This window comes from Flavobacterium pectinovorum (assembly GCF_006438875.1).
Classification (GTDB): domain Bacteria; phylum Bacteroidota; class Bacteroidia; order Flavobacteriales; family Flavobacteriaceae; genus Flavobacterium; species Flavobacterium pectinovorum_A.
The window spans coordinates 346,030-441,760 of record NZ_RCZH01000003.1 but is presented as its reverse complement, the minus strand read 5'-3'; the positions used below and the strand labels follow the sequence as shown (position 1 = coordinate 441,760).

Genomic DNA, 95,731 nt, shown 5'->3' with positions numbered 1-95,731 from the left:
AATAAAGGTCTTTTGAGTGTATAACCATGAAGCTTTTAAGCAAGGTAAAACGCCTTTTATGCGCCATGGTAACTTCTCTGTTGTAACTAGTCTCATTTAAAGACTGCAAGCATGATTGGATCAGCTCATCGATTGGTTTTGAATTCATATCTAATTGATTTAGTGGCTACAACATTGTAACCACTAATCAATATATGAAGATTATCAAAACAAGATTATCAACAGTTATCCTGTATAGTCAGGATGTTTTGAAATAAAATGTTTATCTACTTGTGATAATTTATTTCTTCTGATTTTCAATATTATCAATATCTTTTGATAATATTGAAGAATCGAAAAAATAAATTCATCCTTTACTTTTTACTTAATTGGCCTTTCAGTTTTCTGGAGGGCTTTTTGTTTAAATAATATTGTTTTGCTTTATATCCATTTTCTTAAAGTGCATATATTCTATTTTGATAAAAATAATATGCAAATTTCTTGTATAAAAACAATTTAACTAATAGTTGCCTATACATCTATTAATTTGAAAAATTCATAAAGCTTTATTTCTCTTGCCTCACAAATTCGTACCAAGGTTTTTAAACTAATAGTATAATCTTTATTATATTTTATATTCCGAACTGTCTTTTCGTCAATATTATGTTCACTAGCAAATGCGCTTTGAGATTTGGCTTTTGCAGCCCACTCACGCGCAATGTAATCAACGATTAAACGATTCTTATCCTTCATATATAACAAAGTAACTTTTTATACTTCAAAATAATTCGGATTAAAATCCGAAATTCAGATTATTTTGTTATATTTGCTTTTGAATTAATATATTTGCGATTCTTCATAAAAAATATTTGAAGCATTCGCTTTGAATCTCGTTTTCAAAAACTGGCGTTTTATATACCACGAGAGGATAAGTATGATGCTCACGCTTTAGGGCGTGGGCTCACTTATTTGTGGTAGGGCGCCGCCAGTGCCTTGAAAGCGATAAGATGAGTTCTGCGCCTTTTTTTAATCAGTCATCTTAAATTCATAGCAATACTTCCTGCTGTTTTAAAGTTTCGCACTCGTAGTTGAACCTATTAAAAATTTCTGCCTGTGCTATAATAAATCTCTCTTATGATCATTAAGCCGTTTACTTAATGCATAAAAAATGGCCCTCTATCTCGTCGCCAAACTAACATAGAGGACCGTAGCTAATCAAATCACTTTAACTAACCAATCCCAATATTATGAATAATTTTTCATTTTACAAGGATGGGAAAGCTCTTTATTGCCTAATTTTTATTGGCATTCTATTGTCTTTTTCATCTGTTTATGCTAAGTATCCAGCTCGGAATAATATTAATTTTCAACTACATCAAGTCCAAGGAACTATTACCGATGGCAAAAATCCACTGCCCGGCGTAACTATTACTGTAAAAAACAAACAAAATTCGACAGCCATCTCAGATTATAGTGGGCAGTATTCTATTTCAGCATCTCCTAATGACACTTTAGTATTTTATTTTATTGGCTTAAAAAAAGTTTCTATCCCTATTCGAGGACAGAAATTGGTCAATGTAAATCTTGAATATGATACCACTACATTGCAGGAAGTTAAAATTAATGCCGGCTACTATTCGGTCAAAGAAAGCGAGCGTACGGGAAGTATTGCCAAAATATCTTCTAAAGACATAGAAAAACAGCCCGTCTCAAATATACTAGCAGCCCTGCAGGGTAGAATGGCAGGCGTTGATGTTGTTCAGGAAACAGGGGTTCCTGGTGGAGGCTTTTCAATAAATATTAGGGGCACAAACAGTCTTCGGACGAACGGCAATACCCCTTTGTATATTATTGATGGTGTTCCATATTCCTCTGATCCGTTAAGCTATAACCAAACCTCAACAACAATTCCAGGTGAGAACAGTCCGCTGAACAGTATTAATCCAAATGATATCGAAAGTCTGGAAATACTTAAAGATGCTGATGCCACCGCAATCTATGGCTCACGGGGTGCGAATGGTGTGGTATTAATTACTACGAAAAAAGGCAAGTCAGGAAAAACTTCTTTTGTAGTTACAACTTCCAATGGATCCGGAAAGGTTACCAGAATGCTAGATCTGATGAACACGGAGCAATATATCAAAATGCGTAAACAGGCATTTGCCAATGACGGCATAACCAAATATCCATCACGCGCTTACGATGTAAATGGTAAATGGGACCAGACCCGATATACAGACTGGCAAAAAGAACTCACAGGCGGAACATCCGAAATACTGAGCAATCAGCTAAGCATCAGTGGTGGATCTGAACAGACGCATTTTTTAATTAGTGGTAATTACAGAACAGAATCAACCGTATTTCCCGGCACGTTTTTATACAAGAAAGCAGGCGCACATCTTGCACTCGATCATAAATCCGAAAACAACAAATTCCGTTTAAATTTTTCTGCTGGGTATACTGCTCAAAAAAACGAACTTCCGTGGACTGACTTTACTTTAATTTCTAGAAATCTGGCACCAAATGCGCCGTCATTATATCATGAAAATGGGAATTTGAACTGGGAAAACAACACATGGCAGAACCCACTTGCAAATTTGGAAGGCAAAAATAAAAACGCCACATACGATCTGATTGCCAACACGGTCCTAACATTTGAAATTGCCGAAGGACTAGATTTTAAAACCAGTCTTGGATTTACAAATCTTAATAGTGATGCAAGTCGTACCTCTCCTTCTACCATGTATAATCCCTCTTTTAATTACGGTAGTGAATATTCATCCATTTTTTTAAATACTATTGGAAGGCAATCCACAATAATTGAACCGCAGTTAGACTGGAACACTTCTTTTGGTGCATCAGAAATTAATGTACTGCTTGGTGGTACCTTTCAAAATCAGCAGACCAAAACCGTAATACAGGAAGCTTCAGGTTTTTCAAGCAATAGCCTGATTTATGATCTGGCTTCGGCATCTTATCTTTCTGTTGAAAATAATGAAACGATAAACTACAAATATCAAGCCTTCTACGGCAGATTCAATTATATACTTTATAATCGATACATACTCAATCTGACAGGTCGAAGAGACGGTTCAAGCAGATTTGGACCCGGCAATCAATTTGCCTTATTTGGAGCTATCGGAGCAGCGTGGCTTTTTTGCAAGGAAAAAGCCGTACAGGATTATCTTCCGTTTCTAAGTTTTGGAAAACTCCGGGGAAGTTATGGAACAAGCGGGAATGATCAAATCGGGGATTATCAATTTTTGGATACATACTCCTCTTCTGGTTATCATTATCAAAATAGCAATGGACTAATGCCGCTTCGTCTTTATAATCCTGATTTTGGATGGGAAACCAATAAAAAACTTGAAGTTGCACTCGAACTTGGTTTTTTAAAAGACCGAATCATGTTTACTACGGCTTGGTATCAAAACCGTTCTTCAAGCCAGCTTGTGGGAATGCCCTTGCCTGGAACTACAGGATTTAACTCTATTCAATCAAATCTTGATGCAGAAGTACAAAACAGCGGTTTTGAATTTACTTTAAGATCTGTAAACATTCAGAAACCAAATTTTAACTGGACAACAGAGTTTAATCTCTCTATTGCCAAAAACAAATTATTGTCTTTCCCTGGACTTGAAATATCGCCTTACAAAAATGACTATATCGTCGGGCAGCCCATTACAATTCGAAAACTTTTCCATTCTAAAGGTGTAAATCCTCAGACCGGAATATATGAATTTGAAGACGTAAATGGCGACGGGCAAATTACTTATGCAGATGACAGGCAGACTCCATGCAATTTAAGCCCTAAATATTTTGGCGGACTACAGAATCAATTTACTTATAAAGGATGGCAGCTGAATTTTCTTTTTCAGTTTGTAAAACAACTCAATTTTAATTTTGCAAGCACACAAGGATACGCCGGGACCTTGCGCAATCAGCCCTCAGAAATAGTAGATAGCTGGTCACAGACCGGAGATATAGTTCCATATCAAATCTTTACAAGCGGTACAAATCAAAAGGCAATGCAGGCCAGTGAGTATTTTGCTGAAAGCGACGGGGCTGTAAGCGATGCTTCGTACATCCGCCTTAAAAACATCTCGCTCTCTTATGATCTGGCTTCAAAGTGGTTTAAAATAATGAACTGCCGTATCTCACTGCAGGCACAGAATCTAATTACCATAACATCTTACAAAGGTGCCGATCCTGAATTCAAAGATGCCGGATTCCTGCCTCCTCTGCGAATAATAGCTGCAGGATTTCAATTCACATTTTAATAAATTTAGAATTATGAACCAAAATACAATTATCTCAAAAAAATTAGATCGAAATATTTTAAGCGCTTTAATGATCACTATATCTTTCTTTACCCTTTTTAGCTGTGACAGTTTCGTGGATATAGAAGAGCCTAACTCCCAGCTAACAACTGATGCGGTCTTTGAAAGTAAAGCCACCGCCACAGCAGCAATGACCGACATTTATGCTCAAATGCGAGATAACGGCATTATTACAGGAAAATTAGCAGGCATCAGTAATCTGATGGGAAATTATACCGATGAATTAGTAGCGTATGAAAACGGGGCCTACTCCTCTGAACCTTTTTACAATAATTCAGTTTTACCCTCGAATGCACTTATCCTGTCCCAATGGAATGCATCTTATAATCAAATATATGCTGCAAATGCAGTCTTGGGTGGCCTGGATAATTCTACAGTTCTGACAGCTGGAGATAAGAACCAATTAAAAGGAGAGGCCCTTTTTGTACGCGTACTAAATCATTTTTATCTGGTAAATCTATTTGGCAGTGTGCCTTATGTTACATCAACAGATTACAAAGTAAACAGTACAATTACGCGAATACCCATTAGTGAAGTCTATAGTAAAATAATCGAAGACCTTCTTACCTCGGTAGATTTACTCTCGCAGGATTATGTTACCTCTGAACGGGTCCGTCCTAACAAATCCACAGCACAGGCGCTCCTAGCCAGGGTTTACTTATATACTCAGCAATGGGATAAGGCTTCCAATATGGCCTCTGCGGTTTTAAATAATCAATCACTTTATGTTTGGGAAAATGATCTTGATGCTGTTTTTCTTAAAGAAAGCACCGCAACTATATGGCAATTATCACCTGATTACAATGGAAAGAACACACATGAGGGTGCAGCATTTATATTTCCTTCCGCCGCGCCATCTCTTGTTGCGCTTTCAAACACGTTGTTGGAGTCCTTCGCTGCAAATGATCTTAGAAAAAGCCATTGGATAAAGGCAGTTACTGACGGCACCGATATCTGGTATCATAGCTATAAATACAAGGAGGATTCAGATACAGGTTCTTCAGTGGAATACTCCATTGTATTTCGTACAGCTGAACAATATCTAATCAGAGCAGAAGCACGGGCACATCAGGGTAATCTAATAGGTGCAAAAGAAGATTTAAATAAAATAAGGAACACAGCGGGGCTTCCTAATTCGGATGCTGTTACGGCTGATCAAATTATTGATGCTGTTATACAAGAGCGCAGATTCGAACTTTTTACCGAGTATGGTCATCGCTTTTTTGATTTAAAGCGGACTGGAAAACTTGATTCAGCACTTAACTATAAAACCGGGTGGAATTCCACTGATTCCCTTTGGCCTCTTCCACAGTCCGAGCTGTTAACAAATCCATTTTTAACTCCTCAAAATCCAGGTTATTAAAATGAAATCATTATACATCTTAAATAAAAAAGAAGCCCTTTTTATTGCTCGGAGAGTCGTCAAGCGATTTGCTGCATTGTCTTTCTGTATTTTTTTAATATTTAAAGCTGAAACAATTTCTGCTCAGACAATTCTTAAAACTCCTGTGACAGAAAAAGACTATCACTTATGGGGAAATTTGTATTTCGATAAAATTTCCGAATACGGAAACTGGGTTAGCTACAGAATGGCATATGATGAACATCCAGATACTCTGTTTGTTCGAAACGCTTCTTCGTCGTTTACTTATAAACTTTTAAGCACCACTGGATATTTTAATAAGGAAACTGACTTTGCATCTGTAATTCCCGGCAAAGGCCTGGAAATAATTGACTTAAAAAAGGGTACTAGGAAATTGATCAAAGAGGTAAATACTTTTAATTTTAGTGCAAACGGCAATTTTCTTATTACCCAGCGAAAATCATCCAACGTCAGATGGCTGGATATTAGATATCGGAATGGAATCATCGCTGACAGTATATCAGGAATCCATCGAATAGTTTTTAATCCGACTCGAAACATGGCACTTTGTTCTTTTTCAGAAGGACAAAGCAGTCAAATGATTCTATTTACGTTTGGAAAAACTATCGATAAAAAAGTAATTTTTGACAGCCCTAAAGGGATGTTTTCGCATATGGTATGGCAGGAAAACAGCCAAAGTTTTGCCTTTTTACAGCATACCTTAGATAAAAAAAATGGACAAAACAATAGTATATATTATTATAAGCTAAGTAATAAAAAAATGCATTATCTAGATCCTGAATCTACGTCTGATATATCAAAAGAAAATCGTATTTCTGATACGCACCAGAGTAAACTTACCATCTCAGATGACGGCAGTAAGATTTTTTTTGGCGTAGAAAAGAAGGTGCCAACAGATCAATATGATGCAGACAAAGTTCAAATATGGAACGGCAATGACAGCCTTCTCTATCCGTATCGCAAAGAATATCGCAATTATGAAATCTTATCCAAATTAACATTATGGGAACCTGAAGAAAACCGGGTACTTGCCGTGGCAAACGATGAGCGTCCGTATGTGCTACTCAACGGTAATCAAAAGTATGCTATTACTTTTAATCCTTCCGAGCTTGGACTGCAGCATAAAGAATATCCAAATACTAATTTTTACATAACCAATCTTTCTACGGGTTTAACTAAATTATGGCTAGAGAATCAAAACAGGAACTCTGGCGATCTGATTATATCTCCCACTGGCAGATATGCGACTTATTTCAGGGATAGAAATTGGTGGATATATAACTTTGAAAATGATAGCCACATTAATCTGACAGCTGATAAAAATAATGACTTGTATGAATCTGAGGTAATACAAACTCTTCCGGTCGGATTTCAGGGATGGACTGCCAATGATAGGGATATTATTATCAGGGATAAATATGATATCTGGAAAATAAGTTCAGATGGAAAAACCCGGCAGAAAATTACATCCGGCAGGGAAAAAAATATTTACTACAGGGTCAAAAGATTGGGAAGTGATCTGATTGGCACGAGAAATTTCGATGGAATAACGGGACTTACTTTAGACCCTGATCATCTTCTTATAGAAGCTAGCAGCAATACAGATAATGGATATTATATACTAAACGCAAAACAGAATTTACAGCCAATTGCTTGGAAAAAAAGTCTTGTATCATTCCTTAATAAGGCAGAAAAAAATGATCTCTACATTTATATAGAAGAAGACTTTGACAGGCCTCCATGCTTAATATTAAAAAATATAAATGGAGAAGATGAAAAAGTTTTAATCCGAAGTAATCCACAACATTATAATTACCTATGGGGGAAATCTGAATCAGTCGAATATAGGAATTCAAAAAATCAGAAAATAAACAGTGTTCTTTACTATCCCGCACATTATGACAGCGAAAAAAAATATCCAATGATTGTTCATATTTATGAGAAATGGCCTAACCAGTTACATAAATATTATAACCCATCACTTTTGTTGGACATTGGACTAAATGTTGCAAATCTGACTTCCAAGGGCTACTTTGTTTTAATACCGGATATCAATTATGAAATTGGTAATCCTGGACTCTCTGCCACCGACTGTACAGTCTCTGCAGTAAAGGAAATAATTCACAGAAAACTTGTCGATCCCGCCAAAATCGGACTTATGGGACATTCATTTGGCGGTTATGAAGCCAACTTCATAATAACGCAGACAGATTTATTTTCAGCGGCTGTCTCAGGAGCAGGAATCGGAGATTTTACAGGACATTATTTTTCAATTGGATGGAATTGGGGAAAGGCCGAGATCTGGCGCTATGAAGATCAGCAGAACCGTATGAAAAAATCTTTTTTTGAAGATAAAGCAGGTTACGATCGGAACTCACCAGTACAATTTGCCGACAAAGTAAAAACACCATTACTGTTATGGACTGGTGAGCAAGACAGTCAGATTCATTACAGTCAAAGTATTGCTTTCTATTTAGCATTACAGAGAAATAATAAAAAACAAATTATGCTGATTTATCCAGGCGATGCCCATATTATAAGCAATAAATCACATCAAATTGATCTTAGTCGTAGAACAGAGGAATGGTTTGATTATTATTTAAAAGGAAAACCAATTAATTGGATATCAGGCGGAACAAAATAATAAAATAATGCAGGTCTATAGCAGACCTGCATTACCCTCTAAAAGGGAGATTAATAATCATGAAAACTAATTTTTGTGATAAAGTACTTTTGAACAGTTTGCTCCTACTTGCTCAAATGCCTGATCACCGGCAAGAGTACAAATTTGAGTTCCCTGATTATTACACAATCTCACTTCCTCACAAGGCTCAGTCAACGAATTGCGGTTGTAGCCTTGTATGTCAGCAGTACTTTTTGAACTTCCTGCATTTGTGCTTACCGCTCCTGCAGAAGCCAAAATAAAGGCTCCTACCGGCATGATAATTTTTACTAAATTTTTCATGGTAATAAATATTAAAATTAAAAAAATGATCTACTCTTTTCTACAGGTTTTCGATCTTACCCCTGTATACCGGCCGGTATTATTTTGAATTTTGTTTCATGTAAGTACGTATTGTACTTCCAAGGCGGTAACTTACAATAGAGTTTCCAATTAATGCATAAAGCCTGCTTCCCTCTACTATAAAAGTACTTAGCTGTCTTCCGTTCTCATTGTAGATATAGAAACTCATTAGATATAATTTGCTTTCAATGTCATATACATCAATAATACTTGCATCTTTCCACATTACTAAAGATTCATGTCTTCCAGGAAGGCTGGAATTTACAAAAAGCAAATTTTGATAAATGGCACTTGTTCGATTTACTGTTAATGCTGGTTCTGCCAATTTTTTTTCATTTTTTCTTTTTAGCCAACGCACTTTGAGTTTTGCTCTTGAGGTTGTATCAATAGTATTTCCTCTGTAGTCTAAATTCAGATTATCATCAGTTACAATAAACTCGTTTCTGTAATAATAGATATATACAAATTTTTTAAGTTTCCCACTGTAATGCATCGCTCCATCGGTATCAAATACGCCATCAATTTGTTTTTGCAGCAGTTCTGGATGATATTTTAATTTTACTGTTGTACTGTCTGAAAAATTTATTGTTCCAAGGATATTTTCATTTTTTTTATCAGACAGACTCCTAAAAACAATGTTCGTTGAATCGATAACTTCCGCAATGGAAAATTTTAGACCTTTTATCATTTTCGAATGAGCCTTCCAGTCTGCTGTTGTTCCCTTATATACGAATGGGATAGCACCGTTTATTAGGTAAAAGCTGCTGCTACTGATTCGAAGCTGCATACCATCAAAGTTTACTTTGTTATTTGGAAGAATAATATTATGTCTAATGCTTTTTTTAAGTATACTGTCTAATTGAAGAACCAGTAAAGGCGCTGTAGTATTGCCGAGATAAACACAATTATTATCTGTTCCGGCCAAATAATATGAGTTGTATTTTAAATCAAAACTTGTTTCTTTTTTTACAGCAACCGGTGGAAACATCCTCACAAAATTATTACGCTGAAATCGTTTGTTTTCACTAATCTTTAAAAGAAATTCCAGCGTACCAACTCCCGAAAAAGCAAGTATAGTCAAGGCAAAACCAATAAATAAAATTTGATTTCTGGTTTTGTTTTCTTTTACATACAATAATAAAATTGCCGTGACTGTTAAGAGAATAAAAAAACAATTAAAAATAAAATGCTCCTTCCATCCCATTTTCTCTAATATTCCGCCGCATGAACAGGGTACAAAAGGGCTATAATTTAAAATGAAATAAATATAAGCCGTGAATAAAACCATAAGTGTAAACGACAGTAAAAGACCTGCATTTCTAAATTTTGGAATACTCAATAAGATAGCAGCAATAATTTCAAACAACGGGACTGTCCATGAAATTTCTCCGGCAAATTGATTTAATAAAGGAGATTGTCCAAGTTGTACTTGGAAATTTTCAAAATCAAGCAACTTACTCAGTGCCGCATAGACAAATAAAAGTACAAGTAAAAAAGATATTACTTCAATAACAATACTTCTAAAACTGGTTTTTAATTTCATAATGGAAGTTTTTTCTATTGATGAGTATCAATTATATTCATATTATATATCAACAAATTTAGTGTAGCTTATCTTATGGAAGAGTATCAAAAACAAGCCAAAATATTTCCAAAACAGGCAATTTTTCAAATCCTAAGTAGGCAAAAAAAATGCTTTATAAAATAACATAGTATCCATAAAGCATTTTTATTTTCGAAACTTAAATTATGATTTACAAGCTTCGGTCAATGTAAATAACTTCTGGTTTAGTTCAACCAAACCAGCTTTCTGAAGACACTCCTGCGAGACATTTTTTAGATCTGTTAATCCTTCTTGGCTTACACTTCCCATAAGACTCGAAGCATCTTTTTCCAACAGCAGTCCCTGTTCTATAAAGTGACTTAATAACAATACATTTTTTCGCGAAATTTTCAAATCAATCTTCACGGGCTCACTCATGCCAGGGATACTCATAATAGTATCAAATACCTTAGCTACTTCATTTTTTGTAATCATAATTTCAGCATTTTTAAATTAATAAATCAAAGTTTAAAGTTAAGAATGCATCAGCAAAGCATCATAAGTATAATTTACCTGTGATGGGCTGTATTGACTCCTCTTACGTAAATTCGTATTGATATTTGAAAATAGTCTGAAAATTTATTAAGGCTCTTAAGGATTGCCACGTTCCTGCAATCTGCAAGATGTCCGGTTGTATCACAACCGATATCTTGCCGCCTTTTTACTCGGAACTCGTTGGCGGTGAAACCAGAAAGAAAATAGTTTGTAAAATGAAAAAGATAAATGATGGAAGAAGAAAACAAAAACAGAACCAGATGGCTGCATCTTAGACTGACTAGCGCCGAATATGAAATATTGCAGAAGCAGTTTGGCAAATCAACCTGCAGAAAACTGAGCGAGTATGCCAGAAAAAATCTGCTGCAGAAACCTGTGGTTTTGAAATATCGAAACGAATCACTCGATGAATTAATGAGTGAACTCATACTACTTAAAAAAGATTTAAATGGTATTGGAAACAACTTCAATCAGGCAGTTAAAAAGCTTCACACCCTTGTACAAACTTCAGAATTTAAACATTGGATTATGGTTTATGAAATAGAAAAAAAAGTACTCTTTAATTCCATAAACCAAATAAAAAAACATATTGAAAATCTCTCTGAAAAATGGTTGCAGTCATAAATACAGGGCGCTCCATTAGAGCTATTTTCAATTATAATGAGAACAAAGTTTCCGTTGGTGCTGCCCAGTGCATTGGAGAAGGAAATTATCCAATGGACGTGCAGGATATGAATGCAAGTGTTAAACTTAACATGTTTTTAAAACTACTTGAACTCAATGAAAATGTTACCCGAAACAGTGTGCATATATCGCTGAATTTTGATCCTTCAGAAAAAGAATTATCAAAGGAAAAACTCATGGAAATTGCCGGCACTTATATGGATAAAATTGGTTTTGGGGATCAGCCATATTTAGTTTATCAGCACCATGATGCCGGACATCCGCACATCCATATTGTTTCGATAAAAGTAAAGGCAGACGGCAGCAGAATAGACATGCAGAACATTGGAAAAAATCAGTCGGAAACAGCACGAAAAGAAATTGAAACACAATTTAATTTAGTACGTGCAGAAAGTAAAAAAAAGACAACCGCAATAGATTTAAAACCAGTGAATGTTCTTAAAATCAATTATGGCAACTCAGATTCAAAAAAAGCAATCGCGGGTATTTTAAATGCTGTAATACCGCATTATAAATTTACCACCCTTGGAGAATTAAATGCAGTATTGAACCTGTACAATGTTTCTGTTCTGCAGGGAAAAGAGGATTCTAAAATGTTTCTTCATAAGGGACTGTTATACCAGATTATTAATGCTGACAAAAAACCAATCGGAGTTCCTATAAAAGCAAGCAGCTTTCATTTCAGGCCTACTTTGAAGGCTCTTGAACAAAAATTTGAAGCCAATAAAAAAAACCGGATTCCTGACATGAAAAGAGTCCGAAACAGTATTGATATGGCATTTTTAAAAAACAGCAATATAAACCTTGACGAGCTGGAAAAAAAATTACTAAAAGAAGGTATCGCTGTAATTTACAGACAAAGCTCTCAACGTTTGATTTATGGAATTACATATGTAGACCATACTACTAAATGCGTTTTTAATGGCAGCGTTTTGGGGGTTCAGTATGCAGCAAAAGCAATGCTGGAAAGGTGCGGTAATGTAAGGGTAAAACCTGACGGAAATAATTATGAAAACAAAATACAGAAGGAACAAGGAACTAAAAATCCTGCTTTTATTTCTGAGCTTGAATTACAAAATATAATTGACAGCGTTTTACAGCCTGAATATGCATCTGAATATATTCCCGCCAGTTTAAAAGGTAGACGAAAAAAAAGAAAAAGAAAAGGACAGTCCGACGATTAATTAAACACTAAAGCCATGGCTATGCAGACAGGAGAAAATGATCAGGCACTTAGAAAAATTTTAGATATGACAAGGCTCATAAGCATAATGCTTTTGAGTATTCACTTCTATTATTTCGGTTATTCGGTTTTTAAATATTGGGAATTGGTCAGCCCATTTAGCGATAAGATTTTACACAACATTTACAATACAGGGATTTTCAGTAATTTTCATAAAACAAAGTTTTTTGCCTTGGGTTTACTGCTCATTTCATTACTCGGTGCAAAAGGAAAAAAAGATGAAAAGCTGCAATTCAAAACGGCATTATATTACATCCTGGCAGGACTGATTTTGTATTTTATCAGTTACCTGTTTCTGCTGACAGTTCTTAGTCCTGTTTTTAAAATTATAGGTTATATTATATCCACTTCGATAGGATATCTGATGATACTTTCCGGAGGTACGCTTCTCTCAAGAATTATCAGTAGAAAATTAAATCATAAAGATATTTTCAACAAAGAAAATGAAACTTTCCCACAGGAAGAAAGGCTTATAGAAAACGAATACTCCGTTAACCTTCCGGCTCGTTACCATTTAAAAGATAAAGTACGAAACAGCTGGATTAATATTATCAATCCTTTTCGATCGCTTCTAGTTCCAGGAACACCCGGTTCCGGAAAATCTTATTTTGTAATTCGCCATGTTATTACCCAGCATATTCAAAAGGGATTCAGCATGTTCGTTTACGATTTTAAATTCGCTGACCTGACGATCATTGCCTATAATACCTGGCTGAAATACCGGCATCTTTATGCAGTTGAACCCAAATTTTACATGATTAATTTCGATGATTTAAGCCGCACCCACAGGTGCAACCCTCTGTATCCTGAATCGATGACCGACATAACCGATGCAGCAGAATCAGCAAGAACTATTCTGCTTGGACTCAACCGGGAATGGATTAAAAAACAGGGTGACTTTTTTGTGGAATCCCCTATCAATTTTCTGACTGCTATAATATGGTATTTACGAAAATATAATGACGGGGAATTCTGCACCCTTCCGCACGTTATTGAACTCATGCAGCTGGATTACGACAGTCTCTTTACACTGCTGAGAACAGAAAAAGAGATTGAAGTGCTGATCAATCCATTTCTCAGCGCTTACCTTAAGGATGTCAGTGAGCAGCTTGAGGGTCAGATTGCCTCTGCCAAAATTTCCATGGCAAGGCTCTCTTCCCCGCAGCTTTACTATGTACTTTCAGGCAATGACTTTACTTTGGACATCAATAACCCGCTTGAGCCTAAGATTGTATCCATGGGAAACAACCCCCAGAAAATACAAACTTATGGCGCTGTTTTATCACTTTATGTAAGCCGCTTAATCAAGCAGGTCAATCAAAAAGGAAAACTGAAAAGCAGTCTGATATTTGATGAATTTCCAACAATTTATCTTAACAATATGGACAGCTTAATTGCTACGGCAAGAAGCAATAAAGTAGCGACCTGTTTGGGAATTCAGGACTTCAGCCAGCTTAGAAAAGACTATGGACGCGAACAGGCGGATGTGATCTTAAATATTACCGGAAACATCATAAGCGGTCAGGTCACCGGTGATACAGCCAAACAGCTTTCCGAACGATTTGGAAAAATTATGCAGGATCGCGAAAGCCTTTCAATCAATAGTGCAGACACTTCAATCAGCCGTTCCAAACAATTGGAATCTGCCGTACCCCCTTCCAAAATTTCCTCTTTAAGTTCCGGGGAATTTGTTGGGATTGTAGCCGACAATCCTGATTGTAAAATCGAGCTGAAAACTTTTCATTCCGAAATTATAAACAATCATGATGCGCTTAAAAAAGAACAGGATAATTATCAGGACATTCCCATAATCCGTAAAATTGACAGTATCATGGTACAGCGAAATTACATGCAGATTAAACAGGATGTTCAGGATATTATGCATGCCGAAATGGAGCGTTTAATTAATAATCCTGCGCTGTCTCATTTAATCATAAAAAAAGATTCCTAAATTCCTTAATTAAGAAAAAACACATTAAAAAATAAATACTTTACATTTTTTCTTTTAGGTTAATTTCTACAGTATTTCAGTTTTTACGGGTATTCATAGCGTCAGAAAATATTGATTAACATTTTTTGTTATAAATTAGAACATATTAATACCTATTAAATGTTACGATCTATGCTAATTTTGACTTGTATAAAAATGAGAAGATTATGGAAAGATCGGTTGTACATATTGATATGAATACGTTTTTCGTGTCCTGCGAAAGGCTCACAAATTCAGAATTAAACGGCATACCGCTTATTATTGGAGGCGGAGACAGAGGGGTTGTAGCATCTTGCTCTTACGAGGCACGCCGCTTCGGAGTCCGATCCGCAATGCCGATACAGATGGCGCTTCGTCTCTGTCCTCAAGCTAAGGTAATGAAAGGAGATATGGAATTATACTCTCAGCTTTCTCATAGCATCACGGAAATTATTCAGGAAAAAGCTCCCGTTGTGGAAAAAGCCAGTATAGATGAATTTTATTTGGACATTACCGGTATGGATAAATTCCATGGAAGCTATAAGTGGACAAATGAACTTGCCCAGACCATTACAAAGGAAACAGGTCTCCCGCTTACATTTGCCCTTTCAATTAATAAAACCGTTTCCAAAATCGGTACAGGGGAAGGCAAACAAAAGCAGAACCTGCAGATTCCCCCAGAAATGGTGCAGCAGTTTTTAAATCCGCTGTCTGTCCAAAAAATACCAATGGTTGGGGATAAAACTTTTCAGCTCTTGTCAAGGATAGGGATCAGAACTATTGAAACCCTTTCTAAAATGCCATGTGAGGTACTCCAGCAGATGATCGGAAAGAACGGAATTGAATTATGGAAAAAATCCAACGGCATTGATAATAATCCTGTTGAACCCTACACCGAGAGAAAATCCATATCCACAGAGCATACTTTCACTCAGGATACTATTGATATTGATAAACTAAAAAGAGTAATCCTGGGAATGGTGGAAAAACTGGCTTTTCAACTCCGGTCAGAACAGTGGCTGGCTTCAACGGTTACCATTAAAATACGCTATGCTAATTTTGACACTGAAACCAAACAATGCCGCGTTCAGTATACATCTGCCGATTATATTCTCACTAAAACCGTGACTGAACTCTTTGACAAATTATACCAGCGCCGAATGCGCCTTCGTCTTATCGGAGTTCGGTTCAGCGGACTGGTTCGCGGAACTTACCAGATCGATCTTTTTCAGGATACCGAAGAAATGCTGGCACTCTATGAGGCTATGGACAAAATGAAAAGCCGTTATGGCTTTGATGCGGTAATGCGATGCGCCGGAGCTTCATTCAAGCCTAATACTAAAAATGAAATTTTAAAACGTAAACCCTAGTTATGTACCTCAACTGCCATTCCTTTCATTCCCTGCGATATGGCACCATTCCCCTTGAGGAATTAATCCAGCATGCGATAAACTGCGGTGTTAATGCTATGGCACTTACAGATATTAATACTGTAACTGGAATTTACGATTTTATAAAAGGCTGTAATATTGCAGGTATCAAGCCTGTTATAGGAATGGAGTTCCGCAGTGAAAATCAGCTGCGTTACATCGGACTGGCTAAAAATGCAGATGGGCTGGCTGAAATGAACCGCTTTCTGACCCGCCATAATTTTGACAATACCACTCTGCCGCTCTCTGCTCCGGATTTTGACCATGTTTTTATCATCTATCCTTTGGAAAATGCGCCCTCCGCTTTAAAAGAAAATGAATATATCGGCATTCGTCCCGAACAGCTGCAAAAGCTCATTCTGTCCGAGTGGAAAAACAGGCAGGAAAAAATGGTTATCCTCCAGCCTGTAACCTTTAGAAACAAAAAGGAATACGAACTGCACAAGATTCTTCGGGCCATTGACCTGAATGTTATTTTATCTAAACTTACCCCTTTGGATTTCTGCAGAGATTCAGAAGTGATGGTCAATATACAAAGAATCTCATCCTGCTATGGGCAGTATCCCGAAATTATCGCAAACACGGAAAAAATTATCGAGCAGTGCAATTTTGAATTTGACTTTAAGACTCCCAAAAACAAGAAATTTTATACCAATAACCGAAAAGATGATATGAACCTGCTCACCACTCTGGCAAAGAAGGGTTTGGAGTGGCGCTATGGAAAAAATAATGCAGAAGCAAAATCCCGTATGTTCAAAGAACTCAAAGTAATTGATCAGCTGGAGTTCAGCGGTTACTTTTTAATTACTTGGGATATTATACGCTTCAGTAATTCACAAGGGTTCCTTCATATCGGACGTGGCAGTGGTGCCAACAGCATCATTGCCTATTGCTTGGGTATTACAGATATCTGCCCATTGGAACTTGACTTGTATTTTGAACGTTTTTTAAACCTCAACCGTAAAAGCCCGCCCGATTTTGACATTGACTGGAGCTGGAAAGAACGTGATACGATTTTAGAGTATATTTTTTCACGTTATGGATATGAGCACGTCGCTTTCTGCGGCACAAATGTTGAATTTAAATACCGCTCCATATTTCGTGAAGTAGGCAAAGTTTTTGGGCTTCCAAAAGAAGAACTCGATGCATTGGCTAAAAACCCCATGGAACTTCACGCCACAAATAAGGTCGTAAAACAGGTGCAGCAATATGGCATGCTTCTAGAGAAGTATCCCAACCAGAGAAGTATGCATTCCTGCGGTATACTCATCTCCGAGGAACCCATTACCAATTATACGCCTCTGGAAATGCCTCCTAAAGGTTTTCCAATTGTGCTTTTTGATATGCATATTGCAGAAGACATTGGGCTGGAAAAATTCGATATTCTCAGCCAGCGTGGTATCGGGCACATTGATGACAGCGTGAAACTGATTGAAAAAAACCGGGGCATCAGGCTTAACATCCGTGATACTGCTATTTCAAAAAATGAGACCAGGTGCAATGAGTTCTTAGCACTGGGTAAAACCATCGGCTGTTTCTACATCGAAAGCCCGGATATGCGGGGGCTGCTTCGCCGTTTAAATTGTGATAATTACAAAACCCTTGTTGCAGCCTCTTCCATCATACGGCCAGGCGTAGCACAGTCCGGCATGATGAAGGAATATATTTTCCGTCATAATCATCCGGATAAGTTTGAATACTTCCACCCTGTCTTTGAGCAGCAACTGGGAGAAACATACGGTATCATGGTCTATCAGGAAGACGTAATTAAAATTGCACTGCATTATGGAGGACTTCCTGCAGCTGATGGAGATATTCTGCGCCGTGCAATGTCAGGAAAGGGACGTTCGAAATCGGCACTGCAAAAAGTAAAAGATAATTTCTTTGCCTGCTGTGCTGAAAAAGGCCATCCGCTCGGGCTAAGTGAAGAAATATACCGCCAGATTGAATCTTTCGCGGGTTATTCTTTCTGCAAGGCCCATTCCGCATCTTATGCGGTAGAGAGTTATCAGAGTCTCTATTTGAAAGTTTATTATCCCGTAGAATTTATGGTAGCGGTCATAAACAATCAGGGTGGGTTTTACAGAACAGAAGTGTACGTTCATGAAGTAAAAATGTCAGGCGCTTGTGTGCATAATCCATGCGTAAATAAAAGCGAGTTCGAAACAACGTTATATGGAACAGATGTGTATCTGGGTTTCATGCACCTGCAGAGTCTGGAATCCAAAACAGCTTTTATGATACAGAACGAGCGTGAAAAAAATGGAAATTACAAATCGCTTGAAGATTTTATCAATCGCATTTCAATTGGTATTGAAGGCATTCAGATCCTGATCTTTATAGGGGCTTTCCGTTTTACCGGAAAGACAAAAAATCAGCTGCTGGTAATCGCTAGGCTGATTCTGATCAACTTCAAACCTGAAAACAGAAATCTTATGCTCATTCAGGAGCCTGTCAAAGAATATGAACTTCCGAAATTGGAACGCTCAGAATTTGAAGATGCATTTGATGAAATTGAATTATTAAGTTTTCCTATCTCATGCTCTCCTTTTGATTTACTTAAAACTAAATTCAGAGGTGATGTCCTAGCTAAAGATTTATTAAAACATCACAAAAAAATGGTACGTATGCTCGCTTACCTGATATCCCGAAAACATGTCCCGACTAAAATGGGAGCCATGTATTTTGGCACCTGGATAGATGCTGAAGGGGAGTTTTTTGATACAGCGCATTTTACGGACAGTCTGGCAAAATATCCATTTCAGGGAGGCGGATGTTATCTGCTGCTGGGAAACGTGGAAGTTGATTATCACTTTCCAACGATAACCATTATAAAAATGGAAAAAATGCCATTCATCCCTGACCCGCGTTACTCCAATGCAGGCGATAATCAGTATAAAGTACACCAGCAGATTCGTGAAGACGTTAGTATGACACATCGGGCACCATATCCGCAGGAACATGAAATTAATCTGCCTAGAAACAAAATGATTTTATAAATGATAAAGTCTTTTGAAAATCATAAAAAGAAAACTTTATCTACAGTATAATGACATAAAAAAGTCCCATTACAGATGTAATGGGACTTATAAAGTAAGAAGCATATATAAATGAATATTTAAACTTTTTATGTTAAGTATTCCTTATGTATTCGGGTTATATAGCTAAATAACGAAGAAATAATTACGATAGTATATCTCTTTTTTATTTATTTTTCTGGGTTTTCCATCCTACTGATGATCTTGCTGACTTCCTCTTCTGTATCTTTAAGCTTTGTCTGGCAGAACTCAATAAGCTCTGATGCTCTTTTCACTTTTGAAGCCAGGGTATCAACCGAGATTGTTTCGTTTTCTATCTCTTTCGAAATAGACGTCAGCTCTGCTAATGCTGCCTCATAGGTCAGTTTCTCTTCCATCGTATTGTATTTTTTCTTTAACGGTGCTTTTTAGTTTAGCGTCTTTCAGGATCACTTCAATCTCCTGCCCAGCCTGAATGTTTTCCGCACTACTGATTATTTTTTCATTAATCTTCACAATCGCATAACCTTTGCGAAGGATATTCTGAGGGGACATCATCTGAATACTTTTCATGTGGTGCTCCAAAGTGATCTTTTCTCTGCGAAGATAATCATTAGCTGAGCTCTTTATGGCACTTTTGATATGTACTAAAGCATTTTTTTTCTGCTGTAAAAGCATTTTTGGACTCTGCACTACCTGATGGGCAGTTAAGATAAGTTGCTTTTGATGTCCGTACAAAACCGATCTTGAACTGCTTATTATACGCTGGTTGGTTTTTGCCAGTTCCTCGCGATGTATCTGTAACAGTTCCCTTGCATTATGGGAAATAGCGTTTTTAAGTTGGTTGAGTTCTTTGTAATGAACATGAAAAAGCTGCTGTGATTTTATTAAAATATTTTGCTGTAACGATAGAATATTCAGCTCAAAACTTCGGTTATGGGCAATAATAAACTCTGCCGCCTTGGTTGGTGTTTTGGTGTGGGTATGGGCCATGAGATCGGTTATACTGATATTTTTCTGATGCCCTATACCTGTTATGACCGGAATGGGAAACTTGGCCACTGCTCTCCCGATATTATAGTTGTCAAAAATAAGAAAATCAGACTGTGAGCCGCCGCCCCTGTTAATGACAACAGCATCGTATGGGATTCGGGTATTATATATTTCAATAAGTTTATTTAAGAATAGTTTTGCGTTGTTATCTCCCTGCACAACGGTATAATAATCATCTATCTGGAAAACATACCCAAAATCATTATGCTGCATCGTGTGGCGAAAATCTTCATTCCCTGCAGAACTGCTCGAAGAAATTAATGCCACTCTCTGAATTACTGCCGGAAGTTTAAGCCGGCTGTTAAACGTCGAGTAACCATCCCCCACTTTCTGGATATAATCATTTTCCTTTACCAGACGCTCAAGAGTGGCATTTCGCTGCTGCTCTAAGATACCCAGCATAAAATTGCTGTCGATATCCAGAACGCTCACAGACAAACCGTATAAGGGGTGATAATCCACACTCACCTGCACCAGTACATGCAGATTGTTGGTAAAGGTCTGTCCTGTATTTTTTTCAAATTCCTCAATACGAACGGCTCCTCCTCCCCATGATTTACCCATCATCTTGGCTGTTATGGCATTGCCGTTCTGTGCTTTTTCCACCAGTTCAAAATAATGGATCTTTTTATCTGCCTTATAGGAATGATTGGTGATATCGGCCAGTACCCAGAAACGCTGTCCGGCAAAACGAGCACTGATCGTATCATGAATCATGTCATTAAGCGCTGAGAGTCTGATATAGGGATGCGGTTCCATTGATTGCGATTTCTTGTGTTTAGCTAAGGTACTACTATTAGCCGAAAATCTCAAAAAGGCTCAAAAAGTATAATCTGATTTTCATTCAAAACGGGTTAAAAGGGCAGCTAAAGTAGTGCCCGCCGTCACCTGCATGCGCATAACGGCTCTCGCCGCCCTTCGGGACTTATAGCACTCCGGCTTCCTTATCCGGCCACTTTACTTGTGCTTTCTTTTTTCCCGTTTTTTCTTTTGAAAAAATTCATTTGGCGCAAACGGTGGAAGAGAACTTAAAACAAGTATTCACTAAAAATCAAATGTCATGGAAATTACAGGACGAATTGTAAAAGATGCCTCAGTTTTTAAACTAAAAGAAAACCGTGAGGTTGTAAACTTTACCATAGCTGTCAACGACAGCTATAAACCCAAAGACAGCACAGAGCTGAAAAAAATTGTCACCTACATCAACTGCTCCTATTGGGTTTCTTCCAAATCAGCACAGTGGCTCAAAAAAGGCGCACTAGTGGAACTCTTTGGTCGCATTGGCATGAATGTGTATATCGGAAATGATGGGCAGGCGCACGGCTCTCTGACCTTTCACACAAGCCATATTAAAATCCTTGCATTTGCGAAAAGTGAACAGGATACCCCACAGGTAAATACAGGAACTAAAACTAATTCTGAAAAAGAACCCGACGATTTGCCTTTTTAATACTCCCATAAATAATGTACAAGCCTAAAAAATGAGTTATGAAAGCCTTAGAAAAATCAATATACGCCGAGTTTGAAGTTTGCCAAGCATTCAATAAAATAATCCTTTCCAATCTAGGATCGTATGACGGGACTAAAAAAGAACAGCTCAAATCCTTTTTAGAGGATTTGCAGAATGGCGGATGCATGAGCGGTATGATATCCGAATTTATATACCATGCGGACTGCAAAAAATTCTACATCGAACACCTTGATGATTTGGAAAACATCAGGGAAGACCTCGAAGATTCTCTTGGCGAACCTGTTAAAAACCGCCACCGCATGCCTCACTACACTTTTATGTGCTGGCTCTGCTTTGAAGAATACTGTTTTGAAATCTATAGAAGCCATTTTGAATAACATTTTTCAATCTTAAAATCTTCCCTTATGAAAGCTACAGAACAATTTAAATCCGTCATGGAAAAATACCTCAGTGATACTGCGCAGAACGATAGCGTCTTTGCGCAGAACTTCACAAAAGCATCCAAAAACCTTGAGAACTGTATCAATTACATTTTTGGCGAGGTCAAAAAAACAGGTTTCTGCGCCTTTGACGATCAGGAAATCTTTGACATGGCGGTCAAATATTACACCGATGACAGTATCGGTATACCTGCTCCCATTAATTGTAAAGCTGTGGTAAGTCAGCTTATAAAGGCTGATTTATTCACATCCGCTCCTGTCGTTTCTGAAACTCCTGTACAGAAAACTGAAACGGTAAAGTCTCCTAAAACTATTGCACAGCAAACCTTAACACTTTTTGACCTATGACACCGAAAACCATCAGCGAGAAAGAGATATCCCATTTAAGTACTACCCTGAAACCCATTTCAGCGCAGATGAACTCTTGGGCGGAAAAAAGTATTTTCCTTAAATGGGGAGTTTTATCTCGTGGAAAATTTCACTGTTTGGAATGCACGCATTCATGGAAACCTGAATCGCAAAGTAAGCCCTGCGAAAAATATATAAAATGTACAGCTTGTCAGGGTAGGCTAAAAATGCAGGGATGCAATCAGGTGCATTTCAGGGAAATTGAATACTGTGCAGTACTAGATGTCTGTGCAGGGTATCAGGTTGTGCGTATCATCTGCTCTCATAAGCACATGAAAAAGAATACTGCTCCAACCTACTTTCACAAAGAAGTGATGCAACATTGGATAAACCCAAAAGGTGAAGTGCGCACGATGTCGCTTAGCACAAACGTTTTTTCAAATGTCTATGATGCATGGCAGTACTACTCCCCTCTTGAAATACGACCTAAGGATTTTCAAAACTCCCCGAAATACAGAATCAATCCTTACAAGGTTTTTCCACAGCTAAAAGTACTGCCTGTTTTGAAAAGAAACGGGTTTAAAACAGGATTTTACAATATTACTCCGCAGATTCTCTTTACCTCCCTTTTAAAAGATTCTATTACGGAAACTCTTTTGAAATCTTCACAGACCTCCCTGCTTTCTTATTATCTTATATCTCATGAACAGCACATAAGGGAAAATTGGCAGGCGGTTAAAACCTGCCTGAAATACAGATATAAAATCGAAGATTTTAGGATATGGGAAGATTATATAGCCCTGCTTCGATGGTTTAAAAAAGATCTCAGCTCTGTTTCTCTTATCTGCCCTGAAAATCTTCATGAAGTTCACGATAAACTTGTGGCTAAAAAAAGGGAATTGCAGAGAAAAAAATATCTTTTAAAAATGCGTGCTGAAATACAGCAGGCACAGGTCTTATATACACTAGAAAAAAAGCAGTTTTTTGGGCTTCGCTTCTCTGAGGGAGATATAACTATTTCCGTACTGGAAAATGTGAGTGAATTTATTGAAGAGGGAGATACCTTAAAACACTGTGTATTTACTAATGAGTATTACAAAAAGAAAGATTCCCTTCTGTTGTCTGCAAGAATAGATAACAAACCTGTTGAAACAATAGAAGTTTCCCTGTCCAATATGGAAGTAGTCCAATGTCGTGGAATAAAAAATAATAAATCAAAACATCATAAAGTTATCTTGAATTTGATGAATAGAAATCTTTATCAAATCTATTCAAGATTAAAGAAAGAAAAAAGATGCTAAAAGCGGAAAAACCGAAGAACTCTCGGTTTTTCCGCTTAACAATATAAAGTTTGTAAAAACTTAGATTGATTGCTAATTAACAAATCCTTTTAAATTGCTATTTGATTTATAATGATTGTATTTATAACAAAATAATAAAGTGTTTTTCTTTCAAAAACACTTTATTATTAAATCTGCTCATCATTATAATCAAATTCATATTCAATTAGATGTGATGTGGGCAATAATCCGTGCGGATTATATCTATTTATTTGACGTCCTGACTCGGAAATTAAATGAAGATGTTTTCTAGCTCTTGATGCTAAAACATATAGCATCTTTTTAGAATTTACAATACCATTAACATCTTGAAAGTGCGGTACCCAATTTTGTAATAATCCAAAACCAATTATAGTATCGTACTCAGTCCCCTTCACACCATGAATAGTTGAAACTTTAATGCCTTCTCTTTGCTTAAAAACTTTTCTGAAATTAGAAATGGTGTTAACCGAATCGTTACCAGCATCAAGTAACATTTTCATACGCTTTTCAGAACTCTCAAAAAATGAATCGTAATGTTCCTGAAGTGATGGATAGTAGGATATCTTCACATTTAATTCCTTCATAATGCTGGCGAACGCCTTTACCAAATAGGAAATTCCTTCCTCCTCATTAATATTCAAAGAGTTACATATCTTTAGTAGTTGTTTATTAGTTATTTCTTCTGAACCAAATCCAGCCGAATTTAACTCATTTAAAATCTCCCTTGCCCATCTAAGTCTTCTTATATACATATTAGGTGAAGGTTCTGTCAAGACAATTCTAGATAATTTAAACCAAAAATTATCAATGTCACGAGCAAAAGGAGCCATACCGGGGCCGTCAAAACTGTAATCTGGTAATCTGACCATTAATTTTCTCGTCAAACTAGCTAAATGTACCCATTGAGGTGCAGCAATGCAGATTTCATTAGGAGAAATCCCGTTTTCATTTATATTATAAAGAATTAACCTTGCTATCTCATCTTCGATCAATGAATAATTAACTGTATAATTAAAAGTTACCACACTTTGAAAATCAGAAAACTTACCTTTAGCAGCGATTACATTTGGAAATGTTTTAAAATAATCAAAATATTTAATAATTAAAGCCGATGACCTATAATTATTTTCTAAATGTCGCTCAACAAAATGCAAATTTGTTAATGCTTCAATTTTTGTTTTATTCATCGGATAGCCCCCAAGAGTCTCGAATATTGATTGATTCGGATCACCAACAATAAAAAGTTTTGTTTTTGTTTTCCCAGCCTTAGCAATCGAAAAAATGATATGATACTGAATATCTTTTGTATCTTGGTATTCGTCAATCATAATAAATGGAAATATATTGGCCAAAACTTCACATATTACTGGTCTTGATTTTAAGATCTGATAAGAATAGAAAAGAATTTGCTCATAATCTAATTGATGATTTTGACGTAAAATTTTAAGATATTGTCTTAAAACATTACCAATTGCAACATGTTTGCGAGTATCTAAATTTGCAATCTTATATTCATCAATAGTTGCTATAAATTGACAATCATAATACGTTATGGATGGATTTGTTTCATTTTTACATAGTTCCTCAATTATTTTTTGTGAATCATGTGCATTTAAAATTTTAAATCCATTTTTTAATTCTTTAACATATAATGAATAGGGACGTAAGATCCACTCATTACAAAAGGAATGTATTGTGCCAATCCATAATTGAGAAATGTCAACTCCTAATAATTCTATCCTATCCTTTATTTCATCAGCTGCGGCATTAGTATAGGTTATTGCAATGACATATTGTTTTCTTGAATTCAAACGTGCTAGTTCATAAGCTATTTTATAAGTTAAGGTTCTAGTCTTACCACTTCCAGGACATGCTATAATTAAAGTAGACTGCTCCTCAAAAATTGCAGCCTCCTGTTCAGAATTTAACTCTCCTTTTTCCCAAATAAACATATCAAATTGAATTTAAAAAATCTATAATTTGATCATTAGGTATAACCTTTTTCAACATTTTTTCTAATGCAGGAATATCAATTTCTTCAACAAAATAACTTATTAGCCCTTTCTTTACTTCTGAAAAATCAATTGTCAAATCATCTTCGAAACCTTCATAAAAATTAATTCTAAAACTAATGACATTAACAATTAATATTCGTGAAAATGATGGTTTTGCAAATAAAACAGCTTTTAAAATATAATCGGGAATAATTGTTCCGGCTGTTATATATTCACCAAGCATGATGGCAAACCAACCTTTTCCAACATTATTAGCCATTATTAAAACTCTCCTTCCAAATAAGCTGATATCATCCGAAGACAACTCTTTAATTGCTTGCTTTTGTTTTGTTCCTGATTTATATATTGAATCAACAAGATTTGCTACCTCACTTGAATTCCCAGCTTGTACGAATTCAACTTCAAATGTTGTACGAGCATAGAACACAGATAAATAATCATTACCAACAGCTAATTCATCTAAAGAAATTTTTCTTATTGAACCTGATTTTTCTGAATTTATACTTTTAATTTTTAGTAACTTAATCTTATCGCTATCAGTATCTTCTAGAGTGGTATCAAAAAAGGAACTGTCTAAATCTGTAACTATACTGCAATTCCTTCTAATACGCAATTCATGAAAAAGTTGAGCAACATTTGCAAATCCTGTACTCCCAATATTTATTAAACTTATTCCTAATTCATCGAGACTAACACCTAAAACCTTTTTTATCATCAAAGGAATTAATATCTCCTCCGCATCTCCTTCAACTAGAACTATACCTTTCGCAAATAATAAATTGCTTCGAACGGCATCAAGGTACCTTTGTATCTGCTTTATTCCATCCTTTGCTAGTCCATTTGCTGGCTGATAAACTTCAGCAAAGTTTCGTTTTTTAGCTAAAATATTAATATTGGAAACATCACTAACTTCCGAAATATATGTAGAATGGGTAGAATAGATAATTTGCGTATCACTATAATCAAGTTTATCAAATAAAGTTTTTTGTATATGTGTATGAATATGTGCCTCAGGCTCCTCAATTATTAAAAAATTAGCAAAAGTACCTTTGTCCTTCCGATATTTATATTCTAATAACTTTAATGTTAAAAATATCAAATTTGCACCACCTAGACTTAGTTCATGAATTGCTCCTTCATGATCTTCATCAGGTTCACTAATAAACAATTTTAAAGATTGAAGTAATTTTCCTGCATCTTCAGAAAGATTTGATCTAATAGACAAACTAGAAGGAGAGTAAGTTTCTCCCACTGCGGCTTTAATAGTTGACTTTATATCTGCTCTTATTGTCTGAACATCCTTTAAACTCTCAATTCCATTATTTAATTTCTTAACCATTTTAGCTATTGGATCAAATTCTGCTTTTTCAATTTCACCGCTTTTATTTTTTAAAAGTGTCAGCAAAGGATTTGTCCGATTGTTATTAAAATCCGCAACAACGTCCCTAAGAGCTTGAATAAACGTAAAAGAAATTTCTTTTGCAACTGATAATTGGTTAGGTACCCAAACGCCATGTAATGATGCATCAAACGTAGCTGGAAATATTACTTTATCAAAATCTCCAACTAAATTTTTATACACTTCAGGATCACTAAAATCGACACTACTCTTACCATAAAATACAGTTTCATAATTTTCGTCAATATCAATTTCATCTAAAATTGCGTTTAATCCATCAATATCACCTTCTTCTAATTCGGAAAGTCTATAGCGTATATCAACTTTTGGTCTAAAAAATAAATTATATGTTGCAGTAGTAATATGTAAAGGATCTTCAACAACTCCAACATGATGACTAAATAAAGCTTGCAGAGCTTCCTCATTAGAAATATCCTCAAATTTTATAGCAATTATTATCCAATGCCCACGCCAGTCTTCAAGACTCCTATTGAAATCCCCTTCATCTAATTTGTAAGCAGAAGAATACAAACTATTATCAAGTAGTAATCTTATTGCTCTAAAAAGGTTTGTTTTCCCTGACCCATTTTCTCCTATAATAGTATTTATACCTTTTTTAAAATTAAATTTTGATTGAGAAAAGTTTCTATAATTTACAAGTGTAACATCAGAAATGTGCATATGAATAAAAATTTTAACGTGGCTAATTTAATTATTTAGAAATGGATTAAGATTAAATTTACAAAAATCTACAATTTTAAATATATTTATAGCAGAAATCAAAGTCATTTTGACCAACAATAAAAATAACAGATTGATAAAAATCATAAAATCAATTATTTCATTACTTAAATTAATCAAAAAAGACCGTAAATAACTTATTTATAACCAAAATCATGAACCAATATACATTAAAAGATTTACTTATTGCCTATAGAAAAGTTAAAGCAGATATGTACTATGATAAAAATAATATATCATTACTCAAGCTGGCTGATTATGAGCAAAACTTACTAGAAAATCTAGATCTAATTTTACAAAATTTAAATAAAAACAATTTACATTATTTTACAAGTAGGGAATTTGTTGGTGGGATAAACATTAGCTTAAAGTCACTAAATTTAGAAGGAACAACTAACGAAGGTCTGATTTTTTCAGATGAATTTGACAAAAATAAAATTCACAAAATTAAAAATATAAACTTTAGATATGTTGGTGATCTGCCTATTGAGTTTCAAATTTTAGGTTCATTATGGATTGATAAAATTGGTATACATCTTGAAAAAAAGCTTTCAAAAAACAGTTATGGCTGTCGTCTAGATAGACAAGTAAATGAAAAACAAGAAGAAGATTATGAGAATTTAAATGGACACTTTAGACCCTATTTTTTTGATTACAAAGCGTGGCAGGATGAAAGTTTAAAAACTATCACGACTGCACTGAAGGACAATAAAAAGATAGCTGTCCTTAGTACGGATATAAAAGGATTTTATCATTCTATAGATCCCGCATTCCTAATTAATTATTTTAATTCAAATGCAAACGATTTTATAGAATTTTCAAATTTAAATTATATTTTTTCCGAATCACTCATAACCTGGAGCAAAATAAATTATGCACAGGTAAAAAAGTTAAGTTTCAAATTGCAGGACCACTTAGGAATACCAATCGGGCTAAGTGCCTCTAAAGTAATTGCTAACTTATATTTGGAGGAGCTAGATGTAGAAATTGAAAAATGCTTAAATCCCGTCTTTTATGGCAGATATGTCGATGACATCATTCTGGCTATTGAGGATAAGGTAGATTTAGAGAATAGGAATCAACTTTGGGATTTTATCGAAAAAAGATTACATTGTTGTTCTTTTCGTATAGAAAATAATACGCGATCTCTAATCTTTGAAAAAAGTCACTTTGTGGATTTAAGTTTTAATAGGGAAAAAGAAAAAATATTTTTATTAAATGGAAAATCAGGTATTGCACTAATTGAAACTATTCAAAACTCAATGATTGAGAACAGCAGTGAATGGCGACTTCTTCCTGATGCCGAACATGATATAGACAATCTTAATAAGCAGTTTACATCCAGTACGACTGATAATAATGAAGCTGGCACTACTTTAAGAAAAGCTGATGGTGTAAGTATCCAAAGGCTAAAATTTTCATTAAGACTAAGAAATTTTGAAAAATTAATTCTCAATACTCCAAAAAATGAGTGGGAAAACCCTCTTAAGGAATTTGTGGAAATCTGCTCTGATTTCATTATTAATCCGAGTAATATAAGTACATTTTCACAGTATATTCCAAGAATTTTCGGACTTATAACTTCTTCCGGAAATTTGTTTTTCTTAGAAAAAATTCTAAAAAGCTATAAGGAGACTTTTCGAAAAATTGAAAATGGAAGAATTAATAAAAGTCAAGATGAGCGATTAAAAATGTCAAAGGAATATCTAGACTTAAAAATAGTAGAGACTATACTTACGAATCAAAACTATAATGATAAAAAAAACACAAATCAGATTGAAAACCTGCTGAAAGAAAATTTAATTACTATTAATTTATCAAGCAAAGAATTTAGAGCTTTTCCAGTTAGATTGTTTTTATGTGATTTACATAAGATACCATTTAAAAATGTTTTCTTAAGCGCTGACCTGCCAACATCTAAAGAATCTGCATCAAAACATTTGCCCTATTTTAATTTAAATCTTATTTCATTAAACTTAAAAACATTTAATTTAAATTTATTACATCGATTTGTAAAAGTAAACCGAGATTTAAAAAGACTTTTGGATTTAAATCTTACTCCTAACGCTCTTTATTTTTGTACTAGGAAATTTAGTGCGTTAGAACTTAGTTTAATAATAACTTCCTGGTCACACAGCATTAAAAATCAGAAAAAATTTATCGAATACCTTCATTTATTTTCAATTCGAAATATTGAAATAGAGATTAAAGAAAATTATGGAAATAAGGATGGGCTTGGAAATAATCTAAATTTCATAAAATTAAAATCTAATAAAGAAGTTCAAAATCCACACATAATTTTGACCAATTTTTATACCGATGCAAAAAGTTGGGTTGCACATGTACGCAATGATAATTTTGAGCCAGATAAATCAAGATATACAAGATTGAATAGACTTATTAATAATATCCTAGAAGAAATTAGAAAAAATAAAATCTCTTTACAGTATATCATATTGCCAGAGTTATCAATGCCCAGACACAGTTTGATTGAAATTGCTAAAAAACTAAGATCGAAAGGTATTTCGTTAATTGTTGGAGTAGAGTATCAAAAAAAGCTTCATAATTCAAAAAACAATAATGGACTAGTATATAACCAACTATTATATGTATTAAATGCATTTAATGGATCATCTTACGATCAAGTAGCGATTACACAAGAAAAAACTGTACCTGCGATTCATGAAGAATCGGAATTATACAATACCGGTGGGCTGTCATTGAGTTATAAAAGTGAAATGAAATATGTTTTTGACCATAACAATTTCTTTTTTAGTGGACTAATATGTAATGACTTATTAAATATCGATTATCGTCAAGCCCTCCGTGGGAAAATTGATATGCTTATTGTAGTGGAATGGAATAAAGATATCGATATGTATAATAATATAGTTGCTGCAACAAGTAACGATCTCCATTGTTTTGTAGCCCAAGTAAATAATAGAAGCTACGGAGACACAAGGCTAAGAGGTCCGTTTAAAGAAAGTTATGAACGTGATGTTGCAAGAATAAAAGGAGGAGATTTAGACTTCTTTGTTGTAACTACCGTAAAGGCAATCCAGCTGCGAGATTTTCAAAGAAATTATAAATCTCCAGAAAAACCTTTTAAACCAGTCCCGACTGGTTTTGAAATAAGTGAATTTAGGAGATTGAAAGATTTGAAAAATTAAATTTTCAAAGTAACTTATAAAAGCAATATATTAAGATTTATGGCAAGTTTACTGGATAAAATAGAATTCACACAAGAAGAAATATTAGACATAATATCATCAAAAACAGAGGAATCAATCAATATCGACTTTAAAGATGCAAGAGCATTATCTTCTGAAAATGGTAAGGAAATATCGAAAGACGTTAGTGCTTTTGCTAATTCTGATGGCGGTATGATCTTTTATGGAATAAATGAAGAAAATCATGTTGCCAGTGGATTGTCATTCATTGATGGCGATAAATACAATAAAGAGTGGCTAGAAAATAAGATAACAACTAACATTCAGCAAAGAATTGAAAATTTATTAATTATCCCAGTTCGCTTTGACAATGATATTACTAAAACTATTTACATTGTAAAAATTCCTAAATCTGGAAGCAGTCCACATATAAACGCCGATAAAAAATACTACCGCAGATTTAATTTTAAATCTGTTCCAATGGAAGAATATGAAGTTAGAGATTCATACTTAAGAGTTTCAGAAAGTCGAGTAGAATTTGATAGGTGCACTGTCAGAATGAAACGTTTGATAGACGAAATTTATATTAGCATCGAAATTCATGCAATCAATAAAGGAAATAATATTGCGGAAAAATATAGAGTTGTATGTACTATTTATGGTAATAAAAATTTCATTTGCACAACAGAAAATAAACATATTCAAACTAATACAGAGAGCTATTTTTCAATTGCAACTAATGATGTAATTCCTATATTTCCAAATGAATCTATTAATATATTATCTTTTAATTTAAGATTTCATAATTCTTTATTAGTAGATTTTTGTAAAAAAAACATCATTGATTTAACCATTTACAATCAAGGAACAATTGAAACAATAGAAGAAAATTCCATTTTAAAAGACATTGAAAAATTGGTAGAAAAAAACCCTCGTTGGTTCAAATAAACTTTCCCTTTTTTTTAATATAAACAACCTCGATGCTTCACAATATAGAGTATAAAAGTGGTCACTATGATATGAATTCCAACGACCACTTAATAATAACCTTAATGATTCTTAATAATGACTATTTAAATAAACTGTAGGGCATGAGTATCAGCATCACTGGCAAGTTTTATAACATGATAAACCATGAAAGCCTCAATGAGTGAGAGTGCATAGTCGCGACCAATAGGCGCCATTTCTGGTTTTAAAAGAATGTCATCAATATAATTGCTTCATCCCAAATTTCCCTCATTAAACAAGCATCAATAACTATTCCTAGTGCACTACAATTACTTCTACGTTAAAATTGTTTTCCCCCTTTGTTCTTTCTCCATTCAGGTCATTGAAGTTTGAAATGTCGCGAGTTTTCTTGTAGGGATCGTAGACAAAACAAAATAGTTTTCTCATCCATTTACATTGATGGTAAGATTCAAAATCAACCTTAAGCTGCTCAATGAAATGAGTTTCGTTAGAATCTTTAACTTTGATCATTTTTACCTCAATTAAAATTTTTTCTTCACGAAGTATTAAGTCTATTTTTGTTGATTTCCCACCTACTTTTGAAATTGGATCTTCATCCCGGAGATTTGGAAACAGTGATTTAAGTATTACATACAAAATATCTTGAACATCATATTCATCCTCAATTATAAAATTAGGATGATTTAACCTTCTACCACTAATTATTTTTTGAATTGCATTACTGAAATTATTCAGAACATCACGAACCATTTCGTCAGCGCTCTTGTTCACAAACTTTGTTTGAAGCAAAGCGTTTTCAATATCCTCCAATAGGATTTGTAATTGAACATCAATGTCAGCTCCTAATGTGGCACTTTGTAATGCTATATTTAATTCTGTTTCTTTTACTGTATTTATATCGAATACTGTATTTATTAGAACTGCTAAAGAATTATCATGAAGTCCCAAAACTTCTTTTGATAATTGAACTTGTAAAGACGGTTCTATTTTGCTCAAAAAGTATTTCTGTTTTAAATCACCTTGCTGATACTTTTCAATCATTTGTTCACGAAGTTGATTTTTTGCGCATAAATATAGCCCGGAAAATTTGTATATATTGGAAGTTGCGCTTATTCCCTTAATCGGAGGCTTAGAAACTAATGCTATAACTTTGGAAATTTCAGCAGACTCTTTTTTATAACCAACCAGCGCAATTTCTTCTTCTGGGCTCAATTCAAAAGTTTGATTAGGTAAATCTTCAAAAGATCGGATATGCCAATAGGCAGCAAGCTCAATGTTTTTGTATTGAATCAGCTTTTCCCTATTATGTTTTAATATTTCTCTTAAATAAACCATAATTTTTCACTTACTGCTTTTAATCTTTCATAATCCCATCCTTCTACTTTTTTTAGTTCTTCAGTCATTTTAGCCATCAAGGAAGGGTACATAATAGTTACTGTCCTTTTAGAAGGCATATAGCTTCTATGGGATAAATGGGAAAACCAATAGACTTGTTTTGCTAAGTAGAATAAACTTGTAAAGGTTGAACGTTTGTCTAAATCAATTTTTAAAGGCAAGTCACTTTTTCCAACAAAATGAAGCAATGCCGAATGCTTACTTAGTTGAACATATGTTCCTTGTCTGATGTCGCTATTTCCATCATTGTTATACAATCGGAAATTATGACCATATGCCAAATGAACCAACGCAAACTCAAAATTAAAATTCGTAAACCTTTCTTTTAATTTGTTAATGGCTTTTATTTCATATTCTTCGCTGGCCGATTTGAACAAATGAAAAATCAAACGGAATGTACCCGACTTACTCATTTCCTCAACCAAGGGCTGTAATGTTTTAAAAAGGTGGTTTTCTAAATTCTCAGCATAATTATCGAACGAAGAAAGGGGTGAACAATCTCCCGTCATATATCTCCCATCATTATGAAATACTTGCGCTATTCCTAAAACAAACTGACCGTTTTCTGAAAGTGTAGATCCAATTCCAATAACCAGTTCGTCTTTAAGTTTTTCTTCCTTTTCAATTGTCCAAGCCGTACCGCCAAGTTTTGCATACGAGTTAAGAGCAATATTAGTCATCGTAAAAGCATTCAAATTTTGTCTGATAGTTTCAATCTGAATATCCTGCGTTGGAATTCCATTGCCAATAAACTTTGCTTTGCAAACGTAGTAAGGTGAATTGCTCGGGCTTAATTTTTCTTGTGCTTCATTTACAATAACATAAACTAAATCACAATTAAGTAAAGTTTCGTCATAAAGAACTTCTTTATAGCTTTCTAAATCTTTGCTGTTAATTGTTTTGAAGTGAATGTTTAAGGCGTTGAAATGAAATACTTCTTTCAACTTTGCCTCCGTTTTTCTGACGAACCCTTCTGTTTCGCCTTGGTATTCTGATGGGCAAATAATACCAATATTGATTTGCTTATTTTGATAAAGTTCAAGTGAATAAGGCTGATATGCCTTAACCATTTGATCATAATATTGTAAGCCTTGTGTATTTTTACGGTTGCTGTAAAAGTATCGCTGTGGCTTACCAATAATTTCAGATTTTATTAATTCATCCTCAAATGGCAGGTACTTTTTAGAAATTGAATTTATTTCCAAGCCAAAAGGCAATTGAATTTGCGATTTGTTCTTTTCAAGCCATTTATAAAAATTATCTATTACTGCAAATACTTTAGCGTTCCTGTTTTCATTATTGATGATCTGATCATATTCGGTCGTCGCTCCTTTAGTCTCTAAGAATCTTTTTAGTGACTGTCTGTTTGCATAAATTCGTTCTTCATCGCCCTTCAAACCCTTAATATCAATTCCGTATTTTTCAAATTCTGTCTTACTCCAAGTAAATGAATTTTTAAGTGATGTCGATAATGAAAAGCCTAAAAGCAATTTGCTTTCTTTGAAAAAAAAACAGGGTAAAAAACTAACAATTCTGTTGACTGTCAAACCTTCAATGCTACTATTAAGGATGTCTTTTGGAGAAATAATTTCCCAACAATTTGAATGTTTATTCTTGAAAATTTTGTACCCTTTCGGCTCTATGAAGTCAATAATTGACCTTTCTAATATTTTTGAGAGCACTTTAGTTTTCTCTGATAAGTCAATATTTATTGGATAGACATTTTCAGGAAGGTGGGCTTTATTGTTCTTTTTCCAAATTAAAAGATTCTCGTCATCACGGTAGAAGAAAATATCAGGAAAACTATCTTTTAACGCAAAGAAAGCTTCCTTCGAAGCATATTTACTATATTGAATTGAATCAATTAAAACTGCTTTTGCAGGAATATCTACTTGATAAAAATTTAAAAATAGTCCGCTCATTATTTTAATTTTTCAATTTTTTTTATCTAATACACTTCTTAATATTTATTCATAAATTTAATTGCCACGCAACAACAATATGGCTTTACTCACTTAATTTAAAAAAAAACTACTTCAAATAACTAATTATTCGCAAAAAATTTGATGCTATAATTTTTTCTACTTCTTGTTTAGTAACTTTCCATTCTTCTGCTAAAAAATTAACAACAGAAGATGTTTCTCCCGGTTTCAATGGCAAATTCTTTTCATTTATAAAAGGTCCATCTGTTTCAGTCAAAATAAAATTTTTAGGTATTTTAGAAATAATTTTCCTTCCGGCAGAAGATTTAATCATTGCTGGATTAATAGAAAAATAATACCCGCTGCTCACAATAGAGTCAATTATACCTAACTCGCCTGAATACCAATGAAAGATAGCTGCTGTAATATCATATTTTATTAAAAGTTCTAAAACTTCTTTTTCTGCCTTTCTAGAATGGATACTTAGTATCTTTTTTTTACCAGAAACAATGTTTAGTATTTTAGTAAACGTCTCGATTTGTATAGTTTTTGTAGATATACCTTCTCTCGAAAAGTCTAGCCCAACTTCTCCAATATATGATGTTTTATCAATATTAGTAAGAAATAATTTAAACTCTTTTTGGTGTGAATCTGCCATTAAGGGATGCATTCCTAAAGCTAATCTTATCTTTCTTAATGATTGAAAATGTGGATATCCCATTTCAAAATGACTTGGAAGATTAGTCATTGCTAAAACCGTAATATCAGATTTTATGCATTCTTGCAAAATTTGTTTTGGATTATTATATAAATCTATGTGGCAATGGGTATCAACATTCATTACAAATTCAATTCCGATTTTACAAAATTACTCCCTTTATCGCTAAATAATTGCTTAACTTCTAGTTTTGACCTTAACACCATTTTAGCATATTCTTCAAGAAGACTAATCTCTATATTTCCATTAACTAACAAATCTCTTTTCATTTTCTCCAAAGATATGTTTTTTTTCAAGTAACTGAATAGTGCTGGTAAATCATTATTCCCTAAAGATGAAACTTTTGTAATAAAGTTTCCATACTGATCTTCATTATCCATGCCAGCTTTATTCAATGCCGCTCGCCTATAAACACAAGGCATGCATCTTCCACAACTATGATTCTCATTAGGATTGTCAAAATGAAATTGTCTAAACCCTCTTTTACCACAAGAAACCGAATCTGTATAAATACTTTTTAAAAATATTTGGTTTGTACATTCAATAAACATTTCTCCTTTTGTCTTAAAAGTATAGGGATTATGTATTACTGTCGATAACCTCAATTCTACAAGTAATTCTTGAATATTTTTTAAAACATAAGGATGCGTTGTTCTTGTACTTAAAGAACTTACTCTAGATGGCGTGAGAGGATAATTGATTGAAATTGTACCGTTTTCGGGAATTATTAATTCATCAGTAGATGACAGATAAATACCTAAACCAATAAAAAAAAGTGAACGACTTCGATAATTCTTCTCAATACTTACGCTATTACCATCAATGTCTTTTCTTGATAATGCCAATTTCGATTGTACCCAATATATCTTATTTGGGTATTGGGTCATTAAATGCCTTAATAACTTTCTTTGATCTCCATTTGGTCCTGGAGATTTTGAATCAAAATGAGAAACCAAAAGTATTCTTTCACCATTACTAAGCTTTTCCAATTCATCAATAACTCCAATTAAAGAATCCAATCCGCCTGAGAATAAACTTACAGATTTGATAAGATTTTTATCATAATTTGGAACTTTCCTTCTATTTGTACGTGGTTGAAATAAATCAACATCTTCTATTTCTCGGAATGAAATCTGCCAATTATCTCCTGTTAAGAAGTCTAAAGTTTGTTTTAGTTTATCTTCTTTACCGTTCCAAACAGCTAAGTTATTCACAGGAAACTCTACTTCTATATCTCTTGTCCAACCATCATTTGAATAAATAGCCCGATTAAGTAAATTATCGACTCCATAAACAATCGCAGATATCAGAAAAAAATCAAATTTTACAGAGACAAAATCAGTCGTGAAATCAAAAACTTTTTCATAACCTAAAAAAGATAATGGAATCCTTCTGTTTACTCCGTTATCTATGTAACAAAGATGCAAGTCTGAAAACTTGCCATAATGAGCATCGTCAATAACTATATTTACTATCATAACTATTCAAATACGGTTAATACATCTTGTTGGATATTTTTTACAAGTCTATCTGCTTCTTGGGAACTCCAATCAATATTTTGCAATGGATTCTTTTTGTTCATATCGGCAACTCTTTCCACTATGAAATTTTTTATTTGACTGAAAAGATTATTACAATCACTTTCATTCTTATTTTTTATTAAATTCTCATAAAACCACTTTGATAAAAGCTCATTAATGTAATACCCAAAATATTTAATTATTACATCTTCCAATCTACTAGTCGTGAAGCTTTCTTCTAATAGAGTTTGTACTCTGTCAATGGATTCAGCTTGTCCAATTAGTTCTTCCAATAATAGTCTTGTAGCTTCTTTTGCCGCATTATCATCAATTGATGTAGCACTCCCAGAACAATATTCGATCAGGTGATTAATTACATCACCAACCGTTTTATTATCAATATCTGTTAAACCAGTAGATGCAAGAGTTTCTCTAATATTATTACCTGAACTGATAAAAGTTGAAAAAACTCCTCCAATTTTCTTTGCAGTCTTGATACTACTTCTTCCTCCAGCTTTTGAGCCACCGCGTCCCCCTGCCGATGCTCCCCCCAATGCCTTAACAAAATTTCGCATTATATTCTGTAGTTTTGGTGCAGGAAGACTAGAAGAATCGCAATTTGAGGTAAGCGAAGAGCTAAGTGGCCCCCAATTCGGAACCATCGTGTGTTTTACATCAGAAAATGACTTAGATGTTCCCATTTTTATTTTTTTAGATTAAACGCCTTACTTGCTCTTGTTTTTCCATCTTTGAAATAATCATTCAAAAAAGTTCCTATTTCAGTTTCTGATTTAAAGTCTGCTAATCTCGTAGCAACCGCAGGTTCAATATCTGATACGCTGATTATTTTAAGAGTTTCCATATATTGATAAACTGTATTTTCTATTTTATCTTCTGTCATTGCATTGAAAATGTCATACAACCTTTTTTGCTGAGGATTTCTTTTTAAATTTGAAGATAAAAGATTGAAAAACGCATCTTTCTCAATATCACTAAAAGGTTGAAATTTTTCAGATAGTAAAGATTTTGTAACTGCTGCCGTCATATTATCCGGTAATAACTCATTAAATAATGACCTTACTACTGGCGGAATCATACTTGTTGAAGTAATAGAATTTTCTAACTTATCGCGAGCAATCCAATAATAATCCCTTAAATCAATTCCTGTTAATAAAGGTTCTATTTGAAACCATTTTATTATTTTAGGTTTACTCCATTCTTTGAAATCAGAATCTTTAATTTCTGAAATAACGTCTTCAATCCCTTTGTCTTTGCATAGAGCCTCTATATTGGTTATTTCTTTTGGCACTCCATCTTGAATTATTTGCCATTCAAATAACTTCTTGAATAACTTAGGTTCAGAATATTCAAGTATCATCATTTTTGCAAGAACGGCGTCATTAAAGCTTACTAACGACGCAACTTCTGCCAGCCTTTTTCTGATAGTATAAGTATTTAGAAAACGTTTAATCTGTCGGGGATTTCCATACAAACTATTTGTAATTAAGGGCACTAATGAAGGAATTGTAATTACATTGTCCTTAACTTTTCCAAATTCTTGGGCTTCCAAAATCTTTTCGAAGTTTGACAATCCAAATGCAGAATATTTGTTAGTTATTCTATACTTTTTAAATTCATCAAGCACATTTTTAAATTTCGTATCGCCAACCTCTTTTTTACAGATTAACATTGAAATGTAAGTTTCAACTTCTGATTCTGAAAGTCTTGGAAGAGAATAGGGAAGCTGAATTAATTTTTCCAAATAATCAATAACAATTCTGTTATTATCTTCTTCAATTTCTTTGTTACTTTTGTATTTATGTTCGATTGCATATTTCACAATTCTGGGATCAGCTCCAATAATAAATGCAGTTTTTGGCACGTTGAGGAAAAGTTTAATAGCTTCAAGATTCTCTATAATTCTTTCAGGACTACATCTATCAAGATCATCAATTATAACCACTAATCTTTTAAAACCAGTAGAGGCTAATAAATCATAGAAATCCTTTCTAAGATCCGCTATTGCATTTGTCGAGCTATTATTCCCTTCTTTTTTTTGCTTTATAAATGATTCATAAATCTCTTTCCCTTCTTTTGATTGAAGCTTTTCAATTATCTTTTCGGGAGAATCACTCCATTGTGAAATTATCTGAATAGATGCGGGCACTAAGCTCACCCCTCCAGTAAAATATGCTGAAACCGCTGGTAATGCAACATTTTTTAAAACCATCCCCGCGCCTCGCATCCAATCAATAGATTTCCATAGTTTTTTCGCTTTCTCTTTTACTGCATCTTTTATTTCGGCAGTAATTTTTTTGTTATCTTCCAGTTCTTTAAGAATTGAATTGAGTAATGCCGCTTTAGCATCATCATAACCCTCAAAAGTCCATCCGTTAAAGTATATACAAAGCGACTCTTTATCCTCGTCTTTATCAAACTCTTCTTTTACTATTTGTAATATGCTAGATTTTCCGCTTCCCCAGTCACCAAAAACACCAATTGTAATTGGCAAAATCGATTCATCTTTAATGATATTCACCAATAGATCTGCATGTACTTTAAACCCTAATAAATCCTCTGATGTTTCGTTATCTGCCCACATTTATATAATTTTTATTAAAACATTTTATAAATAATTTTCGTAAAAGTATGTTATTCAATCCAGAAGAAATTACGGTTTTCCATAATGAATTATAAAATCGTTAAAATTAAATATTATATAATCCTACAATAAATCATCATATCTAAATTTGATCGGAAGGTATATTAAACCAAAATAAATGACAACAGTATTTATACTGCTTTTTATATTTTTATTACAAAACATATCGCAATAATTTAATAATTCGATTTTACGATTTTTATAGTTAGATAATTGAAAAAAACAATTTAAGATGTAGTTCTATATTGGTAAATAAATTTAGATATTTGGTTGAATATTAATTATTTTAGAAAACGGTAATTTATTATATTAGCAAAAAAGTAAATTCCGTATATGATTATAAAAACCTTCAAAAAAATTCCTGAGACCTCTTTGAAATCTTTTTACTTAGAGTTTCGTTTTATAAATCCAAAAACTGAAAACCAATATAAACTACCATTAATTATTCAAGTAGCTGATAAACTAGATGCAATAAGGTTTCAAGCAGAACTTTTAGGCGTTTTAACAAAAGAAATGACAATAATACAAATGAAGAAAATGATGTCTGTATCTTTAAACAAATTAGATTTTATAAAGGAACAGATTTCTATTTCGCAAAAAATAAATGGTTTTGAGATAATAAAAATAAACATTGAAGAGATTAGCTCACAAAATGTACAAAAAGTAATTTCTTATACAATTAGGGTAAATGTTATAAAGAAAATTAAAACTCCAATTCCAAAAGGTAGTGGAGAACTTTTTACTTTGATAATAGATAAAAACGTTTTAGAATAATTATTAAAATGCAAAAAAAACAGTACTTATTAAAACTTGAATTTTGATCAATATAATCTAAGAGCTATAATTTAAGAACTATAATTTAATCTTTATCTAAAAATAAACTCTACCTTCAAAATTGATTTGACTTTGTTTTTTATCAAAGGCTCTTTGATAAAAATTAAATGTTTATATTATTAATCTTTTTAACATTTAACCCTTACGATACATACAAACCGCTATCAATGCAAAATAACAAATAATTTTCTTACAAATTAACTTAAAAATAAACCGATTTCTTTAAATCTTGCATAAAATGATTTGGAATTTGTAACGTAGAGGTCACTCTACGGGACATAAAGACTGCAAATATTTACAAGAATGAGACTTAGAAAAATAGAAATAAAGGACATAAATAAAGTTCATTTTTTAAGAATAGACTTTGAATACAGAAATGCATATTGCGAATTTCACTTCCAGAAATTAGTTTTGTCCTATTGAGTAATATAAAATGCTTTTAAACTACAAATAAGATAGAAATTAATAGATCATTACTAAGGGCAGAAACGATACTTTGAGTTTTGTGGCAGAATCGTGGCACAAACTATTTTTAACAATTAAGAATCCAGCAAAATCAAGACCTAAGGAGTTTAGGTTCGAAACTTTTAGAAACTTAGTAAAAACATTTTTAAGAATAAAATATTGAAATAGACATAATTGAATTTAGGTGCAGAATCGGTGCATCAATTTCATAAGACAGTTTAAAACATTGTTAAACAATCACTTGAAACCTTAAGTTCGAAACATTACTAACATTAAAAACTGTTATAATATTTAGCAATCGGAGATTTGTGGCAAAATCGTGGCACACGGTGTTTTTCAAAACTAGAAAGTCAACAAAATAAGGTGCTGACGAGTTTAGGTTCGAATATATTAAAAAACCTTATGTAACTCCCTTTTTATTTTACTTGTTTTTTTGTTCTAGAAGGTTCGAGTCCTGTTCCTGTTATGCAACTCTCTAAAAAAAAATTAAACTTGGCACTTCCCCTCCAACAAAAGTTTTTCCTTTTTATAAAACTAATTTAAATCTTCTCCTTAACTCTCATATTTACCAGAATTCTTTTTATAAAACCTATTTTATAAAAGAGTCGTGTTAAAAGCAGGAAAAGTGAGATTCTGTTCATCAAAATTCCATTTATTAATATAAGGATTATAATGACATTCATCTTCAAAATACCACTCATTTACTTTCTTTTGTACAGGATTTCTATTATCAACACACATATATCTAAACTCGCAATCTTTGCAAACCTCTATAAAATCTTTTTTTACATACCATATTTTTTTAAAATCTGTATGATTGATTATATTTTCAAGACTATTATTTTGTATGTTCCCAAAAATAATTTTCGCAAATGGGGAATTCTTAACATCTCCGATTTCAGAAATAAAAACTTTTTTATGAAAGAAATTATTGTAGTTATAAGATTCTGTAAATAGCTTAATATTTATTACGAAATTATTCTCACCTTTAATTTTTAAAATTTCATCCTTGTTATACTCTTTCTGAGAAAAAATTAAATGCCCCATTCCGTTGTTTAAAATAGTTTTATTATGGCTGGTTGTCGGGCTGCTAAATATTGTAACTATATTAATTCTTGGGTACTTAAGCATCATCTCAAGCATACACTCTTCATTATAATCAATGCTATAATCAACAATTATATCAATTGAAAAAATTATCGAATCGTTAATCAAAAGCAAAATGTTTTCAATTTCAATAATTTTAACTGGAATCAAAAATCTCACTATTAAGAAATTACAATTCATTAGTTCTAACTGACAAATACTCTTAACAAATAAATCATAATCCCCATTATAGTCTATAACTGCGTTTGAAATTTTTGCAGGATAATCAAATTTCAAATCAATAGCAGGATAATTGTCTTTTTCAGAAATATCTAAAATTTCATATATATATTCTTCCCTCAAGAGAAAGTCAATGTACTCATTAAAAATTTCTGTGGATTCATCATCTAAAATATTATGATAGCTGAAGATATCAATGACTTCATCGATAATTATTTCATAAAGACTATTTGGAATAAAATCAAATTTTTTTCTTGTTATATCACATATTACACTTCGAGAATATCCTTTTACAGCAAAACAATCTGCAAATAATTTGTAATATCTATTTTTCGTTTTCAAAATATAGCATAATAGGTTTATAACATGAATAAGGTATAAATGAGTTTGTATTGTACTTTTCTATACTTATATGCTTTTTTTTCTTTACTTCTTCAGAAACAAAAAAAACGGAATTAAATGGCAACTGCATTTTGGTAGTATCGGACTTTAAGAGTTCTTTTATTTTATGCATTTGAAAGTTCTTTTGCTATTTCTTTTTCTAAATAATAATTACACGGCAATGATACTTGGGCAAATTGACCAATAGGATTTACTTCAAGAAAGTAGTATTCATTTTTTGGAGTCAAAATTAAATCATATGATCCTGTATTTAGTGCTAGTTCCTGATTGATTTTTTTTAATTTTTCGATCACGTCATCAGGTAGTTTGTAGGGCACAACCCTATTAGGCTTGTCTTTATTGTAATTTCTAAAGTCAATTTTTGTCTGGACATCATTTTGAGAAAAAATCGCAGATGGATAAAATTTATCGTTCAAAAAGAAAACTCGCAATTCGATTTTCTTTTCTACATATTGTTGAAATAATGAAACACCAAAATTATCCGTGCAATCTTTAATATCACTTAGTTCTATAATTCTTGTTTTGGCAGAATAATCAACATTATTCGCTAAAAATCCTGGTAATCCATATAAACTTTTAGAAATAATCTGAGGATGCTTTTTATAAAACTTTAAAAGCTCAATTTTTTCTGTCGTAATTATAAAATCAGGAATCTTAAATCCCATATTTTTTGCAACCTCACATGCAATTATTTTATTATTTTGTGAAGTTTTATAATTCCCGATACTTTTAACATTCTTTAGAAGGTAATGATCTATAGCTTCTTTTATAATCAAATTTTCTCCTTTTAGATATCCCTCAATGGGAATTTTCATTTCGACGTTTTGATTCAATTTGCTTTCAAAATCAAAACTTCCTCTTCTAAACCAATAGCTTTTAAATTGACTTAAATCAATAATTTTGTCATTAATTTTAATTCGAAAAATATTTTCTGAAAAAGTAATCTGATCTATAAAACTTTTATTATTTAAGCGTATAAAATCTTCATTTGTATCACATAGCCATTGAATAACTACACTTGTTGAATAATCTTGCGAAATACTTTGAATTAAAATCATTGTTCAATATAATTATCCGGAAGTAAAAATCCCTTTTCTTTTGCGTACTCCCTTAAAGACGGAAGACCAATTGAAGCTCTAAGACTATCTACTTTTGCAGGATATTTTAACAGATGAATTTTTTTTGTTTTATAATTCCTGAAATGTCCATACACCTGAGGAACTCCTTTTTCCATTATTGACTGCATATTATCTACTAATTGTAAATAAGTATAAGGCGAATATGTTTTTCCTGAACAAATCTCTTCTTTTAGTCTTGGCTCAAAAAAATTAAAATTTACCTCATCAATCGAATCATTGCATGTACGATGCATAAACATTAATGAAATCGCCGTTGTCAAATTCCCTATCTGATTACTATGAGGTAATAGCCCTTTATTCTTAGCAATTAAATAATAACGTAATTGCGTTAAATTATTCTGAAAAACTTTATTTCTGATAGGATATTGCTGTTTTCTTCCACCATAAAAATCTTCTTTTGCCAGATATTGATCTGTATTGACTAAATACAATACTTTATTATACATCTCTTCATCATAAGTACTGTAAAAAACACTTCTCCATTTTGAATACTTTTTTTTAACTTTTTCTAATATTTCACCAGGTATATAATTTGTATAGTCTCCGTCAATTGTTAAACCTTTTTTAATACCTTTTTTTAAATATTTGTTGCCAATTTTATTTTTTTTCAACTTAAAAGCATATTCAATAATGGATGGAAAAACATTATCCAAACCACTTTTATTCATTTCAATATATATATTTAATTTTTCACTATCACTTTTAGCTTTACTAAGTTGCGCATACATATTTACTGTTTTGCATTGTGAAATCGAAAGTGAACTTTTAAAAATAAAAAGAAACAGTATAATGTATTTCATAAATTATTATTTTTAAAAATGTCAGCGATTTAAAATCGCTGACATTTTATTATTACTCCATTGGTTCGTCATCAGAACAATCTGCGCCTGTACAACAATCCGGCGCATCTGCACATCCTGTTTCATAAGCTGGTTCCACTTGGGTACCACCTTTTATTGCTGCTAAATTGCTTAATTCTTCTTTTCTGAATTTTTCCAATCCTAATGATTCTAATTTCATAGTTACTTTTTTTTGTTATTAATAGTGATTTTAAATTGTCAAAAAAATACCGAAAAATTTTCCTTTAAACTGCTACGTCGACTTAGCATATATCCAAGAATAAAAGCAAGATATTTTTGATCAAAGAAAAGCAAAATATCATAAAAAGAAAAAATATTCGTACTGTTTTTTAAAAAAAACAAATATTAATTTTACTTTTATCCCAAAATATTATCCAATAAAACATTTTGCGGTTCCGTCGTATCTGTCAGAATCAAATATAAGAATTTAGGTAATTTAAAAGTTAGCCGGCCAATTTACAGAATGATTTAAACATAGTTATCCCTGATCTAACCATCTGATTCTTTCTGAGCATATGCACAACTTCAATTCCGCTCAATGTTCGTTTGGCCGATTCAAAACTTTTAAAACCTAGTCCATTTTGGATACGCATTTTATAAAACGATGGTCCTGCTCTACAATATTGTTGAGATATTTGTATTGCCTAATTTATCTACCGCCCTGTATAAATAACACCAAATACCTTTTACTTTGATATAGGTTTCATCCAATCTCCACCTCGCCCCCACTCTGACTTTTCTCTTCTTCATCTCTGATTCAATCAAAGGTGCAAACTTATAAACCCAGCGCTGAATCGTGGCATGATCCACAAGCACTCCTATAATCTTCATTATTTCTTCAACATCACGGTAACTAAGTGTAAATCTTAATTTGAAATATACTGACTGAAGAATTATTTGTTTTGGATAGCAATTACCTTTAGTATTAATTTTTTGATCGGTTTAAAATTCTAAAGATAAAAGTTATTCCCAGATGCGACAGAACCTTATTTGCGATCTAAGCGACTATTAGTTTATTCTTTGAGCCTTTGAAACATCTTATTTATTCTGTTTTTTCTTTTAACCCAAACTCGGTGCAATAAGTAAATTTGAACAGGAATAACAAGAGAAATAAAACTTAAGGAGACAAGTTTTTCATTGGTTAATGATATAGTTGAAATAAAATAGCCCAAAAGCATTAGAATTGCAAATACTCGTGTAGCAATAGAAATAACAGCATAGTTTTTAATTTTGATTAAGTAATTTTTTAATGATTCCAAAATGGTTTCTCCATTACTACATCAAAAATGTTATAGTAATTACTTGTCTTAGAATTGTGGCAAAATCGCAGCACATCAGTATTTGGAAAATGAAAAACCAGCTAAATCAAGGTTAAAGAAGTCTAGTTTCGAATATGAATAAGCATTTTATTTTCGTTCTTTTTTCTGATTAACAGGTTCGAGTACTGTTCCCGCTACTAAGAAAAATTAAAAGCCGGAAAATATAGATTTCTCGGCTTTTTTTATGGTTCGATAAATCTTATAATATTTCTTATCAAATATAAAAAGCCTGTATTCTAGTAAAATTGGTTCGAGTCCCCTTATGTCAACTAAGACAAGCTTCAGAGAAATCTGAAGCTTTTTTTGTTATAAGTATTTTTTAATTTTTTCAAGAATACAAATTGCAAATCTGTATAATCAGGATTATTTGTAATTTAATTCTACCATTTCTTTTATTTTTAAATTTATAAAGTAAAAAAATGTTTTCACATTAAAATAATACATATCTTTATGATATCAATTTAATATCATTTAAATATTACTCATTATGAAAACAGAAAAAGTTTTAATACCCTTTAATGGCTATTTGGTTATTGTCATTCTATTACTATCAATCACTGTAGCCTTTTATGGCTTTATCTCAAACAACATGATATTAGCAGTGATTGCACTTCTGCTATTTGTTGTTTTAACAAAGGGTTTTATTGTAATAGGTCCCAACAGCTCAAAAGTCTTATTGTTATTTGGAGATTATAAAGGAAGTATTAAACAAAGTGGTTTATTTTGGGTAAATCCACTTTATAATAAAACTAGTTTATCTTTGCGTGCAAGAAACTTTGAAAGCGAAAAAATTAAGGTTAATGATAAAATGGGGAATCCTATTTTAATTAGTGTTATATTAGTTTGGAAAGTTAAAGATACATTTAAGTCTACGTTTGAAGTTGACAACTATGAGACATTCATTAGAATCCAAACGGATTCAGCTGTTCGAAAACTGGCAGGTTCTTTTCCATACGACCATTTTGAAGATGAGAGAGCAACCGTAACATTAAGTACTAATTTTGACGATGTTAACATAGCTCTTGAACACGAAGTTACGCAACGATTAGAAATTGCCGGAATAGAAGTAATAGAGTCAAGGATTGGATATCTAGCCTATGCTCCTGAAATTGCTCATTCGATGTTACGACGACAACAAGCGTCGGCCGTCGTTGCTGCACGTCATAAAATTGTAGAAGGTGCAGTCGGTATGGTTGAAAGTGCTTTAAAACTATTAGCAGATAAAGAAATTATAGAATTTGATGAAGATAGAAAAGCAACAATGGTAAGTAATTTAATGGTAGTACTTTGTGGTGATAGTGAAACTAAACCTGTAATAAATACCGGTACTTTAAATCAATAAAAAGATGTCTGAAAAAAAGTCATTTGCATTAAGAATTGATTCAGAAACGATGAAAGCAATTGAAAAATGGGCTAATGATGAATTTCGTAGTGTCAATGGTCAGATTGAGTGGATGCTTAACAATAGTCTAAAGAATGCAAAGAGACTAAAGGAAAAAAATGAACAAAAAAAATAAAAGCATAGAATGATTATATAAACCAGAGAACTGCCGTTAAGCTGTTTTTTTTAATAGTCATTTGCTAAATTCTCAATTTTTTCAAATCATCAATAAAATGATTCAAGAATTGTCTTTTTAGGGCTACAAGAATAAGGTAAGCCTGAGAAATATAGATTTCTCAGGCTTTTTTGTGATTCGAAAATCTTGTTTCATTTTAAAAAGAACACAACTATCAGTGTTTTCAAGGAAAATTGGTTCGAGTACTTTTAAGTTCTTTTGGAGTGCGATCCCAAATACAAGACCAACTTCCCATTAAGCCAATTGCTAAAATCCGTTGTAGCTATTGGCGGTTCGGTTATTTTTAGTCAAAATTATGATTTCAATCCTATTTTTAAGTTTCTGCCTTTCACGCTTCTATTTGCAAAATCCAATATTTAAATTCCAATGTTAAATTTCTAATTTTTGCTTTATTATAGATAAACTGTTGCAACTCCTAATAATGCAATGATGCAAAAAGATAGAAAAGCTAGTCTTATTGATTGTTTACATAAAATATACATTTCGTAAAGTTTCACATCTTTTAAATTCTCAAAATCTTCATTCTTCGAAAGCAATCCTATATCAACGATTTCGCCTATGTCAGCTGAAATTCCATAATCAAAAACATATTTTTGGAATAAATCAGGAAGCGTTTTTTTAAGAGCTCTACTAAAATCTTCTAATTTATCACGAAAATTAAACATAAAAACGGGAAAAGTTGGAACTCCAAAAATAATTGGGGCAAAATTTTTAATAGGTTTTGGAAAAATAAATAACCAAATTATGCTAATTACAAGTATCGAATAAAAATATATTTGAATTTTGGTTGATTTACTCATTCGATATTTAGTATTTTAAATTCCATTTTTACTTTTCGGATTTCGTGTGCAAAGAAAATTAATGCTACCAGAGTGTTTTCTTCGTAAGTTCAGCTTCAACTGACCGCCAACACTCTAGTAATCAGTGGGTTTTAAACTAAATTAAGCCCATTATTCGGATTTGCCACCCGAGCGTAGCGAATAGACGAAGTAAATCATCCTAAATACAAAACCAACTTTCCATTAAGTCAATTGCCCAAATCTGTTGTAGCTGTTATGGGCAGGCAGAATTGTCTTCATTTTTCTTCAAACAACTTATCGTAATATTTTAAAATTCAGATGCTCATGCTATAATACTATAATAATCATCCATAAGCTGGTTGGATGTTTGACTGCTTCCCGCTCGCTACTAAGTAAGTTTCAGAGAAATCTGGATTTTTTTTTGTTTTACACTACTTCTTTTGCTAAGTTTTTTAACTTGAGTTAAAAAAAGCGGCTGCGAAGTAAGTAAACATTTACACATCTTTCCAAAAGAACTCTTCGGTGAGGAGAGTCAAGAATTGAAGAATTTAAAACCAATCAACAATAAAAAAATAGAAAAGTACCCAAGTTCCTATAAAAAAAAGTCCAAGGTACATGTTATTTAAGTTTTTGTTTAAATCTTTTTTGACTATAAGTCGATATAAAATCCAACCTAAGAAAGCGACCGTCAAACCTATTACCATTAAAATTCTAGACATAACTTAATTTTTTTTTGACAGTGTGCATTGCTTCTGTCTTTGGTTAGGTAATATTTTTATTTGCTACTAAAGTTTCGTATTATGCACTTTAGTACATTTAAGTAAATATATAAATTTAGATGACGTTTACAGATACAAATTTCAAATTTTGCAAAATCTTATTTAATAATTACTGTAATGATTTGGGATAAAAAATAAACAAAAAAATGACTCTTATCAATAACTAATTTAAAATGGAGTGGATACGTTTTTTGCCGCAAAAAGTTAAGACGTGTTTAAAGATATTTCACATATTTAAGTTTTGTGACAGAATCGTGGCAAATGGTATTTGGAGTTGATACCTTATTTGCGACTAAAAGCTTAGGCAGTGTTTATCTGAAGCAGTAAAAAATGATGATATATTGCCTAAAATTTCTGACTGGCAGCTAATTTTATTCCTGCTAATTTTAACAGCATGAAAAATACGAGGAGAACCTTTACTTTAAGCTTTAAGATTCTGGTCGCTTCCATGAGCATCCACTGCGGAAGAGTCTGTGACGTGGCAAGAGAACTCAACATCAGTACAAGTAACCTTAAGCACTGGAAGAAGCTTTACCAAGAAGGCAGATTTACCATAAAGAAAACTTCAGCTGAAATTACCCATAAAAATGAGCTGCAGAAGCTTCGGAAACAGATATGAGAATTAGAAATTGAAAGGGACATCCTAAAAAAGGCTCAAAATATCTTCTCCAAGAGCGGCGGGTGAAATATGAATTCATCAGAGAAAATGCTGAAATATTTCCTGTCGAGAAGATGTGCCGGATTTTTCAGATTCACAAAAGCAGTTTCTTTCGATGGAGGAAAAGAACACCCACTGCAAAGTCAGTGCGGAAAGCCCATATAATAAAAGAAATTATAAGAATTTACCACTGGAGCCAAAGCCGATACGGAAGCCCGAGAATTGCTAAAGAATTAGATTCCATCGGGATAAAAGTTTCCAGAAAATTTGTCGGGCAGATTATGAAGGAAAACCATCTAAGAAGCATTGCAAAATCTAAATATAAAAAGACTACAAGCCCACCCCGTAATAACAGATCAGCAGAAAACAGATTAGAACAGATTTTTAAGGCAGCCAGAAGAAACGAAATCTGGGTTTCTGATATAACCTACATCGAAACAGATGAAGGCTGGATCTATCTCACTGTGGTGATAGACCTTTTTGACCGTAAAGTGATCGGTTGGTCAATCAGCGAAACAATGAGCGCAAAAGATACCAGCATCGCCTCTTTAACGAAAGCTCTTTTAAATCGTCCATTGCAGAACAATCAGGAACTACTCTTCACTCAGACCAAGGAAAGCAATATGCCTGCCGTGAGTTTATTGCTTTATTAGCCACAAATAAAATAACCCAAAGCATGAGCCGAAAAGGAAACTGCTATGATAACGCGATAGCAGAAAGCTTCTTCAAGACATTAAAGGTAGAACTGGTATACCAAAATAAATATAAGACTAAAGAGAAAGCAGAAAAATCAATAACCGATTATATAGAGAACTTTTACAACACCTGCAGAAGACATTCTGCACTCGGAAACTTAACGATCGAAGAGTTTCAGAATCAGCAGGCAATTAAATAATAGCTTTTCTTATGATGCTAGAGTTAAACTGGGTGCACAATCGATGCATTTAGATTTAACAAGAACTTATAATACTGTATTAAAACAATTTGAAGGATCAAGTTCGAAACATTACTAAATTCAAGTTGGGATGTATTCTTAATCAATTTCTACAAACAATTATAGATTTATTTTTTAGGGATGTTTGTGGCCTCCTACTATCATTTGATTTAAAATACCGATTCGGGATGATATTGCAATGAAATAAATGCAAAAACCTCCATTAAGAATGGAGGTTTTTAGTATTGAATTAATTATAACCGTTGAAATTTATTTAAAAAGTGATATTGTATCTGCCAGGTTCTCTCTAGTTATAAATGCTTTTATAAATTCCTGAACTTCACTTTTTGTTTCATCCGGGGTTTCAAATGAGTTGATATGAAATTCATCGTCCTGATCTAGAATATGTATAATTTCTGTATATCCCTTAGAAATTAAACTTCCCTTTAGTCTAATTATATTCAACTGTTGCTGGCTATTCAAATCCTTTCGGACTTTTAGTTTTATAGCTTTTTCCATCACAGATATTTTAAAATTAATAAAGACCTAATTCACATCAAATGTAGATATTTTTTATTTTTTGCTCTGTTAAAAAACAACTCCTTTTTATTTATTATTTAAAAATATTCATTTCCTCTTTATAAACAGGACTTCCTATATTCAAAAAATTTAAAACACTATGAAATACATGATTTTGCGATAATGTTTTATTAGGCTTGAGTTTTTTTGAATTATCAGATACCCATACTATAAAAGGTATTTCATATTGTTCCTTGGGCGCAAAACTAATAGGAACTCCATGCATATATAGATTTTTTTCTCCTAAAGATTCCCCATGATCGGAAACAAAAATCATCGCACTTTTATACTCTTTTAACTGTTTTAGATCTTCAATTACTTTCGATAGAATATAATCCGTGTAAACAATAGTATTATCATAAGCATTGAGTAGTTCTTCCCGAGAACATTTTCCCAGTTCAACACTATTGCATACAGGTTTAAAGTTCTCAAATCGAGGCGGATATTTCTTACTGTAGGTTGGCCCGTGACTGGTACTTGTGTGCAGTATTATCAATATTTTATTTTTTTTACTGGCTAGTATCTGCTCTTTTAGTCCTGTTAAAAGCACTTCATCATAATTACATCCTTCGCCTTTGCAATCCTTCTTTAAAACATCCCGGTTTTGATATTTTTCTATATGTACAGGAGGCTCTCCCCAATTTGTAGTTCTCCAGATAACTTCTACATTATTTCGATATAAATAATTCGGCAGGATTTCATATAAATCATCACTATTGGTAGGTTCTAAAATACATTTTACACCAGCCGTGGTATAGGTAGCAAATGAAGTGGCGTTAAAATGAAATAAATTTTGAGTTTTAGAAAGCAGTGGATTCGTGCTTTTCTTATAACCATATAAAGAGAAATTCTGGCTTCTTGCAGATTCTCCAATCACTAAAACAACAACCGACTTCTGATTGTCTTTTATTACAGCATTGGGCAATAAAATTTCTTTTTCATTTTTTTTATATTTATGAATATAAAAAAGTGATGTATTTACTGAATATGACCAGGGCATTGCAAGGCCTCCCAGTTGTTTTGAATTTTTATCAATCCACAGCCAGTTGCTTGCATTTGCAAACACTAAAACGGCAACAAATAATAAGGTAAGCGAAGAGATGGTAAAAAATTTCTTTACTGTTACATTTATAATTTTAGCCTTAATAATATAAACACTTGGAATTACACCCAGCAGGATTATATAGACTATTAATTTAAAGGAAAAAAAGCTGCTCGACTCTTCCAAATTGGTATTAAGTATATTACCAACCATGCTTTCGTCTATGATAACACTATAGGTATTGATAAAATAAACTGCAATTGAATTGATTATAAAGAATAATACCAATAAAAATTTTCCAACATAACGAGACAGAAAAAATATCAGGTAAAAAACAAAAGCATTTAAAACCAACATTAAAATTACCAAACTGGCAACCAAAATTATACCGTTGAAACTTTTATAATCTACGTTATTAAAAACATAGGTGTAAAATGGTAAATGAAAGAACAAAAAAGTCAAAAAACTCATCAGCAAAACAAAATGAGTTATTCTTAAATTATTTTTTAACATAAACAGTAATGATTTTATAAAGTGAAACGGCTAAGCTAACAAATGCAAAATAAAAGATTATTAAATTTTCATGAATTATTCTGCAGATTAATGAAATACAGCAAATTACAAACAACAAAATAAAAATAGGATAGTACTTTTTATTATTAATCCAAGCCCAAATTTTATATTTTCGGCTAATAAAAATACCTAAAAGCCCTGAAATATATCCGATAATACTCCCTGTAATAACATCCAGTGGATAGTGTGCTCCTATGCCTACCCTTGTAAAAACAATAATTAATCCTGCAGTAATTATTAAAAGAGTCCATAAAATTTTAGATTTCAATTCTTTGGGCATAAGGGCAAACAATAAAACGGTAAGTATGGTGAAAACTGTAATGGAGTGCCCGGATGGTAAACTATTATGTCCGCATAATGCTTTTCCGACGATAATAATAGTATCATTATTAAAGACTGCATCAGGTCTTGGAACTGCAAATACACTTTTTAGCGGACAAGTGAGCAGTATGGAAACCAGTAGAGATGATAATAAAGCTTCCCATATTTTAGGAACATAGAGAATCAAAATACTGAAAAACGATAAAAAAATGAGCGCATCTCCTAATTGGGTAAGGTTATATTCAAGATTTGGATATTGTCCTAAATGAGAATTGATAAAAAAGAAACTACTTTTTTGAATTTGTATATATTTATCAGTGCATAAAGCGCCTTTACTATACAAAAATAAAACAATAGCTATTAAGAGAAACAGAGGTAAAAAAAACAGAGATGGTTTAATTCTTGAATAATTATTAATGACAATTGTGTTCATTGGAGTAGTTGATTTATTTAAAACCAAAACTCTTGTTGAACTTTGAATAAATTCTGAATTCCAGATACCCAATTACTTTATTTACAATTAATTAATATTGCTTAACTTATTTTATCATTAAGTTCTATTTTTTATCCATCAATAGAATAGCAATATTTTTAAATGCTGTTTTTTTTAATTTATTTACACAGAAAGAAATCCATTTTACTTCTAAGAATTTTAAAAGATTTCAATACATTAATCGCTTTTATTTTAAAATAAGGCATCAACAGAACTACCTGATCATAGAATGTAAAAAAGTCACTATAAAGCAGAACAATTGCCAAAAAGCACATCAATGCTATTTTATAGTATAGATTTTTTTCTCTACATTTATTAGGTAAAAAACTAAATATTCAATTTTCCTTCAAAATTCATAACTAAATTTAGACCATGAAAATTTTAATTATAGAAGATGAGCTGGAAATTGCTCAAAGCATCAAAAATTATTTTAAGACTAATGGTATTCAATGCGAAACAGCAGAAAGCTATAATTTGGCATTGAATAAAATTGATTCTTATGATTATGACTGCATACTTCTGGATCTTATGCTGCCTGACGGTGACGGATTTGATATATTAAGGGAACTCAAAAGAAAAAACAAAACAGATGGTGTCATTGTGGTTTCTGCTAAAGAAACGCTTGAAACACGTTTGGAAGGATTCAATCTTGGTGCAGATGATTATCTTACCAAACCTTTTCATCTAGCCGAACTTTTGGTTAGAATGCAGGCGTTAATCCGCCGCAAGAATTTTAAAGGTAGTAACAGCATTATATTCAATGAAATTGTAATTGAAATTCTCTCTAAAACTGTCAGTGTAAATGACCAGAAATTAGATATTACCAAAAAAGAACTTGATTTGTTATTGTTTCTAATAGGCAATCAGGATAAAGTGTTATCAAAAGCTGCAATTGCCGAACATCTTTCCGGAGATATGGCAGATATGCTCGATAATCATGACTTTATTTATGCACACATCAAAAATCTCAAAAAGAAACTAACTCAGGCAGGAAGCGGCGATTATATTAAAACAGTTTATGGACTTGGATATAAATGGGAAAATGAATAATAAAAAACTGCTTAACAAAACGACAAACAGCTTTCTTGCCTATGCTATCATCATTTTATTGATAGCGGCACCATTATTTTATTTCATAAGCCAACAGCTTTATATTTATGAAACTGATGAAGTACTGCATTTTCATAAAGGTGCTTTTGTCAAGGAAAGCCATAAGGATTTTACACAGACTGATATTGATTTATGGAACAAATACAATCATGAAGTAATGATTGTTTCTGATATGGGTGTCAGGAGCGATTCTATAGTTGGTAAAATGCTCTATGATTCTATTGCAAAAGAACAGGAACCTTTTCGCGTACTCTATGCTCCCGTGAATATAAATGGAAAAAGATATACTTATACGGAGAGGATAAATTTATTGGAAATGGAAGGAATGGTCTTTAGCATTGCCGGCATGTTTCTATTTATCATTATTGTACTCCTGATTGGAATTATCTGGATCTCAAAAGCCACTGCCGCTAAAATCTGGAGCCCTTTTTATAATACGCTGAATCAGATTCAGGATTTTGAAATCGATAAAAATAAACCACCACATTTCATTGCGACTGATATTGACGAATTTGACCGCCTAAATAAAAGTCTTGTAAGGCTTATCGAGAAAAACACAGCTATATACAAGAGTCAGAGAGAGTTTGTTGAAAATGCCGCCCATGAGCTTCAGACACCTTTAGCATTATTCCAAAATAAAATTGATACCCTGAGTCAGCTCAATTTGAATGAAGAACAATCTTCTCTGGTTGCGTCTTTAAATACGGATGTATCAAGGTTAAACAGGCTTAATAAAAACTTGTTGTTACTCTCTAAAATTGACAACGAGAGTTTCCTTGACAAAAATACTATTGTACTTAATGACTATCTTAAAAAACATTTAGATTTTTTTACAGAACAGGCCAATGCTAAAAACTTAACGATTATCACTGAATTTACCTCTACTTTAAGTGTAACAGGAAATCCAGCCCTTACTGAGGTACTGATTAATAATTTGTTTTTAAATGCGGTTCGTCACAATGAAAAAAATGGAAAAATCATTATTACAACCCTAGAGAATGAATTAATATTTTTAAACAGCGGTCAAAATACTCCTTTGAAAATTGAAAAACTTTTTAATCGATTTTCAAAAACTAATCCCTCTTCGCAGGGAAACGGCCTTGGTCTGGCAATAATCAAAAAAATAACGGAACTTAATCGTTGGGAAATAAGCTATACTTTCGATAATAATTTACATAGTTTCAGCGTCAAATTCTAAAAAATTCAAACTTCCTACAGATTCATATTTAAACTTTGTACTAGATTTTTTATCCATTAAAAAAAATAGTACTTATGAAAAATTCAATCCTAACATGTTTAGTCCTGCTTTTTTCTTCCTTTGCCATAGCGCAGCGCGTAAGTGAAAAAGACATCCCTAACATTGTAAAATCGACCTTTTTACTATCCTATCCTGACCAGACCAATGTGAAGTGGGAAAAGGAAAAAGAAAATTATGAAGCCAGTTTTACCATTGGTAAAACAGATCGCTCCATGCTTGTAGATTCTAATGGTAACATCATAGAAACTGAAGAAGAAATCAGCGTAAAAAAACTTCCGGCCAAAGCCTTGGCTTACATCAAACAAAATTACAAAAACATAAAGATCAAAGAAGCTGCGATAATAACGGACGCCCAAGGCATCGTTACTTTTGAGGCTCAGGTGACTTCTATTGACCTGATTTTTGACAAACAAGGAACTTATATTAAAAGCATAGCCGATTAAAACCTATACAAATGAAATTAAAGATAATTTTGGTGCTCTCATTCTTTGTAATAAAAATTTTTAACGTAACAGCACAAAACAACTCCGTAACACTATCAGGATTAATTAAAGACAAAACTTCTAAGGCCCCCCTGCCCTATGTAAACATAGTTTTAAAATCAGCCAAGGACCAAAAATTTCTTTTTGGGACTGTTACAGCTGAAGACGGACGTTTTAATTTGGCAGCCGTTCCTTCCGGAAACTATTTATTGGAAATTACTGCCACAGGCTACAAACTAAAACTGCAAAAAGTATTTGTAGGTACGCTATCAGATTTCCTGGACTTGAATACCATTGATCTTGAAGAAGATATTAATGCCTTGTCTGAAGTTGTAGTAACTTCAAAAACTTCCGAGATAAGTGCAAAAATGGATAAAAAAGTATTTTCCGTAGCCGAGAATATTACCCAAAGCGGCGGTTCTGTACTGCAATCTATGCAAAATCTTCCGGGTGTTACCATAAATGACGGAAAAGTACAATTAAGAGGAAATGATAAAGTAATGGTGTTAATTGATGGAAAACAGACTGCTCTGACAGGTTTTGGAAATCAATCCGGTTTGGATAATATTCCGGCTTCGGCAATTGAAAAAATCGAAATTATCAATAATCCTTCTGCTAAATTTGATGCGAACGGAAACGCAGGAATCATCAATATCATTTACAAGAAAAACAAACAGGAAGGATTGAACGGAAAAGTAGGAATCAGTTCCGGATATGGGGCATTATGGGAACGTAAAGCAAATTTACCTGCCATACGTCCGCAATATCAGATGACGCCAAAAATGAACCCTTCGTTGTCGTTAAATTATCGCAAGAATAAAATAAACGCTTACCTTCAGGCAGATTATTTATATACGGAAACGCTTAACAAAAATGAATTTGTAACCCGAACTTATGAGGATGGAACTATCATCAATCAGCAAACGGTGCGAAACCGCGATACTCATTTTACAACACTTAAATCTGGTATAGACTGGAATTATAACGAACATAATACATTTGCTTTTTCAGGGCTTTTTGGAAGTGAAAAAATTATTGATAACGGAGACGAGCCTTTTTTTAATCAAGATTATTCAGAGCGTTTACGTCTTTGGCGTTTTCTTGAAGATGAGCTTAAAACAACTGTTATGGCCAGCGCTTCTTACGAACATAAGTTTAAAGAAGCAGGACATAAATTAAATGCCGGAATTAATTATACCTATCACAGAGAAGATGAAAAATATTTCTTTACCAATATTTTACCAACTTATACGCGACAAGATTCTTTTAAATTACTTTCTGATGAAAAAGTGATTGATATTAATCTTGATTATGTTCAGCCATTGAAATATGGTCGTTTTGAAACCGGTTTTAAATTCAGAAACAGAGAAATCCCTACCAATATGCAATTTTTTGCTGGACAGAATTCCCCAATTGATGCCAATGCCGGGGGATGGGCAAATTATAAAGAAATTATTCCCGCCCTATATTCTAATTATATCTACGAAACCAATAAAATTGAGGCGGAACTTGGACTTCGTTATGAATATGTAAAATTACAATATGATGTAAACCCAGATCATCCTACTTATAAAAGCAATGATTATCATTATACTGAACCTTTTCCGAGCATTCGTTTTGGATATAAAATAAATGATAAAGATAAAATCACCGCTTTTTATAACCGTAGAGTCGACAGGCCAAGCGAAGTTGATATTCGTATTTTTCCTAAATATGATGATGCTGAAATCATTAAAGTGGGAAATCCGGCTCTTCGCCCTCAATTTACCAGTGCTTTCGAAATTGGTTATAAAAAGAATCTTGAAAAAGGATATTTTACTGCTTCTCTTTATTACAGGGTAATCAACGGAACCATAACACGCATCGCTACAACAGTTCCCGGAAGCACATTAATTTATAATGTATTTCAAAATGCCGATGAAAGCAGTTCTTTCGGAGTTGAAGCTGTTTATTCTAAAGAAATTACTTCGTGGTATTCTTTCAATATCAACGGAAATCTGTATAAAAACACCATAGATGCTTTTACCGTTACCAATTTATACCCTGTACCAAGCACTTATTATGGCGAAAGTCAGGAAATGGTTTCCGGAAATGCAAAATGGAACAATACTTTACAATTTGATAAAACACTAAAAGGTCAGCTTTCTGTTATTTATCTCGCTCCGGATATTATTCCGCAGGGAAAAGTTGGTTCAAGATTTTCTGTTGATTTAGGATTAAAAAAGACGGTTCAAAAAGGAAAAGGAGAGGTTTTTCTAAATGCTACCGATATTTTTAATACATTAGTCCTACAAAAAAATATAAAAGGACAAGATTTTAGCTATATAAGTAAAGATTATTACGAAACGCAAGTAGTCCGATTTGGCTACAGTTATAAGTTTTAATTTTCTTAATAAGACGAAAATTCAGTTTTAATTCAGAATTGAGTTGTAAACTTTGCGCCACAATATTAAGAAAATATGAAGAAACATTTACCAAAATTTGGCAGATATTCACTGCTGTTCCATTTTATGATCTGGTTTTTAATCATGTCACAAATCTTACGATTTACTTTCTTTATATGGCAATATGACGAAGTTACGTGGAATATTATTGATTTAATCAGGACTCTTTTTACAGGTTTATTTTTTGATATTGGTACAATTACTTTTATATCACTGGCAGGAATTGTTTATTATACTATAATGCCTAACAGATTTATAGGAACCTTATTAGATAAAATATTGGTCTGCTTTTTTACGGCATTAACCACATTTATACTTGTGTTTACCTTTTTTGCTGAATTAACATTCTGGGATGAATTTAAAACCAGGTTCAATTTTATTGCTGTAGATTACTTAATTTATACACATGAGGTTGTGGCCAATATTGAGCAATCATATCCTTTGCCGTTATTAATTGGAGGTGTATTATTATTAACAGCTGTTTTTCTTTTCATTTTTCACAAAAGAAAAGCTTTTACTGATACTTTTAGTTCTAAAGCTGGTTTAAAAACAAGAATTGTTGTACTGAGCTGTGCTTTGGCTATTGCTTTATTTTTTGGTTCTTTTATCCATAATTATCAGGCAGAATGGTCATCAAACCGTTATAACTCTGAAATTTCTAAATCAGGAATTTATTCATTTTTTGCTGCCTTTAGAAACAACCAAATGAAGTATGTTGATTTCTATACTTCGATAGATAATGATAAAGCCTTTGGAATTATAAAAGAGAAACTTAAAAATCCAAATGCACGTTATAATTCTATGGGATATTCGATCCACAGAACTATTACCGACAGTACCCCATCATTAGAAAACAAAAATGTTGTATTTGTGCTTGTAGAAAGCCTTAGCGGAAGCTTCCTGAAAGAATTTGGAAACAAAGAAAACATTACGCCTTTTATGGATAGTCTGGCCCAGAAAAGTATTTTCTTTAATGATCTTTATGCAACCGGAACCAGAACTGTGCGTGGTATGGAAGCTGTAACACTTTGCATACCGCCAACTCCAGGACAGTCAATTGTAAAACGACCAGAAAACCAGAATCTTTATACGGTTTGCAGTGTTTTTAAATCGAGAGCTTATGATTGTAATTTCTTTTACGGCGGTGACGGTTATTTTGATAATATGAACGCTTATTTTGGCGGAAATGGCTTTACCATTTATGATCGCGGACGCGGAAGTGTTTTAAGTGATAAGATCAAAACAACACGAAATAATATCAATGATAACGAAGTAACGTTTGAAAATGCATGGGGAATTTGTGATGAAGATATTTTTAATAAAATGCTTAAAGTTGCTGATGCTCAATACAAAGACAGTAAGCCTTTCTTTAATTTTGTAATGACAACCTCAAACCACAGACCTTTTACTTATCCCGAAGGAAAAATTGATATTCCGTCAGGAACGAGCCGTGAAGGTGCTGTAAAATATACCGATTTTGCTTTAAGACAATTGTTCAAAAAAGCAAGTACGAAACCCTGGTTTAAAAATACGGTATTTGTTATCATTGCTGATCATTGTGCGAGCAGTGCAGGAAAAGATGAAATTGATGTTGCCAATTATCATATTCCAGCTTTTATTGTAAACTTATCAGAACAATACAATCAGAAAATAATGAAACAATGTTCTCAAATTGATCTTTGGCCCACTTTGTTTTCTATTTTTCACTGGAATTATGAATCTGATTTTTTTGGGAAAAACGTTTTAGCTTCAAAATTTGAAGAACGGGCTCTTATGGGAACGTATCGCAAACTTGTTTTGATGAAAAAAGAAAAAGTTATGATTCTTTCTGATCAGAAAAAACAGGCTTTTTACACTTGGAACAAAAGTGATAACAGCTTAAAATCAATACCAATGAATCAGTCCTTTTTGGATGAAACCATTTCGTGGTATCAAACTGCTGATTACCTTTTTACAAATAAACTTTTAAAATAAATAATGACTTATATTCATTTTATTATTAATCCAATTTCAGGAAGTGGCAAACATAACCTTGCCGCTTCTTATATTCTTCAGCATTTTCCAGCCTCAGAATATCAAATTGCAGTGGATTATACCAATCATAAAACGCATGCTGTCGAATTAACAAAAGCAGCAGTAAAACAGAATCCTGATTATATTGTAGCTTGTGGCGGAGATGGTACGATTAATGAAGTTGCCTCTTGTTTAGTAAACACCAGAATTATTTTGGGAATTATTCCCGTAGGATCAGGAAATGGTCTTGCATCTAACTTAAATATTCCAAGAAATTTTAAAAAAGCTATTGACATTATCAAAAAAGGGAAAACAACTTTTATGGATGTTGGAAAAATAAATGATTTTTATTTTTTCAGCAATATGGGAATTGGTATTGATGCTTTAATTATAAAAAAATACGAACGTTCCGGTAACAGAACATTATCTTCTTATGTAAAAGCTGCTCTATCGTCAAGTTTTCAATATAAGGCCAAACAGGCAATTATATCATTTGAGGATCAGAAGATAGAAGTGAATCCGTTTATGCTCTTTATCTCTAATTCAAACGAAATGGGATATAATATGAGCTTAACGCCAAAAGCAAGCCTTAGTGATGGACTGTTAGATATGGTAATTATCCCGGAATTGTCTTTTATCGAAAAACTCTTATTGGGATTTAATGTGCTTCGAAATACAATTGAAAAATTCAAAAAAGCAAAACATTATTTAGTAAATGAAGTGCACATCAAAATGCCCCAAAAGATCTATATAGACGCACAGATCGATGGTGAACAGTACAATATAAAAACTAACATCATAAATGTACGCATCTTGCCCAAAGCTTTGAAGGTACTGGTTTAATTTATCTCTGAATAAATCCTGATTCAGGATTTATTCAGAGCTTTTTTTGAATCATTCCAGTAAAATACGGTCCATTTCTAGTATGTACAAATTTTTGTTGAACTTGATTTTAGTATCAATTCCAATGCTGCCGTCACCGTAAGGTTCATATTTTTTACAATTGGAAACCGAAAAAAGCCCAACTACAGGTATATGAACCGATTTTGCTAAATGCATAATACCGCTGTCGGCACCAATAAAAATTGCCGTATTAGCTATTACCGAACCTATCTCACGAATGTCTTTACTGTAAAAACTGGTAGCCTTAAATCGAATTTGAGAAGCATTTTCCAAAGGCAGGATTTCAATAATATTATAATCCCGCTCATATTTTCTTTTTAACAGCTCATAAAAATCATTCCACCATAACTCCGAATAACATTTATCACTTGTTGCATAAGTAAATATGGCAATTGTCTTTTTTTGGTTTTCAAATTTTCCGTTAAGAATTTTTCTACCCTGATTGATTTCTTCCTTACTTAATTCAAGATCGATAGTAGCAACTGGATTAGAATTTATGCTAATACCCAAAGCTTTTAGATATTCCCTGAAATTGTAGACCGGATATTTCGCTATATGATGATAATCGTCTTGCTTTACCTCATCATCATTTATAGTATCACCATAAAATTTATAAGCTGCTTGAGAGATTTCTACAGCTAATCTGCCTGATGAAGAATCCTTGTCTACATTTAGCACCATATCGTATTTTTTGCGCTTAATGTTTAACCATACTCCTAAATACGCAAAAAGGTGATTAAAAGGCTTTTTTGGAAGTACAATGATTTCTCCAATCTGCGGATAATTTTTTAAAATAATCGGCATTAAACCTCCTTTTACAAAAAGATCAATCCTGGCATTGGGAAAAGTACTACTGACTTCTTTAATTAAAGGCGTAATAAGCAGAAGATTTCCTAATCTGCCATTTGGCCGGCAAATTAGTATTTTTTTTATCTGAGCAGGATCTTCAATACTCTTTGAAGAAACTTTAGAGGTGCTCATATTTTTGGTAAAAAAACGCATAATACTTCTTCTTATACTATTTATATTTTTCGAAATTTTCATTTTGCAATAAGGTTTTAAATGCTAAGGTTATAGCTTGTGGTATTTTATCTATTGTCTAAAAAATCAAATAATTAAATCTTTTAAAACTGTACAACCATTCCGCCGCCAAATTGTTTTCCGTTATAAAACGGCATCAACATTGAGGTAACTTTATTTTCTTTTGAAGGGAAAATGCTGTTTTTTACATAAGGAAAAAGCCAGTAAGCTGCCTTGGTACTTAATATTCCAATCCCAGCTCCGGCAGCTACATCAGTAAGCCAGTGTCTGTTATTATACATTCTGAAAAGCCCTGTTCCAGTCGCTACTATATAGCCGCTGATTCCGTACCAAATTGATTTGTCTTTGTACTCCTGCCAAAGAAATTCGGCACCGGCAAAAGCATTTGCGGTATGCCCGGAAGGAAATGAATTATAAGATGTGCCATCTGGCCTTTCTACGTGTGTAATCTTTTTTAAGGCAAAAACCGTAGTACTCATCATAAGATAAGAAGTAGCCAAAATGATCGATCTGTCCTTAAGATTGTTTTTACCTTTTATACCCATCGCATTAAGCGCATATACGGAGGCTGCGGGAGCATATTGAGAGAAATCATCAATAGTGATTTTGTTATCAATATCCTCTTTTACCTCATCCCGAATTTGAGAATTAAAGCCCTTAAGCCAGTCACTTTCCAAACCGATAAAACCGTAACCAATCAATACGCCTGGAATAATTAACTGTTTGTAATTAAACTTTAAATTGTGCACAGTATCTTTAACCATAAGAGTATCTGCCACATGTTTTTGTACCTGAACTACTGTGTCTTTAACACCTACAATAGAATCCGTAACATGTTCTTGTGCCTGAACGACAGAAATACCCAGAACGAATAATAAAAAAGTTTTTAGCATTTTAATAGAGATTAGAAATTAATATTACATTGACAATCAAACAGGTAGTTTTCTCTCATATTAAATAAGTATGGTGTTTAGGGTTTTTATAGATTATCGCCAAAAGACTCGGCAGTACAATTAATAATAAAGGTATCGCAACAATAAATCCTCCGATTACTGCAATTGCTAATGGCTGATGTAATTCTGCACCAGTTCCAACTCCAATAGCCAGAGGCAGTAAGGCTATTATGGCTCCAATAGCCGTCATTAATTTGGGTCTTAATCGTGTTGATATCGAATAGATTAGTGACTGATTAATATCAGAAGTCAGTTTGTAGGTTTCACGAAACTGCAGAAAAGTAAAAATGGCATTTTCGCTAATAATCCCAACAATCATAATGATTCCGGTGTAGCTTCCCACATTCAGCGGAACGTTGGTTATAAAAAGTAATAAATAACTTCCTGAAATTCCCAATACAGATATTATAAGAATAACCAAAGCTGCTCTAAAATCTCTAAACAAAAATAAAATCACACCAAAAACCAAAAGCGATGAAGCGATCAAAATCAATAATAAATCGCTAAAAGCCTGCTGTTGTTCTTTATAAGCGCCGCCATATTCAACATAATAACCTTGTGGCAATTTGATATTTTGATCTATTTTATTCTGAATTTCTGTCATCACACTTCCAAGGCCTCCATTATCAAGTCTTCCTGTTACAACGCTCATCATCTGCAGGTTTTCACGCTGTACTTCTGCGCTTCCTTTTTGCGGTGTAATTTTAACCAGATTTGAAAGCGGTACAGATTGCCCGCCCGGAAGAAATACCTGCAATTGTTTAATTTCTTCAAGACTTCTTTTATCTGAATTTTTATAGATAAGACGAATGGCCGTGCTTTGCTCCTGCTCTAATAAAGTTCCAATAATATTTCCTTCCAGCTGGGTTTGCATCTGAAACTGCAAATCGGCTGGCGTAATACCATATTGGGCCAGCAAAGTATAATTAGGTTCAATATTGACACTTGGACCAGCCAGAACAATTCCATCAAAAACGTCAGCAGTTCCCGGGGTATTCTCTACAAGACTACTTATATGTTGTGCGATTTCGTTGAGTTTCTTTTGATCGTTTCCGTAAATTTTTACTTCAATAGGAGAAACTGAACTCATCAAATCGCCCAACATATCCCCTATAACCTGTCCAAAATCTATTCTTAAAGCAGGCTGGCTGTTTTCGACCTTTGCTCTTATATCATCAATAACATCATTCGTAGTTTTGGCACGGTCTTTTTTCAATTGAATTAAATAATCTCCTGTATTGGGTTCGGTAATAAAAAAACCCATTTGAGTTCCTGTTCTTCGGCTGTAAGCTTCTACATCAGGGTATTTAATGATTATTTTCTCTACTTCGCGCAACATTCGATCTGTTTCTTCAAGAGAAGTTCCCGGTGGAGATTCATAATCCAGAACAATACTTCCTTCATCCATTTCAGGAAGAAAACCAGTTTCAAGATTAGGCAGAATAAGAAAAATAGAGAGTACCAAAACGATACAAAAGCCTATACTCAAAATAGGTTTTTTAATAAAAAAGGAGACCCATTTTTGTTCTTTTACATCGTGCGCTTCCTGCTGTATATTATCAGAAGATTTTTCTTTTCCGGAAAACATCAGATAAATCACCGGAAGCAGCAGCCATGTTACCAAAAAAGAACAGACTAAAGTGATGATCATTGTATCTGTCAAAACTTTAAAATAAGATCCCGCTACACCGCTCATCAAAACAAACGGAATAAAAATTACGATGGTGCTTATCGAAGAGCCCAGCATCGCAGGAAAAAGATAATTGATAGCCTTTTGCAATAAGGTTTTTACAGGTTCGTCCGGATTTTCTTCATGCGTACGATGAATTTGTTCTACTACGACAATCGCATCGTCTATAATTAATCCCAAGGCAGCGGCTATGGCACCAAGTGTCATAATATTGAATGTTTGTCCTGTAAAATACAATACAATAAGTGTCAAACTTAAAGTAACTGGAATCGTGATTAATATGGTTGCACTTGCTTTTACTGATTTTAGAAAAAGCACCGCAATGATAATGGCTAAAAACAATCCGATAAGCAAACTGTCTGTTACGCTTTTTACGGCATCATTTACAAAATTTGCCTGCTCATAAAATGGTTTTATGGTAATGTCTTTAGGCAATATTGCCTTAAGATCCTTCATTTTCTGATTCATGGCATCAGACATTTCGATAAGGTTGGCATCAGGCTGTTTTATTACCGCAATCAGTATGCTTTCTTTGCCATTTGCATTGACTTTAATATATTCTTTTGCCTCTCTTATTTCTACCAGACAAATGTCACTTAGCCTTACGATTCCTTTACTATTATTGCGGATCACCAGATTCTCCAGTTCGTCTTTTTTATCAAGTTGAGCATCCGTAATGGTTAAATATAAATGGTGATAATCTGCCAGATAACCGTTTGATTTAATAAAGTTGGTTTCACTCATTGCTTGGGTTACCATTGCCGGAGTAATACCGTAAGCGCTCATTTTTTGATAATCGAGTGAAAGCCAGTATTCCTTTTCCTTTCCTCCTACTACACGAATTTCACTTGTTCCCTGAATCTGAGAAAGGAATGGTTTTATCGTATAATTGGCTATTTTTTTTAAATCAACAGCAGATCTTTCTTTACTGTTAATGGCATAACCAATAACAGGAAGTATCGACGGATTCATTTTTTCGACCGTTACCTGCAGATCCGGCGGAAGATCATTTTTAATTTGATTGATCTGGGCTTCGATTCTTGTTTTACTAAGATCAATATCCGCTTTCCAGTCCATAAATGCCGAAATTTCACAGCTTCCTCTGCTTGTCGTACTTCTTACAGTTTGCAATCCCTGCACTTTTTTAATAGCGCTTTCAAGGGGTTTGGTCACGGTAATCATCATTTTATCTACAGGCTGCTGGCCAGCATCAGCAATGATTTTTATTTTCGGAAATGTGATTTCAGGAAATAATCCGGTCTGCATTTTAGAATAAGAAAATATCCCTCCCAAAATAATCAGGAAGATAATTGTACTTAGTCCATTTTTATGGCGGGCAAAAAAAGGCAGCATAACGGTTTATTTATTTGTTATTTTTATTTTGATCGTATCTCCAACTCCATAATTTCCGGTAAGGAGAATTTTATCGTCAGGTTTTAATTTTGGAGATAAAATCTCTACTTTATCAAAAGATTCAATTCCTTTTTTAATCGAAACTTTAACGGCCATATTTTTGCCGACTACTTTCATAATCCAGAAATCAGTTTGCGTTTCATCACTCAAAACGGCACCTTTAGGAAGACTAATTGTTTTATTTGCAGCCGTTTTATTGATCCTAACTTTTACAATTAAACTCTCTGGTATATTGGAGTTTTGCAGTGTTTTTAAAATAACATTCTGCGTTTGTGAAGCCGGATCAACCGTAGGAATGTATTTTTCTACCTTTGTTTTTATTGTCGTTCCGTCAGGCAAAGACACATCTAGTAATTCATTTGGTTTTACGTATCTTTTTAATTCATAAGGAAGACTCAATACAATCGAAAAACTCGCCGCGTCGTTAATAACCGCCAAAGCATCACCTTCTTGTACATAATCTCCTTTTTGAACATTCACAGACGTTACAAAGCCATCACAAGTTGCTCTCAGGTTTAAGGCACCTCCAAAATGTAGATTCGAATCTATTTTATTAATGGTATTTCCCAGCACTTTTGCTTCACGAGTTTTAAGAGAAAAAAGAAGCTGGTTCTTTCTCACAAAATCATTCGATGCAGCATTTACAATTTCCAGATATCCTGTTGTATTGGCTTTAATGGTATTTTTAATCAAATAAGCGGTCGTTGCATTCAGGTCAACATAATTGTCAATTGCCGTAGTATCAATACTTGTCACTGTAACGGGAACGCTCACTTCTGCCGGAACTTCTACCGGAGCAGTTTTGTTGCAGGAATTTAAAATAAGTGCTGTTGCCATTAAAGGCATTACTATGGAGTATATCTTTTTATTCATTTGTTTTCCAGTAATTTATTTCATTAATAATCTGCAGTTTATTTACTGTGTTTTGCGAAATGGCATCCTGAATCGAAATAATGTTGCTCAAAGCAATAATGTATTCGGTAATTTGTGCATCTCCTGTAAGCAGTAATTTTTTATTGGCTTCGATTAATGTTTCTGCTACAACTAATTGTGATTGCAATACTTTATATGTTTCCGTACTTTGATTGAATTTTTGATTCAGCAGTAAAAGCTGCTGATCATACTGCCTTTTAAAATTCTTGTTATAACTTTCAATCGTAGCCAAAGCCATACTATTTTTTTGATGCTGAAGGCTTCTTTGGTTTCCGTCATAAATAGGAATACTTAATCCAAGACCGACACTTACCCCAAAGTTTTTATATCCCTGAGAAATAAAACTCGAATTGTAACCGGCATCTCCTAAAAGTGATAATGACGGTCTATAGGTATTGTCAATAAGCTTATCTGAGTTTTTTATTTTTAAGCTGTCAACTTCAAATTGTTTGAAGAAAATACTGCTTTGTTCCTGATCTGATTTAATGTTCAAATCCGGCGTTTTTAGTTTTACGAAAGTGGTATCTGTTTCTCCCGTAAGGTAATTTAACAAAGCCAAATCATTCTGATATTGCTGTTTGAGCTGTAAAGCGGTTAATTCCTGCTGTTTCACCGTGGCATTAAAAATCAGATAATCTGTTTGTTTGTAAATCGAATTTCTGGCTAGTTTTTTCAGAATAAGTTCTTCTTCTTTTAAAAGAGACGTTATTTTGTTGTTGTACGTCATCTGCATTTCAGTACCAAAAGCAGCAATATATTGTGCAATAATGCTTTTGTCTAAATCCTTAACCGCGATTTTTTTATTGATTATGAGTGCATCTTTAATCAGTTTAAAAGAATCTGCCTGCGAATTGATTTGATTTTTACCTAATATTCTTTTATTGACGCCAACCAAAGCCGAAACCATTTGCCCATTACTCAAAGCTGTATCATAACCATATCCGTTAATTACGGGAGCATAATTTGCATTTAGATTTCCTGCGACCTGAGTTTTATAAACACCTCTGTTAAGAAGACTGTCAAGTGTTGAAATCTTAATTTGATTTTGATAATCAGCCAATAAAGGAGAGTTTGTTCTGGCCTTCTCGATGAAGTAAATCAAATCTTTCTCCTGCGAGAAAGACCTGACACCAATCAAAACAAGTATGAAAAAAAAATATCTTTTCATTTTATGAAGATTTTAAAAATTGATGTAAAATTATTTTACTGTCAAAACTTTAAAAGTCCCAGGAATAATGACAGCACGCGGATTTGGGTTTTCTGCCGTTGCATCAGGAGTTTTTCCAAAAGAAGCTGTTGGCATATAAATCGTACCGGTTGCTTTGCTCATTGTAATTGTTCTGGCGCCTTTTACAGTAGGAACAGTTTCTAAAACAGCATAGCTGTCTTTATTTTTTTGCTTAATTACAGTTAAAGTTCCTTCACCATTTGAACTAAATATCAGTTTTCGTTTTTCATCATAAAAAACACCGTCAGAACCTTCACCTATTGGCAGAGTTGTAACAACTTTACCTGTAATAGCATCCGTTACAATCATAATTGAGTTTCCGCAAACACTGAAAAGCCTATTATTAACCACATCAAAAGCCAGTCCCGAAGGTTCGTCTCCCGGACTTATATCAAAAGTTTTTACGACTTCTAGTTTGATGGCATCTATTACTTTTATTTGATTTTTATCTTCGATGTTTACATAGACCAAACCTTTTTTATTTGTTGCAGAAAATTCAGGTTTTCCGTCAAGCGGAATTGATTTTAGAACTTTATTAGTAACAGCATCTATAACTGTTGCGTCATTGCTTTTGGCATTATAAACAAAGACTTTCTTAGAAAATTTATCATATAGTATAGCATCCGGTTTAACGCCCTTAATGGCTACTTTTTCGATCAGTTCAAAAGTTGTAAGATTAACGATTGTAATAGCATTATCAGCTCCGTCAGATATAAAAGCTTTGTTAAGATCGTTAGCAATAGTAATACCGTGAACTCCTTTTGTATCAGCAATTACACCTATTGCTTTGTCCGTTTTTAAATCGATAACATTAACAACATTACCGTGAGATACAAATAATCTTTGGGCCGGTTCATCAACAGATAAATAATCCCATCCAAGATCTCCTGCAACAGGAATTTCGTTGGATAATTTTAGATTTTGAGCTTGCAAAAAAGAAGCAAAAAGAGCAAGCAAAAGCACAATTAAACATTTCATAATAAGCAATTTAAATTCTAAACAAAGTTGCTCATCAATCCTGAATTAAATCTGAATTAGTTCTTTGCCTATGCTTAATATTGTATTAAGAAATGCTGTCTTTTTAATTAAATTGCTGGCAGTTGCGGTTCATTATTATGATCTGATTCTCCTTTTTTAATTTCCAGTTTTCCAAATTTATAGCTAAGCGAAATTCCAAACGACTGAACAGGAACATCCCTAATATTGACCTGATTGAAACTTTCTCCAAATTTGGTAGATCTTTGTTTCATGTATTTATTGAAAGGATTTGCCATCGTAACACCTAAGCTTGCAGCCTTATGCCAAAACTTTTTTCGCACTGCCAGATTATAGAAAAATGAAGAAGGACGATCTCCCTGCAGATTCTTTTGAGAAGAGCGGTAGTTTCCAAAAATTTCTGCCGTCATAGTAGGCTGCAACTGGTCAAATTAGTCCTTTAATTAAAGTCGCTTACACTTGCAAAACCCGGATTGGCAGTTGTTCTTTCTCCCAGTTCAACAGTAGACCTGATATTTAATTTTTCATTTATGGCCAACGATCCAAAGATACTGGCGCCAATATCAGTTTGAGAACCAAAATTATAACGCTGTGTTAAGGTTACATCTGTATAATCTGTTCCGTTGATATTTAATGTTGGGTAAAATGTGGTAAAACTCTGGATATCTTTTGTATTACGGCGATAATATCCTGAAAAACAAATATTTGCTCTATTGGTTTACGTTTTACTGTATCCAAGTTCAAAACGATTACCAATTTCAGGTTTCAAAAATGGATTTCCTGTACTGATATTATGCGGATCACTAATATTAAAAAAAGGATTCAACTCTTCATAATCAGGTCTTTCGATACGATAACTATAAGCAAATTTTATAGACTGGTCTTCACTAAATTTATGCTGAATTGTAAATGACGGCGCAAAAATATCATAATCCGGTATGCGACACCAACAAAATCTGCCGTTGTATTGGTATGTTCGTAACGAAGTCCTGCTTTTCCGTTTAAAAATCCATTAAATAAAGAAAAAGAACTTGATACATAAGCCGAATAAATATTTCGTTTATAAGTAAAACCATAAATCTGACCCACATTATTCATATATTTTGTTTGTGCTAAAAAATTTCTTCCAGATATGTTTATTGCTTTTTTTCCTGTACCGTTTCTTTTCAGTCCCTGAGTATAAATGTTACGTTTGAATCTGTCCAAAACTAAACAATAAGAAAATGCAACTTGGGTATTTTTCTTCAGAAGTGCTCAGCTTTTTATTTGTAACAAGAGCTAAGAATTTTAACGTAGAAATCTGCAAAGATATTTTCTGATAAAAGTAAACCAAAATTGAAGCGTTTTTGCTTTTTGCTTTTGTAAAGAAAATATTTCGGATTGAAATTTTTCCCAGGAAGCCATTTTTATATCATTGGAATGCAAAGGATAGCTGTCATCCCATATTTTTTTCAATTCTAATTCAACTCTTTCTTTATTCATCATCTGAAAAGCTAGATTTGTCCATAATTCTAAAACTTCAAAACAGTATTTTTTAGAAATCATTTAAAAACAGAATAAAATTAAACAGACATTTTGAATTAATTTTGAACTTCAGCAATATTTGACAGCCAAGTATTAAGAGATTTACTTTCTAATTTACCTGAAGAAGAATAATCTTTTCCTTCACGGAGCAAGCTTAGATCAGGATAATCGCATCCGAATATAGGATTTTGATAAACTGATTTATTGGTTAAAATTTCGAGCTGTTTCCGTTCAGTCATTGCTAAACCTATTGGTTAAAATTTAATTACTACTGAAATAAAGATAAATATACAATTTCAAATCAGGTTCCGTCGCATCTGTCAGAATCAAATATAAGACTTTAAGTAATTTTAAAGTTAGTCCGCAAATTTACAGAATGATTTAAACATAGATATTTCTGGTCAAACCATCTGATTCTTTCTTAGCGTATGTACAACTTCAATTCCGCTCAATGTTCGTCTGGCCGATTCAAAACTTTTAAAACCTAATCCGTTTTGTATGCGCCACTCGATGAAACGATGGTCCTGTTATACAATATTGTTGAGATATTTACAATGCCGGATTTTTATCTTTGAAAATGAAAGCTTGTTATAGACTTTGATAGCGGCAGTATTAGAACCGCTTTTATCAATGTTTATTACTCTTGGCCGGCAGTCATTACTAATTGCTTTAATTAGAAATTACTGAGTGATCATTCTCTGTCTTTTTCTGGTCAAAAGAAAGTCTACTGTATTGCCTAATTTATCTACTGCCCTATATAAAAATAACACCACATGCCTTTTACTTTGATATAAGTCTCAGCTCATGTCCAGATCACTCCCACTCTGCCTTTTCTCTTCTTCATCTCTAACTCAAGCTAAGGTGTAAACTTATAAACCCAGCACTGAATTGTAGCATGATTCACAAGCACTACTCTAATTTTCATTATTTCCTGAACATCACACTAGCTAAGTGTAAATCTTAATTTAAAATACACTGCCTGAAGAATGATATATTTTGGATAACAATGACCTTTAGTATTCATTTTTTGATGGGTTTAAAATTATAAAGATAAAGTTATTCACAAATGCGACAGAACCTATTTTTGAAATCAATAAAAAATAGAAATTGAAATATCTAATACTTTATCGCAGATTCTCTAACTATATTTTCTAGTTTGACCACATATTAAAATTTTTTGTACTGTACACTTCGAAAAAAAAATAATTTTACCTCTCAAAAAATTCTGAATTACACATCTTATTTTAAATGAGTTGACATTGAATTATATACCTGTTCTGCCACAAAAAGTTAAGGCAGTCAAGTTGGTTGTTATTCAATTGTCAACAATAATAGTTTTGTGGCAGAATTGTGGCACATGGTATTATTTACAACAAAAAATTAAATACTGACAATGGCTTACAAATTTAGGTTTAAATATTTCCAAGACACCGATTTCCTGAGTTTAGTATATCATATATTTCTATTAAAATTCTTTTGTAAATTGCTTTATAAACAAATCAATATTTTATTATCTTTCTGAGCGATAGAATTAATAAATATAGACTTATTAACACTTCCATACTAAATGAAATAATCGAAAATCTTTTTCTTTTAATACGCTGACTTTCCTTTTCTATGCTATTTGCAATTCTAGCCTTTAAATTAGATTTGTCTTCTTTGGATAAACTCTTAAAATTTGGATTCAAAATAATTTTTTTTTGAGTTATATTATTTTTGAGCATACAAATTATATTTCTCCACTTCGATAAAGCTAAAAAAGACTCACACTAAGTAAGACGTGAGTCCCGATCCAAGCAGCATCTAGTTTCTTTTATTCCTTTTTAGAATATGCTTATAACTGTTAGTTCTTTACCGGAACTTTGGGATTAATCTTTCAAGAATGGATAATCTTTGTATCCATGCTCACCTCCATCGTACATTGTCGCGTGGTCAAGTGCATTGAACTCGACATTCAATTCAAATCTTCTTGGCAAATCTGAATACTGCTCTAAAAAACATTATTAAAGCTTTGACTTCCAATTACCGGCTATCAATGTTAATATTTCCAATATGACTTTTAATTACTAAAGTTTTTCTATTTTTGTAAAAACATATTTTCTGAAAAAATCAATTGCCATATCATTATTATTTGTTTTCGTGTTTAGCAGCACGGATATGGGACAACTATTGAAATTACCAGTTTTGGTTCATCATTTTATAGAGCACAATCACAAAGAAAAGGCAATTACATTTATAGCATTCTTAAATGAACATTATTTTTCGAATGAAAGCCATCCGGACAATAGTAAACACGATCATCAAAGCTTACCTTTTAAAACAGGGTGCAGTCACTCTATAACTACATTCCTTGCTTTTGAGGATTTAAATTCAGTTTTACAACAACGTATCAACAGTATTACTTCAAATAATGTTGTTCCACTTTATCGTCAGCATTATACCTCAAATCTTTTTGGTGCCATCTGGCAACCGCCTAAACTGAGTTAATGATTTTTTATTTAAATAGTCCAATGCTGAATTAATAGGCTGTCGGATTATTAAAATGTTTTGGCATATGCTTTTTTGCATACTGCTAATTCTATTCATTTCATTAATCTCAAAGTCATGCTTAATAAAATTATTGAATTTTCTATAAAGAACAAACTCATTATCGGTCTTTTTATCCTTGCTCTTATTGGATATGGCAGTTATGAATTTACCAAATTACCCATTGATGCCGTACCAGATATTACGGACAATCAGGTACAAATAATCACATCTGCTCCTTCGCTCGGAGCAACGGATATTGAACGATTGATCACCTTTCCCATTGAACAGGCAAACAGCAACATTCCAGGATTAAAAGAAATCCGCAGTTTTTCCCGTTTTGGATTATCTGTGGTTACCATTGTCTTTAATGATCAGACTGATGTGTATTGGGCCAGACAGCAAGTATCCGAAAGGTTAAGCGCTGTCAAGGACCAAATCCCAAAGGGTATAGGAGAACCCTCATTAGCTCCCGTAACAACAGGTCTTGGAGAAATATATCAATATGTAGTCAGAGCCAAACCCGGCTACGAAAAAAAATATAATATAACTGAACTCCGCACTATACAGGACTGGATTGTTCGCCGACAGTTAGTGAGTGTTGAAGGTGTTGCAGAAGTGAGCAGTTTCGGAGGAAAACTAAAACAGTATGAAATTGCTATAGATCCAAACAAACTCCAATCTTATAATATTACCATAAGTGATGTTTTTGCAGCCTTGGAAAAAAACAATCAGAACACTGGAGGGGCTTATATTGAAAAAGGTCCTAAAGTTTTGTACATACGAAGTGAAGGGCTAATTAGTACTATCGAAAATATAAATGATATTTCAATCAAAAATACCGGCAGCGGCACTCCGCTTTTTATTCGTGATGTAGCTGATGTACGTATCGGAAGTGCTATTCGTTACGGTGCAATGACCTATAATGGAAATGGCGAAGTATCCGGGGCGGTAGTAATGATGCTAAAAGGAGCCAACAGCAATGTGGTGATAAAAAAGATCAAAGAACGTATCGAGCAGATCCAAAAAACATTACCCGAAGGAGTGATTGTAGAACCTTTTTTAGACCGCACCAAAATGGTAAATAATTCCATTTCAACGGTTGAAAAAAATTTGCTGGAAGGAGCGTTAATTGTGCTATTTGTACTGATCTTCTTTTTGGGAAATGTAAGAGCCGGATTAATTGTTGCCTCTGTTATACCTATGGCTATGCTTATAGCAGTGATCTTAATGAATATTTTTGGTGTTAGCGGAAATTTAATGAGTTTAGGAGCTTTGGATTTTGGATTGATTGTAGATGGTGCCGTAATTATTGTTGAAGCCTGCCTCTTTAGCCTTCATACTAGAAAAACGAATAAAATATCTCAGGAAGAGATGGATAATACGGTACGGAAAACATCTGTAAAAATGCGTAACGTATCTGTTTTTGGTGAGCTAATTATTTTGATTGTTTACATCCCGATTTTTACCCTACGTGGTATCGAAGGTAAAATGTTTCTTCCAATGGCCCAGACTATCGCTTTTGCCTTATTCGGTGCGTTTATTCTGTCTCTGACTTATGTTCCTATGATGACCGCCTTGTTTTTAAGCAAAAACATAAGCCACAAGAAAAACCTTTCAGATCGAATGATGGAAAAACTGGAAAATTTTTATCAGCCGTTACTAAGTAAAGCCTTGGCAATACCCAGAACAATTATTGGAATAACGTTATCATTATTTGTCTTGGCATTAATCACACTTTCTTTTATGGGAGGAGAATTTATGCCCTCTCTTGAAGAAGGTGATTTTGCGGTAGAAACCAGAGTATTGCCAGGAAGTAATCTGCAAACTTCCATGACAGCTATTTCTCAGGGGGCAAAAATATTGTTGGATAAATTCCCGGAAGTAGAAAAAATAGTTGGAAAAACAGGAAGCAGTGAAGTCCCTACCGACCCAATGCCAATTGATGCAAGTGACATGATGGTTATCTTGAAAGATAAAAGTGAATGGACATCTGCGTCCACTTTTAATGAACTTTCACAAAAAATGGCAAAAGAACTCGAAGCCGTGCCGGGTGTTTCATATGGTTTTCAATATCCGGTACAAATGCGTTTCAATGAGCTGATGACAGGCGCAAGACAAGATGTAGTTTGTAAAATATATGGTGAAAATTTAGATACACTGGCTCTGTACGCTAATAAATTGGGTAAAGTTGTAAATACCGTTGAAGGTACTTCTGATCTGTATGTAGAAACGGTTACCGGAATGCCACAAGTAGTAATTGATTATAATCGTGCTGCAATTGCGCAATATAATTTGAATATTGAAGACATCAACCGAATTGTTAATACTGCTTTTGCAGGACAAAGCACAGGTGTTGTGTACGAAGGAGAAAAACGATTTGACATGGTTGTCCGCCTCACGGGAGAAAAACGTCAAGATCTGGCAGATGTCCAAAATTTGCTAATCCCTACCCCCAATGGAACACAGGTACCGTTATCCCAACTGGCAAAAGTTGATATAACCCAAGGCCCCAATCAAATACAACGAGAAGATGCCAAACGCAGGATTGTTGTTGGCTTTAATGTCCGTGGACGCGACGTTCAGAGCATTGTAAAAGAACTTCAAGGCAAAGTTGAGGCTAAAATAAAGTTTCCAGCAGGCTATTATCCTACTTATGGAGGAGCATTCGAAAATTTAAATGAAGCCAAAACACGTCTTATGATTGCTGTTCCTGTTTCATTGGTGTTAATTTTTATTCTGTTGTATTTTGCGTTCAAATCTATTAAACAAGGGTTACTAATTTATTCTGCTATTCCGCTTTCTGCCATTGGAGGTATTTTCTTTTTAGCATTAAGAGGAATGCCTTTTAGTATTAGTGCCGGTGTTGGTTTCATTGCCTTATTTGGTGTGGCAGTTTTAAATGGATTGGTTTTAATAGCCGAATTCAACAGCATAAGAAAATCAGGTGAAACAGATCTGAAGAAAATCGTAATGGAAGGAACGAAAATACGTTTACGACCTGTGCTAATGACCGCCTTTGTAGCTTCTTTGGGCTTCTTACCAATGGCACTAAGTACAGGTTCGGGAGCAGAGGTACAAAAGCCCTTGGCAACAGTAGTAATTGGCGGATTGCTTATTGCAACATTTCTGACTTTATTTGTTTTACCAATTTTATACATCATGTTCGAAAAAGGAATTAAACAAAAACCGAAAAGACTAAAACCACTTATAACAGTATTAATAATAGCATTATTTTTTTCTTTTCAAAATGTAAATGCACAGGAAAAAATATCCATTGATAAAGCTATTGAAATGGCATTACAGAACAATCTAAAAGTTAAAAATGAAAAACTGAATACTGAATATTTACAAAGAATGAGCCACACAGGCTATGATATTTCCAATACAGGAATTATTGGAGAGCTTGGTCAGTTTAATACCAATATGAACGATATAAAAATAGGGATTTCTCAAAACATAAAATTTCCCACAGTTTACAAAAGACAGAAAAAGTTATTGATAGAAGAAGCCAAAACAGGTCAATGGAACCAGGCCTTGCAGCAAAAAGAAATAACCCGACAAGTTACAACTGTCTTTTATGAAATGGTGTATCTGAAAGAAAAAGAAAGATTGCTGCAAAAAAATGATAGTATTTACTCCGAATTTTTACGAAAATCGACCCTACGTTTTAACAAAGGAGAAAGTAATATTCTGGAAAAATCTACTGCTGAGAATCAATCCGGACAAATAAAAATACAGCTGCAGGAATTGCAAAGTGATTACAAAATGAGTCAAATCCAATTCAAATACTTATTGAATGAAGATAAGGATTTTAGTCCTCTTTGGGATAAGTATAAAATGACATTCGATGAAAAAAATAATGAAAATGCAACTGAAAATCACCCAAGTCTAAAACTAAAGGAACAAGAGATCAATAGTAACAAAGCGGAAATTGCATTGGAAAAATCTAAAAAATTACCTGAATTAATCGGTGGTGTATATTGGCAGACTTTCAAAACCAATACTGCTTTCCAAGATAGTTATAATGGGGTTTATGGCCAGTTTGGCGTGGCACTGCCTCTGTTTAATTCTGCTATAAAAAATAAAGAAAAAGCATTAGGTGTCAACACCCAAATTAGAGAGAATAATTTAAACGATCAGAAGCTAAAACTGCAAAATCGCTTCCAGGAATTGCTTCAGCAATATAAAAAATACCAACAAACTATTTTTTATTATGAAACCCAAGCGCTAAAAAATGTAGCTTTAGTGACCGATGCTGCCAATAAGAAATTTATCAATGGCGATATCAACTATTTAGAATGGGTAATGCTTACCAATCAAAACACTGAAATTCAGAGCAACTATATTGAAGCAGTTAGAGAATTGAACACAACTGTTATTGAACTCCATTCATTAACTAACATATAAAAATCATGAAAGAAACAGCAATATATACTCAAGTCAGTGAAGAATTATCTTTTGTTAATTGGGAGCGCCATGGACAGGCCATAGTAACGGGTTTATGTCTTTTATTTATAGGGCTTGCATGGTGGGCAGGGAAGAGCGAAATTAGTGTTGCAGAAATCTCGCTTTATATTTTAGCCTATATAGTTGGAGGTTATCAAAAAGCCAAGGAAGGTTTAGATACACTCTTTAAAGAAAAACAGCTTGATGTTGATTTATTAATGGTAGTAGCCGCAATTGGTGCTGCTTCTATTGGATATTGGATGGATGGCGCAATCCTGATTTTTATTTTCTCTCTAAGTGGTGCTTTAGAAAGCTACACCATGGAGCGAACAGATAAAGCCATTGAATCGATTATGAAACTGCGTCCGGAAGAAGCAGTACTTTTCGAAGATGGAGCAGAGAGAACAGTAAAAGTAGAACAACTCAAAAAAGGAGATGTTATTATCGTAAGACCGGGTGACCGTATTGCTGCTGATGGTATTATTATTGAAGGATATTCTGCAATTAATCAAGCTTCTATAACCGGGGAAGCTATCCCAGTAGATAAGAAAAACAATGATGTAGTTTTTTCAGGAACGATCAACGGACAGGGAGCTTTGCAAATTGAAGTAACCAAATCAGCAGAAGATACAATGTTGGCAAAAATTATTCATCTCGTGCATGAAGCTCAAAAAGAAAAACCACCTATTCAACTTTTTGTAGAACGATTTGAAGGAATTTACGCAAAATTTGTTATCATAAGTGCATTGGTACTAATGACTTTACCACATTATATTTTTTCCTGGACATGGAGCGAAACTATTTATCGTGCCATGATTTTCCTGGTAGTGGCTTCACCCTGTGCATTAGTGTCTTCCATTATGCCAGCAACTTTATCGGCAATATCAAACGCTGCCAGAAAAGGTGTTTTATTCAAAGGAGGGGTTCATCTTGAAAACATTGCTGATATAAAAGTGGTTGCTTTTGACAAAACAGGAACCCTTACCAGTGGTAAGCCCAAAGTGATGGATATTGTTCCGCTTCAAAATACTACAGAAATAGAATTGCTGCAAGTAGCGGCCTCTATTGAAACTCTTTCTCAACATCCAATTGCTAAGGCAATAGTTCAAGCGGCCAAGGAGAGAAATGTTGCACTGAAAAGACCAAAGGAATTACAAGCAATTCATGGTCTGGGAGTTCATGGATCATTGGATGGTATATCATACAGAATTGGTAAAGTGGATATATTGGATGACATTTCTCTTTTGAAAGATCATTTAGAGAAGGCAGATGAATTAGAAAATCAAGGTAAAACTGTGATTTTTGTTGCAGTAAATCAAAAGCTTATAGGATTACTTTCTATAGTGGATACTATTCGCCCGGAAGCTAAAAAAGTAATCGATGAATTAAAAGCGATGGGTATAAAAGTAGCTTTGCTAACTGGAGACAGTAAAACAACCGGTAATGCAGTTGGAAAACAGACCGGAATTGATGAAATATATACCGAACTTTTGCCCGAACAAAAAGTAGGAGCAATAAAAAAGCTGGAAAGTAAATATGGCAAAACAGCAATGGTGGGCGATGGAGTTAATGATGCTCCAGCTTTAGCCAGCGCTTCAGTAGGTATTGCAATGGGTGGTGCAGGTACTGATGTAGCGATGGAAACAGCAGATATTATTTTAATGTCTGATAATATTGAAAATATCCCATTTGCCATTTCACTTGGAAAACGTACAAACCGTGTTGTGAAACAAAATATTGTTTTTGCCATTGGTGTTGCCCTAACTCTGGTTACTATGAATTTTTTGGGAGGTATAATTAATCTGCCCGAAGGAGTAATAGGACATGAGGGCAGTACGGTACTAGTAATATTGAGTGGCTTACGCTTATTAAGATAATTATAGTTCTTCTAATTAAAAAAAGGAAAGAGCGCAAAATTAAAATCATTACTAATGCATTATTATTTTAACGTATTAAAAATCAGAAATGAACATTTGGAACAAGCTTTTTAAAACTGAGCAAAAAACAAAAGCAGCAAACGAGCAATTGAGTTTTAAACAAAGATTGTCTGCACTACGAAACCTACCTAAGTTTTTTAAACTGGTTTGGCAAACAAGTCAATCATTGACTATTGCAAATGCTGTACTTCGTATTTTAAAATCGGCAATGCCCCTTGCAATTTTATACGTTGGTAAGCTTATTATAGATCATGTGGTTATAATTAGCATGAGTAAGCAGAGTATATCATCAAATCTTTTATGGAAGTTAGTACTTATTGAATTTGGTCTGGCTATTTTATCAGATATATTAAACAGATCCATCACATTGATGGATAGTTTACTTGGGGATTTATTTTCAAATCATACTTCTGTAAAAATAATTGAACATGCCGCAACATTAGATCTTGAGCAATTTGAGAATTCCGTTTTTTATGATAAAATGGAAAGGGCAAGACAACAAACCGTAGGACGTACCGTTTTACTTTCGCAAGTGCTGAGTCAATTGCAGGATATTATTACAATGGGGTTTTTAGCTACTGGTTTGATGGTGTTTAATCCTTGGCTTATTATCATATTATTAATAGCGATCATTCCTGCTTTTCTTGGTGAAACTTATTTTAATGATCAAAGTTATAGTCTTAACAGAAGACAGACACCAGAGAGAAGGGAGTTAGATTATGTACGATTTTTAGGTGCTAGTGATGAAACGGCTAAAGAGGTAAAGATTTTTAATTTATCCGGTTTTATAATCAATCGTTTTGTTGAATTGTCCAATAAATTTTACCAGACTAATCGTATTTTAATCATCAAACGTTCCATGTGGGGCAGTCTATTTTCAATGCTTGGAACTGCGGGGTATTACCTTGCTTATGTTTTTATAATTTACAAGGCCGTTAATGGAAAAATAACCATTGGTGAACTTACATTTCTTGCAGGCTCTTTCAGACAACTAAGAACATTATTAGAAGGTATTTTAAATCGTTTCACAAGTGTTTCGCAAGGTGCAATCTATTTAAGTGACTTCTTTGAGTTTTTTCAAATAAAATCGCAAATTATACCCTCTTCAAAGCAAAGACCCTTTCCTAATCCAATACAACAGGGCTTTACATTTGAAAATGTTGGATACAAATACATCAATTCAGAGAAATGGGCAAACCGCAATTTAAACTTCACGCTGAATGTTGGAGAGAAACTAGCCCTGGTAGGAGAAAATGGCGCAGGAAAAACAACACTTGTCAAGTTATTAGCCCGATTATATGAGCCTACCGAGGGTAGAATTTTATTAGATGGCTACGAATTAGGGGAATATGATATTAACGATCTAAGAATGCAGATTGGAATCATTTTTCAGGATTATCTTCGCTATCAAATGACAATTTCCCAAAATATTGCAACAGGAAATATCACTGAAAAAGAAAACGATACCTTAATTAAAAGTGCTGCCGAGCAAAGTCTGGCAAATCTATTTATTGAAGGATTTCAAAATAATTATAAACAGCAATTAGGACGACGTTTTAATGAAGGAGTGGAATTATCCGGTGGGCAATGGCAGAAAATTGCTTTGGCAAGAGCCTATATGAGAGATGCCCAATTAATGATTTTGGATGAGCCTACAGCTTCACTGGATGCAAAAGCGGAGCATGAGGTTTTTCAACGTTTTGTAGAGCTAACCAAAGGAAAAACTTCTGTTCTTATTTCGCATAGGTTCTCAACTGTTCGTATGGCCAATCGCATTTTAGTGTTAGATAAAGGTGAGATTCTGGAAATAGGAAGCCATGAGGAATTAATACAACAAAATGGAAAATATGCCGAGCTGTTTCAATTACAAGCAATGGGGTATCAATAATATATTTTTATTGAATGCTTAATATTTGTGCTTTATCAAAAGAAGCTTTACAAATATAAAACAATCAGTCAAAAAAATAAAAAATAAATATTTATAAATAAAGATTCATATAATGAGAAATAAAATAATAATGTCTGTTCTATCTTTAGTATTAGTATCATGCAACAGCAAAGAGAAACAAGAGAATACCAGTGAGGCAAATACAGTAGAAAACGTAACAACCCTTACAGAAACGCAGATAAAAAATGCAGGTATTCAAACTGGAAAAATTCAGCAAAGAGAAATTTCAGAAACACTAAAATTAAACGGAAAAATTGATGTTCCCCCTCAAAATTTAGTTTCTGTCAGTGTTCCAATGGGGGGCTATTTAAAAAGCACCAGGCTTTTAGAAGGGATGTATGTAACTAAAGGACAGGTTTTATGTGTTGTAGAGGATCAGCAATACATCCAACTGCAAGAAGATTATTTATTAGCCAAAGCTAAAATAGGTTATGCTAAGGCTGAATTCGAAAGACAAAAAGAACTTAACCAGAGTAAAGCCAGCAGTGATAAGGTATATCAGCAAGCACAAACAGAGTACAATTCTTTATTGGTAATGGTGCAGTCCTATGGAGAAAAATTAAAATTTGCAGGAATAAACCCAAACAATATATCTGCGAAAACAATCTCAAAAAGCATTAATGTGTGTTCTCCAATAAGCGGTTACGTATCCAAAGTAAATGTAAATACAGGTAAATATGTCACGCCAAGCGATATTTTATTCGAAATAGTAAATCCATCTGATATACATCTGGCGTTAACCGTTTTTGAAAAGGACATCAATAAACTAGCTATTGGCCAATCCTTATTGGCCTACACCAACACAAATCCTGATAAAAAATATGAATGCAAGATCATACTAATTGGTAAGGATTTTTCCCAAAATAGAAGCACAGAAATGCACTGTCACTTCATAAAATATGATAAAACACTTTTACCAGGAATGTATATGAATGCAGTGATTGAGCTCAAGAGCCAACAATCCAATGTTTTACCTTCTGATGCCATTGTAAATTTTGAAAATAAAGATTTCGTTTTTATCGACAAAGGAAATAAACAATTTGAAATGAAAGAAGTTTTAACGGGAAATTCAGAAAATGGATTCACTGAAATTGTTTCAAACGATTTTAAAAATAAAGCTATTGTTACTAAGGGAGCCTATTCTTTATTGATGAAAATGAAAAATATTGAAGAGTAAGGCAACAAAGAGGTACTCCCGAATCGTTCCTTTATACCTTCGATATCTCATTCAGAAGTTTGAAATCTTGGGATTAAATAGTAAAATTTATTTTCTTTATGTCTATTTTTAACTAAGAATCTATACTCCAGTAAATATTTATGTACTTGTTTTGTGAATCGATAATTACTAAAACAACTGTTTATTTCTTATCATTGGACTTGTATTAATTTATTAAGTGACCCTATATGTGTCCCTTACTTAAATCATATATTGTCATCCTTAGATTAACTTGGATTTCATAAAGGCATTGGACCCTCTTTCTCCACCAGTAAAATAATTGTAACTAGATTTTCATACTCGCAATAAAAAAATTATAATAAATTGTCTATAAAATTTTAAGACCACATTTAGTAATTACCATCACTAAAATTTAATACTTTGGGTTTTGTGGCAGAATCGTGGTGCACTGTATTTTGAAAAACTAGAAGTTCAATAAAATAAAGCTCTAACAGGTTTAGGTTCGAAACTGTATATCACAATTAACTCTATTTTTCACTACGCATTTTTAGATAAAATAGATGATTATTTTTTAATGGGATTATTTTTGATTTTGAAGATTGAAACCTAAACTTGCCTTTCAGCCTAGGTCATTATACGTGAATATAATGACCCGAAGGCAGCTGCTGCACTTGCTTTAAGGTCTAATGATATGACCTGTTATCTTACCAAACAAGCTTTTACGAAACATAAATTCCAACTGTCTCATTGTTGTGGGGATTTCTCCCGGAAAGTATGGGAAATACTGTGGTGAATCTTCAATAACTGTCGGGCTCACTGCATTAATACGAATCCCGTTTTCCAGTTCAATTGCCGCTGCACGAACAAAGCCTTCTACAGCACCGTTAGCAGCTGAAGCGTTGGCAAAGTTTACCTGTGGCTCATATGTTAAAGCACCGGTAATTAAAGTAAATGAGCCTTTTGGGTTAATATAATTCTGACCTATCAACACCAGATTTATCTGTCCCATCATTTTTCCTTCCACTCCATTTCTGAATGTTGTGTCATTTAATTTGCTCCATGGACCTACAAATGTTGGACCTGCCGTTGAAATTAAGGCATCAAATGAACCCGTCTGCCTGAAGAGGTTTTCAATTGATTCTGTTGAAGTAATATCGGCATCGATGTCACATCCTTTAGATGCCACTGTGATCACTTCATGCTCTTCTCTGAGAGCTTTTACTAAATGTGTTCCCATAGTGCCGCTTGCACCTACTATAATAATTTTCATAATTGTGAATTTTAAATATTTTTTGTTTTTTTTTCTTTGACAAAGATATATTAGGATGTTTTCAATGTGTTAGGACATAAAGTAAGTTGGATAGGACAGAATTCAGATAATGTATCATTCTTTAACTATTAAGATTATAAACTTTAAAATTGTTCCAATATCAACTTTTTACTTGCTGCCATTCCGGCGGCAGTTCCCATTGCAACTGCATTGGCAACCGTTCTAACCCGCGAGGTATTGTCACCGGAAGCATAAATACCTTCAATTGTCGTTTCCTGAAAAGAATTGATCTTAATGTAACCATCCTCAGTAATAGCACATCCAAGCGATTCAGGTATAGTGCAGCGCTGTATAAAAGGCCTTGGGGAATACATAGTATTCAGCAGCGATTTTGTGCCATCTCTAAATACAATATTTTGGATATGCCCCTCAATATGTTCTAATTTCTTGATTTCCTTTTCAACAATAGTAATATTATGACTTTTCAGCCTGGCAAGCTGTTCGTTTGTTATCGTAGATACACCATTGGTATAGATCGTTAAAGCTGAAGTCCAGTTTGAAATCATCTTCGCTAATTCAAATGCATAATCACCATTTCCCAAAATCCCCGTCCTTGTATTGCGCACTTCATAACCATGACAATACGGGCAGTGTAATACAGAAATTCCCCAGCATTCTGAAAACCCTTCAATTTGTGGCATTACATCTTTTATGCCCGTGGCAAAAATTAATTTTAAAGCCTCAAAAGTTTCTCCAGTTTCCATTAGTATTTCGAAACCTTTATCATTTTTTTTTCCTTTAGAAGCAAAACCGTTAAGGAATTTTACATTATCGTACTTTTCTACCTGCTGTTTTCCCAGACTAGCGATTGCTGCAGGTGTGTTTCCATCCTGGGTTAGGAAATTATGGGAATATGGCGTCTGTGCATTGCAGGGCTGGCCGCTATCAATAATCAAAACATGTTTTAATGCCCTTCCTAGTGCCATTGCCGCGGCTAAGCCTGAGTAGCTTCCTCCAATAATAATGACATCAAATTTTTTACTATCTGTATTCATATGAAATTCTTTAAGTGGAAATGGAAAAGTAAAAGCTACTATTCCCAATCCTGATTGTTTAATGAACTTACGTCTTGATCCTGTAAAATCTATACCGGCTGTTGTACCGGATTTCACCAATTCCGTTTGTATTGGACGGTCCACTTTTTAGGCTTTATTTTTTGTTTTATTTGTAAACTGACGCAGAATAAAATCTAAAAAAGGAATCCCGACAAATACTACCCAGGGCACTAAGGCAATGGTGAGTATAAAAGTCCGCTGATATAAAGGCAAAAAAGACAATGCTTTACCAAACAGGAATAAAAAAAGTGTAATCGAGGGATAAATGGCCAGCCATATCCTTAACGATGCTATCAGTTTCATTTTTGTTTTCATATTGATTTCGGTTTGAATTAATTTTATTGGACAAAATTACTTCAGCCGAAAACCTATCAGGCAGGACAGAAATGAAGTTCGTTAGGACTTATTTAGAGTTTTGCCTAAATGACTCTGGGGAGAGACCTGTATGCTTTTTAAAAAACCGGGCGAAATAGGATGCATCATCATATCCCAAATGATAGGCAATCTGGCTGACCTGCCTTGAGGTCGCTAAAAGCTGGCGTTTCGCTTCCAGGATAATATGTTGGTTTATGATCTCGGAAGGGGTTTTATCCAGTAAAGTTTTTGTAATGGCACTTAACTGGTAAGACGACAAATTTAATAAACCGGTATATTGTGAAATCTGTTTATGGGTAATACTGTTTTTTTCCACAAGTTCCAGAAATTGCTCTAGTTTTTCCTGTCCGTAGACGCTACCTCTCACAACCGGGATAACTTCATCCTGTCGCTGGCGGAGCAGTTCAATAAGAAAAATGCTCAGGCTGGCTTTCAAAACTTCCTGATAACCTTTAAGCTTGCAGGTATATTCTTTTAATGCTTCTAATAAAATCGTTTCGATTTTATCAAACCCTTCTTCCTTGAGGTTATAACTATTGTATTGAATTAATTTGGTCAGATGATTTTGTGAGGCGCTGTTATGAGAATAAAGAAAATCTGTTTTAAATTGTATTAAAAAGCCTGTGCTGCCTTCTTTTAGAGAAAGAGAATGCACCTGGCCGGGACGCATGATAAAAACAGTATGATTTTTTATTTCATAGTTTATAAAGTCAATCTCATGATGCCCCTTTCCATTTTTAACAATTAAAATATAATAGAAATCGTGCCTGTGCACCTCCTGAACCATATCCTTATCTGACAACAATGATGTTATTTCCCGTATAGTAAAACTGCCTAATAATTCAGGTTCAATTTGTTCACTAATATGGCGGATTGGAATGTTTCGCACAATTTAAATGTCTTAGCAGCTTAATTATTCAAAGATACTTAAGTTTATGAAAATTATCATTTGTTAGTAAATATTACTACGCTTAATTTAATTCCAGCCCGCCGGGGTTCGGCACAAAAGATTGGAACCTATAGCGGGAAAAGCTCCTAAAAAATGGCATTATAAACGGATAACACCAGAATGATACTAATTTGAATTGGGATGGTATGGAAAATATTTAAATAATAATCAAATCTTTGTATCTTTATTCAAAGCTACTATGTTATTATTTAAACTATTATATCTTGGAAAGATCATCTGTTTATTTTGATAGAATACTAAATAAACTTGCCCAGAGTTACCCCAGGACCTGCGCATTAGAAGAGCTGGCAGCGCTTGTAATCCCTCCTTACAATGTCCTGAAAACATTTACCGAAAATATTTCTGCCCAAAGGGAAAACCATGCAAAAATAGTAGAAGCCCTAATCTTGCTGGACGATCAGCAATACATTGTATTGAATCCAACTACTGATCAAAGTTCCATAACCCTAAAAGGCCTGATCAAAATAAATAACATGGCATTCTGCAATTAACTTCTACCTGAAAAATTCCGGAAAAATGGGGACTGAACTGTCATGATCTCCAAAATACCGAGAACTGCTGTAATACTTACGCGAAATAAATATATTTATTATATTAGCGGTAAAGACCAAGCTTTGTATAATACAGTAAGACACAATTCGGATAAATTAGCACCGTTATATGCATCTTAAAAACCAGAAACCAGCAGGGTTAATTATAATAGGAAATCAAAAAATGGATCGGATTATCAATAAATTAACGGATCAATTAGCCCAAAAACCCAAGACACTTTTCTTAATTGACAGTCTGGGAGCTTTGCTTACTGCCCAATTCTTATTTATTATACTGCAAAATTTCAGCCCTTATATCGGCATGCCAAAAACAGTGCTGAATCTGCTTTGGTGGGCAGCAGTTTGTTTTTTCTTTTATTCGGCCTTCTGCTTTTTATTCTTAAAAGAAAAATGGGCCTTTTTTATAAGACTCGTAAGTATTGCCAATGCGCTTTACTGTTTGCTGACCCTAGCATTTTTATTTATGCATTATAAGGAGCTTACCCATTTAGGCTTGGCCTATTTTATTGTAGAAACAGCAATTATCAGCGTACTTGTTTACATTGAACTTAAGGTGTCCGCGAAAATTTGAAAGATATGGTACTGCAATCTTATAATTGTAGTTTTTACGCTATTACAAAAGAGGAAAAAAGAAAACACGGTTAAAAACTTTATAACAATAAGTTAAAATTCAACACAAAGACAAGCACGAATCCTGAAATAACTCTACACCTAGTACTATCGTATTAAGTACAGCCGTTCTTTGCATTAAATTGCTGACAGCGGCCCTTCACTCCCGCATCAATATACTTCTTTCAATCTATCGCTTTGTTTTTAAATAAATTTATTACATTTGCTGTATATACGGCAATGATGTCTGCCTTGAACCGCTACCATAATTATTGGAGCTGATGACGTCTAGTAATGGCTTATGCCACTAGATATGTATTCATTTAATTCAAGACAATATGATCATCCAAAATTTACGCCGCAGTATTATTTCAATACAACAAATCCCTTATCTTTTTTATCTTTTCAAATGGATCTTCTTTGCTGCTGTAATCAGTATTTGCGTAGGATCTGCTTCCGCTTTTTTTCTTGCGAGTTTAGACGCCGTTACAAATTACCGTCAAAATCATCTTTGGATCATTGCACTGCTTCCTTTAGGAGGCCTTATCATTGGATTGACTTACCATTATATGGGCAGCAGCGTAGTGAAGGGAAACAACCAGCTTCTGGAAGAATTTCATAGCCCTAAACAAGTAATTCCATTGAAAATGGCCCCTTTAGTCCTCTTTGGAACTTTAGTCACGCATCTCTTCGGAGGTTCTGCTGGAAGAGAGGGAACAGCGGTACAGATGGGAGGCGCGATCGCTGACCAGTTTACAAACCTTTTCAAGCTGAAGGACAGAGACCGCAAAATTATTCTGATCATGGGAATCAGTGCAGGTTTTGCCTCTATATTCGGAACACCACTGGCCGGGGCAGTTTTCGCTCTTGAAGTTATGATCTTGGGAAGAATGCGATATGAGGCTTTGCTGCCCAGTTTTTTGGCGGCAGTTATTGCCGACTACATTTGTCAGGCCTGGCAGATCACCCATACCCATTACTCTATATCACATGTTCCAAAAATAGACCCTCAGAACTTGGCATGGACAATCTTCTCGGGAATTTTATTCGGATTGGCAGCAATGTGTTTTTCTAAAACTAACCATTTTTTTACAGCAGTTTTTAAAATAAATATCAACTACCCGCCATTAAGACCCTTCATAGGAGGAATTGTAATTGCCCTGGCAGTATGGATACTGGGCACAACAAAATATATTGGTTTAGGAGTGCCTACAATAGTGGACTCTTTCAGTGAGGACCTGCCTTATTATGATTTTATTCTCAAACTGCTTTTCACAGCCTTTACCCTTGGAGCCGGCTTTAAAGGAGGTGAGGTAACACCGCTGTTTTTTATCGGAGCTGCATTAGGAAATGCACTGTTTTTCTTTGTACCACTACCTATGGCATTGCTTGTAGGAATGGGTTTTGTTGCTGTTTTTTCCGGTGCGACCAATACACCGATTGCATGCACATTAATGGGAATTGAACTTTTCGGGGCTGAGTGCGGCATTTACATTGGAGTATCTTGTGTTGTGGCTTATTTATTTTCAGGGCATACCGGCATTTATTCATCACAAATTGTAGGGAGTCCTAAACATTTAATTTACGGCAGGACAAAAGGCAAACATTTATATGATTTAAAATAGCGATTCAATTTGAGTTCAATTTTTTATTAGTAAAATATTAAAAAATAATATTCTGAAAATTACAAAAGTTCACCTAAGATAAGTACTGAATTTAAGAGGCAAATACGGCAGTTGAAGGTGAAATCACTGTGATGATCCGTTTTTTTTGGCAGAGCGATTTCTCCCTAAGTCAGGTAAAAAAAAACATTTTTTAATCTATGAATTTGTAATCCGTTCAAAATCCTTAAAAAATGCAAAAATTCTTGTTTTGATACAAGTTTTTGTTATATTTAATGCAACTCAAACGGAAGTTTTTTATAGACAAACGTTAGCAGTCATTGTTAAACAGCAATATAAAATTGAAAACATAATTTAGCAAAAGGGATTAAAATGGAATTTGAAAATTATTTAAGTATATTTAAAAAAGCAGCAACGAAAATTAACAAAAGAGTACTAAATGAAAAGGGGCTTGAAATAGCTGTTGGAGAAGTTTTGAATTCGGTTTTTTTGAAACTTTATAAAAAATCATGGACAAATTCAAAAGAGAATCCCTTAACTGCTGAGACAAGAATTTTCTTTTCAATTTGGGTTAACGAATCAACTTTGTAACAGAAAAAAATATTCTATAATATCCATGCATTGAAACTTCGAAAATTAAATGGTTATTCTATTGAAAGTAGAAAATTTGCAAATTCTTTTAGAGAAGAGTTTAAAAAAAGTATATACAACTGGAAAAATATAAGCATTGATTTTGGACCACTTACATTAATGCAGGGATGGATAGAATTTGACAATGAAAAAGCTCAAGAAGATATTTTGCATCTTGCAAACAATTTTTTAGAAATTGAAAATATAATTGATAAAACTCTAATTGAATTTAAAAAACAACGAACCTTTAACTGACTAAACTCATTGCTAAAAAGGTATTTAAGTATTACTGCAAGTTACATCTACCTGCAGCTTTTATATTTCTATACAATAGGAATTCCTGCCCAATAGAACACAAGCATAACTACAATGGTTATTGCAATACTGCACCAAGTGAGGATACGCCAGTAAGTGGATCTTCCATTCCCATATCGCCAAATTCTCTCCCCTGCTTCTTCCCTGAATGATTTTAAAGTTAATCTCACCAGTACATAGGTTGAAAAAGTAAAGATCAAAATTGTAATTAACCAAAATTTTATCATAGTTTATATTTTTAAAATACTGTTAAATTTTCTCTTTTTTTAGATTTCATATCCGCTGCCGCCAATTCCAATTACGCACATTGCGAGCTTGTGGTATGTTTTGCTGCCTTAATATCTTGAGTAAATGCCTGATACCTGACATTCTAAATGGCAGTTTTAAACTGTTTTAAAGGCAGAGTGACTATAAACTCTGCTCCGTTATTTTTATCGCCAAAGGCCTCAATAGTTCCGTTATGCCTTTTGGCTATTTTTCTGCACAGTGCAAGCCCAAGTCCGTTTCCTTCATACTCATCTTTAGAATGCAGTCGCTCAAAGGCCTTAAATATGCTTTGAAAATGACTTGAATCCAGCCCTATCCCATTATCTTTGATACTTATACGTACAAAATCACTGCCCTTAATTTCTACCAGCGCCGATGAAATAATTACCCGCGGCGGCTGATCTGACTTTGAAAACTTGAGTGCATTGTGCACTATGTTATAAAAAAGCTGCTGAATGAGTATCGGAGCCCCTTCTATCTCAGCAAGCTCACTTACGATCAGTATGGCGTTTTTTTCTTTTATAACCAGCTCCAAGTCCGTTTTTATATGCTCCATAATTTCATTTAGGCCTATTTTTTGTACCGGCTGTGCTGTTTTGTCAATTGTGGAATAATCAAGGATTCCCTCTATGACAGCATGCATCCTAAGGGCAGAATGATCAATTTTTCCCAGATATCTTTCCGCACTCTGCAAGGAACCAGATTCCAGATCACTTCTCAAAAAGGCATTAAATATCATAATTTTTCGCAGAGGCTCCTTAAGATCATGGCTTACTACACTGGCAAAATGCAGCAGATCGTCATTGGATCTGCGAAGCTCTCTGGTGTGCTCGGCGACCTGCTTTTTTACTTCCTGCTCAAACTGCCTCTGCCCGGTTATATCATGGATGATCCCTATAATGGTACTCGGCCTGCCCTTCACATCTTTGATAATTTTACCGTTGATTTTCACCCATCGTATGGACTGGTCCTCATTGATGATCCGGGCCTCATAGTTTATTAGGCCTGTTTTTTGAGCCTGCTTGTGTGCTTTTTCCCGTACTGGGAGATCTTCAGGGTGCAGTTTTGCAATTAACTCTTCATTAGTGATATCCGGGCCAGCAGACCAGATAGCGTCAAAATTTCCGGAGGTTTTAATTTGTTGGGTCTCCAAGTCAATTTCATAAGTTCCCATACCCGAGGATTCAACTGCTATGCGAAGTTTTTCTTTTGCGCTCTGTGTCTGCAGTTTTGCCAGATGCAGGTCCGTAACGTCTACTCCTGTATTCATCACGCCGTAAATTCGTCCCTCCCTGTCAGTAAGAGGCACGAAACTATAATTAAAATAATGCGTTTGGGGAATGCCATCGATTACCAGCTCTACTTTTTTGTCTTTGGCATGAAAAGCAATGCCCGTTTTAAAGACCCCTATAACCTGATCAAATATCTGCTGGCCTTCGAACTCTGGAAGTAACTCCTTATAGCTTTTTCCTACTACCTGGCTGCCTTTTCCCCAGGTCCCAATCATAGCGGGATTCGCAAACTCTATTTTTAGTTCTTCTCCGACATAGACCCCGATGGGCAATGGTGTGTTCTCTACTATATCTTTCAAAAGTGTTAGGTTGTCGTACATGACTGTTGATGGTTTTTGCGAATTTATAAAGCTTCTGCATTTACAGCATTACATCACGGGCTAACAATATTTCAAAATTCCAAGAAACTGAATTTTTGTCTTTTTTGCTTAGCGGATTGTTATGCTCTTTTTTTTAAATAAATTTCCAGACTATGTCTTGGCTAAGATTTCCCTTTTTACAATTGCCCATTTACTTTTATTCTTTACAAACAATAATACTGAAACAATAATATGTTTATTTTCTGTCTTAGAAAGCACCAGCATTGCCTTGTTGTCAAAGGATTTGAAATTCTTTACAGCAAATCTTTCTGTATTTTTATCCCGCGGTTCATCAGTGGCCCTGCTGCTGTTAAAATGGATTGAATACCCTCCAATTTGTTTTGCAAATTTATGATCGATTGAAAATTCATTATAGGAGATATCATAGATCAGATCTTTAAACTGATCTTTGTAAAAGGGGTTTTTGTCAAAAAAATCAACCAATAGCTCATCTGCATCTTCATTATAGGCAATTTTGGGATCCAGTTGAATAATCGTTTTTTCACTTTTTTTTAGTTTTGTTATTTTTCTCTGTGTAAAACCTTCAGGATGAGCCTCAGCATCAATTATTTTCAGAAAATTATGCTCTAAAAACAACTGGCTTTTTAAATTCTGATTCTCACAGGAAACCAACATAAAGAGCAAAAAAAGGAAGGCTTGTTTTTTAAAAAAACATTTAAACATATTTATATTATTTTGTAAACCGTTTTTTTATAACAGTTGGGATTCTGCACCCAGTTTTGCAGTGATTGAAAAATCTTTTTTCTCTACTTGACTTTGAGGGGGTACATTTTATTTATTTACCATGCTTTGATACAGACAGGCACAATACATTTAAGAGCCAATAAAATAAAAAGACTTTAATTGCTGATAAAGCACCTGATGCGCCACCACACCGGTTTATTTTTAACCTTAGCGGTTTAGTACTGCTGTTTATTCTGATCGATTACTCTCCTAGGGATAAATCCCTGCTGATCATATCGGCCAAAACGACCTTCTCCCGTAAAGGTTTACAAGGGAAGTACTGCTGTAAATTAGAACAAATACATCGCCAGCCCTATATCGGCACTGATGCGCCTTACTTATTTTAATTTAAGGCTTCTAAAATAAGAGCAAAAGATAATTCAGCAGGGGAATTCTGCCGGAAAATAACCGGTATTAAAACCTAGAAAAGCTGATACAGGTGAAGATGGGCATGCCGATCTACTTGGTATAATTTGGCAATTCCGTAAATTAAACTGTTTTTAAAAATACCAAAACGGATTAACTGGTGGGAATAAGCCCTCTTCAAAATAAACGGATCAGAAGTTGTAGCCCTATATTTTACTTTCTTTTTTACCTTGATATGCAGGTCTGTTTTATTGGCTGCAAAAGAGCCTGAATCTATAACATGAAGTATCTGGAATTTTGAATAAACCTGCTGCATTTCAAGTCCGGCAAGTACCCGTTGACGACTTTTGTATTCTCTGCTTAGAAAAGCAAAAAAGAACAGCACGACAGGAATTATGAACTTAAAATTTCTCATCAATAAAATTAGGGATTAAATATTGGCATATTTACAATTGGATTGATACAATATGGTACCAAAGATATCCCTTTTTAGAATAAAATTATCTTCTAAAAGAAAAAAACTGCGGCCTAATCGTACAAGCGCAAATCTAAATTTTAAGCAGGTTGTTTTTATTGGTCCCAGCAGATAAAAAAAGATAAACAAGTACATAAATAACAGCTATTTAAAAAAAAGAAAAACAATTTGCTGAATCTTTAAGTTTATTTATTTATTTTTGTTTGTATAGCAATGAGTGTAACCAAGGATTTTCACCGTCAAGATTACCTGACTAAATTGGCTTACAGCAATTGCCTGACCCAAATTTACATATTAACCTTAATACGCCCCTATCATGAAAAAAATTACT

General features: G+C 33.6%; 76 protein-coding genes, 2 pseudogenes and 1 riboswitch (1 of these 79 cut by a window edge). Of the genes and pseudogenes, 37 read left to right on the top strand and 41 right to left on the bottom strand.

Features of this window, described 5'->3' with window-relative positions; genetic code table 11:
• Positions 1–510 precede the first annotated feature (510 nt).
• Positions 511–732, bottom strand: a complete 222-nt coding sequence (locus tag EAH81_RS06285) for a helix-turn-helix domain-containing protein (protein ID WP_140504936.1) — start codon at positions 730–732, stop codon at positions 511–513.
• Positions 733–1,226: 494 nt separating this feature from the next.
• On the opposite strand from EAH81_RS06285, the gene EAH81_RS06280 reads away from it, so the two are divergent.
• From EAH81_RS06280 to EAH81_RS06270, 3 genes are read left to right on the top strand one after another with little or no spacing between them, the layout of a single operon-like run.
• Complete coding sequence (locus EAH81_RS06280) at positions 1,227–4,259, top strand: SusC/RagA family TonB-linked outer membrane protein (RefSeq protein WP_140504934.1); 3,033 nt, start codon at positions 1,227–1,229, stop codon at positions 4,257–4,259.
• 13 nt (positions 4,260–4,272) lie between these two features.
• On the top strand, positions 4,273–5,682 hold the full coding sequence (locus tag EAH81_RS06275; RefSeq protein WP_140504932.1) for a RagB/SusD family nutrient uptake outer membrane protein: 1,410 nt from the start codon (positions 4,273–4,275) through the stop codon (positions 5,680–5,682).
• Between the two features lies 1 nt (position 5,683).
• Positions 5,684–8,347, top strand: a complete 2,664-nt coding sequence (locus EAH81_RS06270) for an alpha/beta hydrolase family protein (protein ID WP_140504929.1) — start codon at positions 5,684–5,686, stop codon at positions 8,345–8,347.
• A 66-nt stretch (positions 8,348–8,413) separates the two neighbouring features.
• Here the strand turns inward: EAH81_RS06270 and EAH81_RS06265 are convergent, their stop codons facing one another.
• From EAH81_RS06265 to EAH81_RS06255, 3 genes are all read right to left on the bottom strand, one after another.
• Positions 8,414–8,668: a DUF6520 family protein gene (locus tag EAH81_RS06265; RefSeq protein ID WP_140504927.1), complete on the bottom strand. Its 255-nt coding sequence runs from the start codon at positions 8,666–8,668 to the stop codon at positions 8,414–8,416.
• A gap of 79 nt (positions 8,669–8,747) precedes the next feature.
• Positions 8,748–10,271: a MauE/DoxX family redox-associated membrane protein gene (locus tag EAH81_RS06260; RefSeq protein ID WP_140504924.1), complete on the bottom strand. Its 1,524-nt coding sequence runs from the start codon at positions 10,269–10,271 to the stop codon at positions 8,748–8,750.
• Between the two features lie 204 nt (positions 10,272–10,475).
• Complete coding sequence (locus tag EAH81_RS06255; RefSeq protein ID WP_140504921.1) at positions 10,476–10,766, bottom strand: hypothetical protein; 291 nt, start codon at positions 10,764–10,766, stop codon at positions 10,476–10,478.
• Between the two features lie 288 nt (positions 10,767–11,054).
• Here EAH81_RS06255 and EAH81_RS06250 point away from each other — a divergent pair, with 288 nt between their 5' ends.
• The 5 genes from EAH81_RS06250 (at position 11,055) to EAH81_RS06230 (ending at position 19,151) form a co-directional block, all read left to right on the top strand.
• A complete protein-coding gene (locus EAH81_RS06250) occupies positions 11,055–11,450 on the top strand; it encodes a plasmid mobilization protein (RefSeq protein ID WP_317130489.1) in 396 nt (131 codons plus the stop codon).
• Positions 11,435–12,694: a relaxase/mobilization nuclease domain-containing protein gene (locus tag EAH81_RS06245; RefSeq protein WP_140504918.1), complete on the top strand. Its 1,260-nt coding sequence runs from the start codon at positions 11,435–11,437 to the stop codon at positions 12,692–12,694. The genes EAH81_RS06250 and EAH81_RS06245 overlap by 16 nt, the downstream gene beginning before the upstream one ends.
• Positions 12,695–12,715: 21 nt before the next feature.
• Positions 12,716–14,704, top strand: coding sequence for a conjugal transfer protein MobC (mobC, locus tag EAH81_RS06240; protein ID WP_140504916.1), 1,989 nt, complete (start codon positions 12,716–12,718; stop codon positions 14,702–14,704).
• Between the two features lie 206 nt (positions 14,705–14,910).
• Positions 14,911–16,092 carry a DNA polymerase IV gene (gene dinB / locus EAH81_RS06235; RefSeq protein WP_140504913.1) on the top strand — a complete coding sequence of 394 codons (1,182 nt, stop codon included), beginning with the start codon at positions 14,911–14,913 and terminating at the stop codon, positions 16,090–16,092.
• 2 nt (positions 16,093–16,094) lie between these two features.
• Positions 16,095–19,151, top strand: a complete 3,057-nt coding sequence (locus tag EAH81_RS06230) for a DNA polymerase III subunit alpha (RefSeq protein ID WP_140504911.1) — start codon at positions 16,095–16,097, stop codon at positions 19,149–19,151.
• A gap of 209 nt (positions 19,152–19,360) precedes the next feature.
• On the opposite strand, the gene xseB is transcribed toward EAH81_RS06230, so the two are convergent.
• Positions 19,361–19,567: an exodeoxyribonuclease VII small subunit gene (gene xseB / locus EAH81_RS06225; RefSeq protein ID WP_140504909.1), complete on the bottom strand. Its 207-nt coding sequence runs from the start codon at positions 19,565–19,567 to the stop codon at positions 19,361–19,363.
• On the bottom strand, positions 19,545–20,981 hold the full coding sequence (xseA, locus tag EAH81_RS06220; protein WP_140504906.1) for an exodeoxyribonuclease VII large subunit: 1,437 nt from the start codon (positions 20,979–20,981) through the stop codon (positions 19,545–19,547). Before xseA ends, xseB begins: the two co-directional genes overlap by 23 nt.
• 301 nt (positions 20,982–21,282) lie before the next feature.
• Here xseA and EAH81_RS06215 point away from each other — a divergent pair, with 301 nt between their 5' ends.
• The 4 genes from EAH81_RS06215 to EAH81_RS06200 are packed head-to-tail and all read left to right on the top strand — an operon-like array spanning position 21,283 to position 23,782.
• Positions 21,283–21,672: a single-stranded DNA-binding protein gene (locus EAH81_RS06215; protein WP_140504904.1), complete on the top strand. Its 390-nt coding sequence runs from the start codon at positions 21,283–21,285 to the stop codon at positions 21,670–21,672.
• A 38-nt stretch (positions 21,673–21,710) separates the two neighbouring features.
• Entirely contained in the window at positions 21,711–22,070 is a 360-nt protein-coding gene (locus EAH81_RS06210; RefSeq protein ID WP_140504902.1) for a hypothetical protein, read from the top strand.
• A 27-nt stretch (positions 22,071–22,097) separates the two neighbouring features.
• Entirely contained in the window at positions 22,098–22,481 is a 384-nt protein-coding gene (locus tag EAH81_RS06205; RefSeq protein WP_140504900.1) for a PcfK-like family protein, read from the top strand.
• Complete coding sequence (locus EAH81_RS06200) at positions 22,478–23,782, top strand: PcfJ domain-containing protein (RefSeq protein ID WP_140504898.1); 1,305 nt, start codon at positions 22,478–22,480, stop codon at positions 23,780–23,782. Before EAH81_RS06205 ends, EAH81_RS06200 begins: the two co-directional genes overlap by 4 nt.
• A 167-nt stretch (positions 23,783–23,949) precedes the next feature.
• Here the strand turns inward: EAH81_RS06200 and EAH81_RS06195 are convergent, their stop codons facing one another.
• A complete protein-coding gene (locus EAH81_RS06195) occupies positions 23,950–25,755 on the bottom strand; it encodes a UvrD-helicase domain-containing protein (protein ID WP_140504896.1) in 1,806 nt (601 codons plus the stop codon).
• 1 nt (position 25,756) lies between these two features.
• Positions 25,757–27,898, bottom strand: coding sequence for an ATP-dependent nuclease (locus EAH81_RS06190; RefSeq protein ID WP_140504894.1), 2,142 nt, complete (start codon positions 27,896–27,898; stop codon positions 25,757–25,759).
• 215 nt (positions 27,899–28,113) lie between these two features.
• Here EAH81_RS06190 and EAH81_RS06185 point away from each other — a divergent pair, with 215 nt between their 5' ends.
• Positions 28,114–31,128, top strand: coding sequence for an RNA-directed DNA polymerase (locus tag EAH81_RS06185; RefSeq protein WP_140504891.1), 3,015 nt, complete (start codon positions 28,114–28,116; stop codon positions 31,126–31,128).
• Positions 31,129–31,167: 39 nt separating this feature from the next.
• On the top strand, positions 31,168–32,076 hold the full coding sequence (locus EAH81_RS06180; RefSeq protein ID WP_140504889.1) for a helix-turn-helix domain-containing protein: 909 nt from the start codon (positions 31,168–31,170) through the stop codon (positions 32,074–32,076).
• A 315-nt stretch (positions 32,077–32,391) separates the two neighbouring features.
• On the opposite strand, the gene EAH81_RS06175 is transcribed toward EAH81_RS06180, so the two are convergent.
• From EAH81_RS06175 to EAH81_RS06150, 6 genes are all read right to left on the bottom strand, one after another.
• Positions 32,392–33,432, bottom strand: coding sequence for a hypothetical protein (locus EAH81_RS06175; RefSeq protein ID WP_140504887.1), 1,041 nt, complete (start codon positions 33,430–33,432; stop codon positions 32,392–32,394).
• Positions 33,420–35,414, bottom strand: a complete 1,995-nt coding sequence (locus tag EAH81_RS06170) for an argonaute/piwi family protein (RefSeq protein ID WP_140504885.1) — start codon at positions 35,412–35,414, stop codon at positions 33,420–33,422. The genes EAH81_RS06175 and EAH81_RS06170 overlap by 13 nt, the downstream gene beginning before the upstream one ends.
• Before the next feature lie 109 nt (positions 35,415–35,523).
• Complete coding sequence (gene qatD, locus EAH81_RS06165) at positions 35,524–36,255, bottom strand: Qat anti-phage system TatD family nuclease QatD (RefSeq protein WP_140504883.1); 732 nt, start codon at positions 36,253–36,255, stop codon at positions 35,524–35,526.
• A complete protein-coding gene (qatC, locus tag EAH81_RS06160; protein WP_140504881.1) occupies positions 36,255–37,610 on the bottom strand; it encodes a Qat anti-phage system QueC-like protein QatC in 1,356 nt (451 codons plus the stop codon). The genes qatD and qatC overlap by 1 nt, the downstream gene beginning before the upstream one ends.
• Positions 37,611–37,612: 2 nt before the next feature.
• Positions 37,613–38,353, bottom strand: coding sequence for a hypothetical protein (locus EAH81_RS06155; RefSeq protein WP_140504879.1), 741 nt, complete (start codon positions 38,351–38,353; stop codon positions 37,613–37,615).
• A 2-nt stretch (positions 38,354–38,355) separates the two neighbouring features.
• A complete protein-coding gene (locus EAH81_RS06150; protein ID WP_140504877.1) occupies positions 38,356–40,254 on the bottom strand; it encodes a P-loop NTPase fold protein in 1,899 nt (632 codons plus the stop codon).
• 393 nt (positions 40,255–40,647) lie between these two features.
• Between EAH81_RS06150 and EAH81_RS06145 the strand changes: the two genes are divergently transcribed.
• Positions 40,648–41,088, top strand: a complete 441-nt coding sequence (locus EAH81_RS06145) for a hypothetical protein (RefSeq protein ID WP_140504875.1) — start codon at positions 40,648–40,650, stop codon at positions 41,086–41,088.
• A 1,119-nt stretch (positions 41,089–42,207) separates the two neighbouring features.
• On the opposite strand, the gene gwsS is transcribed toward EAH81_RS06145, so the two are convergent.
• The 5 genes and pseudogenes from gwsS to EAH81_RS06125 all read right to left on the bottom strand — a co-directional run bounded on the left by gwsS (position 42,208) and on the right by EAH81_RS06125 (position 46,270).
• The gene (gene gwsS, locus EAH81_RS06140) at positions 42,208–43,281 is read right to left on the bottom strand and encodes a grasp-with-spasm system SPASM domain peptide maturase (protein WP_161595787.1); all 1,074 of its coding nucleotides are present in this window, start codon (positions 43,279–43,281) and stop codon (positions 42,208–42,210) included.
• A gap of 164 nt (positions 43,282–43,445) precedes the next feature.
• Positions 43,446–44,399 carry a grasp-with-spasm system ATP-grasp peptide maturase gene (gene gwsG / locus EAH81_RS06135; RefSeq protein ID WP_140504871.1) on the bottom strand — a complete coding sequence of 318 codons (954 nt, stop codon included), beginning with the start codon at positions 44,397–44,399 and terminating at the stop codon, positions 43,446–43,448.
• Entirely contained in the window at positions 44,396–45,280 is an 885-nt protein-coding gene (locus tag EAH81_RS06130) for a hypothetical protein (RefSeq protein ID WP_140504869.1), read from the bottom strand. Before EAH81_RS06130 ends, gwsG begins: the two co-directional genes overlap by 4 nt.
• 52 nt (positions 45,281–45,332) lie before the next feature.
• The gene (locus EAH81_RS27365; protein WP_161595786.1) at positions 45,333–45,500 is read right to left on the bottom strand and encodes a hypothetical protein; all 168 of its coding nucleotides are present in this window, start codon (positions 45,498–45,500) and stop codon (positions 45,333–45,335) included.
• Between the two features lie 283 nt (positions 45,501–45,783).
• A pseudogene (locus EAH81_RS06125) lies at positions 45,784–46,270 on the bottom strand (IS6 family transposase).
• 876 nt (positions 46,271–47,146) lie between these two features.
• Between EAH81_RS06125 and EAH81_RS06120 the strand changes: the two are divergent.
• Complete coding sequence (locus EAH81_RS06120; protein WP_140504867.1) at positions 47,147–48,001, top strand: SPFH domain-containing protein; 855 nt, start codon at positions 47,147–47,149, stop codon at positions 47,999–48,001.
• Positions 48,002–48,005: 4 nt separating this feature from the next.
• On the top strand, positions 48,006–48,176 hold the full coding sequence (locus EAH81_RS06115) for an Arc family DNA binding domain-containing protein (RefSeq protein ID WP_089352030.1): 171 nt from the start codon (positions 48,006–48,008) through the stop codon (positions 48,174–48,176).
• A 452-nt stretch (positions 48,177–48,628) separates the two neighbouring features.
• Here EAH81_RS06115 and EAH81_RS06110 read toward each other — a convergent pair whose 3' ends face one another.
• On the bottom strand, positions 48,629–49,036 hold the full coding sequence (locus tag EAH81_RS06110; protein ID WP_140504865.1) for a hypothetical protein: 408 nt from the start codon (positions 49,034–49,036) through the stop codon (positions 48,629–48,631).
• A gap of 1,173 nt (positions 49,037–50,209) precedes the next feature.
• Here EAH81_RS06110 and EAH81_RS06105 point away from each other — a divergent pair.
• The 3 genes and pseudogenes from EAH81_RS06105 (at position 50,210) to EAH81_RS27360 (ending at position 51,368) form a co-directional block, all read left to right on the top strand.
• The gene (locus EAH81_RS06105; RefSeq protein WP_140504863.1) at positions 50,210–50,434 is read left to right on the top strand and encodes a transposase; all 225 of its coding nucleotides are present in this window, start codon (positions 50,210–50,212) and stop codon (positions 50,432–50,434) included.
• A gap of 38 nt (positions 50,435–50,472) precedes the next feature.
• A pseudogene (locus tag EAH81_RS06100) lies at positions 50,473–51,126 on the top strand (IS3 family transposase); the annotation flags it as partial.
• Complete coding sequence (locus EAH81_RS27360) at positions 51,048–51,368, top strand: integrase core domain-containing protein (protein ID WP_262711755.1); 321 nt, start codon at positions 51,048–51,050, stop codon at positions 51,366–51,368. The pseudogene EAH81_RS06100 and the gene EAH81_RS27360, both read left to right, overlap by 79 nt.
• Positions 51,369–51,677: 309 nt before the next feature.
• On the opposite strand, the gene EAH81_RS06090 is transcribed toward EAH81_RS27360, so the two are convergent.
• The 3 genes from EAH81_RS06090 to EAH81_RS06080 all read right to left on the bottom strand — a co-directional run bounded on the left by EAH81_RS06090 (position 51,678) and on the right by EAH81_RS06080 (position 54,355).
• A complete protein-coding gene (locus EAH81_RS06090) occupies positions 51,678–51,926 on the bottom strand; it encodes a hypothetical protein (protein WP_140504857.1) in 249 nt (82 codons plus the stop codon).
• Between the two features lie 94 nt (positions 51,927–52,020).
• Positions 52,021–53,541, bottom strand: coding sequence for a phosphoethanolamine--lipid A transferase EptA (gene eptA / locus EAH81_RS06085; protein WP_140504855.1), 1,521 nt, complete (start codon positions 53,539–53,541; stop codon positions 52,021–52,023).
• Positions 53,528–54,355, bottom strand: a complete 828-nt coding sequence (locus tag EAH81_RS06080) for a phosphatase PAP2 family protein (RefSeq protein ID WP_140504853.1) — start codon at positions 54,353–54,355, stop codon at positions 53,528–53,530. The genes eptA and EAH81_RS06080 overlap by 14 nt, the downstream gene beginning before the upstream one ends.
• 432 nt (positions 54,356–54,787) lie before the next feature.
• On the opposite strand from EAH81_RS06080, the gene EAH81_RS06075 reads away from it, so the two are divergent.
• From EAH81_RS06075 to EAH81_RS06050, 6 genes are all read left to right on the top strand, one after another.
• Positions 54,788–55,465, top strand: coding sequence for a response regulator transcription factor (locus EAH81_RS06075; protein WP_140504851.1), 678 nt, complete (start codon positions 54,788–54,790; stop codon positions 55,463–55,465).
• Entirely contained in the window at positions 55,458–56,723 is a 1,266-nt protein-coding gene (locus EAH81_RS06070) for a sensor histidine kinase (RefSeq protein WP_140504849.1), read from the top strand. The genes EAH81_RS06075 and EAH81_RS06070 overlap by 8 nt, the downstream gene beginning before the upstream one ends.
• Before the next feature lie 74 nt (positions 56,724–56,797).
• A complete protein-coding gene (locus tag EAH81_RS06065) occupies positions 56,798–57,226 on the top strand; it encodes a PepSY-like domain-containing protein (RefSeq protein ID WP_140504847.1) in 429 nt (142 codons plus the stop codon).
• Between the two features lie 11 nt (positions 57,227–57,237).
• The gene (locus EAH81_RS06060) at positions 57,238–59,649 is read left to right on the top strand and encodes a TonB-dependent receptor domain-containing protein (RefSeq protein ID WP_140504845.1); all 2,412 of its coding nucleotides are present in this window, start codon (positions 57,238–57,240) and stop codon (positions 59,647–59,649) included.
• Positions 59,650–59,793: 144 nt separating this feature from the next.
• A complete protein-coding gene (locus tag EAH81_RS06055) occupies positions 59,794–61,683 on the top strand; it encodes an LTA synthase family protein (protein ID WP_241676520.1) in 1,890 nt (629 codons plus the stop codon).
• Positions 61,684–61,686: 3 nt separating this feature from the next.
• The gene (locus EAH81_RS06050) at positions 61,687–62,565 is read left to right on the top strand and encodes a diacylglycerol/lipid kinase family protein (protein ID WP_140504841.1); all 879 of its coding nucleotides are present in this window, start codon (positions 61,687–61,689) and stop codon (positions 62,563–62,565) included.
• A 51-nt stretch (positions 62,566–62,616) separates the two neighbouring features.
• Here EAH81_RS06050 and EAH81_RS06045 read toward each other — a convergent pair whose 3' ends face one another.
• The 11 genes from EAH81_RS06045 to EAH81_RS05995 all read right to left on the bottom strand — a co-directional run bounded on the left by EAH81_RS06045 (position 62,617) and on the right by EAH81_RS05995 (position 72,642).
• Complete coding sequence (locus EAH81_RS06045; RefSeq protein ID WP_241676519.1) at positions 62,617–63,606, bottom strand: glycosyltransferase family 9 protein; 990 nt, start codon at positions 63,604–63,606, stop codon at positions 62,617–62,619.
• A 143-nt stretch (positions 63,607–63,749) separates the two neighbouring features.
• On the bottom strand, positions 63,750–64,430 hold the full coding sequence (locus tag EAH81_RS06040; RefSeq protein ID WP_241676522.1) for a phosphatase PAP2 family protein: 681 nt from the start codon (positions 64,428–64,430) through the stop codon (positions 63,750–63,752).
• Positions 64,431–64,614: 184 nt separating this feature from the next.
• Positions 64,615–67,662, bottom strand: a complete 3,048-nt coding sequence (locus EAH81_RS06035) for an efflux RND transporter permease subunit (protein WP_140504835.1) — start codon at positions 67,660–67,662, stop codon at positions 64,615–64,617.
• A 6-nt stretch (positions 67,663–67,668) separates the two neighbouring features.
• Positions 67,669–68,595, bottom strand: a complete 927-nt coding sequence (locus EAH81_RS06030) for an efflux RND transporter periplasmic adaptor subunit (RefSeq protein ID WP_140504833.1) — start codon at positions 68,593–68,595, stop codon at positions 67,669–67,671.
• Positions 68,588–69,823 carry a TolC family protein gene (locus tag EAH81_RS06025; protein WP_140504831.1) on the bottom strand — a complete coding sequence of 412 codons (1,236 nt, stop codon included), beginning with the start codon at positions 69,821–69,823 and terminating at the stop codon, positions 68,588–68,590. Before EAH81_RS06025 ends, EAH81_RS06030 begins: the two co-directional genes overlap by 8 nt.
• Before the next feature lie 30 nt (positions 69,824–69,853).
• The gene (locus tag EAH81_RS06020) at positions 69,854–70,861 is read right to left on the bottom strand and encodes a YncE family protein (RefSeq protein ID WP_140504829.1); all 1,008 of its coding nucleotides are present in this window, start codon (positions 70,859–70,861) and stop codon (positions 69,854–69,856) included.
• Positions 70,862–70,968: 107 nt separating this feature from the next.
• Positions 70,969–71,289, bottom strand: a complete 321-nt coding sequence (locus EAH81_RS06015) for an outer membrane beta-barrel protein (protein ID WP_140504827.1) — start codon at positions 71,287–71,289, stop codon at positions 70,969–70,971.
• A gap of 308 nt (positions 71,290–71,597) precedes the next feature.
• A complete protein-coding gene (locus EAH81_RS28110; RefSeq protein ID WP_410501100.1) occupies positions 71,598–71,753 on the bottom strand; it encodes an outer membrane beta-barrel protein in 156 nt (51 codons plus the stop codon).
• Positions 71,750–72,085, bottom strand: a complete 336-nt coding sequence (locus EAH81_RS06005; RefSeq protein WP_140504825.1) for an outer membrane beta-barrel protein — start codon at positions 72,083–72,085, stop codon at positions 71,750–71,752. Before EAH81_RS06005 ends, EAH81_RS28110 begins: the two co-directional genes overlap by 4 nt.
• Positions 72,086–72,166: 81 nt before the next feature.
• Positions 72,167–72,424, bottom strand: coding sequence for a hypothetical protein (locus tag EAH81_RS06000; protein ID WP_140504823.1), 258 nt, complete (start codon positions 72,422–72,424; stop codon positions 72,167–72,169).
• Positions 72,425–72,459: 35 nt separating this feature from the next.
• Positions 72,460–72,642 carry a hypothetical protein gene (locus EAH81_RS05995; RefSeq protein WP_140504821.1) on the bottom strand — a complete coding sequence of 61 codons (183 nt, stop codon included), beginning with the start codon at positions 72,640–72,642 and terminating at the stop codon, positions 72,460–72,462.
• 1,918 nt (positions 72,643–74,560) lie between these two features.
• Here EAH81_RS05995 and EAH81_RS05990 point away from each other — a divergent pair.
• The 5 genes from EAH81_RS05990 to EAH81_RS05970 all read left to right on the top strand — a co-directional run bounded on the left by EAH81_RS05990 (position 74,561) and on the right by EAH81_RS05970 (position 84,440).
• Positions 74,561–74,890 carry a hypothetical protein gene (locus EAH81_RS05990; protein WP_241676518.1) on the top strand — a complete coding sequence of 110 codons (330 nt, stop codon included), beginning with the start codon at positions 74,561–74,563 and terminating at the stop codon, positions 74,888–74,890.
• A gap of 117 nt (positions 74,891–75,007) precedes the next feature.
• Complete coding sequence (locus tag EAH81_RS05985; protein ID WP_140504817.1) at positions 75,008–79,339, top strand: CusA/CzcA family heavy metal efflux RND transporter; 4,332 nt, start codon at positions 75,008–75,010, stop codon at positions 79,337–79,339.
• A gap of 5 nt (positions 79,340–79,344) precedes the next feature.
• The gene (locus EAH81_RS05980; protein WP_140504815.1) at positions 79,345–81,255 is read left to right on the top strand and encodes a heavy metal translocating P-type ATPase; all 1,911 of its coding nucleotides are present in this window, start codon (positions 79,345–79,347) and stop codon (positions 81,253–81,255) included.
• An 88-nt stretch (positions 81,256–81,343) separates the two neighbouring features.
• Positions 81,344–83,203, top strand: coding sequence for an ABC transporter ATP-binding protein (locus tag EAH81_RS05975; protein WP_140504813.1), 1,860 nt, complete (start codon positions 81,344–81,346; stop codon positions 83,201–83,203).
• Between the two features lie 112 nt (positions 83,204–83,315).
• Positions 83,316–84,440, top strand: coding sequence for an efflux RND transporter periplasmic adaptor subunit (locus EAH81_RS05970; RefSeq protein ID WP_140504811.1), 1,125 nt, complete (start codon positions 83,316–83,318; stop codon positions 84,438–84,440).
• Positions 84,441–85,116: 676 nt separating this feature from the next.
• Here the strand turns inward: EAH81_RS05970 and EAH81_RS05965 are convergent.
• From EAH81_RS05965 to EAH81_RS05950, 4 genes are all read right to left on the bottom strand, one after another.
• Positions 85,117–85,710: a short chain dehydrogenase gene (locus EAH81_RS05965; RefSeq protein ID WP_140504809.1), complete on the bottom strand. Its 594-nt coding sequence runs from the start codon at positions 85,708–85,710 to the stop codon at positions 85,117–85,119.
• A 143-nt stretch (positions 85,711–85,853) separates the two neighbouring features.
• A complete protein-coding gene (locus EAH81_RS05960; RefSeq protein WP_241676517.1) occupies positions 85,854–86,909 on the bottom strand; it encodes an NAD(P)/FAD-dependent oxidoreductase in 1,056 nt (351 codons plus the stop codon).
• A gap of 3 nt (positions 86,910–86,912) precedes the next feature.
• On the bottom strand, positions 86,913–87,140 hold the full coding sequence (locus EAH81_RS05955) for a hypothetical protein (protein WP_140504807.1): 228 nt from the start codon (positions 87,138–87,140) through the stop codon (positions 86,913–86,915).
• Positions 87,141–87,228: 88 nt separating this feature from the next.
• The gene (locus EAH81_RS05950; RefSeq protein ID WP_140504805.1) at positions 87,229–88,089 is read right to left on the bottom strand and encodes a helix-turn-helix domain-containing protein; all 861 of its coding nucleotides are present in this window, start codon (positions 88,087–88,089) and stop codon (positions 87,229–87,231) included.
• A gap of 284 nt (positions 88,090–88,373) precedes the next feature.
• Between EAH81_RS05950 and EAH81_RS05945 the strand changes: the two genes are divergently transcribed.
• The 5 genes from EAH81_RS05945 (at position 88,374) to EAH81_RS05925 (ending at position 91,837) form a co-directional block, all read left to right on the top strand.
• The gene (locus EAH81_RS05945; RefSeq protein ID WP_140504803.1) at positions 88,374–88,661 is read left to right on the top strand and encodes a hypothetical protein; all 288 of its coding nucleotides are present in this window, start codon (positions 88,374–88,376) and stop codon (positions 88,659–88,661) included.
• A gap of 169 nt (positions 88,662–88,830) precedes the next feature.
• Complete coding sequence (locus tag EAH81_RS05940; RefSeq protein WP_206669075.1) at positions 88,831–89,292, top strand: hypothetical protein; 462 nt, start codon at positions 88,831–88,833, stop codon at positions 89,290–89,292.
• A gap of 265 nt (positions 89,293–89,557) precedes the next feature.
• Positions 89,558–89,628: riboswitch (Fluoride riboswitch) on the top strand.
• A gap of 40 nt (positions 89,629–89,668) precedes the next feature.
• Positions 89,669–90,955 (top strand): voltage-gated chloride channel family protein, encoded by a 1,287-nt coding sequence (locus EAH81_RS05935; RefSeq protein WP_140504801.1) that lies wholly within the window; start codon positions 89,669–89,671, stop codon positions 90,953–90,955.
• A gap of 369 nt (positions 90,956–91,324) precedes the next feature.
• Positions 91,325–91,543, top strand: coding sequence for a hypothetical protein (locus EAH81_RS05930; protein ID WP_140504799.1), 219 nt, complete (start codon positions 91,325–91,327; stop codon positions 91,541–91,543).
• A 30-nt stretch (positions 91,544–91,573) separates the two neighbouring features.
• Positions 91,574–91,837, top strand: a complete 264-nt coding sequence (locus EAH81_RS05925) for a hypothetical protein (protein ID WP_140504797.1) — start codon at positions 91,574–91,576, stop codon at positions 91,835–91,837.
• A 430-nt stretch (positions 91,838–92,267) separates the two neighbouring features.
• On the opposite strand, the gene EAH81_RS05915 is transcribed toward EAH81_RS05925, so the two are convergent.
• From EAH81_RS05915 to EAH81_RS05905, 3 genes are all read right to left on the bottom strand, one after another.
• A complete protein-coding gene (locus EAH81_RS05915; protein WP_140504793.1) occupies positions 92,268–93,776 on the bottom strand; it encodes an ATP-binding protein in 1,509 nt (502 codons plus the stop codon).
• A 150-nt stretch (positions 93,777–93,926) separates the two neighbouring features.
• On the bottom strand, positions 93,927–94,499 hold the full coding sequence (locus tag EAH81_RS05910; protein WP_140504791.1) for a hypothetical protein: 573 nt from the start codon (positions 94,497–94,499) through the stop codon (positions 93,927–93,929).
• A 481-nt stretch (positions 94,500–94,980) separates the two neighbouring features.
• Entirely contained in the window at positions 94,981–95,340 is a 360-nt protein-coding gene (locus EAH81_RS05905) for a hypothetical protein (RefSeq protein WP_140504789.1), read from the bottom strand.
• Between the two features lie 376 nt (positions 95,341–95,716).
• Here EAH81_RS05905 and EAH81_RS05900 point away from each other — a divergent pair, with 376 nt between their 5' ends.
• Positions 95,717–95,731, top strand: the start of a protein-coding gene (locus EAH81_RS05900; protein ID WP_140504787.1) for a hypothetical protein. It continues 1,278 nt past the right edge of the window; the window shows 15 of its 1,293 coding nt (coding positions 1–15); its start codon is at positions 95,717–95,719; the stop codon falls past the right edge of the window.

Excerpts from the sequence above, each read along its gene's own strand:
- EAH81_RS06285 (WP_140504936.1), bottom strand. The coding sequence starts at position 732 with ATGAAGGATAAGAATCGTTTAATCGTTGATTACATTGCGCGTGAGTGG.
- EAH81_RS06280 (WP_140504934.1), top strand. The coding sequence starts at position 1,227 with ATGAATAATTTTTCATTTTACAAGGATGGGAAAGCTCTTTATTGCCTA.
- EAH81_RS06275 (WP_140504932.1), top strand. The coding sequence starts at position 4,273 with ATGAACCAAAATACAATTATCTCAAAAAAATTAGATCGAAATATTTTA.
- EAH81_RS06270 (WP_140504929.1), top strand. The coding sequence starts at position 5,684 with ATGAAATCATTATACATCTTAAATAAAAAAGAAGCCCTTTTTATTGCT.
- EAH81_RS06265 (WP_140504927.1), bottom strand. The coding sequence starts at position 8,668 with ATGAAAAATTTAGTAAAAATTATCATGCCGGTAGGAGCCTTTATTTTG.
- EAH81_RS06260 (WP_140504924.1), bottom strand. The coding sequence starts at position 10,271 with ATGAAATTAAAAACCAGTTTTAGAAGTATTGTTATTGAAGTAATATCT.
- EAH81_RS06255 (WP_140504921.1), bottom strand. The coding sequence starts at position 10,766 with ATGATTACAAAAAATGAAGTAGCTAAGGTATTTGATACTATTATGAGT.
- EAH81_RS06250 (WP_317130489.1), top strand. The coding sequence starts at position 11,055 with ATGATGGAAGAAGAAAACAAAAACAGAACCAGATGGCTGCATCTTAGA.
- EAH81_RS06245 (WP_140504918.1), top strand. The coding sequence starts at position 11,435 with ATGGTTGCAGTCATAAATACAGGGCGCTCCATTAGAGCTATTTTCAAT.
- mobC (WP_140504916.1), top strand. The coding sequence starts at position 12,716 with ATGCAGACAGGAGAAAATGATCAGGCACTTAGAAAAATTTTAGATATG.
- dinB (WP_140504913.1), top strand. The coding sequence starts at position 14,911 with ATGGAAAGATCGGTTGTACATATTGATATGAATACGTTTTTCGTGTCC.
- EAH81_RS06230 (WP_140504911.1), top strand. The coding sequence starts at position 16,095 with ATGTACCTCAACTGCCATTCCTTTCATTCCCTGCGATATGGCACCATT.
- xseB (WP_140504909.1), bottom strand. The coding sequence starts at position 19,567 with ATGGAAGAGAAACTGACCTATGAGGCAGCATTAGCAGAGCTGACGTCT.
- xseA (WP_140504906.1), bottom strand. The coding sequence starts at position 20,981 with ATGGAACCGCATCCCTATATCAGACTCTCAGCGCTTAATGACATGATT.
- EAH81_RS06215 (WP_140504904.1), top strand. The coding sequence starts at position 21,283 with ATGGAAATTACAGGACGAATTGTAAAAGATGCCTCAGTTTTTAAACTA.
- EAH81_RS06210 (WP_140504902.1), top strand. The coding sequence starts at position 21,711 with ATGAAAGCCTTAGAAAAATCAATATACGCCGAGTTTGAAGTTTGCCAA.
- EAH81_RS06205 (WP_140504900.1), top strand. The coding sequence starts at position 22,098 with ATGAAAGCTACAGAACAATTTAAATCCGTCATGGAAAAATACCTCAGT.
- EAH81_RS06200 (WP_140504898.1), top strand. The coding sequence starts at position 22,478 with ATGACACCGAAAACCATCAGCGAGAAAGAGATATCCCATTTAAGTACT.
- EAH81_RS06195 (WP_140504896.1), bottom strand. The coding sequence starts at position 25,755 with ATGTTTATTTGGGAAAAAGGAGAGTTAAATTCTGAACAGGAGGCTGCA.
- EAH81_RS06190 (WP_140504894.1), bottom strand. The coding sequence starts at position 27,898 with ATGCACATTTCTGATGTTACACTTGTAAATTATAGAAACTTTTCTCAA.
- EAH81_RS06185 (WP_140504891.1), top strand. The coding sequence starts at position 28,114 with ATGAACCAATATACATTAAAAGATTTACTTATTGCCTATAGAAAAGTT.
- EAH81_RS06180 (WP_140504889.1), top strand. The coding sequence starts at position 31,168 with ATGGCAAGTTTACTGGATAAAATAGAATTCACACAAGAAGAAATATTA.
- EAH81_RS06175 (WP_140504887.1), bottom strand. The coding sequence starts at position 33,432 with ATGGTTTATTTAAGAGAAATATTAAAACATAATAGGGAAAAGCTGATT.
- EAH81_RS06170 (WP_140504885.1), bottom strand. The coding sequence starts at position 35,414 with ATGAGCGGACTATTTTTAAATTTTTATCAAGTAGATATTCCTGCAAAA.
- qatD (WP_140504883.1), bottom strand. The coding sequence starts at position 36,255 with ATGAATGTTGATACCCATTGCCACATAGATTTATATAATAATCCAAAA.
- qatC (WP_140504881.1), bottom strand. The coding sequence starts at position 37,610 with ATGATAGTAAATATAGTTATTGACGATGCTCATTATGGCAAGTTTTCA.
- EAH81_RS06155 (WP_140504879.1), bottom strand. The coding sequence starts at position 38,353 with ATGGGAACATCTAAGTCATTTTCTGATGTAAAACACACGATGGTTCCG.
- EAH81_RS06150 (WP_140504877.1), bottom strand. The coding sequence starts at position 40,254 with ATGTGGGCAGATAACGAAACATCAGAGGATTTATTAGGGTTTAAAGTA.
- EAH81_RS06145 (WP_140504875.1), top strand. The coding sequence starts at position 40,648 with ATGATTATAAAAACCTTCAAAAAAATTCCTGAGACCTCTTTGAAATCT.
- gwsG (WP_140504871.1), bottom strand. The coding sequence starts at position 44,399 with ATGATTTTAATTCAAAGTATTTCGCAAGATTATTCAACAAGTGTAGTT.
- EAH81_RS06130 (WP_140504869.1), bottom strand. The coding sequence starts at position 45,280 with ATGAAATACATTATACTGTTTCTTTTTATTTTTAAAAGTTCACTTTCG.
- EAH81_RS27365 (WP_161595786.1), bottom strand. The coding sequence starts at position 45,500 with ATGAAATTAGAATCATTAGGATTGGAAAAATTCAGAAAAGAAGAATTA.
- EAH81_RS06120 (WP_140504867.1), top strand. The coding sequence starts at position 47,147 with ATGAAAACAGAAAAAGTTTTAATACCCTTTAATGGCTATTTGGTTATT.
- EAH81_RS06115 (WP_089352030.1), top strand. The coding sequence starts at position 48,006 with ATGTCTGAAAAAAAGTCATTTGCATTAAGAATTGATTCAGAAACGATG.
- EAH81_RS06110 (WP_140504865.1), bottom strand. The coding sequence starts at position 49,036 with ATGAGTAAATCAACCAAAATTCAAATATATTTTTATTCGATACTTGTA.
- EAH81_RS06105 (WP_140504863.1), top strand. The coding sequence starts at position 50,210 with ATGAAAAATACGAGGAGAACCTTTACTTTAAGCTTTAAGATTCTGGTC.
- EAH81_RS06090 (WP_140504857.1), bottom strand. The coding sequence starts at position 51,926 with ATGGAAAAAGCTATAAAACTAAAAGTCCGAAAGGATTTGAATAGCCAG.
- eptA (WP_140504855.1), bottom strand. The coding sequence starts at position 53,541 with ATGTTAAAAAATAATTTAAGAATAACTCATTTTGTTTTGCTGATGAGT.
- EAH81_RS06080 (WP_140504853.1), bottom strand. The coding sequence starts at position 54,355 with ATGAACACAATTGTCATTAATAATTATTCAAGAATTAAACCATCTCTG.
- EAH81_RS06075 (WP_140504851.1), top strand. The coding sequence starts at position 54,788 with ATGAAAATTTTAATTATAGAAGATGAGCTGGAAATTGCTCAAAGCATC.
- EAH81_RS06070 (WP_140504849.1), top strand. The coding sequence starts at position 55,458 with ATGAATAATAAAAAACTGCTTAACAAAACGACAAACAGCTTTCTTGCC.
- EAH81_RS06065 (WP_140504847.1), top strand. The coding sequence starts at position 56,798 with ATGAAAAATTCAATCCTAACATGTTTAGTCCTGCTTTTTTCTTCCTTT.
- EAH81_RS06060 (WP_140504845.1), top strand. The coding sequence starts at position 57,238 with ATGAAATTAAAGATAATTTTGGTGCTCTCATTCTTTGTAATAAAAATT.
- EAH81_RS06055 (WP_241676520.1), top strand. The coding sequence starts at position 59,794 with ATGTCACAAATCTTACGATTTACTTTCTTTATATGGCAATATGACGAA.
- EAH81_RS06050 (WP_140504841.1), top strand. The coding sequence starts at position 61,687 with ATGACTTATATTCATTTTATTATTAATCCAATTTCAGGAAGTGGCAAA.
- EAH81_RS06045 (WP_241676519.1), bottom strand. The coding sequence starts at position 63,606 with ATGAGCACCTCTAAAGTTTCTTCAAAGAGTATTGAAGATCCTGCTCAG.
- EAH81_RS06040 (WP_241676522.1), bottom strand. The coding sequence starts at position 64,430 with ATGGTTAAAGATACTGTGCACAATTTAAAGTTTAATTACAAACAGTTA.
- EAH81_RS06035 (WP_140504835.1), bottom strand. The coding sequence starts at position 67,662 with ATGCTGCCTTTTTTTGCCCGCCATAAAAATGGACTAAGTACAATTATC.
- EAH81_RS06030 (WP_140504833.1), bottom strand. The coding sequence starts at position 68,595 with ATGAATAAAAAGATATACTCCATAGTAATGCCTTTAATGGCAACAGCA.
- EAH81_RS06025 (WP_140504831.1), bottom strand. The coding sequence starts at position 69,823 with ATGAAAAGATATTTTTTTTTCATACTTGTTTTGATTGGTGTCAGGTCT.
- EAH81_RS06020 (WP_140504829.1), bottom strand. The coding sequence starts at position 70,861 with ATGAAATGTTTAATTGTGCTTTTGCTTGCTCTTTTTGCTTCTTTTTTG.
- EAH81_RS06015 (WP_140504827.1), bottom strand. The coding sequence starts at position 71,289 with ATGACGGCAGAAATTTTTGGAAACTACCGCTCTTCTCAAAAGAATCTG.
- EAH81_RS06000 (WP_140504823.1), bottom strand. The coding sequence starts at position 72,424 with ATGATTTCTAAAAAATACTGTTTTGAAGTTTTAGAATTATGGACAAAT.
- EAH81_RS05995 (WP_140504821.1), bottom strand. The coding sequence starts at position 72,642 with ATGACTGAACGGAAACAGCTCGAAATTTTAACCAATAAATCAGTTTAT.
- EAH81_RS05990 (WP_241676518.1), top strand. The coding sequence starts at position 74,561 with ATGGGACAACTATTGAAATTACCAGTTTTGGTTCATCATTTTATAGAG.
- EAH81_RS05985 (WP_140504817.1), top strand. The coding sequence starts at position 75,008 with ATGCTTAATAAAATTATTGAATTTTCTATAAAGAACAAACTCATTATC.
- EAH81_RS05980 (WP_140504815.1), top strand. The coding sequence starts at position 79,345 with ATGAAAGAAACAGCAATATATACTCAAGTCAGTGAAGAATTATCTTTT.
- EAH81_RS05975 (WP_140504813.1), top strand. The coding sequence starts at position 81,344 with ATGAACATTTGGAACAAGCTTTTTAAAACTGAGCAAAAAACAAAAGCA.
- EAH81_RS05970 (WP_140504811.1), top strand. The coding sequence starts at position 83,316 with ATGAGAAATAAAATAATAATGTCTGTTCTATCTTTAGTATTAGTATCA.
- EAH81_RS05965 (WP_140504809.1), bottom strand. The coding sequence starts at position 85,710 with ATGAAAATTATTATAGTAGGTGCAAGCGGCACTATGGGAACACATTTA.
- EAH81_RS05955 (WP_140504807.1), bottom strand. The coding sequence starts at position 87,140 with ATGAAAACAAAAATGAAACTGATAGCATCGTTAAGGATATGGCTGGCC.
- EAH81_RS05940 (WP_206669075.1), top strand. The coding sequence starts at position 88,831 with ATGCATCTTAAAAACCAGAAACCAGCAGGGTTAATTATAATAGGAAAT.
- EAH81_RS05935 (WP_140504801.1), top strand. The coding sequence starts at position 89,669 with ATGATCATCCAAAATTTACGCCGCAGTATTATTTCAATACAACAAATC.
- EAH81_RS05930 (WP_140504799.1), top strand. The coding sequence starts at position 91,325 with ATGGAATTTGAAAATTATTTAAGTATATTTAAAAAAGCAGCAACGAAA.
- EAH81_RS05915 (WP_140504793.1), bottom strand. The coding sequence starts at position 93,776 with ATGTACGACAACCTAACACTTTTGAAAGATATAGTAGAGAACACACCA.
- EAH81_RS05910 (WP_140504791.1), bottom strand. The coding sequence starts at position 94,499 with ATGTTTAAATGTTTTTTTAAAAAACAAGCCTTCCTTTTTTTGCTCTTT.
- EAH81_RS05905 (WP_140504789.1), bottom strand. The coding sequence starts at position 95,340 with ATGAGAAATTTTAAGTTCATAATTCCTGTCGTGCTGTTCTTTTTTGCT.